This is a genomic window from Mesorhizobium monacense (genome assembly GCF_056781675.1).
In genome coordinates, this window is the sequence record NZ_CM165567.1 from 397,107 (window position 1) to 511,597 (window position 114,491).

General features: G+C 62.5%; 98 protein-coding genes, 2 tRNA genes and 1 pseudogene (2 of these 101 cut by a window edge). 42 read left to right on the forward strand and 59 right to left on the reverse strand.

Translation table 11 applies throughout. The features are described from left to right. Positions 1-63, forward strand: partial view of an ABC transporter ATP-binding protein gene (locus AC1RUK_RS01855; RefSeq protein ID WP_481837008.1) — the 3' portion only. It extends 1,056 nt beyond the left edge of the window; only the last 63 of its 1,119 coding nucleotides appear in the window; its start codon lies beyond the left edge, outside the window; it ends in the stop codon at positions 61-63. A 1,075-nt stretch (positions 64-1,138) separates the two neighbouring features. Continuing rightward, complete coding sequence (locus tag AC1RUK_RS01860; protein WP_481837007.1) at positions 1,139-2,347, forward strand: adenylate/guanylate cyclase domain-containing protein; 1,209 nt, start codon at positions 1,139-1,141, stop codon at positions 2,345-2,347. 293 nt (positions 2,348-2,640) lie between these two features. Here the strand turns inward: AC1RUK_RS01860 and AC1RUK_RS01865 are convergent, their stop codons facing one another. Genes AC1RUK_RS01865 through AC1RUK_RS01875 form a run of 3 tightly spaced genes read right to left on the reverse strand, consistent with a single transcriptional unit; the run spans position 2,641 to position 8,941 of the window. Next, complete coding sequence (locus tag AC1RUK_RS01865; protein ID WP_481837006.1) at positions 2,641-3,894, reverse strand: adenylate/guanylate cyclase domain-containing protein; 1,254 nt, start codon at positions 3,892-3,894, stop codon at positions 2,641-2,643. Further along, complete coding sequence (locus tag AC1RUK_RS01870; protein ID WP_481837005.1) at positions 3,891-4,280, reverse strand: response regulator; 390 nt, start codon at positions 4,278-4,280, stop codon at positions 3,891-3,893. The genes AC1RUK_RS01865 and AC1RUK_RS01870 overlap by 4 nt, the downstream gene beginning before the upstream one ends. Further along, entirely contained in the window at positions 4,277-8,941 is a 4,665-nt protein-coding gene (locus AC1RUK_RS01875; protein WP_481837004.1) for a GAF domain-containing protein, read from the reverse strand. The genes AC1RUK_RS01870 and AC1RUK_RS01875 overlap by 4 nt, the downstream gene beginning before the upstream one ends. An 803-nt stretch (positions 8,942-9,744) precedes the next feature. Between AC1RUK_RS01875 and AC1RUK_RS01880 the strand changes: the two genes are divergently transcribed. Next, positions 9,745-10,617, forward strand: coding sequence for an aldo/keto reductase family oxidoreductase (locus AC1RUK_RS01880; protein ID WP_481837003.1), 873 nt, complete (start codon positions 9,745-9,747; stop codon positions 10,615-10,617). A gap of 192 nt (positions 10,618-10,809) precedes the next feature. Here the strand turns inward: AC1RUK_RS01880 and AC1RUK_RS01885 are convergent, their stop codons facing one another. The 3 genes from AC1RUK_RS01885 to AC1RUK_RS01895 form a co-directional block, all read right to left on the reverse strand. Continuing rightward, a complete protein-coding gene (locus AC1RUK_RS01885; RefSeq protein WP_481837002.1) occupies positions 10,810-11,277 on the reverse strand; it encodes a hypothetical protein in 468 nt (155 codons plus the stop codon). A gap of 203 nt (positions 11,278-11,480) precedes the next feature. Then, positions 11,481-12,425: a threonine ammonia-lyase gene (locus AC1RUK_RS01890; RefSeq protein WP_481837001.1), complete on the reverse strand. Its 945-nt coding sequence runs from the start codon at positions 12,423-12,425 to the stop codon at positions 11,481-11,483. A gap of 467 nt (positions 12,426-12,892) precedes the next feature. Continuing rightward, on the reverse strand, positions 12,893-13,744 hold the full coding sequence (locus tag AC1RUK_RS01895; RefSeq protein ID WP_481837000.1) for a transporter substrate-binding domain-containing protein: 852 nt from the start codon (positions 13,742-13,744) through the stop codon (positions 12,893-12,895). 125 nt (positions 13,745-13,869) lie between these two features. On the opposite strand from AC1RUK_RS01895, the gene AC1RUK_RS01900 reads away from it, so the two are divergent. The 3 genes and pseudogenes from AC1RUK_RS01900 (at position 13,870) to AC1RUK_RS01910 (ending at position 19,236) form a co-directional block, all read left to right on the forward strand. Next, positions 13,870-16,269 (forward strand): adenylate/guanylate cyclase domain-containing protein, encoded by a 2,400-nt coding sequence (locus AC1RUK_RS01900; RefSeq protein ID WP_481836999.1) that lies wholly within the window; start codon positions 13,870-13,872, stop codon positions 16,267-16,269. Between the two features lie 296 nt (positions 16,270-16,565). After that, positions 16,566-17,583, forward strand: a pseudogene (locus AC1RUK_RS01905) (IS110 family RNA-guided transposase). A gap of 420 nt (positions 17,584-18,003) precedes the next feature. Then, positions 18,004-19,236 (forward strand): FAD-dependent oxidoreductase, encoded by a 1,233-nt coding sequence (locus AC1RUK_RS01910; protein WP_481836998.1) that lies wholly within the window; start codon positions 18,004-18,006, stop codon positions 19,234-19,236. A 124-nt stretch (positions 19,237-19,360) separates the two neighbouring features. Here the strand turns inward: AC1RUK_RS01910 and AC1RUK_RS01915 are convergent, their stop codons facing one another. The 3 genes from AC1RUK_RS01915 to AC1RUK_RS01925 all read right to left on the reverse strand — a co-directional run bounded on the left by AC1RUK_RS01915 (position 19,361) and on the right by AC1RUK_RS01925 (position 21,038). Beyond that, the gene (locus AC1RUK_RS01915; protein WP_481836997.1) at positions 19,361-19,936 is read right to left on the reverse strand and encodes a dihydrofolate reductase family protein; all 576 of its coding nucleotides are present in this window, start codon (positions 19,934-19,936) and stop codon (positions 19,361-19,363) included. A gap of 206 nt (positions 19,937-20,142) precedes the next feature. After that, entirely contained in the window at positions 20,143-20,676 is a 534-nt protein-coding gene (locus AC1RUK_RS01920) for an SRPBCC family protein (protein ID WP_481836996.1), read from the reverse strand. Beyond that, positions 20,673-21,038 carry an ArsR/SmtB family transcription factor gene (locus AC1RUK_RS01925; protein ID WP_481836995.1) on the reverse strand — a complete coding sequence of 122 codons (366 nt, stop codon included), beginning with the start codon at positions 21,036-21,038 and terminating at the stop codon, positions 20,673-20,675. Before AC1RUK_RS01925 ends, AC1RUK_RS01920 begins: the two co-directional genes overlap by 4 nt. 987 nt (positions 21,039-22,025) lie before the next feature. Here AC1RUK_RS01925 and AC1RUK_RS01930 point away from each other — a divergent pair. Together AC1RUK_RS01930 and AC1RUK_RS01935 are read left to right on the forward strand one after the other, a co-directional pair. Then, positions 22,026-23,903 (forward strand): polysaccharide biosynthesis protein, encoded by a 1,878-nt coding sequence (locus AC1RUK_RS01930; RefSeq protein WP_481836994.1) that lies wholly within the window; start codon positions 22,026-22,028, stop codon positions 23,901-23,903. Positions 23,904-24,350: 447 nt separating this feature from the next. After that, positions 24,351-25,299, forward strand: a protein-coding gene (locus AC1RUK_RS01935) for an IS630 family transposase (RefSeq protein WP_436173611.1) whose coding sequence is annotated in 2 segments (ribosomal slippage) — positions 24,351-24,686 and positions 24,688-25,299 — 948 coding nt in all. Because the reading frame shifts where the segments join, the coding sequence is not laid out codon by codon here. 129 nt (positions 25,300-25,428) lie between these two features. Here the strand turns inward: AC1RUK_RS01935 and AC1RUK_RS01940 are convergent. Next, positions 25,429-26,688 (reverse strand): MFS transporter, encoded by a 1,260-nt coding sequence (locus tag AC1RUK_RS01940; RefSeq protein ID WP_481839607.1) that lies wholly within the window; start codon positions 26,686-26,688, stop codon positions 25,429-25,431. Between the two features lie 491 nt (positions 26,689-27,179). Beyond that, positions 27,180-28,919, reverse strand: coding sequence for an adenylate/guanylate cyclase domain-containing protein (locus AC1RUK_RS01945; protein WP_481836993.1), 1,740 nt, complete (start codon positions 28,917-28,919; stop codon positions 27,180-27,182). A 256-nt stretch (positions 28,920-29,175) separates the two neighbouring features. Here AC1RUK_RS01945 and AC1RUK_RS01950 point away from each other — a divergent pair, with 256 nt between their 5' ends. Beyond that, the gene (locus AC1RUK_RS01950) at positions 29,176-29,739 is read left to right on the forward strand and encodes a tetratricopeptide repeat protein (protein WP_436170155.1); all 564 of its coding nucleotides are present in this window, start codon (positions 29,176-29,178) and stop codon (positions 29,737-29,739) included. 452 nt (positions 29,740-30,191) lie between these two features. Here the strand turns inward: AC1RUK_RS01950 and AC1RUK_RS01955 are convergent, their stop codons facing one another. Beyond that, the gene (locus tag AC1RUK_RS01955) at positions 30,192-31,205 is read right to left on the reverse strand and encodes an IS110 family RNA-guided transposase (RefSeq protein WP_481836992.1); all 1,014 of its coding nucleotides are present in this window, start codon (positions 31,203-31,205) and stop codon (positions 30,192-30,194) included. Positions 31,206-32,742: 1,537 nt separating this feature from the next. After that, a complete protein-coding gene (locus AC1RUK_RS01960; RefSeq protein WP_481836991.1) occupies positions 32,743-33,093 on the reverse strand; it encodes a hypothetical protein in 351 nt (116 codons plus the stop codon). Between the two features lie 12 nt (positions 33,094-33,105). On the opposite strand from AC1RUK_RS01960, the gene AC1RUK_RS01965 reads away from it, so the two are divergent. Continuing rightward, complete coding sequence (locus AC1RUK_RS01965; RefSeq protein ID WP_481836990.1) at positions 33,106-33,573, forward strand: hypothetical protein; 468 nt, start codon at positions 33,106-33,108, stop codon at positions 33,571-33,573. Positions 33,574-33,814: 241 nt separating this feature from the next. Here AC1RUK_RS01965 and AC1RUK_RS01970 read toward each other — a convergent pair whose 3' ends face one another. From AC1RUK_RS01970 to AC1RUK_RS01980, 3 genes are read right to left on the reverse strand one after another with little or no spacing between them, the layout of a single operon-like run. Next, positions 33,815-34,501, reverse strand: coding sequence for a hypothetical protein (locus AC1RUK_RS01970; protein ID WP_481836989.1), 687 nt, complete (start codon positions 34,499-34,501; stop codon positions 33,815-33,817). Next, a complete protein-coding gene (locus tag AC1RUK_RS01975; RefSeq protein WP_481836988.1) occupies positions 34,502-36,139 on the reverse strand; it encodes a terminase large subunit domain-containing protein in 1,638 nt (545 codons plus the stop codon). Continuing rightward, positions 36,140-36,523 carry a hypothetical protein gene (locus tag AC1RUK_RS01980; RefSeq protein ID WP_481836987.1) on the reverse strand — a complete coding sequence of 128 codons (384 nt, stop codon included), beginning with the start codon at positions 36,521-36,523 and terminating at the stop codon, positions 36,140-36,142. A gap of 169 nt (positions 36,524-36,692) precedes the next feature. On the opposite strand from AC1RUK_RS01980, the gene AC1RUK_RS01985 reads away from it, so the two are divergent. Next, positions 36,693-37,211, forward strand: coding sequence for a hypothetical protein (locus AC1RUK_RS01985; RefSeq protein WP_481836986.1), 519 nt, complete (start codon positions 36,693-36,695; stop codon positions 37,209-37,211). Positions 37,212-37,265: 54 nt separating this feature from the next. Here AC1RUK_RS01985 and AC1RUK_RS01990 read toward each other — a convergent pair whose 3' ends face one another. From AC1RUK_RS01990 to AC1RUK_RS02000, 3 genes are all read right to left on the reverse strand, one after another. After that, the gene (locus tag AC1RUK_RS01990) at positions 37,266-37,817 is read right to left on the reverse strand and encodes a hypothetical protein (protein ID WP_481836985.1); all 552 of its coding nucleotides are present in this window, start codon (positions 37,815-37,817) and stop codon (positions 37,266-37,268) included. A gap of 66 nt (positions 37,818-37,883) precedes the next feature. Beyond that, on the reverse strand, positions 37,884-38,741 hold the full coding sequence (locus AC1RUK_RS01995; RefSeq protein WP_481836984.1) for a hypothetical protein: 858 nt from the start codon (positions 38,739-38,741) through the stop codon (positions 37,884-37,886). A gap of 174 nt (positions 38,742-38,915) precedes the next feature. Then, complete coding sequence (locus AC1RUK_RS02000) at positions 38,916-40,742, reverse strand: hypothetical protein (RefSeq protein ID WP_481836983.1); 1,827 nt, start codon at positions 40,740-40,742, stop codon at positions 38,916-38,918. A gap of 491 nt (positions 40,743-41,233) precedes the next feature. Between AC1RUK_RS02000 and AC1RUK_RS02005 the strand changes: the two genes are divergently transcribed. The 4 genes from AC1RUK_RS02005 to AC1RUK_RS02020 are packed head-to-tail and all read left to right on the forward strand — an operon-like array spanning position 41,234 to position 42,433. After that, a complete protein-coding gene (locus AC1RUK_RS02005; protein ID WP_481836982.1) occupies positions 41,234-41,503 on the forward strand; it encodes a hypothetical protein in 270 nt (89 codons plus the stop codon). Positions 41,504-41,506: 3 nt separating this feature from the next. Further along, positions 41,507-41,926 (forward strand): hypothetical protein, encoded by a 420-nt coding sequence (locus tag AC1RUK_RS02010; protein ID WP_481836981.1) that lies wholly within the window; start codon positions 41,507-41,509, stop codon positions 41,924-41,926. Then, positions 41,923-42,225: a hypothetical protein gene (locus AC1RUK_RS02015; protein ID WP_481836980.1), complete on the forward strand. Its 303-nt coding sequence runs from the start codon at positions 41,923-41,925 to the stop codon at positions 42,223-42,225. The genes AC1RUK_RS02010 and AC1RUK_RS02015 overlap by 4 nt, the downstream gene beginning before the upstream one ends. A gap of 10 nt (positions 42,226-42,235) precedes the next feature. After that, entirely contained in the window at positions 42,236-42,433 is a 198-nt protein-coding gene (locus tag AC1RUK_RS02020; protein ID WP_481836979.1) for a helix-turn-helix transcriptional regulator, read from the forward strand. Between the two features lie 157 nt (positions 42,434-42,590). Here the strand turns inward: AC1RUK_RS02020 and AC1RUK_RS02025 are convergent. Together AC1RUK_RS02025 and cpdR are read right to left on the reverse strand one after the other, a co-directional pair. Then, positions 42,591-42,665 (reverse strand) — tRNA-Val (locus tag AC1RUK_RS02025). A gap of 115 nt (positions 42,666-42,780) precedes the next feature. Beyond that, positions 42,781-43,143, reverse strand: coding sequence for a cell cycle two-component system response regulator CpdR (gene cpdR, locus AC1RUK_RS02030; RefSeq protein WP_006199474.1), 363 nt, complete (start codon positions 43,141-43,143; stop codon positions 42,781-42,783). Positions 43,144-43,307: 164 nt separating this feature from the next. Between cpdR and AC1RUK_RS02035 the strand changes: the two genes are divergently transcribed. The 3 genes from AC1RUK_RS02035 to AC1RUK_RS02045 all read left to right on the forward strand — a co-directional run bounded on the left by AC1RUK_RS02035 (position 43,308) and on the right by AC1RUK_RS02045 (position 45,983). After that, entirely contained in the window at positions 43,308-44,249 is a 942-nt protein-coding gene (locus tag AC1RUK_RS02035) for an N-formylglutamate amidohydrolase (protein ID WP_481836978.1), read from the forward strand. 330 nt (positions 44,250-44,579) lie between these two features. Next, positions 44,580-45,353, forward strand: a complete 774-nt coding sequence (gene hisN, locus AC1RUK_RS02040) for a histidinol-phosphatase (RefSeq protein ID WP_481836977.1) — start codon at positions 44,580-44,582, stop codon at positions 45,351-45,353. Positions 45,354-45,470: 117 nt separating this feature from the next. Next, positions 45,471-45,983, forward strand: coding sequence for a DUF1579 domain-containing protein (locus AC1RUK_RS02045; protein WP_481836976.1), 513 nt, complete (start codon positions 45,471-45,473; stop codon positions 45,981-45,983). 34 nt (positions 45,984-46,017) lie between these two features. Here the strand turns inward: AC1RUK_RS02045 and AC1RUK_RS02050 are convergent, their stop codons facing one another. Next, on the reverse strand, positions 46,018-46,974 hold the full coding sequence (locus AC1RUK_RS02050) for an alpha/beta fold hydrolase (RefSeq protein WP_481836975.1): 957 nt from the start codon (positions 46,972-46,974) through the stop codon (positions 46,018-46,020). A gap of 458 nt (positions 46,975-47,432) precedes the next feature. Here AC1RUK_RS02050 and AC1RUK_RS02055 point away from each other — a divergent pair, with 458 nt between their 5' ends. Continuing rightward, positions 47,433-47,900, forward strand: coding sequence for an Hsp20 family protein (locus AC1RUK_RS02055; RefSeq protein ID WP_436173372.1), 468 nt, complete (start codon positions 47,433-47,435; stop codon positions 47,898-47,900). A 169-nt stretch (positions 47,901-48,069) separates the two neighbouring features. Continuing rightward, complete coding sequence (locus AC1RUK_RS02060; protein WP_481836974.1) at positions 48,070-48,822, forward strand: sulfite exporter TauE/SafE family protein; 753 nt, start codon at positions 48,070-48,072, stop codon at positions 48,820-48,822. Positions 48,823-48,825: 3 nt separating this feature from the next. Here AC1RUK_RS02060 and AC1RUK_RS02065 read toward each other — a convergent pair whose 3' ends face one another. Next, on the reverse strand, positions 48,826-49,878 hold the full coding sequence (locus tag AC1RUK_RS02065; protein WP_481836973.1) for a threonine aldolase family protein: 1,053 nt from the start codon (positions 49,876-49,878) through the stop codon (positions 48,826-48,828). Between the two features lie 480 nt (positions 49,879-50,358). Here AC1RUK_RS02065 and gltB point away from each other — a divergent pair, with 480 nt between their 5' ends. Both gltB and AC1RUK_RS02075 read left to right on the forward strand, forming a co-directional pair. After that, complete coding sequence (gene gltB, locus AC1RUK_RS02070) at positions 50,359-55,095, forward strand: glutamate synthase large subunit (protein WP_481839606.1); 4,737 nt, start codon at positions 50,359-50,361, stop codon at positions 55,093-55,095. Positions 55,096-55,237: 142 nt separating this feature from the next. After that, the gene (locus AC1RUK_RS02075) at positions 55,238-56,692 is read left to right on the forward strand and encodes a glutamate synthase subunit beta (RefSeq protein WP_481836972.1); all 1,455 of its coding nucleotides are present in this window, start codon (positions 55,238-55,240) and stop codon (positions 56,690-56,692) included. A gap of 156 nt (positions 56,693-56,848) precedes the next feature. On the opposite strand, the gene AC1RUK_RS02080 is transcribed toward AC1RUK_RS02075, so the two are convergent. Both AC1RUK_RS02080 and AC1RUK_RS02085 read right to left on the reverse strand, forming a co-directional pair. Further along, the gene (locus AC1RUK_RS02080; RefSeq protein WP_481836971.1) at positions 56,849-58,075 is read right to left on the reverse strand and encodes an SGNH/GDSL hydrolase family protein; all 1,227 of its coding nucleotides are present in this window, start codon (positions 58,073-58,075) and stop codon (positions 56,849-56,851) included. A 26-nt stretch (positions 58,076-58,101) separates the two neighbouring features. Next, entirely contained in the window at positions 58,102-59,325 is a 1,224-nt protein-coding gene (locus AC1RUK_RS02085) for a lytic murein transglycosylase (protein ID WP_481836970.1), read from the reverse strand. Between the two features lie 208 nt (positions 59,326-59,533). Between AC1RUK_RS02085 and galU the strand changes: the two genes are divergently transcribed. Beyond that, complete coding sequence (gene galU, locus AC1RUK_RS02090; protein ID WP_481836969.1) at positions 59,534-60,439, forward strand: UTP--glucose-1-phosphate uridylyltransferase GalU; 906 nt, start codon at positions 59,534-59,536, stop codon at positions 60,437-60,439. A 157-nt stretch (positions 60,440-60,596) separates the two neighbouring features. Here galU and AC1RUK_RS02095 read toward each other — a convergent pair whose 3' ends face one another. Continuing rightward, positions 60,597-62,369 carry an outer membrane beta-barrel protein gene (locus AC1RUK_RS02095; protein WP_481836968.1) on the reverse strand — a complete coding sequence of 591 codons (1,773 nt, stop codon included), beginning with the start codon at positions 62,367-62,369 and terminating at the stop codon, positions 60,597-60,599. Between the two features lie 194 nt (positions 62,370-62,563). On the opposite strand from AC1RUK_RS02095, the gene AC1RUK_RS02100 reads away from it, so the two are divergent. Further along, positions 62,564-63,565 (forward strand): KpsF/GutQ family sugar-phosphate isomerase, encoded by a 1,002-nt coding sequence (locus AC1RUK_RS02100; protein WP_481836967.1) that lies wholly within the window; start codon positions 62,564-62,566, stop codon positions 63,563-63,565. Positions 63,566-63,571: 6 nt separating this feature from the next. Here the strand turns inward: AC1RUK_RS02100 and AC1RUK_RS02105 are convergent, their stop codons facing one another. The 11 genes from AC1RUK_RS02105 to AC1RUK_RS02155 form a co-directional block, all read right to left on the reverse strand. Continuing rightward, a complete protein-coding gene (locus AC1RUK_RS02105; protein WP_481836966.1) occupies positions 63,572-64,036 on the reverse strand; it encodes an NfeD family protein in 465 nt (154 codons plus the stop codon). A gap of 20 nt (positions 64,037-64,056) precedes the next feature. Continuing rightward, a complete protein-coding gene (locus AC1RUK_RS02110; protein ID WP_481836965.1) occupies positions 64,057-65,007 on the reverse strand; it encodes an SPFH domain-containing protein in 951 nt (316 codons plus the stop codon). A gap of 131 nt (positions 65,008-65,138) precedes the next feature. Continuing rightward, complete coding sequence (gene hemH, locus AC1RUK_RS02115) at positions 65,139-66,197, reverse strand: ferrochelatase (RefSeq protein WP_481840173.1); 1,059 nt, start codon at positions 66,195-66,197, stop codon at positions 65,139-65,141. Positions 66,198-66,350: 153 nt separating this feature from the next. Then, positions 66,351-68,243 (reverse strand): 5'-nucleotidase C-terminal domain-containing protein, encoded by a 1,893-nt coding sequence (locus AC1RUK_RS02120; protein ID WP_481836963.1) that lies wholly within the window; start codon positions 68,241-68,243, stop codon positions 66,351-66,353. Positions 68,244-68,491: 248 nt separating this feature from the next. Then, complete coding sequence (gene omp10 / locus AC1RUK_RS02125; protein WP_481836962.1) at positions 68,492-68,869, reverse strand: outer membrane lipoprotein Omp10; 378 nt, start codon at positions 68,867-68,869, stop codon at positions 68,492-68,494. Between the two features lie 186 nt (positions 68,870-69,055). Then, positions 69,056-70,501 carry a homospermidine synthase gene (locus tag AC1RUK_RS02130; protein WP_481836961.1) on the reverse strand — a complete coding sequence of 482 codons (1,446 nt, stop codon included), beginning with the start codon at positions 70,499-70,501 and terminating at the stop codon, positions 69,056-69,058. Positions 70,502-70,655: 154 nt separating this feature from the next. Further along, entirely contained in the window at positions 70,656-71,597 is a 942-nt protein-coding gene (locus AC1RUK_RS02135) for a heme-dependent oxidative N-demethylase family protein (protein ID WP_481836960.1), read from the reverse strand. A gap of 23 nt (positions 71,598-71,620) precedes the next feature. Beyond that, a complete protein-coding gene (locus AC1RUK_RS02140) occupies positions 71,621-72,283 on the reverse strand; it encodes an aminotransferase class IV family protein (protein ID WP_481836959.1) in 663 nt (220 codons plus the stop codon). Then, a complete protein-coding gene (locus tag AC1RUK_RS02145) occupies positions 72,232-73,377 on the reverse strand; it encodes an aminodeoxychorismate synthase component I (RefSeq protein WP_481836958.1) in 1,146 nt (381 codons plus the stop codon). Before AC1RUK_RS02145 ends, AC1RUK_RS02140 begins: the two co-directional genes overlap by 52 nt. Positions 73,378-73,546: 169 nt before the next feature. Continuing rightward, positions 73,547-74,332: a helix-hairpin-helix domain-containing protein gene (locus AC1RUK_RS02150; RefSeq protein WP_481836957.1), complete on the reverse strand. Its 786-nt coding sequence runs from the start codon at positions 74,330-74,332 to the stop codon at positions 73,547-73,549. A gap of 372 nt (positions 74,333-74,704) precedes the next feature. Then, entirely contained in the window at positions 74,705-76,543 is a 1,839-nt protein-coding gene (locus tag AC1RUK_RS02155) for a M3 family oligoendopeptidase (RefSeq protein ID WP_481836956.1), read from the reverse strand. Between the two features lie 143 nt (positions 76,544-76,686). On the opposite strand from AC1RUK_RS02155, the gene AC1RUK_RS02160 reads away from it, so the two are divergent. The 4 genes from AC1RUK_RS02160 (at position 76,687) to AC1RUK_RS02175 (ending at position 81,003) form a co-directional block, all read left to right on the forward strand. Further along, positions 76,687-78,231 carry a sigma-54-dependent transcriptional regulator gene (locus AC1RUK_RS02160; protein WP_481836955.1) on the forward strand — a complete coding sequence of 515 codons (1,545 nt, stop codon included), beginning with the start codon at positions 76,687-76,689 and terminating at the stop codon, positions 78,229-78,231. Between the two features lie 393 nt (positions 78,232-78,624). After that, positions 78,625-80,472 carry a peptidoglycan L,D-endopeptidase MepK gene (mepK, locus tag AC1RUK_RS02165; protein WP_481836954.1) on the forward strand — a complete coding sequence of 616 codons (1,848 nt, stop codon included), beginning with the start codon at positions 78,625-78,627 and terminating at the stop codon, positions 80,470-80,472. A 145-nt stretch (positions 80,473-80,617) separates the two neighbouring features. Next, positions 80,618-80,691: transfer RNA gene (locus AC1RUK_RS02170), tRNA-Gln, on the forward strand. A 135-nt stretch (positions 80,692-80,826) separates the two neighbouring features. Next, the gene (locus tag AC1RUK_RS02175; protein ID WP_481836953.1) at positions 80,827-81,003 is read left to right on the forward strand and encodes a hypothetical protein; all 177 of its coding nucleotides are present in this window, start codon (positions 80,827-80,829) and stop codon (positions 81,001-81,003) included. Between the two features lie 71 nt (positions 81,004-81,074). Here the strand turns inward: AC1RUK_RS02175 and AC1RUK_RS02180 are convergent, their stop codons facing one another. Beyond that, positions 81,075-81,713, reverse strand: coding sequence for a 2-dehydro-3-deoxy-phosphogluconate aldolase (locus AC1RUK_RS02180; RefSeq protein ID WP_481836952.1), 639 nt, complete (start codon positions 81,711-81,713; stop codon positions 81,075-81,077). Between the two features lie 160 nt (positions 81,714-81,873). Here AC1RUK_RS02180 and trhO point away from each other — a divergent pair, with 160 nt between their 5' ends. Both trhO and AC1RUK_RS02190 read left to right on the forward strand, forming a co-directional pair. Next, a complete protein-coding gene (gene trhO, locus AC1RUK_RS02185) occupies positions 81,874-82,803 on the forward strand; it encodes an oxygen-dependent tRNA uridine(34) hydroxylase TrhO (RefSeq protein WP_481836951.1) in 930 nt (309 codons plus the stop codon). A 202-nt stretch (positions 82,804-83,005) separates the two neighbouring features. Next, positions 83,006-83,428: a nuclear transport factor 2 family protein gene (locus tag AC1RUK_RS02190; protein ID WP_481836950.1), complete on the forward strand. Its 423-nt coding sequence runs from the start codon at positions 83,006-83,008 to the stop codon at positions 83,426-83,428. A gap of 17 nt (positions 83,429-83,445) precedes the next feature. Here AC1RUK_RS02190 and AC1RUK_RS02195 read toward each other — a convergent pair whose 3' ends face one another. After that, positions 83,446-83,805, reverse strand: a complete 360-nt coding sequence (locus AC1RUK_RS02195; RefSeq protein ID WP_481836949.1) for a YybH family protein — start codon at positions 83,803-83,805, stop codon at positions 83,446-83,448. A 196-nt stretch (positions 83,806-84,001) separates the two neighbouring features. On the opposite strand from AC1RUK_RS02195, the gene AC1RUK_RS02200 reads away from it, so the two are divergent. Beyond that, positions 84,002-84,733, forward strand: coding sequence for a tellurite resistance TerB family protein (locus AC1RUK_RS02200; RefSeq protein ID WP_481836948.1), 732 nt, complete (start codon positions 84,002-84,004; stop codon positions 84,731-84,733). A gap of 243 nt (positions 84,734-84,976) precedes the next feature. Beyond that, positions 84,977-85,738: an SDR family oxidoreductase gene (locus AC1RUK_RS02205; RefSeq protein WP_436173345.1), complete on the forward strand. Its 762-nt coding sequence runs from the start codon at positions 84,977-84,979 to the stop codon at positions 85,736-85,738. A 102-nt stretch (positions 85,739-85,840) separates the two neighbouring features. Here AC1RUK_RS02205 and AC1RUK_RS02210 read toward each other — a convergent pair whose 3' ends face one another. Continuing rightward, positions 85,841-87,025, reverse strand: coding sequence for a pyridoxal phosphate-dependent aminotransferase (locus AC1RUK_RS02210; protein ID WP_481836947.1), 1,185 nt, complete (start codon positions 87,023-87,025; stop codon positions 85,841-85,843). An 83-nt stretch (positions 87,026-87,108) separates the two neighbouring features. On the opposite strand from AC1RUK_RS02210, the gene AC1RUK_RS02215 reads away from it, so the two are divergent. Genes AC1RUK_RS02215 through denD form a run of 4 tightly spaced genes read left to right on the forward strand, consistent with a single transcriptional unit; the run spans position 87,109 to position 90,066 of the window. After that, positions 87,109-87,798, forward strand: coding sequence for a GNAT family N-acetyltransferase (locus tag AC1RUK_RS02215; protein WP_481836946.1), 690 nt, complete (start codon positions 87,109-87,111; stop codon positions 87,796-87,798). A gap of 10 nt (positions 87,799-87,808) precedes the next feature. Then, positions 87,809-88,819 (forward strand): cation diffusion facilitator family transporter, encoded by a 1,011-nt coding sequence (locus tag AC1RUK_RS02220; RefSeq protein ID WP_481836945.1) that lies wholly within the window; start codon positions 87,809-87,811, stop codon positions 88,817-88,819. Between the two features lie 60 nt (positions 88,820-88,879). Beyond that, complete coding sequence (locus tag AC1RUK_RS02225) at positions 88,880-89,086, forward strand: hypothetical protein (RefSeq protein ID WP_120014869.1); 207 nt, start codon at positions 88,880-88,882, stop codon at positions 89,084-89,086. Positions 89,087-89,088: 2 nt separating this feature from the next. Continuing rightward, positions 89,089-90,066: a D-erythronate dehydrogenase gene (gene denD, locus AC1RUK_RS02230; protein WP_481836944.1), complete on the forward strand. Its 978-nt coding sequence runs from the start codon at positions 89,089-89,091 to the stop codon at positions 90,064-90,066. Here denD and AC1RUK_RS02235 read toward each other — a convergent pair. The 4 genes from AC1RUK_RS02235 to AC1RUK_RS02250 all read right to left on the reverse strand — a co-directional run bounded on the left by AC1RUK_RS02235 (position 90,063) and on the right by AC1RUK_RS02250 (position 94,111). Continuing rightward, positions 90,063-91,247: a nickel/cobalt transporter gene (locus AC1RUK_RS02235; RefSeq protein WP_481839605.1), complete on the reverse strand. Its 1,185-nt coding sequence runs from the start codon at positions 91,245-91,247 to the stop codon at positions 90,063-90,065. The two genes, denD and AC1RUK_RS02235, sit on opposite strands and share 4 nt — an antisense overlap. A gap of 8 nt (positions 91,248-91,255) precedes the next feature. Further along, positions 91,256-91,924: a DUF1007 family protein gene (locus tag AC1RUK_RS02240; protein WP_481836943.1), complete on the reverse strand. Its 669-nt coding sequence runs from the start codon at positions 91,922-91,924 to the stop codon at positions 91,256-91,258. Between the two features lie 84 nt (positions 91,925-92,008). Continuing rightward, positions 92,009-92,908, reverse strand: coding sequence for a LysR family transcriptional regulator (locus AC1RUK_RS02245; protein ID WP_481836942.1), 900 nt, complete (start codon positions 92,906-92,908; stop codon positions 92,009-92,011). A 3-nt stretch (positions 92,909-92,911) separates the two neighbouring features. Beyond that, positions 92,912-94,111, reverse strand: coding sequence for an amidase (locus AC1RUK_RS02250; protein WP_481836941.1), 1,200 nt, complete (start codon positions 94,109-94,111; stop codon positions 92,912-92,914). Between the two features lie 540 nt (positions 94,112-94,651). On the opposite strand from AC1RUK_RS02250, the gene odc2 reads away from it, so the two are divergent. Together odc2 and AC1RUK_RS02260 are read left to right on the forward strand one after the other, a co-directional pair. Further along, a complete protein-coding gene (odc2, locus tag AC1RUK_RS02255; protein WP_481840174.1) occupies positions 94,652-95,785 on the forward strand; it encodes an ornithine/lysine decarboxylase in 1,134 nt (377 codons plus the stop codon). A gap of 97 nt (positions 95,786-95,882) precedes the next feature. Next, positions 95,883-96,452 (forward strand): GNAT family N-acetyltransferase, encoded by a 570-nt coding sequence (locus tag AC1RUK_RS02260; protein ID WP_481836939.1) that lies wholly within the window; start codon positions 95,883-95,885, stop codon positions 96,450-96,452. Positions 96,453-96,522: 70 nt separating this feature from the next. On the opposite strand, the gene AC1RUK_RS02265 is transcribed toward AC1RUK_RS02260, so the two are convergent. The 11 genes from AC1RUK_RS02265 to AC1RUK_RS02315 all read right to left on the reverse strand — a co-directional run bounded on the left by AC1RUK_RS02265 (position 96,523) and on the right by AC1RUK_RS02315 (position 106,038). Further along, on the reverse strand, positions 96,523-96,807 hold the full coding sequence (locus AC1RUK_RS02265) for an SCP2 sterol-binding domain-containing protein (protein WP_481836938.1): 285 nt from the start codon (positions 96,805-96,807) through the stop codon (positions 96,523-96,525). A gap of 171 nt (positions 96,808-96,978) precedes the next feature. Further along, entirely contained in the window at positions 96,979-97,500 is a 522-nt protein-coding gene (locus AC1RUK_RS02270; protein WP_481836937.1) for a hypothetical protein, read from the reverse strand. Between the two features lie 34 nt (positions 97,501-97,534). Further along, positions 97,535-97,957, reverse strand: coding sequence for a hypothetical protein (locus AC1RUK_RS02275; protein WP_436173333.1), 423 nt, complete (start codon positions 97,955-97,957; stop codon positions 97,535-97,537). A gap of 8 nt (positions 97,958-97,965) precedes the next feature. Then, complete coding sequence (locus AC1RUK_RS02280; RefSeq protein ID WP_481836936.1) at positions 97,966-98,535, reverse strand: rod-binding protein; 570 nt, start codon at positions 98,533-98,535, stop codon at positions 97,966-97,968. Between the two features lie 304 nt (positions 98,536-98,839). Then, entirely contained in the window at positions 98,840-100,066 is a 1,227-nt protein-coding gene (locus AC1RUK_RS02285) for a glycosyltransferase family 4 protein (protein WP_481836935.1), read from the reverse strand. Positions 100,067-100,140: 74 nt separating this feature from the next. Continuing rightward, the gene (locus AC1RUK_RS02290; RefSeq protein ID WP_481836934.1) at positions 100,141-102,594 is read right to left on the reverse strand and encodes a 3-keto-alpha-glucoside-1,2-lyase-like domain-containing protein; all 2,454 of its coding nucleotides are present in this window, start codon (positions 102,592-102,594) and stop codon (positions 100,141-100,143) included. Positions 102,595-103,053: 459 nt separating this feature from the next. Continuing rightward, a complete protein-coding gene (locus tag AC1RUK_RS02295; protein WP_481839604.1) occupies positions 103,054-103,644 on the reverse strand; it encodes a DUF924 family protein in 591 nt (196 codons plus the stop codon). 2 nt (positions 103,645-103,646) lie between these two features. Next, positions 103,647-104,558, reverse strand: a complete 912-nt coding sequence (locus tag AC1RUK_RS02300; protein WP_481836933.1) for an SDR family oxidoreductase — start codon at positions 104,556-104,558, stop codon at positions 103,647-103,649. A 92-nt stretch (positions 104,559-104,650) separates the two neighbouring features. After that, positions 104,651-104,920 (reverse strand): hypothetical protein, encoded by a 270-nt coding sequence (locus tag AC1RUK_RS02305; protein ID WP_436173327.1) that lies wholly within the window; start codon positions 104,918-104,920, stop codon positions 104,651-104,653. Positions 104,921-105,169: 249 nt separating this feature from the next. Continuing rightward, the gene (locus AC1RUK_RS02310) at positions 105,170-105,343 is read right to left on the reverse strand and encodes a hypothetical protein (RefSeq protein ID WP_481836932.1); all 174 of its coding nucleotides are present in this window, start codon (positions 105,341-105,343) and stop codon (positions 105,170-105,172) included. A 50-nt stretch (positions 105,344-105,393) separates the two neighbouring features. Then, positions 105,394-106,038, reverse strand: a complete 645-nt coding sequence (locus AC1RUK_RS02315; protein WP_481836931.1) for a class I SAM-dependent DNA methyltransferase — start codon at positions 106,036-106,038, stop codon at positions 105,394-105,396. A 317-nt stretch (positions 106,039-106,355) separates the two neighbouring features. Between AC1RUK_RS02315 and AC1RUK_RS02320 the strand changes: the two genes are divergently transcribed. Together AC1RUK_RS02320 and AC1RUK_RS02325 are read left to right on the forward strand one after the other, a co-directional pair. Then, positions 106,356-107,960, forward strand: a complete 1,605-nt coding sequence (locus AC1RUK_RS02320) for a bifunctional AfsR/SARP family transcriptional regulator/alpha/beta hydrolase (RefSeq protein ID WP_481836930.1) — start codon at positions 106,356-106,358, stop codon at positions 107,958-107,960. Between the two features lie 199 nt (positions 107,961-108,159). Next, the gene (locus AC1RUK_RS02325; RefSeq protein ID WP_481839603.1) at positions 108,160-108,771 is read left to right on the forward strand and encodes a transglutaminase-like cysteine peptidase; all 612 of its coding nucleotides are present in this window, start codon (positions 108,160-108,162) and stop codon (positions 108,769-108,771) included. A 44-nt stretch (positions 108,772-108,815) separates the two neighbouring features. Here the strand turns inward: AC1RUK_RS02325 and AC1RUK_RS02330 are convergent, their stop codons facing one another. From AC1RUK_RS02330 to flhA, 3 genes are read right to left on the reverse strand one after another with little or no spacing between them, the layout of a single operon-like run. After that, the gene (locus AC1RUK_RS02330; RefSeq protein WP_481836929.1) at positions 108,816-109,199 is read right to left on the reverse strand and encodes a hypothetical protein; all 384 of its coding nucleotides are present in this window, start codon (positions 109,197-109,199) and stop codon (positions 108,816-108,818) included. Between the two features lie 4 nt (positions 109,200-109,203). Continuing rightward, on the reverse strand, positions 109,204-109,956 hold the full coding sequence (fliR, locus tag AC1RUK_RS02335) for a flagellar biosynthetic protein FliR (RefSeq protein WP_481836928.1): 753 nt from the start codon (positions 109,954-109,956) through the stop codon (positions 109,204-109,206). Continuing rightward, on the reverse strand, positions 109,953-112,040 hold the full coding sequence (gene flhA, locus AC1RUK_RS02340) for a flagellar biosynthesis protein FlhA (protein WP_481836927.1): 2,088 nt from the start codon (positions 112,038-112,040) through the stop codon (positions 109,953-109,955). The genes fliR and flhA overlap by 4 nt, the downstream gene beginning before the upstream one ends. Before the next feature lie 107 nt (positions 112,041-112,147). Here flhA and AC1RUK_RS02345 point away from each other — a divergent pair, with 107 nt between their 5' ends. Then, positions 112,148-112,447 (forward strand): putative quinol monooxygenase, encoded by a 300-nt coding sequence (locus AC1RUK_RS02345; RefSeq protein WP_481836926.1) that lies wholly within the window; start codon positions 112,148-112,150, stop codon positions 112,445-112,447. A gap of 173 nt (positions 112,448-112,620) precedes the next feature. Beyond that, a complete protein-coding gene (locus tag AC1RUK_RS02350; protein WP_481836925.1) occupies positions 112,621-114,402 on the forward strand; it encodes a chloride channel protein in 1,782 nt (593 codons plus the stop codon). Positions 114,403-114,419: 17 nt separating this feature from the next. On the opposite strand, the gene AC1RUK_RS02355 is transcribed toward AC1RUK_RS02350, so the two are convergent. Continuing rightward, positions 114,420-114,491, reverse strand: partial view of an MFS transporter gene (locus AC1RUK_RS02355; protein ID WP_481836924.1) — the end only. It continues 1,572 nt past the right edge of the window; 72 of the gene's 1,644 nt are visible here — the last part of the coding sequence; its start codon lies off the right edge, out of view; the stop codon is at positions 114,420-114,422.

Below are 114,491 nucleotides of genomic sequence, written 5' to 3' on the forward strand. Positions count from 1 at the left end.
GGCTTCTTGTTCGATGCAAATTCGGGGAAACGTCTAGCGCTGCAACTGGGATCGGCGTACTAGCCGGTAGCCGGTTTGCGCCGCGGTGTTCAATCCACTGTTGTCTCGGTTTTCATCATCTCGTCGCGATCGCCACAGGATTCTGGCAGCAAGCTCAGTTCCGAATAAGTAGTGTTCCATCGCGCTGTAAACGAGTAAGCCCCTCCGAGAAGGAGTTATTGGAGGCTTCTCTACTAGATCAGCGCTCGCAAAGAGCAAGGGCGTTGATCGGAAGCGCGCCAAGCCCTGATCCGCACTGCCGTCAGCCTGGCGGTGGAGATCACCGCGCAGCGATACAGGGACGCGAGGTAGAAGGCGTGCCGCGCTGTGACCTGGTTTGAGATGACCGTCGCAATGTCCGCCTTCGCTGAAATTGCGGACTTACGGAGCTTCTCGGACGAACGTCACAGAAGGGTCAGTTAACGTCGATGCGTTTGGGGGCGCCTGAATGTCCGCTTCTCTAATTCCAAGCCTCGAAGCCGCAAGTCCGCTCCCGGCCCCAAACGCGACGTCCGAGTGGTGGCTTGGCGATGTCCGTAGTGGCGCAAGCCCGACCTAGAGAGCGATGCCTTAGTTGTGGTCCTTGTTGACAGGCGAGCGAGCCGCAAAACTGCCCGCAGCAAGGCCGGCGCTAAGGCATTGATATTGCTGTTGTCAAAACCTGGGGATTTTTTGGAGCTACTCCCCAGCTTTGGAGAATGATCGGCATTCAGAGAGCAATTTGCACGCCCAGGGCGCTGCGGCACTCCCCAGCTTTGGCCACACACCCTGCAAACGCTGGCCTCCAGAGCGCCTGCCAGCGGAGCAGAGAATTGTTTGGACTTTGAGGGTGGTAGAGGGACACGAACCCGAAACCAACCTTCTCTGGCTCGGCGTGATCAACATCCGCTTCTGGTTCCAAGAATTGATGACACGCTCAGGACGTCCGCTTTGCGCCGCATATCGGCCATTCAGATCAGTGCTATCGCTACCCGCAAGCGGACGGATTCCGCATGGACGAAGATTGACCCATTGGCCTGTCGGTGTCGCGGGCTGAGTTAAACGCTATCGGAGCGAAGAAGAAAGTGTCACTATCTCTGAGAGCATTTGGGGTGGGCACATGCGATTGCAAGGTGTTACGCTTTTAGGGACACACAACTACTCAAATAAGATCGCTCGCCGCCTTCGAGCAGCAAACATCGCCGCATGGCTTGTTGCTTTGGGTATGGCAACCTACACCCTAAGGCATTGGGCTGATCCCGATCCAATTTCAGTTTTGACAATTGCTGCGCTTACACTTCTACCAGTGTTGCACCGATTTGGGCCGCTAGTCGGTCCGTTGGCGTTGCTGATTTTCGTATATGTGCACGCCTTCAGAGTTTCGCTTGAGATTGGGACCGATGATGCAATCTGGTTAGCCTATATATCCGCAGCGCCGCTTAGCGTTCTGCTGTTCGGTGTAGAGCGTATATGGCTTATAATATCAGTGATAGCGGTATCAATTATTTTGGCAGTTTGGTCGCATGTAAATCTGCCTGGGAACACGGGTCTAGTGCCTAATGACATTATGGAATTGAATTTTTCTGTGAATTTTGTCTTAAACGTCATGACGGCATCCGCGGTCGTATATTTTGTGGCCAGGCAGGCTGACAGTGCTGAAGCGGCACTCGCCAAGGAATACGACCGGTCTGAATTGCTCCTCCAGAACTTGATGCCATCCTCGATCGCGGCGCGGCTCAAGGAGAAGCCCGATGAGATCATCGCCGATTCATTCGAGTCGGTGACAATCTTGTTTGCCGACATCGTCGGCTTCACACCCCGTGCCAGCCGCTTCACGCCGACCGAAATCGTGACCTTCTTGAACCGCATTTTCAGCCATTTCGACAAACTCGTGCAGGAACACCGGCTGGAAAAGATCAAGACAATCGGTGATGCCTACATGGCCGCAGGTGGGATGCCAGACTTGCGGACAGGCCATGCCGGTGCTGTTGCGGAAATGGCGCTAGACATGCTTGCAGTCACAAGGATGCTGTCTGAAGAACTGGGTGATCCGATCGAAGTCCGCATTGGCATCCACACCGGTCCGGCTGTGGCAGGCGTTATTGGAACGCGGAAGATGTTTTACGACGTTTGGGGTGACACCGTGAATACCGCCTCGCGAATGGAGTCCCACGGCAGTTCCGGCCGCATTCAAGTGACGGAAGAAGCCAGAAAAGTCTTGGCTGATCGCTATTTGTTCGAACTGCGCGGTTCGGTAGACGTAAAGGGCAAAGGCGAAATGGAGTTGCACTATTTGATTGGCAGGAGGGATGAGTCCTCGATTGCCTGATCTCGTTGCTTGAAAAAATGTCGGCGGCCGAAGCGAACGAGCGGTTGGCTCGGCGAGCAGGCTGCACGGTTTGCATGGCGTCGCCTGTTTGGCCAGCTACAGCCTTTATTCCGCCCCGATGACGTCTGCTATCCTTTCTGCAGACGTCATAAGCTGCAATTCCGCTAACGGCCTACAGATTGCCATTCTGCTTTGCGCCTCTTGTCGGCCGTTGAGGGCACCTTTGCCACCTCGTGAAAGCAGACTTTGCCGGCGACGGGACTTGACGCTCGCGGTCGCGACAGGCGCAAAGATCAGTCGAGGCTGATCCGCGTTCCTTTGGCGCCGTTGAGCAGCCGCTTGAGATGGAAGCTGGCGAGCTGGTCGTCCGGACATTTGCCGATCTGCGCGGCGAAAGCCGTAAGCGCGTTTGCATCGCCGGCCTCCAATCTGCCGAAGGCTTCGAGATAGCTCGCCGTCGAAGGATCATCATACTGCTTTGACGACAAAGGCTCGAACGCGCGCAGCGCCTCGGCCCTGCCGCGCAGCATCAGATCGCCGACCGGCCGTCCGCGGAAGCCGTCGACCCTTGCAGCCGCGCTCCCGCTGACGCAGATACGCGTGCCCAGCTGCTTGTTGGCGCTTTCCAGCCGCGCCGCGATATTGATGGTGTCGCCATAGGCCGTGTAGTCGAAGAAGCGGCCTCCGCCGAAATTTCCGACCAGCGCCGGACCTGCATGGACGCCGATGCGGGTCGTACCGACCACGACGCCCTTGTCGCGCCAGCTATCGCGGAACGATTGCGACAGCGCGTCGAGCTCGAGCGCGCAGGCAACCGCGCGCGCCGCATGGTCCTGCTGCTCGCCAGGCGCGCCGAACAGCACATGCAGCGCATCGCCGACGATCTTGGCGACGGTGCCTTCATGCGCGAACACGACGTCGGTCATGCCGGCCAAATAGTCGTTGAGGAGCGCGCCTAGCGTGGCAGGGTCGATCGTTTCCACCAGAGTGGTGAAGCTGGTAATGTCGGTGAACAGCGAGGCGACCTCGCGCCACTGCCCGGCTAGCGCCAACCCGTCGGCGTCGCCGGCCAGCCGCTCGGCCAGATTGGGCGAGAAGTAGCGCGACAGCGATGCGTGCGCGCGCTCCGCGACCGCTTGCCGCCGATGCGCCTCGTGCAGCACCTCGCGATGCTTCATGGTCTTGGCGATCGTGGTCTCCAGGTCGGCAAAGTCGATCGGCTTAGTGATGAAGTCGAAGGCGCCGCGGTTCATCGCAGTGCGGATGTTGGCCATGTCACCGTAAGCGGAGACGATGACCGTCGAAAGCTGCTGCCCCTCGGCCTGCTGCAGCTTCTCCAGCAGCGACAGGCCGTCCATACGGGGCATGTTGATGTCGCACAGCACCATGTCGATGTCGCTGTTGCCGTCGATGACGGACAGGGCGTCCACACCATCGCTGGCAAACAGGAAAATGACCGCGCCGTCGCGGATCTGACGCCGGAACTTCTGGACGATCAAGACCTCAAGGTCGGGCTCGTCGTCGACCACGAGGATGCGCGCCGTCACGCCACCATTCCCAGCCGCGTTTCGATCTGTTGCCTGAGCGTCGCAAAGTCGATCGGCTTGGTCAGCAGCGCTTCGGCGCCGTTCTCAAACGCCTTGCGCTTAGTTTCGGAGTCGCCATAGGCGGTGATCATGATGACCGGAACATCGGGCCGCAGCACCTTGATCTTCGGCAGCAGCTCGAGCCCGCTCATGCCGGGCATGTTGATGTCGGACAGCACCAGGATCAGTGTTCCACCTTCGGCGTGGTCGATCTGCTCCAACGCATCGACCGCCGATTGCGCGAAGTCCATGGTGAAGCGGCTGGCTCGGATGTCGCGGCGGAACTGCTGGCGAAACAGCGGCTCGACGTCGGGCTCGTCGTCGACCACCAGGATGAGCAGGCTCATGTTTCACCTCCCGATTTTGCGAGCGAGGCGGCGGCCCGCGGCAGCACGATCCGGAACTCGGTGAACTCACCGGGCTGGCTGTCGACATCGATGGTGCCGGCATGCTGTTTCACAATGATGTCGTGGCTGAGCGAAAGGCCGAGGCCCGTTCCCTCGCCGGCCGGCTTGGTCGTGAAGAACGGATTGAACATCTTTTCCTTCACCTCCTGTGAAATACCGGTGCCGTTGTCGCGGATCCTGATCTCGACACGGTCGCCGAGGTCCCTGGTGGAGGCTGAGAGCGTCGGCTCATATGCCACGCCATTTGCCGCGACGCCGCGCTTGATCGTTGCATAAAAGCCGTTGGAGATGAGATTGAGAAGCACCCGCGTAATCTCTTGCGGGTAGAGGTCGACATCGCCGGCCTGCGGATCGAAGTCCCGCATCAGCGTTACGTTGAAACCCGGCCTCTCGGCACGCGCGCCGTGATAGGCAAGGTTCAGACTCTCCTCCACCACGGCGTTGATGTCGATCGGACGGTGCTCCCCGGAACCCGCCCGTGAATGCAGCAGCATGTTCCTGACAATGGAATCGGCCCGCTTGCCGTGCTGGACCACCTTGTCGAGATTGCCCTTGAGCAGACCCGTGAGCTCGGTGACCTCCTCGCGTACGGATTGGTCCAACGGCGCTTGCGTGAGCACTCCCTGCAAGTCGTCGATCAGGTCGCTCGAAAGCGCCGAAAAATTGTTCACGAAGTTGAGCGGGTTCTTGATCTCGTGCGCAATGCCGGCCGTCAGCTGGCCGAGCGAGGCGAGCTTCTCCGTTTGCACAAGGCGGTCCTGCGCGGTCCTCAGATCTTCGAGCGAGCGCGACAATTCGCGGGTGCGCGCCTGTACCTCGTCGAACAGGCGGACATTCTCGATGGCGATACCGGATTGGTCGGCGAACGTCTCGAGGAGTTCGATCTGCCGCGGCGTGAAGTCCCGCACTTCGGATCGCGTCAGCGCGAACACGCCGACCGGCGTGCCTTCCCGCAGGATCGGAACGCACAGGATAGTCCGGTAGCCGCCGAGCTTCTGGAGCTGCGTTGCCCTGTATTCCGGGTCGGCGAGCACGTCGGAAACATGGATGGCTCGCGCTTCGAGGGCCACTCGTCCGGTGACGCTGCTGCGACCGGGCATTAAGGGATTGGCTTTGGCGAAAACCGCGGCCTCAGGCAAATTGCCGTAGCTGGCCGACCATCGGTAGAGGTCGCCGTCGCGCTTGAAGATGACGCTCGTGTCCGCATCGCACAGCTTTGCCGCCGATTCCGCCAGCGTGTCGAGAACCGGTTGCAGGTCGAAGGTCGAGCGGCTGATGGCTTTCAATACATCCGCCGTCGCGGTCTGCTGCCGCAGCGACTCGCTTAGCTCGGCTGTGCGCGTCTGCACCTCCTCAAACAGCCGCGCGTTCTCGATGGCGATGACAGCCTGATCGGCGAAAGTCTCGACCAGCTCGATCTGCTTTGGCGAGAACGGCCCGGGCGCCTTGCGCATGACCAGAAGCAACCCCATCAGCTCCGTGCCGCGCAGGAGCGGAACGCCGAGGATGCAGCGAACGCCGCGCTGCCGCGCCACGTCGGTGACGGTGAACTCGGGATCGGCTTCGAAATCCGGTACGTGAACGGTTTTCTGTTCCAGCAGAACGCGCCCCGACACCGATCCGCGCCCCGGCTGGCGCATGATCTTGGTATGGGCAGGGGCCGATTCCGGATCTCGGCTGAAGGTCGTGGTCCACTGAAATCCGTCGTCGACCAGACGATAGAAATCGGCAATGTCCGCGTCGCAGAGGTGCGCGGCGGACTCTGCCAGGGTGTCAAGGACGTTCTGCAGGTCGAAGGCCGACCGGCTGATGACCTTGAGCACGTCTGCTGTCGCTGTCTGCTGCTGAAGCGACTCGCTTAGCTCCGCGGTCCGCGCCTTGACCTCATCAAACAGGCGGACATTTTCGATGGCGATCACGGCCTGGTCGGCGAAGGTCTTCAGAAGTTCGACTTGCTTAGCGGCAAGAAAGCCCGTCTCAGCACGCCCGACTGCTATGCAACCGATGGGCAGGCCGTCACGCAGCATCGGCACGGCGACAGCACTGCGCAGGCCCGAAAAAGCCGCCGCGGCGCGATGCGTGAATTCACTATCCAAGGTGAGGTCCGGGATCTGCGCCACGTCAAGATATAGAATTGCCCGTTCGGCAGCGCTGCCGCGAGTAGGTGCCACTGGAAAGGTGTTGCGCACGATCTCAACGCTTTCTTCGGTGATGCCGTGATGCGCGACGAAATGCAGAAGCTCGCCGTCAAATCTGTAGACAAAGCAGAACTGCGCTTCGCATAGACGGGCGGCGCTTTGCGCGATCATATTAAACACTGGCTGCCCATCGGTGGGCGAGCGGCTGATAACGCTAAGCACATCGCTGGTCGCCGTCTGGTACTCCAGCGCCTCTGTGGCCTCCCGTGTCCGCTGCTGCACCTCCTCGAAAAGGCGGACGTTCTCGATCGCAATTACGGCCTGGTCGGCGAACGTCTGCACGAGTTCGACCTGCTTGTCGCTGAACGCGCCTGGCGTGCGACGGGGCATGGCGAAGACGCCGATCACTTCGCCCTGCCGCAACAGCGGCACGGCAAGCATGGCACGATAGCCGGCGCGGTCGCGGGCTTCGGAAAACGTGAATTCCTTATCCTCAAGCGCGTCGGCGACATTCACGACCGCCTTGGTCAGCGCCGCCCGTCCCGTGAACGTCTCGCGTCCCGGTTTGATCGGATGGGTTCGCACGAACTCCAGGTATCCGGGGGGCGTGCCGTGGCTCGCCTCGGGAGAGAAGGACCCATCGCGCGCCAGAAATATGAGGCCCATTTCGGCATTGCAGAGTCGGCAGGCGGAAGCGATCAACGTGTCGAGAACGGCCCCTAGATTGAAGGCGGAGCGGCTGATGACCTTGAGCACGTCGGCCGTCGCCGTCTGCTGCTGCAGCGCTTCGATTAGCTCGGCGGTACGCGCTTGGACCTCCTCGAACAGCCGCACGTTGGAGATGGCGATGACGGCTTGGTCGGCGAACGTTTTGAGCAGCTCGATCTGCTTGTCAGTGAAGGGCCGCATCTCGATGCGCCGGATCATCAGCGCTCCGACCGCTTCCCCGTCACGCAGCAGTGGGATCGCAAGGATGCTGCGAAAGCCGAGCCGGTGGGCCATTGCCCTGCCCGTTGCAAAGTCTACACCCGCCTCGGTCAGGTCATGAACATGGACCGGTGCCCGGTCGAGCACCGCGCGACCGGTGACCACGTCGCGGGCAACAGGCAGCCCGGCGTCGTCGACCTGGATTGGCCCATGATGCGCTCCGACCGCCAAATGATCGCCCTGCCGCAGATAGATCGTCGCGTCATGGGCATCGCAGAGACGCGCGGCGCTTTCAGCGACGGCGTCAAGAACCGGTTCGATGTCGGTGGGCGACGCCGCGATTACGCGAAGGATGGAGCCCGTCGCGGTCTCGCGCTCCAGTGCCTCGGTCACTTCGCGATTGCGCGCCTGCACCTCGTCGAAAAGGCGCACGTTCTCGATCGCGATGACCGCCTGGTCGGCGAAGGTCTTGAGCAGTTCGACCTGCCGATCGGGAAAATTGCCGGCTTCAAGCCGGTCGACCGTGATCACGCCGATCGGAACGCCATCCTTGAGCATCGGCACCGCGACGGTGCTTCGCGAATGCAAGAAATCGGCAAGCGCGCCCATCTTATGATCCGGATCGGCCTGATAATCCAGATCGGCCTGTATGTCGGGGATTTGCACAACGGTGCCGCTGCTCACCGCCCGCGCTGCAGCGCTGCCACGTCCTGGTGCCATTGGGAAGCTCCGATCGATCGTCTCGATTGCTTCGGGCGGCACCCCGTAATGGGCCATGAAGTGCAGGAGCGTTCCATCGAACCGGTCGACAAAGCAGAATTGCGCCCCGCAGAGCTTGGCAGCGCTCTGGGCGATCGTATCGAAGACTGGCTGCGCATCAGTCGGGGATCTGGAAATCGCGCGCAATATCTCGCCGGTGGCCATCTGCTGTTCCAGCGACTCGGCTAGGTCGCGGTTGCGGGACTCGACCTCTTCGAACAGCCGCACGTTCTCGATAGCGATGACCGCCTGATCCGAAAATGTCTGCACCAGTTCGATTTCGCGCGTACTGAACGGCGAGACCGACGAGCGAGCGAGGACGAAGACGCCGGTCACGGCGCCGTCACGCATCAGCGGAACGCCCAGCAGGGTGCGGAAGCCGCCGAGCCGCTGGCCTTCGATGTTGGTGTATTCCGGATCGTCGAGAACGTCGGCAATCTGCTCCACGGACCCGCTCTGGGCAACGCGGGCGGCGATGCTGCCCCGGCCCGGCGTGACCGGGAGGTTGTTCATGTGGTCCTGGAATTCTTGGCTCCATCCGATCTGTACCGTCGGCTGCAACACGTCGCCCTGGCGCAGATAGATGTAGCCCATCCCGGAATGACAGAGGTCGGACGCGGACTTCACAAGCGTATGCAGCACGGAATCGAGATCGAACGCCGAACTGCTGATCGTCTTCAACACTTCGGCCGTCGCCGTCTGATGCTCGCGCGTTTCGTCCAACTGCTGGGTGAGCAGCGCAATCTTCGATTCACGTTCGGAGTTCGATTTATGCACGCTGCGGTCCGATCCTCGATTGCGGCATCGGCGCCACTCTTTGATCTCTTTCGCCATGAACTTAGACCGGAAAAGCTTGGCGACCGATAGTCCAACTTTTGCCGCCGCCAGGTTCGAGCCTGGTGGCTGTGTACCGAAGAGCCGCTCTTTTTGAGCGTACCTGCCGCTTTCGACATAACTCGGTGGAAATCCCGCTGATTTGGGAATCCCCAACGATTCCAGGTCAACGCAGAACGCTCAGCGGCCATCGCTCTGCGTTTCTAGAAAGTCAGGAAAGGGTCAGGGTACGACGCTGTTCGCCACACCCGAAAGTCCGCTTTTCAGATCTGTGCGCCAGAAGCTGCCGGTCTGCTAACGGCCATTAACGGCCTTTCCGGGCCTCGATAATCGCGCGCGCGTTTAATTAGCCACAATGTTAACATGGATCATCCGCCGGCAATGGGTCGCCGTTTGACGCGGATCCGTTCAGTTTCCCGCGCGGAAGGAATGGCAGCTTTGCGCCCAATATAGGCGGTTGAGTAGATCCGAGCCGCATCCCAAAAGCGGCTATCTGTGCGAACAGCCGAGGTGTCACGGTTGTGCCATTTGCCGACGTCGACCTGCTGTTGCCGATGGTTCCCGCAAATGCAGCTTTCGACGACCAGGCCAGAGCCGTGGACTGCGGCAGAGCGGATGCTCTTTCTGCCTACGACGTTGAGATCGAAAATTCATTGTCCGATCCGTCGCGCAGGTGTGTGGATTGTGGCCCGTTACCATAACAATCAACCAACTCTATTTTAGGGCACTGACAAATGGAGATGATCATGTCCACTATCGAAGCAGCCGGCACTTTCACTTTGGGCGAGCGTCGCGTGAAGCGGCTGGGCTATGGAGCAATGCAATTGGCAGGCCCGCACATATTTGGCCCACCCCGCGATCCGGACGCCGCACGCGCGGTGCTGCGCGAAGCCATTGCCCAGGGTGTGGATCATCTCGACACCAGCGACTATTACGGCCCGCATGTCACCAACCGGCTGATTCACGAAGCCCTTTCGCCCTACTCCGACGATCTGGTCATCGTCACCAAGATTGGCTGCGTTCGCGGTTCCGACGCCTCATGGCTGCCGGCGTACTCGGCGAGCGACTTGGCAAAGGCCGTTGAAGACAACCGACGCAATTTGGGGGTCGATAGGATCGAGGTAGTCAACCTACGCATCATGTTCGGCATGGGGGCAGTGGAGGGCTCGATCGAGGCACCGCTGACTGCCCTGGCGGAAATGCAGAGCCGTGGTCTTGTTCGGCATGTCGGTCTCAGCAATGTCACCGCGGCCCAGGTTGCCGAGGGCCGCAACATCACGCCAATTGTTTGCGTGCAGAACCAATACAACCTAGCGCATCGTGAAGACGATGCCCTGGTGGACGAGTTCGCCCGCGACGGCATAGCCTATGTGCCATTCTTCCCTCTTGGCGGCTTCAGCCCACTGCAATCCACCGCTTTGTCGGAGGTGGCGACGCGACTTGGTGCGACGCCGATGCAAGTTGCCCTGGCTTGGCTGCTACATCGCTCGCCCAACATCTTGCTGATCCCCGGCACATCATCGGTGGCGCATCTCAAGGAAAATCTGGCCGCGGCAGAGATCGAACTGTCGGAGTACGACATGGATGTGCTCAACAGCATAGCTGCTACCGCAAACTGACGTTCGATTTCGACACCCATCCCGCAATCAGTTCGTGTGGGGCCGCTACTTTGAGAGCCAGTTGGCGCGCAGATATGTCGCTTTACACGCTGGAGGACTACACTGCTGTGCGCCATGTGATGGCCGCACATTGATAGGAGACTGACGTGAAACACCTCCTGGCTTCGCTTTGTGTTTGGACGCTGGCTGCCGTCATTTCTTGCAGCTCGTGCGGACGTACTCAATCTGCTTGGGAATAACCAGGTTGAGCTGTTTTTTCGGGCCTGCGGCGATCTCGAGAGTCCGCCCTGGCTGTAGCATTGCCCATAATGCCTCCGTGTCCGGTGTCGATACGGACGGCCACCAGTCGTCATCCATGTCGGCGTGCCTAATCTCAGTCGGTATCGTCTCCATCGAGACCTGTCCCACCTTCAGCAGGACACGCCCATTCGATTCGGCAAACCACGCCGCAACTTCACGCTGATCCATCGAAAATTGGATCCACGGGCCGTCTTCGCATCCAATATACGCAAACTTGCATTCGATCGGGTCGTCGCATTCGGCATACCAAAAGGACAACGTCCCTTCGCCGTATTCCGTCATGAGTTCATCCGATTGCGCCTTGGCGGGAGCGGCGATGGCGGCGCAGGTAAGCGCGGCGGCAAATAACAGCGTCCTCATTCCGCCCTCCCCGTTGAAACCAATGCTTAGCGGCTTCGAGGTGCCGCGGAAACGCCCATTCGTCAGGCGAAAGGGCTTCGTTCATTTGCATGACCGCCTCGACCTCCTGATCCGGCACGAAGCCCGGCTCAGTATGCCTTCACCCGTGTGGGCGAGAGCAGGCCCGGTCGTTTGTCCTATGCAGCCGAACGTGACGCACTTCTTTAGTCAAGGATGGCGTCCGGTCCGGCTCCACAAACGATGGCACAAATGCGCTCTCCGCTGTTGACCTGCACCCGTCCTTCAGCAAGCGCCGCCAGGGCGGCGGCGCCGCTGAGATCGGCTGCCAGGCCCATTTCGAACCACAGGCTTTTGGCGGCTCGCAGCATCTCGGCATCGTCGACCAGTACGATCTCGTCGACGCCGCGACGGACAATGTCGAAGATGCGGTCGTCGGTTCTGGCGCAAGACATGGTGGCCACCGAGGTCGTGATCTTGTCCAATGCCACATTATGTCCGGCTTCTAGCCCGCGCAGCAGTACCGGCGACCCTGCCGCCTCGATGCCGACAATGCGGACATGAGGCGCCAGCGCCCTTATCGCGGTCGACACGCCGCTGATCAGCCCGCCGCCGCCCATAGCAACCAGTACGGTTGTCACGTCAGGCATCTGATCGAGAATTTCAAGGCCGACGGTTCCTTGTCCGGCCACCACCGCAGCATCTGCGAAGGGATGGAAATAGACCGCCCCCGTTTCTCTTACGAATGCCTGTGCCGCCTCATTGGATTCGTGCCACGCCGATCCTATGATGCGAGTGGCAGCGCCCCATGCCTCGAGCTTTTCGATCTTGGCCGGCGAGGCGTTGAACGGCAGAAAGATGGTGGTCGGCACACCAGCCATGAACCCGGCCCGCGCCGTGGCAACGCCGTGGTTTCCTCCCGATGCTGCAACGATGCCGCCCTGGATGGCTGCGCGGTCCAGCGACAGCAACTTGTTGGTGGCGCCACGCGCCTTGAACGAACCGGTGACCTGAAGCAGCTCCAGTTTGAGCATCAGCTCGATGCTGCCGGTCAGCGGCGTCTTCAGGTTGGTCGCGGCAATCATCGGCGTGCGCCTGATATTGCCCTCGATGCGGGCGGCTGCGGTGTGGATGTCCTCAATATCGATCAAGCCAGCTCTCCCTCATAGCGGGTCGCGACTGTAGCGCAGCAATTGTCGACGACCACTCGGCCAGGCTGGCGGCGACCGTAGACGATGCCGTCTGACAGGTAACGCACGGTTTCCGGAATTCTGCCGGGATCGCCGAGATTGTGGATGCGGGCGATACATAGAAAGCGCTTTGTGTCAGATGGCAGAATCTTCCGAATGGTCCAGTTTGCGCCTTTTACAACCTTAGGGTCAAACGGCCGCTTTGCGCCCAATGTCCGCCGTTGAGGTCTCCTTCGTTTTTCTCGAAAGCAGACATTCGGCTTGGGCGGTATTATGCCGGACTTGGCCCCGAAGCCGACATCCGGGAAGGTCAACTTTTGACCCGTCTGCGACCTTGGTTGGATGAACGGGGCGTCCCCGCGAGCAGACGTTGGTTGCTTAACCGGGTGACTCCAACGGCTGCCTGATCGCACATCTTTGGCCGGTCGTCATTTTTCCGTTAGGTCGAAATCGAACCACTTCATCGACAGGGTTCGCAAGGTGCCGTCGGCATGCATTTCGTCGACCGTCTTCTTTAGCAGATCGGCTAACGCGGGATCGCCCGGCATGATCGCGACCGACTGCGGCACGCGGTAGAGAGGCTGGCCGATCACCCTGAAAGGCTTGCCGTCCTTGATCAGCGCCATCACGACGGGCAAGTAGTTGACCACGCCGTCCAGTTCCACCCCGTCGCCCTTGGCCAGCGCCTCGAACGCCTCCTCCTCGTGGTCGTAGGTGACGACGATCGGATTGTCGATCTTGTAGACCACCGGCGGCGCGTCGACGATGCCGAACGACTTGCGCCGAAGGTAGAGTTCGTAGTTCGCCGACTTCAGCGCGCCGATGCGCTTACCGCTGGCGTCCGATGGCTTCTTGATCGTCGTGTTGTCGCGATGCACCGCCAGCACGCCGAGCGCATAGTAATAGGTGACGGGGAAGGCCACGTGCTTGGCGCGTTCGGCCGTCGGTGTCATGCTGTTGACCACGATGTCGTAATTGCCGTTCCACTGACCGGTGGTCTGCTCCTCCCATGTATAGATCGAGCCGTCCTTGCCAGTGACGTACTTGACCTCGACGCCGAGACGCCGGCCGATCTCGCGCAGCACCTCGACATCGAAGCCCATCAGCTCGCCATCCTCGTCTTTGATGACGTAGGGCGGCCAGATATCAGGATAGGGCGACAGAAGCTGACCGCTTTGCTTGATCCTGTCCAGAGTTTCCCCGGCCAAGGAGGGGGCCGAGAAAGCTGCCAGCACCGCGCAGGCGAAGGAAACAAGTGGCCACGCCCTGTTCGAGCCCATGCCATATCCCCCGCTAGGCGGCTTTCAGCAAGATTGACCTTGCGTTATGCTAAATTAGCATTGTCTCGAGGAACATTCCACCATGATCGGTGACGGCCTCAAAAGGCCCATGCCTGGCGTTTGACATGTTGCTTGCGCTTGCAAGGCACGGCGTTGCGCTGAAGATCCTCACCGGGCTGGCGCTTCTGGTGCTGCTTACCGTTTTGGGCGGCGTCGTCGCGATACACTCGTTCCGGGAAGCAAACAACGTCTTCACTACGGTTGCTTCGACGCAGATCGACACCATGTCGGACGCGGCCGAACTCAGGGAACACACGCAGGCCATCGCCTCGCTGGCGCCCGGCCTTTTCGCACGCGAGCTCAACGAGGGGTCGTTGCTCGATTTCACGACCAAGGCGTTCAACCAGCAGAACCAGCTCCAGGCCCTGATCGACAAGTTGTCGAGCCAAGTCAAGGACAGCCAGGGCCTGGCCTCGATCAACGCCGAAGCTTCGGCCCTGTTCGACAATGCCGACAGCCTGTCTACAGCGATCTACGAGAAGGCGGCGCTGCAGGACAGCATCGACAAGGCTATCGGCGAGCTTGTCGCCATCAGGGACAACGCAACGGGTGCGCTGGAGCACAAGGCCTTCGGCGAAGCGGCGGTTGCCATTGCGATACGGTCGTGGATCGCCGCCTTCAACGCCTTGAATTCGACGGCCCTGGAGTCGTTGGCCACCACGCAGCCCAACGCACTCTCGGTGATGGCAGCAGACATGGCGTGGCATCTGCGCGAGGCAGAGATCGCCGTGCAAAGCGCGACCGGCGCTGAGCCCCTGCTCGGCGCATTGCAGAAGCGTCTGGCGGCAATCGCGGGCGGGCCGCAGGGCTTCATTATCCAACGCCAGAAGCTTCTTTTGGCCGAGCGGGAGATCGAAGACCTGTTCCAGAAGAACGAGCAGATCTCGGGCCGCTTGGCCGCAGCGGTAGATCTGGTGGTCGAGAGCATCCGCAACGACGTCGCCGCGCAGAACCAGACGTTGAACGCCACGCTCGCCGGCCGGTCCCGCCTCCTGCTGATCATGGGATGCCTCGGGCTCACCGGCGCGCTGGCCGTCGGTGCATTCACGCAGATGTCCGTGGTCGGCCGGCTCAACAGGCTCCGCAGGGCGATGACCGGAGGCCACGCGTCCGAAGACGCGCTCGATCTCACGAGGGGCAGCGATGAGATAGCCGAGATGGCGCAGTCCGTCGTCAACTACGTCAACGAGATCAACCGGCGCGAGGAGGACATCAAGCGCAGCAGCTTGCGGCTCACTTCCGCGATCGAGACGCTGCCCACCGGCTTTTCGTTGTACGACGCGGAGGACCATCTCGTGGTCTGCAATACTCGCTACAGGGAGCTTCTATACCCCGGGATTGAGGATTTCGTGCAGCCCGGACAGTCGTTCGAAATGGTCGTACGCAAGTCGATCGAACGAGGGCTCATCCTCATTCCGCACGGCGGCATCGACGAATGGGTCGCCGAACGGATCGAGCATCACCGCAATCCGCATGGCCTCACAGTTCAGCAGCGTGCTAACGGTGTCTGGGTAGAGATTGGGGAACGACGCGCCGAGAACGGCGACATTGTCGCCATTTACACGGACATCACCGAGCACAGGAACTTCGAGGCGCAAATCATCGCGGCCCGCGAGAACGCAGAGCGGGCCAAAGATGTCGCCGACGAGAAGAGCCGGACGCTCGAGCGGCTGTCCGAGCGGCTGTCGAAATATCTCTCGCCACAGGTCTTCGCCTCGATCTTCACCGGCAAGAACGACATCACGATATCCTCGTCACGCAAGAAGCTGACGATCTTCTTTGCGGATGTGGCCGACTTCACCGAAACCACGGATAGCATGGAGTCGGAAGAGCTCACCGCCCTGCTTAACCATTACCTGACCGAGATGTCCCGGATTGCGCTGAGCCATGGGGCGACGATCGACAAGTATATCGGTGACGCAATCATGATCTTCTTCGGCGATCCCGAGACGCGCGGCGTCAAGGAGGACGCTGTCGCCTGCGTAAACATGGCGGTTGCCATGCAGCGGCGCATGCGCGAGCTGGAAGCCGATTGGCGCGGGCGCGGCATCCAGCGCCCCTTCCGCATGCGCGTGGGCATCAACACCGGCTTCTGCACGGTCGGCAATTTCGGAAGCGAAGACCGGATGGATTATACCATCATCGGCAGCGAGGTTAATCTTGCGTCGAGACTGCAGTTCCATGCAGAACTTGGCGGCATTCTACTCGCCCACGAGACCTACGCTCTGGTCAAAGACTTATTCCCCACCGAAGAGCAGAACCCGATCGTCGCCAAAGGCTTTGCCGACCCAATTAGGGTCCATAAGGTGCTGGGAGTGCACGATCAGGTTAACGGCACCAATGGCGTCATATCTGCGCACATGGACGGCGCCGAGATGCATATCGACATCGAAAAGCTGTCCGAGGCCGATCGCGTGGCCCTCAGAAATCTCGCGCAGGACCTCGTCCTGAGGCTTCAGCCGTAGAAATCTGCAGTATTTGACGCCTTCCATTCAGGGACCGGCATTATTGCCTTCGCCATAAATCCGCAGCTGCGGTTTGGCCCTAGAGTGTAAGTCTCAAGTGGCTAGAGCCTAACCGGTAAACCTGACCCAACGAACGCCCGCTCATGGCGCGCAAAGCGGTCCGCACTACGCTGGATGAAAAGTCGGCTTTCCAGCCCCATCATCCTGGAAGCGGACGTTCCGCTTGTGATGCGGTGGACGGCTCTCCACCCCCCTTGCGGCTATAGTCGCGGGGTTAGAGCTGGAGGAGAGCTGCCATGGGCATTGCTACGACGATTGGTCTGGATCTCGCGAAGTCGGTCTTTCAAGTACACGGCGTGGATGCGGCTGGCGAGGTTGTCATCCGCAGGAAACTGACCCGTGGGCGGGTCCTGGGGTTCTTCGAGAATCTGCCCCGATGCCTCGTCGGGATCGAGGCATGCAGCTCCTCGCACTATTGGGCTAGAGAACTGATTGCACGAGGCCATGATGTGCGGCTGCTTCCTGCGCAGTATGTGAAGCCCTACTTGAAGCGGCAGAAGAACGATGCGGCCGATGCTGAGGCCATCTGCGAGGCTGTGACCCGGCCGACCATGCGCTTCGTACCGGTAAAGACGCCCGAGCAGCAGAGTGTGATGATGTTGCACCGCGTTCGGTTGATGCTCAACCGCCAGCGCACCCAGCTATCGAACGCGTTGCGGGCGCATCTCTCGGAGTTCGGTATCGTGGCGCCGATCGGGCGGGGCGGCATCGAGCAGCTGCTTGCCGTCATCAACGACGAGAACGACCCGAGGGTGCCAGCTGACGCACGGCTCTGCCTGCAGATGCTCGAGGCGCGGCTCAGGGTCGTGAAGGCGCAGATACTCGAGAATGATCGAAGGGTCCGGGCGAGTGCGAGAGAGACCGAGCTTGGTCGCAGGTTGATGGAGATACCAGGCGTGGGCCCGTTGCTGGCGAGTGCGTTCGTGGCGACCGTCGCCGATGCGCACGCTTTCAAGTCGGGGCGCTGCCTCTCGGCCTGGATCGGGCTCGTGCCGAAGCAAAACTCAAGCGGGGGCAAGGAGAAGCTCGGCAGCATCTCCAAAGCCGGCAATCGTTACTTGCGCCAGATGCTCGTGGTCGGCGCGATGGCGGTCATCCGTTATGCCGAGCGGAACGGGACTAGGCGGCCATGGCTAGCTGATGACCCGGCGAACGACCAAGGTTGCAGCGGTTGCGCTCGCCAACAAGACCGCCCGGATGGTCTGGGCGTTGATGACAAGCGGCGAGCGCTACAGGGAGCCGGTCATCGCATAGAACGAGACAAGGCGAGCGAACGCCGACGAGGTTGGAAGGGCGGACAGGAGCTAATGCACAAAGCCGGTTGATACCGCCGGATCAGGAGAACCCAATTGGGCCGTGCACCTTCGAGTGCGAGCTTTCGATCGGGACCTGAGCCGCGCGAATGGCATTATGGCCAGCGGCATATGAAGAGCCGCACCTACAGGTCGGATACATGGCCGCACCAACCAGCAACTGCAGAGCGCTCAAATAGAACCCTTGCCAACGGAGAGCCGTCCATACATGGCCCAATATCGGACGACGGATAGCTGCTCATCCTGCTGTGCGGACTGGCAAAACGTGAGGAGCAACTTCCATCGGCCCGCTGACGGGGCATTGACGTTCCGTGATTGACTGAATAGGCCCTGTGTCAGGCGAAGCTGCCCCGGCATTCTCATGGATCGTCCTGAATACGACCTAATCATTGTTGGTGGTGGTCTTGCAGGCTCTTCGCTGGCCATTGCCCTTGCCAGTCGCGGCGCCAGGATCCTCATTGTTGAGCAGCAGGATCCATTCAGGGATCGTATCCGTGGCGAAGTTCTCATGCCTTGGGGAAGCGTTGAGGCCAAGCGCCTGGGCATATACGACCTCCTCCTCGAAGGCTGCGCCATCGAGGCAGCCTACTATTCAAGATTCAGGAGTGGCGCATCTCCCGTAGTGAGGGATCTGCTTGCGACGACCCCTGCAGCCACCTGCTGCATGACGTTTCCACATCCGGCGATGCAAGAGGTTCTTCTGGCGCATGCCGAGGCTCTGGGGGCTGAGGTTCGGCGCGGGGAAGCCGCTGCCAGCGTTACATTTGGAAACGTGCCACGGGTTCATGTCGGCAGCGACAAAGGTCTCTCTGCCCGCCTGGTCGTTCTGGCGGACGGTCGAGACTCACGACTGCGCTCGTCTCTCGGCTTTGAGGTGCGACATGACCCGGAGCAGCTTGTCACGGCGGGCATGATTCTTGAAGGCGATGTCGACTGTTCGGAGTTTCTCGCCGGCAGCGCTCCATCATCGGCGAGCACTATCAACCTCTTCTATGATCCCCGGGGCGGGCGAATGGTGATCGCGATGCGCATTGCGCCTGGGCGCAACCGCATCTACCTCATCTACCACAAAGATGTCTTGCCGAAACGCCTGTCGGGCCGACACTCGGTCGACGAAATGGTACTTCAACTCCAGGCGGTGGGCGCTCCAAGCCACTGGTTTGACCGATCCCGGCAGGCCGGCCCCTTTGCGAGCTTCGACGGATCACATCGCTGGGTCGACAAGCCTTATCGCGAAGGTGTGGTTCTGATCGGCGATGCTGCGGCCGCTACCGATCCAGCGTGGGGGAGGGGGCTGTCGAGGACGCTCCGGGATGTCCGGCTGCTGAGAGACCGATTGTTGCAGAGTTCTGATTGGCAATCGGCAGCGGATGATTATGCCATGGACCATGATGATTTTTACGGCCGGATGCGACGTCTGGAAGCAATGGAGACAACTTTGCTGTTCGAGCGCGGTGACGCGGCCGATCGGCGGCGCGAGCATGCGTTTACCCTCTTCGGCCAGGATCCGACACGTGTTCCGGATGTCACCGGTTTGGGACCGGAGGCGCCGTCAGACGATCGGGCTCGGGCGCGCTATTTCGGGGAGGCCTGAGATCGCGAGCACACTGACGCGCGATGCCGGAAGTCTTGACGCCTTCGGAGGCAAGGTTCCTTGCCTCCGAAGACATCGGGCTGCGACGTGTCGTGTAGGCCGGAGAAACGCTGGTTTGGTTCGCTCAGCCGATTTTGTAGATCAAACTGAGCCGGCCGCCCGGCAACTGCTCGACCTTGGTGAGCTCCAGGTCGCGGCGCTGCGCGGTGGTCGAAAACAGCACCTTTCCGTCACCGGCGATCAGCGGATAGAGGACGAGGCGAAGCTCATCCACCAGCCCGGCCTCGGTCAGGCTGTCGACGATGGTCGAGCCGCCCATCAGGTAGATGTCCTTGCCGGGCTGACGCTTGAGCGCTGCGACATCGTCGTTGGAGTGCAGGAACTTGGTCATCGGCCAGTTGGCGGACTTCAGCGTGTTCGACAGCACATAATGTGGTGTCTTGGCGGCGAAGCGCGCCCAGGGCAGTTCCTCCCGCGCGGCGAGCTTGCCGGTCATCGGCAGCGGCTGGTCGGGCGCATCCTGGATCGCGGTCCAGTATTGTTCGTAGCCCGGATACATGCGGCCGCCAAGCACACAGGCATCGACCTGATCCATCAGCCCATAATCCTCCGACCAGGCATGGACCCAGTCGGCGATGCCCGTCGGTCCCTCCGACTTGCCATCGACGGAAATCTTCATGGCGGCGATCAATTTACGCATAGCATTCTCCTTGGCGCTCAAGGCGCGATTGTCCGGCCGCACAGCCGGCGGTTGAAATCTTCAGGAATGGGATTGGGAAGCCGCCGGCAAAAGCAGCGGTTATCAAGCGAGCACGCGCTCGCTTTCAGTCATCGGTCAGGCAGTCTTATCGGTCAGTCTTGTGGTCGTTCCGGTTCGTCTCCTTCCTGTTGATCGCGTCCTTCGGTTCAGGCCGGCAGGCGCCGGTCGTAGTCCTGCCTCAGTCTCGCCCACCCGTCCCAGAACGGTTCGGGCTGCTCGCCGCGCAAGCGGGCGGCGAGAATGTCGAGGTGGATGTGCCAGCCGGGGGCTATGTTGAGCATCATCGAACGGTCGCCCAGGCGGCGATGGATAATGGTGAGCAGCACGTCATTGCCTCGCGGGGTCAGCTCGAAGGTGACGCCGCCGGTGCTGCCCCAGGTGATGACGAGGCGGTGCGGGCGGTCGATCTCGATAATCTCACCCGGCATGCTATGCACGGCTGGGAATCCCGGCGGGCGCTCGCCGGCCGGCTCGGTCAGTTCGTCATTGCGCCAAGTGAACTCGAAGGCAGCACCAGCCGAAGTGCCCATCGGGCCTGCCGCCATCCATTGGCGGCGCAGCTCCGAATCGGTGATGTAGGCCCAGATGCGCTCGGCCGGACCGGGCAGCAGCCGTTCGATGGTCAAGGTGGCAGGTTCAGTGAGCGTGCCATAGCCATTCGCGGCGGGTTGTTCGTTCATTTGTCGTCTCCCTTCTTTTCCACCGATTTGCGGGCATCGTCCTTCCGCAGCAATCGTTCCAATATGTCGAGTCGCCCCGTCCAGAAGCGCGAGTAGGATCCAAGCCACTCATGTGCGCTAGCCAGCGGCCCGGCTTCGAGGTGGCAGATATGCGTGCGCCCCAGCACTTCGCGGCGGATCAGTCCGGCATTCTCCAGCACCTTGATGTGCTTGGAAGCCGCTGCCAGCGACATCGGGAACGGTTCGGCCAGCTGGCTCACCGTGCGCCCGCCGCCGGCGAGTTCGCGTAGCATCTGCCGGCGGGTCGCGTCGCCAAGGGCATGAAAGATCTGGTCCATCTCGCTTGTTAGTAATTCAACCATGTGGTTGAATATGCATAAACGGCTGCTGATTGTCAACCGGTTGGTTGAGTATTATTTTGGGGCTGAAATGATGAACTTCCGGCGCGGTGCGGTCGATGTCCACGGCCACCATCGCCGGTATTCAAGACCGGAGAATTGTTTGGACTTTGAAGGTGGTAGAGGGACACGAACCCGAAACCAACCTTCTCTGGCTCGGCGTGATCAACATCCGCTTCTGGTTCCAAGAATTGATGACACGCTCAGGACGTCCGCTTTGCGCCGCATCTCGGCCATTGAAGTTAGCTCGGCCACTGCCTTAAAGCCGACATTACCGGCGACCGCGCTGGAGGTCGCGGTTGCGCCACTAGCGGGCATAGCGAGAAGCCATCGGTTACGTCTGCTTAGACGTCGAAAGTGTTCTCTAATGGGTCAAGGGGCGGCGGCTCGATTTGAGCGCTGTCGACGCTTTCGGGTGCCTGCGTTCTCTGCGAGGTCAAAGGCACTTGATGGAGTCAGCTGGGTATGGAGCGGCTTGTTTGAAATCGCAGTCGGGCTGACGATGGACCGCCTTGTCCAGTTTGGCGACATTGCCGATCTTTGAAAGGTCAAGTTCCTCGAGGAAGCCTTCGGCGCCCTGCCAGACAGTGTGGCCTCCGACATCGACAAGATGCCATCGCACCCGCTTCGACCATCGCCTTGAACTTGGCGTCCTCCCTCGGGGAAGTGTTGATAATCGCCGCGTGAACGATCCCCATTTTCAGACGTTACTGGCACATGTCAGCGCCAGAGCCCTATACTGCGACTCCGAGCGACCGAACCTCGGCTGTTCGGACATTGGACGTCGGCGGATCGAGTTGATCGCCGCCTTTTGTCGAAGGGTCTAAACTAGTGTCTCCAGAAGAATGCAAACAGCGAGAGCGTGTTTATGCTGGAGACAAAACGACTCGGTCCTGGCGAGTTTCTCGACTGTTAGTATTGCGGGGCTTGGCGCTGGTGCACGATGGCATAATGGGCGCTGCCGCGATGTTTCTTTCCATCGTGTTGAGGTTTGATTTCGATATTGTTGTTCGAAACTTGACGAATTTCCTTGGTGCGGCGACTCTATTTGGCCTTATTGTCATCGGCGTCGGTTTTTCGCTTGGACTGAACCGTGGAATTTGGCGCTATGCGTCGCTACCGGATCTCCTGGCAATCACCTATGCAGCTAGCGCGTCCGTTGCTAGTTTCACAGTGGCCCAATTCCTGCTGGATCGACTGGCCTTGATTCCCCGTTCTTCGATCCTTATCGCCTGGGCCTTCCTGATCGTACTGCTAGGCGGGCCGCGTGCCGCGTATCGGCTCTATCGCAATCGCCACGACACCGGTCGCTTGTTCGATCGCGGCACCTGTAAGTTCGTGCTGCTGGTTGGAGCCACCGACAACGCCGACGCCTTCGTGAGGACCATTAATGAGAGAAACAGTGCCTCATTTGTAGTCCTTGCGATAATCGACGAACGGGATCGCAGGACCGGGCGTTCTATTCGCGGGATTCCAGTGTTGGGTCCGCTGGAAAGACTGCCGCAGATCCTCAATCGATTCGAGGCCCAGGGGCGCCGGCCCGAGGCGCTCATCCTGACGCGTTCGCGCGAGGATTATCAGCGGCACGCCAGCATCGAGGCGTTGGTTGAGATTGCGGCGCAGCAGAAAGTCGAAATCCTGAAGCTCCCGAACCTCCTCGACATGCAAAGCATCGATGCTGAAATCGAACTGCGTCCGATCAAGTTGGAAGATCTCTTGCAACGACCGCCCGTTAGGCTTGATGCGCCCAAGATCGCCTCGATGATCGAGGGCAGGACCGTCATGATCACCGGCGCGGGCGGTTCGATTGGATCCGAGCTGGCGCGTCAGGTTGCGGCCCTGACCCCCCGGACCCTCGTTCTTGTGGACGCCAGCGAGCACCTTCTCTACTCTATCAAGACTGAACTCACTGGCACCAGCCCGAGCCTCGAGCTGTATGCTGCCCTCTGCAACGTGCGCGAAAAGGACGCCGTCAACAGAATCGTCGCGGCCCATAGACCCGACGTGCTGTTCCACGCAGCAGCACTCAAGCACGTGCCGATCGTTGAGGCTCAGCCGCTTGAAGGCCTTTTCACCAACGTGATCGGGACGCGCAATGTTGCTGAGGCCGCGCTTCGTGCCAACGTCTCCACGATGATTATGGTGTCGACCGACAAGGCTGTGAACCCCGCAAACGTTATGGGCGCGACCAAGCGGATGGCGGAGATGTTCTGCCAGGCAATGGATCTCGACTCGGCGGTCAACGGCACACGTTTCGTCACGGTTCGGTTCGGGAACGTCCTGGGCTCTGCCGGATCCGTGGTCCCGCTGTTCGAGAACCAGATCAGGGCCGGCGGCCCTGTGACGGTTACCCATCCGGAGATGGAACGCTTTTTCATGACAATTTCGGAAGCCTGCCTCCTCGTCCTGCAGGCGGCGGCGCATAGCCACGCGCGGCAGGAGGAGCGCGGCCGAATTTACGTTCTCGACATGGGCTCGCCGGTGAAGATCGTCGATCTTGCTCGAAATCTCATCCGCCTCTCGGGGCGCCGCCCGGACACCGATATTCAGATAGTCTACACCGGGCTTCGGCCTGGGGAAAAACTCTACGAGGAACTCTTCGACAACAAGGAAACCTTGAGCGGGACCGGTGCGTCGGGGATCCTGGCCGCATCTCCACGGTCGATCGAGGGAGCGCTGATCGTGCGCATCTTCGACGAGATGAAGCGCAGGATCGACGCCCAAGATTTGCCCGGCGCCCTACGGCTTCTGAAATCGACCGTCGGGGAGTTTACTCCGGGGAGCGAGATTCACCTGCTGATGAGGGGGGAGGACTCGAGCAAGCACTGAACCTCATCGCGTGCACACCGACGGCCGCCTGCGAAGCTGACAATCGCAAGACCCTCATTCGCCATTGTGCGCCGGCATCCGAAACCCTTCACAGAACGCAACTGAACGACCGCAAAGGGATGGAATATTGCTATTCGTCTCGTCGATGGGAACGGACAAGTAGCGCCATGTCCAGTCATTCCAGAGAGCGAGGTCGAATGCCCGCTCATGGCCCGAGATAGGACACGCCGCTGTAGAGAGCGGCTGAGCGAAGCGCACAATTTACAGATGGGGCAAGCGACACAGCGACGCATTCCCGACGGGATTTGTCAGACTTGCCGCCTGATCAAGGCGCAGCCGCGAGCCGAGCAGCGCCCCTAGAGCGTTTCATTTCTTGAGAGAATCGTAGGATTCCCAAAGCAGCTGGTTTGTGATTCAAGATGCTGGCTGGACGGAGGCCAGCGTCTGATGACACGAGCCCTTTCGAACGATCTTCGTGAGCGTGTTGTTGAAGCCGTCGGCACCGGCGAGAGCTGCCGTGTGGTGGCGTCGCGTTTTGGCGTCGCAGTGTCCTCGGTGGTGAAGTGGTCGCAGCGTTACCGTGCCACCGGCTCGGTTGCGCCGGGCAAGATGGGTGGACACCGCAAGCGTATTCTGGAGCCGCATCGGGCCTTCATCGTGGAGCGGATCAACCAGACCTCTGATCTGACGCTGCATCGGCTGAAGGATGAGTTGGCCGCACGCGGGGTGATGGTCTCGCACAACGCGGTCTGGGTGTTCTTGAGGCGCGAGGGCCTGAGCTTCAAAAAAAACGCTGTTCGCTCTTGAGCAGGCCCGAGCCGACATCGCTCGTCGCCGCCAGCGCTGGAGGTCGTGGCAGGGTCGCCTCGATCCGGCGCGTCTGGTCTTCATCGACGAGACGTGGATCAAGACCAACATGGCCCCACTTCGCGGCTGGGGGCCAAGGGGACAGCGCCTGCGCGGCTTTGCCCCACATGGCCATTGGCGAACCCTGACCTTCCTGGGCGCATTGCGCTGCGACGAACTCACCGCGCCATGCGTCTTCGACGGCCCGATCAACGGTGAATGCTTCCGCGCTTATGTCCGTCAGCAACTGCTCCCGACCCTGCGGCCAGGCGACATCGTGATCATGGACAATCTGGGCAGCCATAAATCTGCAGCCATCCGTCACGCCATCAAGGCCGCCGGCGCAAGGCTCTGGTTCCTGCCGCCCTATTCACCCGATCTCAACCCGATCGAGCAGACCTTCGCCAAGATCAAACATTGGATGCGCCACGCCCAGAAGCGAACTATCGAAGACACCTGGCGCCATCTCGGCACCCTCGTCGGAACAATCAAGCCAGACGAATGCGCAAACTACTTCAACAACGCTGGATACGCTTCCGTCAAAACATGAAGGAGTCTAGACGGACATATTCGACTGGGAAAAGCCCAGCTTCTTCGGCTTGTGTTCGCGCATGCAAAATAGAACGCGGTTTGGGGGATCCGGAGTCGATCGGCTGATTTGCCCGCAACGGGCCTTGGTTCACTCTGCGGCCGGGCCGGTTCGTGGATCCAGCCGCAGCGATTCGGGCGTCCCAGCCCGCTCGGCCGGCAGTGTCCTGAACGCCTCCTTGCCAGCCTGCGATACCGGAGCGCGGCTGAGAATGCGGACCAGCGCGCATGCGGCGAGCAGAGTGTGGGCGAGAGCAGTAGCGAGGAACAAGCTTTCGGGTCGCATCGCGGCCATCAGCATGGCCGCCAGCACCGGCCCGACCATCGTGCCGAACCCATACAACAGTAGCAGACCGCTCGATACCTTGACGAACTCGTCTGGACGGGCGTGGTCGTTGGCATGTGCCACTGCGACCGAATAGAGGGTGTAGGAGAGGGCACCGTAGGCTGCGGTGGCAACTATGACCAATGCGGCAGACCGCGGCTGGAGGACGAAGACGAGAAGCGCGAAGGCGGCCGCTCCGACCGCTGCACCGGCCAGCACATGGCGGCGGTCGGTGATATCGGAGAGCCGGCCCACCGGAAACTGGAGAGCGGCACCGGCGAGAACAACCGCGCTTGCCATCACTGCAATGCCCGCGTTGCTGATTCCGATACGGGCACCATAGACGGCTCCGAGCGTTCCCCAGGCTCCATTGGCAACGCCGGTCAGGAAACAGCCGATCAGGGCTAGCGGTGAAGTGGCATAGAGGCCTTTCAGATCAAGGGCGACATCCTCTAGCGGTTTTGGCGTCGCTGCCGATGACACTGCCGTTGGGATTAAGGCGAGGCAGAAGAAGATCCCGGCGACCATGAACAGTGAAGCGTTCCTCACGTCGCCTATGGCGACAATCATCTGGCCGGCCACGATCGAGACATAAGACACGATCATGTAGAGGCCGAAGACGCTGCCGCGGGTCTCATTGGTCGCCTTTTCGTTCAACCAGCTCTCAATGACCATATAGGCGCCGGCCATGGCGAACCCTGTGAAGGCGCGCAGAGCGATCCAAACATACTGCTCGACTATCAAACCCGTCAGCAGCGTGATGACTGCACCAGCCGCTGCAAAGGTGCCGAACGCGCGGACGTGCCCGATCCGACGGACAAGCCGAGGTGCTAAGATGCAGCCGGCGACGAAGCCGCCCGCCCAAGCGGTTCCGAGCAAGCCAAGGGACGCAGTCGAGAACCCCTCCGCCTGCCCGCGCAGCGGCAAGAGCAACCCATGCAACCCTGTTGCTGCAAGCAGGAAGCCCGTGCCGCGAAGAAGCGACAGGATGGGGCGATAGCCGAGAGGTAAGAGGTAACCTAGCATCGTCCGACAGGGCACAACAGCCTTGGCACCCACACTAAACTGGCCGCCGGCCGCATAATGTCAACGCATGAGGCCTACATGAGTCCGCTTTCCACCTTTGAGCGGTCACTGCCGCCTTGCGATAAGAAGGTCCCCTTGGGGTTAGGTCACGACAATACTTGCACCGGACTGAATGTCCGCTCTTGAAGATCGGCAGCCGGAAGCTGCCAGTCCGCTGTCGGCCCCTCAGCGGCCTTTCCGCACCTCAATCATCGCTCGCCGTTTAATTGGCCACAATGTCAGCATGAATCGTCCACCGGATAAGGTCGCCTTTGACCGAGGCCGACATACGTCTTCCACGGTGCGAAAGGCAGCTTCGCGCCGCATGGCAGTCGTTCCTACGGTCCCGTGTATTCACCAAAAGTGGACATCGCTAATGCCACAGCTCCGCGCGAACAAAGGAGTCGCTTCCCCGAGCATGCACTTGCGGGTCCCGGCCTAGCCTGTAAAAGCTACGACCGCGCCTGTTCCGGTAGACCCGCCTTGCGAAGGCCATCGAGCAAAGGTTCGATCGCTCCAGGATCGGCGTGGGGAAGCAGCATGATTAGCTCATGCAAAGACACGTCTGGTTTGATTTCGAGTGCAGCAGCCAGCGCATGCTCCATGAGCGAAGCGTGCTCGAGATGAGCGTGGGCTGACGCCAGCATGAGCCAAACCAAATGGTGCTTTTTCGGCAAGTGATCCAAAGCCTCTACTGCTTCATCGTATCGGCGCAAGTCGAACAAGATTCCACCACGTATTAGCCAGAACCAAAGTGGTGAAAAGACGCTTCTTCCCAGCGCTTCGTCGATAGCCACCAAGGCCTCCGCCTGGCGGCCGGAAAATCGCAGCCAGTGTGCGCGGTCGGCGCGAATTTGGGCGTCAACGGGGTTTAGTGCGATAGCGCGATCGAAATGCATGCCAGCCCGCTCATACTGGCGCGACCAAAGCGCTACAATACCGTTGGCATGGTGAACGGTGGGGTCGCTGCTGTCCAGTTCCAAGGCTCGTTGTCCCGCGATCGAAGCGTCTCGCAACGTCCCCGGGTTGGCGTCGAACCAATATTGCCCGAGATGAGCGATAGCCAACCAGGCGTGAGCCTGGACAAACGAAGGATCGATCGCTACCGCTCTGGAAAAGAGCGGAATGGCCTCCCTTTCATGATTGGCGTCACAGAGTTCTCGGCCTTGCAGAAAAAAATCATAGGCCGTCCAGCTTGATGTTGGACGCTTCCGAACCTGAACCGCTGCTGCCGCAACCATTCTCCCCTCAAGCGTCGATGCTACCGCTGCAACGACCTCGTCCTGCACGACAAAGATATCGAGGGATTCGGTGTCGTATCGCTCGGCCCAGATATGGTTGCCGGACTTGGCGTCAATCAACTGCGCCGTGATGCGAATGCGATCACCCGCCCTGCGCACGCTGCCTTCAACGACATAGTTTGCGCCTATATTCCGCGCCGCTTGGACAGAATTTGCCGCTTTGCTCGCAAGCTGGAACGACACGTGACGCGCCGCGACAGTCAGGTTCTTGAAGCGCGACAGTTCGGTTATGATGTCTTCGGTAATGCCATCCGAAAGATATTGCTGACCGGCGTCGCCGCTCATGTTGTCAAATGGCAGCACGACGATGGACGGTTTTGTGGCGGCGGAACTGTCTGTGACGTAGACACCCATCCGTTCGACTTTCGTGCCAACGCGGTAGGCCCGCACCGGTCTCGCCATATTCTTGAGCTCAACCTCGCCGAGATCCTCGAAAGGGGCGTCGACCTTGTCTCTCGTCTCCTCGTATACCTTCGCCGAAATGCAGATCCCTCCTGGTTCCGCCAAGGCTTCGAGACGGGCCGCAACGTTGACGCCTTCGCCGTAGAGGTCAGAGCCTTCGCCAATCACGTCGCCGAGATTGATACCGATGCGGAGAACAATGTGACGCTCCTGCGCCACGGTGTTGTTGGCTTGCGACATTCTTGTCTGGAGTTCCAGCGCAGCTTCGACCGCATGCACTGCGCTGGAGAACTCCATCAGTACTCCATCGCCCATAAGCTTGACGATACGCCCGCCATGCCCGCGGATGAGAGGCTGTAGTATGTCGCTGCGGCGGTGCTTCAACGCCGCCAGGGTGCCGACCTCGTCAACTTCCATCAATCGGCTGTAACCGACAACATCGGCTACCGCTATCGCGGCAAGGCGGCGCCGGACGCGTTCATCAGCCATATTACGTTCGCCTCGGAAGCCGGTCTCGGTGTAGATTACGTACGTCTTATCGCCGAGTCCACAATGACGGATGCTCGGAACGGTAAGCTCGCGAGTCCCCGTAGCCCACACAAATTTCCCTCCTAAAGAGGCCGCATTGTAAGATCGTGTTATGTTTTGAATGACTAGGTCCGAGCCGCCCGTTCCGAACAGGGAGCTTTGCGCGGCAACGCTGGCCGCGCGAGTCCAACTCGGCATCTCTTTGGCCGCAGACGAGATGGAGCCTGCAATCGCCATGGCGGAGCAGGCAATTCACTTGGCGCCGGAAGACCCCTGGTCCCATTTTGCAGCTGGCTACGCACACATGGTTGCTCGCCATTCTACCGAGGCGTTAGAGGCGCTCAACGAGGCCATTGCGATCAATCCAAGCTTTGCCCTCGCTCATTTGATTCTCGGCTCGACTTACGGTTACGCGGGGTCGGGCGAAGAGGGACTTCATCACCTGGCACTCGCTGAACAAATGAGCCCGCGGGACTCTAGCCAGTCCGCGATCTTCGCAACCGCGGCTACTTGCCACTTCGTCCTTGGTCGTTACGCGGAGGCGATCGCACTGGGCCGACGAGCAGTGCAATTGCGGCCTCACTTCGGCACTGCGTGGCGAACACTCTCGGCATCATCAGGCATGGGGGGCGAAATCGAAACCGGCCGGCAAGCTTTGGCTCACGCGAAAAATCTCCATCCAACTCTCACGCTGGACTGGATATCGCGCTTCCACCCAATCGTGCGCAAGACCGACCTCGATCGCTATCTCGCTGGGCTCCGAGCGGTAGGCTTGGACTAACAACACCGCGTTAGCTCGCCCAGCTCGTCAAGGTACTCCGCAGTCAAGCGTTGAACGTCCTCTATCGTTCTTCACTGACCACAAGCGGACCGACTGCTTCCGGCCCAACTGCGGTCATTCGAGAACTGGCGGCGGATGACCGCTTTTGGCGCTATTTGCCCGTTCGGGCAAATAACCCCGAAGGGCAACTTTCCACCGATAGTGTTCTCTAATGGGTCAAGAGGCGGCAGCTCGATTTGAGCGCTGTCGACGCTTTCGGGTGCCTGCGTTCTCTACGTGCTCATTGGCACTTGATGGGGTTAGCTGGGTATGGAGCGGCTTGGTTGAAATCGCAGTCGGCCCGACGATGGACCGCATGCTACAGAATCGGCGCCGTCATCCACTCCCTCCCTTGGGCGTCGCTCCCGCTCGGGAGCTCGTTTCGGCCTCCTGTCTCGTTCGCCGGTTATCCGTTAGGCGGCTTTGAACACGGTGCCGTGCCGAAGCATCGCATGCATGATGATGGCCAGCCGCCGGGCAAGAGCAATCCGCGCCTTGCGCATCGTGGACCTCGCCGCGATCGCCAGCGCCCAATCCTTCAGCTTCAGCGCTCCTCGATAGCGCGTCAGCATGACGTTTGCCGCTTCGTAGAGCAGGGTTCGCATCCGTCGATCGCCACACTTGGAGATGCTGCCGGTGTAGTCGACTTCGCCCGACTGATAGCGCCGCGGCACCAGGCCGAGATAGGCGCCGATGTCGCGAGACCGCCTGAACCGCCCGGGGTCATCGACAGCGGCTGTGAAGGCGAGTGCGGTCAGCTGGCCAACGCCGGGAATGGTCATCAGCCGGCGGCATACATCGGAGGCCCTGGCCATCTTCTTCATGTCGGCGTCGATTGCCGCCACAGCCGAAAGCACAGCGGTTCGGGCTGTGATGAGGCCCCGCATGGCGGCGGATAGGCCATTGATCCCTTCGCTGGCCCGGAGCGCTTGATCGATGAAGGCCGGACTGAGTGCCCGCGGCAGCCGGACGCCGAACACCACGGCGAGGCCGCGGATCTGGTTCTCCAGCATGACGCGCTGACCGACCAGCTTCTTGCGCGCGATGATCAGCGCGCGAATGGCGTGCGCGGGCAGCGACTTCACATGCGTCGGCTTGAAGAAGCCGGTTCGGGCGAGATGTGCCAGGCCACGGGCATCATTGCGGTCGGACTTGTGCGTCGCCAGCGACTTCAGTGCCTGGTACGCCTGCCGGCTCTCGATGCAGACGACAGGAAGGCCGCGTTCGCGCAGGCCATGGTAAAGCATCGGGGCCATCCGGCCGGTCTCGAACACGATGCGCCGACAAGCAGGCGCCTTTGCCAGCGAGGCGATGATCGCGTCGGGAGCAGATATCGTCTTCGCTTCATGAACGATCGCTCCCTCACGATCGAGAACGCAAATGTGCGTCTCTTCCATCGAAATGTCCAAACCTGCAAAATACTCCATGGTCAGTCTCCTCTTCCAATGACGGAGCCGATCCTATCGTCTCCGAGAAGAGCTGCCGCCCATTACCCCATGTTGAAAAAGTCGGCGACCAAGTCCATTGGGACACTCGGGTAGAATATCGTTTCGCGAGGGGTCTAATTGCGAATCGTGATTCCAGAAAAGGCCCCGCCAAGAAATGGAATTCTGTCAGAAGGGCCCGCTTCGCAGCCCGGCGGACTTTTTCAACACTATCCACCCTTTGCAGACGTAGGATGCGTTGTGAAAAATGTCCGATCCCTTGGACGGGGGGGCCCGCAGTCTGCCTACCACCGCTCTTGTCACCCGCATCAGGACGAGGAAAATATGCCTCGTGGGGCGAACCTCTCAAATCGGAGTTCGCCAAATGCCCGAAAAAACCCTCGCCGACACGCTTGCCGCCAACGAAACGCTCTACGTCAATTGCGGCCATCCGATGTGCTGCAAATCGGTCAAGCTCGATGTTCAGGCGCTAATCGACAGGCTCGGCCCGGATCACGGCTCGATGCATTGGGATTTGGTTGGGCTGTTTGGCTGCGCGACTTGCAAGGCCGAGGGTCGCGACCGCCGCCCGGTGTTCTTCACATGCATCCCTGACTATGGGCGAGCCGACAGAACGCGGCTCGAAAGGTCAGACCGCCACGCAACGCAACAAGACGGTCGCAGGGATTGCGGTAGGTGCAGCAGCGCTGGGCACACGCCTAGCTACGGACCCTTCCGAAGTGGAGGTACAGAAGTATGGCGCACAGAATGAGCCCGGTTCCGTAGAAAAAGATCAAGCCCCCGGAAATGACCCAAACAAGCAAACGCTGCCTCTCGGCCATCTCATTGTACCATTGCTGCATGAACGCCCCCTAAAAATATAGCGAACGCGTACCATTTGAACTGGCTTTCGCCAAGGGCTCCCACCGCGCCCATAACCGAAGTAGGGCCATCTGGCCTTACCTATCTTCGCTACGCGGGGCTGGGGAAGTCCTATCCGAGAATCGGTCATACGAATCGTACTCGAAGTAGGATCGCCCGTGCATCGTAGCCCTCGGTACTCATCCATGTCGTGGCCGCGCACGACTATCTGGGCATACTGGAAAGCTGCGCGTCCCCGACGATGTACGCCGTACTTCGAATACCGTGAACAGGTTCTCCCGCGACTACGGGAAGCTGGCGTGAATCCGACATCATGTTCGGCTTCCTGTCGGAGGTTCGCGTTCCCGATGTCTGATTGCCGTTCATGGTCGCGAGCATGGCTCGGAATGGCCCGTCACAGGCGCGGACGGCAACAGGATGAGAAACAACGCCGTGCAGATGTTCACCGAAATACGATTTGAAGACCCGGATCGGCGTTGGCCTCCTGATCTCGAAGGATGGCGAGGACTTCCAGCTCGACTGGTGCTTCGGCGACGAACCCTCTGGGCGACCAACGCCAAGATAGAGGAACTGCTCGCGACGACCTCGCGTTCGGACCTGCTCGCGAGAGGATGGTGGACAGCTTCCTCTTCCGTGGCGACGGCGTCGTGGCTGCCGTCTAGGGTCCACCGACGGCATTCCGGGCGCCAGATACCGTGGTCGGGAGTTTCGCGAACCGCCGGCCGCGCACAAGAAGCGCATCATCGAGCAACTCATGATTATCAACGCCTAGCCGAGAGGCCGACGTATCCCGAAAACCTGCAAGGATCTCGGCCGGCTGGAAAAGGCGATTGGTGCTGATGATCTGGTCAAGGGCAGCAAAGGCCATCGCCGAGCTGAAAGCGTTCGTCGAAAACCTGCCATGACGACCCGGCGGCCAGAGCGTTTTAACTAATCGGCTAACGATGCGCATAACTCCTTGACAATCGAGTTGATGCGCATAAATATCCAGCACGAGATTTATGCGCATCAAGGGAAGCTTATGGCTACGCTGAACATCTCACTGCCTGATGAACTGAAGGCGCGCATGGAGGACGTCGACATCAACTGGTCGTCCACCCTCCGCCACGCCATCGAACTGGAAATCAACTCTCGTCTCAGGAAAGGGACCGACATGGAAGACGTGATCGAACGCCTGCGGGCATCGAAGGCGAAACTCGAGGAAAAGGATCGTCCTCTCTACACGGAGAAAGGCCGGCGCTGGGCAATGGAACACGCCGAGATCGATCAGCTGCAGCGTTTCGAGGATCTCGATCCTAGCGACTGTGACGACGCCGATGTGCTGCTTGCCGCCATGTACGAAGCCGAGAACGACGAAAAGCCCAATGGCTACGACCTGCGCAACTATGCAGGGGAGTTCGACAATGGCAGCAAGCCCACGCTCGATCGCCTGACTTGGTATCTCAACGGCATCGACGAAGTGTGGCGCGAGGTTGCCGACAAGATCTGATCGGGCCGCGTCGGCAATAGACCAACGGCACGTTGGTCTATTGCTGGGGCGCCCGCTCCTGCGAATGGGGCCAGAGGAAATGCATGATCGAGCTGATCAACGTTTCGCCGGCTTTGTCTGGCGCCGGCGTTAGCGGCAGCCGCTGACCTTTGGCCACAAGCCGCGCCAGTTCGGCCGGAAGCGCGTCGCCGCTCGTGGCGCGACAGGGACACATAATCGACGTCGGGTGGAAACTTCCCCTTTATGTCCATCCGAGGGCGGATGGCATTTGGGCATGCTCCCTACGGGCGCGCGCCTCATGCGGGGCGGGCAGCCGCGTCGCCGCCCAGAGCTGGCCGACGCACATCAGCAAATCATCGTGCGACCTTTGCACGACGGCGACGGATTTTCCCGAGGCGGTGATTTTCAGCGAGGCGCGCGCCATCTGCTGCTTCAAGATCTGCAGCATCTCGGCCTGGCTCTTGTCTTCGGTCGGCAAAGCTAGCAATCCATTCGTGAACGCGGGCGACAGGTCGAGCAGCAGTTGACGCCGGCTAAGTGTCATCGTCGGCAGCGCCGTCGACTTGCCGCCAACATCGCCGATGAGATGCGCCGTGATGCCGGCACCATGCTGGTCGCCACCGGAAATCTTGACGCCGATGATCGAATTCCTTGGCAGTTCCTGCGCCAGCAGAAACGCGATCGCGCTGTTGTTGCTCAAATCGATCACATAGCGGGTCGGGCCGCGGCCGATCTCCTTGACGATCTCGGTCATCACCTCTTGCACCCAGCGGACATGACCTTGTGGCGTGATCACCGGCGGCTTCAGCGCAAGCTTGAGGATGCGCGCCTTGGTCATCCGGTCGCGTCGGGACACATGGGCGACGGCGATCGCCGCCGGATCGGCCGTCCCGCCGACATCGAGCGAACAGAGCAAGTATCCTTCCATTTAGGCCACCTTCCGGTCGAACGGCCTGGAGTTGAAAAGGGCTTCGAGGTCAAGGTGGCCGAAAGCCGCCTCCGCATCAAGCTCGGCCGGCTCGGAGGGGTCGACGACGAAGTTGCCGAACGCCTTGTCCATGGTTTCGGCATCGAACAGCGAATCACCAACGCTGCCCCATTCGCAGAGGAACTCGGTCCGGTATTTGCTTTCGCCGATGTTATGCCGCATTTCGGCCAACTGCTCTTTGCTGAAGCGCCCGGACTGCTCGGCAGTGATGGTCATTTTGTCCCACCGACTTTGCGGAGAGGACATGACGCTGTGAAAAAACGAACCGATAATTCCGGCCGAACTGATGGCGATCAATTGCGCTTTCGGCCGGGCGGCGATCGACGGCAGGACCGCCATGATGACGTCATCTTTCAAAAAGCTCGCCTCTTCGAGCACGAGCATATCGCTGGCGTAACCGCGCGCGCTTGCGCCTGAATCTTCATTGCTGCCAGGCAACGCAACAACTCTGCTTCCCTCGCCCGGCGTCAGCCTGTCGCCACCCAAAACGAGTTGGAATTGATTCGACGCCGCGATCTTCAAGTTGGCATTCATGACAACGGCCATAATTTTGCTGAGCAATTCGGTCGATTGTCTCAAAGTTGGCGCCAAAATCAGCGCCGTGGTGCCAGGGTTGCACATTGCAAAAGCGCTCGCCTTCATCGCGATGATCAACGATTTGCCACATTGCCGGCTAGCCAAGCAGCCGAGCCGGCTCGCGTAGCTGTCGAGCACGGTCGATTGCCAGATCTCCGGATTCAGGCCATTGGCAATGGCGAAAAAACTCGGGCACAGGATGTAGATCGCGAGCGCCTCGACATCGAGGCGGACCTTGCCGTTCCTCGTCAGTTTTTCGCGGATTGCCCGGATGTCCTCGACGTTGGGTTTAGGCACGTCGTTTCGGTTCCCGTCGGGATCAAGTTGCTCAGGTTCGGGAATGGCCGGCCCGGGCTCGGGCGGCACGTCCTGGCGCGCCGAGAACGGTCGGCCGTCATCCGATGCCCCGGCGGCCGATCGGGCGTCCTGTGCCTCGCCAAGGCCGGCAAACGCCCCGGCAGGCTTCCCGCCGGGAGGCCTATCCGGCCGGCGTGGCGGGTCCTGTTTGACCGGCTGCGGCCTGACGCCGGCTGCGCGGACGATGATGTCATCGAGCGTCTTGGTCAGATCGGCAAAGGTGCTAACGACCGGCGGCGCTGCCAGGGGGGTCGGAATACTTTTTCCGACCCTCGCCGTCGCGGCATCTGCCGGTTTCGCCGGAGCCGGTGGATCTGCCTGGTGCTCTATGACCGCTGGAGCACGCGGCAGGCGATGCCATTGCTTCGCCTTCTTCAGCCGCTCAAGGGTAACGCCGACAAGATCAACACCCTGCTTGTGGGCGCGGATCATCAGCTGCATTTCTTCCTGGCTCGTGCGCTCGGCACGTCTGCGCACCGACAGACTCGGATGCTTCAGGATCTCATCGAAAAAAATTTCCCTCTCGTGCCAGGCGATCGAATCGAATCGGTTCTCGCGCTGACTTTCACTGAGTGCGTAAAATGGCCTCTGCGGTACCGGAATGCCGTGGCGAAGGAACCATACCTTTGTGTGACGGCGCGGCATTCAGTCGAACTCATATTCGATGATTTTCTTGCGCGGCGCGCGGTCGGCCGGGTTGAGCCGGCGGCGGGCCTCGCCGATGTCCTTGGTCTTTTTCGAAAGCTTCATGCCGCCATACAGCTCCTGTTCCTTCATCGCCTCCTTCTGAGTGCGCTTCAAACTTTCGTCGGTGTTCTGCGCATTTTCTGGTGCGGTAGCCGCGTATCCGCAAGCTGGTAGTGTGGTCGCTGACGACATCCTCGTCGGACGGAAAGACGTCGAACCCAGGCGAAGACGATCGGCCCCGGAAATCCCGACAATAACGGCGTGCCGGCAGGACGGGGAGGCAATGGCGGCGAAGCGGGATCGGAGCGGGGAGCCGGCGACAGTGGTGCTGGCGGGGGTCATACGCCAGGTTACTGCTCAGACCAGCGTCCTGCAAAGCGGGTTTTTCCTTAACCCGCTTCGCCCGCGATAAATCGTGCGGAATATCCTCTTGATACATTGCGGGTAATTCGCTATATATCACGCGACCTGCTTGCACGCACGCAAGTGGCTGAAAAGGAGATTCCCGAAAATGCCGATCCACATCGCCAACCCATCGACCGAGGCCCGCATCCGCAGGCTGGCCGCCTCGACCGGACGCAGCCTCGTCGAGGCGATCGACATGGCTATCGGCGAGGCGCTCGCCAGTCGCGGCGTCGGCGACGACGATGACAAGTCAAATGTTGCCGGTCCCGGCACCGTCGAGGAACTTGAGGCGGGCGTGCGCGGCGACCTCGTCCCGTACAAGCGGCTGCGCGAGGAGGAATACCGCAGGCAGGGACACCCGGAAAAGCGCAGCAGCACCGGCTACATCCCACGCATGATCAAGGACCACAAGATCGTCAAGGCCTGCGAGATGAACGTCAGCAAGGGCACCCCGGGCCTGGATTTCCTGATCGGGCAGGACCGCCTCGACCTCGCCATCGAGAACTGGGTGGTCAACCCGCGCTTCTCGCATTTGTTCGACCCGGAAGTCGTGCGCAAGGCCGGGCAGGCGCTGCGCGAGGGGAAGATGATAATCGAGGCGCGCAAGGCCAACGGTCCGGGTTAAGCCGCACGGTGCAGACTGGGGTAAAAGGAACCCCAGTCTGCACCGGGGCAGTCCTCACCCGGCAGGGGTTTCGGGCAAGGACCGCCCGTATGTCGACCCTTGGGACGGCATGGAATCGGGAGCGGGAGCGGGAGCGAGGAATTTTTCGAGCGAGCGGGTGAGGATCAATTGACGCTCGGCCTCGATGCCGGCCTCGAGGCTGCGCAGGACGCGGGCATCGGCAATCAGATGGCGCCATTTCTGTTTGGGGCTCGCGACTTCGCAGGCATCGACGGCCGCGGTGAGCAGGGTGAAGACGGCCGCAAAATCATTGGCGAGGGCGATGAACGCGGGATCGTGCTGCAGGCCGGCGACGCCGGAGGGGAGGGCACCGCAGACCCATGGGCCGGAGCCGCAAGCCGTGCCCCTGCCGCGGTTTGCGGCCTGGACCATCATGGCCATCTGGTCGCTGAGCAGCGAGCAGTGGTCCGAGTCCGACAATTCAAGGATATGACGACGCGCGGCATCGGTGAGGGGCCGGTCCGGCTTCCCGGATCCGGGAAGAACAACACGCCAGTTTCCTCCGTTGACGAACTTCGGAAACGGAGGAAGCGGCGGGGTCGGCATTGGTCACTCCACATGGTCCAGGTTGGCTGGCATTTCGGCATGCTGGTTGGCTCCGGCGGGGCCGGGTCAGTCGTCAAGCGCGTCGGTGGCGTTGAACCGGTCGAGCCAGACGTGCGTACCTGCGGGGCTGGCGGCGCCGATGATCGCCCGGTCGGCGGCGTGCATGGCCTCGATATCGGTCGAAAAACGCGCATAGCCGACAAGGCTGGCATTCCACAACTCCCAGCGACCGAAATGATCGACGACGGTGAAGGTGGTGCGGCCGGAATCGGAGGCGTTGCCGACGACACGCAGCACGGTGTCCAGTTCGGGCGCGACGCGCTGGTATTCGAGCGTCGGATATTCGGGGATCGTGCCATTGTCTGGCGAAGAGAGATGCTCGACCAGCTGCCAGCCGTCATGGCACGGCATGGCAAAGAAGTTGAACGCCCACTCGAGCAGCCTGGCTGGCGTCGTCGGCGGAAAAGGATAACGCAGCGGATCGACCAGCGCCGCGGCAGCGACATCAAAAGCGTCGGGGCCGGTAGAAGGGTCGGCAAGCATGGAGGATCGGTCGGCGGAGGGCGGCTCGGCGACGGGGCCAGTGGCGGGCTCGGCAAGGGGCCGGATCAGGATCTTGCGGATGGCAGCATTCCAGGAAAGCCGCCAGCCGGCAACCAGCACGCCAGGCGCCAGCTGCACACATGGCAGGGTTTGGAGGGCCTCTGGCGGTGCTAGCCCGGAGCCTATTGCCGCCTCGAGCAGCGGGTACGAGATCAGCGCATCCTCGGCATGCATCCTGTCGATGAGTTCGGCAACCCGCTCGCCCGGGGTCGGCTCGAGCGGAGCGGAAGCGGCGATCTCGTCGGGACGATCGTCGCCGAAGATCTCGGCGAGCACGTCGCGAAGGGCGCATCTGGGACTGGATCGTGTATCGGACTGCATGAGGTCCTCGGCGTCGGGAGGTTCGCAAACTAGGCGCGGCAGCGGAGAGCAGCAAATCAAATTCGGCCGGCCGCAGTCGAGATGGCCGGAGGCCATCGAGCGAGCCAGCAGAGAAAAGCGTAGGCGCGCCGCGGTGTGACCACGGCGCGCCTACTTGAAAAGGCAAAAAGCTGTCTAGGCTGCGATGGCAGTTTTTCCGAGCTTCTGGCCGAGCGCGCGCTTGATTGCGAAATCGATGTGATAACGTGGCAGCACAGCGGCGGTCAGCGACTCCATTGACCAGAGCTTGGCCAGTTCGTCCATGCTCCATTTGCCACCCTGCTTAAGGCCCCAGGCGCTCATGATGGTCTCGATCAGCTGCTGCTCGAACCACTCTCGGACAACTTCGCGGATTGCCGACTCTGCTCCGGGCACCTGATCGTACCTCGATTTCCACCGGTTGATCATGTCCGTGAACGCGCGGAAGTCGGCATTGATCAGCAGTTGGCCGGTTTCCGACACATATTTTGCCGCCCTGTCTTCCATGTCGCCCGGGCTGCGTGTGTCATCCTCTATCGACACCCAGGTTGGGATCGGCTCGTAATTGCCCATTACCTCGTCCGCGTCGTCACCATGCTCCTGCGCAAAAAGCGAGTAGATGTCGCCCTGCCGGCCTCCGAACGTGCCGGGCCTGGAGTTGCCGCCCGAGCTTTCGTCCGCCTCGCGTGGCTGGCCACCGCTGTTGCTAACGGGATCGCCCATGCGGTGAACGCCACCTTCGCGCGGACGGTAACGCCCAAAACGGAAAAGCTCCATGATCGTCTTTAGCCGCTCGCGGATCGCAGTGCGATGATCAGTATTCCGCACCGCGCTGCCAACGGCATCCTGGTAGTCAGCAAGTTCCTCCGGCATCCTGGCGCGAAATTCCGCCGCATAAGCGGCCCAGTTGAGCGCCTCGTTCTCATATAGCAGATGAGTTCGCGCGGTGTTCGACGTGATCCTGCCGGAAATATTCGTGTCCGGCTCGACATATATGACCACCCGCTGCGAACCGAATACGATCCCGAAACTCTGCAGGCGCGCAATGCCTGCATTGCCGAAGACCAGCTCATACAGCTCATTCTGGTACAGCGCAGAGACGTGGCCACCCGGCGGAACGTGCCCGCTGTTCACGTCGACATCGGCACGCAAGATCCACCAGTGCGCCTTCGCTTCGTTGTCAATGAGGTCGACGGTGCCCATTGCTACGCTGGACTCTTTCAGCCACGACTCGGTCCCCGTCACGTTGCGCAGAAAATTATGCCTCGTGTCGCTGCGCGGCAGGTCCCATCCCTCGCGGGCCTTTACGTCCACCCCTTCCGGGAAGCGGTAGAAACGCTGGTTCAGGTAGCGCAAGATCCACTTGCGCGGCATCGGCGCCTTGGGCGGAGCGTCGACCGTGGGCTCGCTTTCGTCCTTGCCGAGCAGCACGACCATCGTGCCGTGGTCCTTGATCGGCTCGGGCTTGATGTCATCGCCGATACGGCACCAGTACTCGCCATTGTCGAAGCGAAGCAAACCGTACTGCTCCTCGGCCGCAAAACGCTTGAGGTGGATCATGTAGCCCTGGCCGTCTTTCCAGCTCAGGTAAACCAGCCCATGCGGGTTGGCAGGGGCGGCAGAAATCTTTGCCCCGACGCCATAGTTGCCGGACCGGTGCTGTCGATGGATGGAGGAGGAGAGCTTGTTGATGTAGTGCACCATCTCTTCGCCGGTCATGCCGCAGCCGGTGTCGACGACACACAGCTTGGAAACACTTCCGGCGGTGAGGGTATGCCGGTTCCAGTCGACGTCCCAACGAACCTCGCCCTTGCCATCGGGGTTGTTGGCGATCGCCTCAAGGGCATTGCGGGTCAGTTCCCGCAAAAACTGCAGCGGCGAGCAGTCCTCGTGCAATCGATCGACGAGGAATGCCATGTGGTTGACGGTCATAGGGAGAATATCCGCGCTGGACAGCGCGGACTGCGCAAAAAGGTCAGTCATGTTTACCTCACTTGCGCCGGAGTGGGTTGTTACGACCCCGGCGAGGTTGAGTCCGCTTTCGCGTAGGACAATCGTGCGACGCGTCAGCGGGTGCTGGAATGATTCCAACGCGTGGATGGTGCAGCCCGGCAGAGGATGGAGTCAAGCCGACGGACCGGTCTTCCACAACCTGGATGCCGTTAGGGCAGCCGACGGGCTCGTTGCTGCGTGACTTTCCGGGCGGTTTGGGGGTTTCGGCGGTAGCCGGGCGGCGCTGGAGTGCAAATGTTGTTAGTGTAGATGTGTTGAAGTGCAAAAATCTTCGGGGCGCTTCCGGGATTTATAAGCGACTGAAAACAGCGGGGGTACCGGGTGGCGTTGGCCAGGTACCCGCCGGGGGCGGGTCAGGTCGCGCTATTTAGACCTACTTTTTGCTCCCATTAAATCCTCGACAGCCTTTTGTGGGACCGCCGTGGAGCACGGTGGAAAGTTCACAGGAGCGCGTGCAGCTAATGGCTTATCAGGCAATCGAAACGAAGTTTGTAGGACCGACGAACTATCGCGGCGCGCGAATCCGCGTGCGCTGCCAGGCACGAACGATGTTCGTCCACTGGGAGCATTCGCTCGGAGTGGAGGACAATCACGACAGCGTGGCAAAGGCGCTGGCGGAAAAGCTCGACTGGCGCGGCCGGTGGTTTTCCGGCGGGCTCGCCGACGGCAGCGGCAATGTCTACGTGCGCGCGATGAACGACAATGCGGCGGCATTCGAGATCGGGAGCTGAGCCATGCACAGACCCTCTCATGACGAATTGGCCGCGCTGCGTTCCTACGCGGCCGAGCATGGCCGCAAATGGAAGGAAGCGCTGTCGCTCGACTGGTACAACGCGCGGCTCGGCTTTTGCGCGGACATGCCCAATCGCGGCTCGATCCTGCACGGGCTGCGCAACCATCCAGGTTTCGGGCCGAGCGGCCTGGCCGCGTTCCGGCTCAGCCTGGGACGCGTGCAGATCCCGGCCTACGCGGATCGCTGGATGATGGGAGATCGCTTCGGCGACGTCACCAGGATCATTACCCGCAAGGTCGGGGACTGGAAGGATCTTCCGCGCGGATACAAGCAGGGCGACAACATCGAGATTGCCTACGTCAAGCTCGACAAGAGCGGCAAAACGTTCTGCTTCTTCCTGACCGATTGCGAGGTGGCATGATCAATTCGCTTCACTTCGCAGGCAGCGATTTCATACTCTCTGCCAATGAATCCTGCGATTCCCTACGCGATGCGCTGCTTGATTGCGGCGCATCGGGAGACGCCTCGGAAGCTGTCGCCTACGTGCGGCAGCATTTCGGGGTGAGCGGCGATCGCAAGCAATGCGCGGCGATGCTGCGCGCCTATGGCGCATGGGACGAAACGGGGCTGGCCGATCACGATGCCAATCTCGATCGCCTGGTGTGGCTGACCGGCTGTGCGCTGCGTGAAAGCGGCGAAGCGTATTTCGCCGCTCATTGAGAGGGCGACCATGAAAGATCTTCCGGAAAAGCTGCTGCTCTCGGCCGAGGAGGTGGCGCACATGCTGTCGGTCTCCGTGAAGACGCTGGATGCCTGGCGGGCGACGAACAAGGGGCCGCCATGGATTCGGCTGAGCGGAACCGGCCGGGGAGTCCGCTACCCGCTCGACAAGCTGAAAGCCTGGATCGCAGAGCAGGAAACGAAGTGAAGAGCGCCGCCTGGCGGCGCAATCATCCAGCAGGCAAATGCAGGTGTCGGCGATCGCCGCCACATGCTGATTCGTAGCGAAAAGCGCGTTGCGCAATACGGATCACAATACGACGTCCGGCGCGCAGCAGGTAACTCAACGATTTCAAGTCTTTAGATGGTGGGCGTGACAGGGATTGAACCTGTGACCCCTGCAATGTCAATGCAGTGCTCTCCCGCTGAGCTACACGCCCATCCGAAGCCGCGCATACACCATTTTTGATCCAGCGCGTCAATAGGTCGAAAAGGGAAAGAAAGGCTCGTTTTGTCGCGCCGCCGAGGACGCGCGAGGATCGAGCCGGTAGCGCTTCAGGCGGCCTGCAGCATCTTTTCGACCTCGTTGACGAGGTCGCGCAGGTGGAACGGCTTCGACAGGACCTTGGCGTCCTTCGGGGCCTTGGAATCCGGATTGAGCGCAACGGCGGCGAAACCGGTGATGAACATGACCTTGAGGTCGGGATCGATCTCGGTGGCGCGGCGGGCAAGCTCGATGCCGTCCATCTCGGGCATGACGATATCGGTCAGGAGCAGCGAGAAAGGCTCCTCGCGCAACCGCTCATAGGCGCTGGCGCCATTGTCGAAATCGCTCACCTGATAACCGGCGCGCTCCAGTGCCTTGACGAGGAACCGGCGCATATCGTCATCGTCTTCCGCCAGCAGAATGCGTGCCATCATATCCCGTCCGAATCACCCGCCCCGACATTGGCGCCGGGCAAGCCCGTTAACCATCCTGTATATGAGGAGGTGACGGTAAACATCAAGTGAACGATGGCAGCATTATCCTGACTTTGGCTGAGCTGCGAGGGTGCTGAAATGCTGGACATGCGGCCGGCGAGATGGCACTTTCAAATCATGATGCAGTGCTGTTTCCGGGTTCGCTCAAATTGAAGACGGCAGCCGAGGATTTTTCGGTCGTTCCACCCTTCGAAATCCGATCGGGCGCCGAGCAGCGCGTTCCCTTCCTCTTCAACTCGCCGCACAGTGGCCGCTACTATCCCGACCGCTTCCTGGCCATGGCGCGGCTCGACCGCAACGCCATCCGCCGGTCCGAGGATTGCTATGTCGAGGAACTGTTCGGCGGCGCCGTGGCCCTTGGCGCGCCGATGCTGGCGGCGAATTTCCCGCGCGCCTATCTCGACGTCAACCGCGAACCCTGGGAACTCGACCCGCGCATGTTCGCCGAACCGGTGCCGTCCTTCTGCAACATCCGCTCGGCGCGGGTCGCGGGCGGACTTGGCACCGTGCCGAAGCTGGTGGGCGAGGGGCTCGACATCTATTCCGGCCGTTTGCCGCTGGCCGAGGCCGTGGCGCGGATCGAGACCGTCTACAAGCCCTATCACGAGACGCTGAAGCGGCTTTTGACCAGAACCCATGCGCGGTTCGGCTATGCCGTGCTGATCGACTGCCATTCGATGCCCGCCAGCATCAGGGTCGGCGACAATGGGGTGCGGCCGGACTTCATCATAGGCGACCGGTTCGGCATCTCCGCCACGGCCGCTTTGACCGAGACGGCGATCGGCCTGCTCACCGGCATGGGCTATACCGTCGCCCACAACAAGCCCTATGCCGGCGGCTTCATCACCGAGCATTACGGGCGGCCGGCGCGCCATCTCCACGCGCTGCAGATCGAGGTCAATCGCGGGCTTTACATGAATGAGCGGACGTTCCAGAAATCCGCCGGCTTCGATGCGCTTGCCGACGATCTGGCGCGCTTCTCGGCCGACCTGATGGCGATGCCCGATCACCATTTCATCGACCTGCCGCTCGCCGCAGAATAGGTTTGGCGCCCAGGCGGCACAGGTCAACGCCGCGCCGGTGTCGCGGCGAAAAAAAGACCGCATCGTTTGCACGACACGGTCGAAGTCTAGGGAGGAAACGCCCAAGGAGGGCATGGACAGGAAGACCTGTCCGGGAATAAATCTATTGTGCGCTGCACAAATGTCAACCGACTTCGGGCTTTTTTAATTCACTATGAAGTGGAAATTGCGTTTCGATGACGCTTGCGTGACATTCAGGCAACAGTGCTCGTGGCGCCGGAGGGCTCCCAAGCCCTTGCTCCGGCGCGAAATCACCGGCAATGACGACATGCTGCAACGCGGGAGAATCAGTTGGATATCAGCATCGACTTCATGCGGCGCATCGCCGATGCCGCCGCCGCCGAGACCTTGCCACGCTTCCGCAGCCAAGGAACCGTCGCCAACAAGGAGGCGGGCGGCTTCGACCCGGTCACCGAGGCCGACCGCGAGGCCGAGCGGGTCATCCGGGCGCTGATATCGGCGGAATATCCCGATCACGGCATTTTGGGCGAGGAGCATGGCAGCGAGAACATTTTCAGCAAGCACGTCTGGGTGATCGACCCGATCGATGGCACCCGCGCCTTTATTTCCGGCCTGCCGGTATGGGGAACGCTGGTCGGGTTCACGGTCGACGGTGATGCCGTCGCCGGCCTGATGTCGCAGCCCTTCACCGGCGAGTTGTATTACGCCAACGCCTCCGGCGCCCACTATGAGGGGCCGGGCGGACCGAGAAAGCTTTCGGCGCGCAAGACGACCGAACTCAGCAAAGCGACGCTGTTCACCACCACGCCGGCGCTGTTCAAGGGTGAGGCGCGCACGCGCTACGACCAGTTCGAGAAACAGGTCCAGCTCGCCCGCTACGGCACAGATTGCTACGCCTTCGCCATGGTCGCGGCGGGAAGCGTCGACATCGTCGCCGATCCCGGGCTGAAGCCCTACGACATCGTGGCGCTGATCCCGATCATCGAAAAGGCCGGCGGCGTCGTTACCACCTTCGACGGCGGACCGGCGGAAAAGGGCGGCGACATACTGGCGGCGGCGACGCCGGAACTGCATGCGGCCGCCATGGCGGCATTGCGCGCCTAGGGTCCGCCGATATTCAGGGGCGCGGCAACAAATAGGCAACCGCCACCCGATCCTCCTGACAGGCGGGTGTCAGGATCCTTCCGCTATAGAAGGATTTCACCTGAGGGAGGATCGCACATGGCGACGCAATCAACAGCCAGCCATCCAGACAAGAATCTGGCGGACGGCCGCAGCCATTTCGATTTCTTCCACGGACGCTGGGCGGTCAGCCATCGAAGGCTGCGCACGCGGCTGGTAGGCGACACCAACTGGGACATATTTGGCGGAACATGCGACGTGCGCCCGATCCTCGGCGGTCTCGGCAATGTCGACGACAATGTGATTGAATTGCCCGGCGGGAGCTATCGCGCCGCCACGGTGCGGACTTTCGATCCGGCGACGAAACAGTGGTCGATCTGGTGGATCGACGGCCGCAATCCGCTGACCATCGACGTGCCGATGCGCGGGTCGTTCGAGGATGGTGTCGGCACGTTCCTGTGCGAAGATGTTTTCGAAGGCCGCCCGATCCGGGTGCGCTTCCTCTGGTCGGGGATCACCGAAAAGTCTGCGCGCTGGGAGCAGGCCTTTTCGCCGGATGGCGGCAAGACCTGGGAAACCAACTGGATCATGGAATTCGCCCGCCAGGCCTGATCTCCGAGGGTCAGCGCCTGCAGATTGCTGTCGCTCAGGCGTCGTCGCCGGTGCCCGGGATGAAGGCATCGAAAGCGGCGAGGAACTGCTCGCGATACATGTCAGCCTCCTGCAGGATTTCATGATGCGCGCCGTCGATCATCAGCAGCGAGCCGAGGCGCAGACGCCTTGCATAGGCCTCCACAGCCTTGGTCGACACCACCTGGTCGGCGCCGGCGGCGATCACCAGCATAGGGACCTGGATCGCGGCGACAAAGTCCGGATCGCTGACGGCTTCGGACGCCTCCGCGGCGGCTTTCAGCCAGCGGATCGTCGGCCCGCCAAGCGCCAGTTGCGGATAGGCTTCGTAGATGCCGGTGTTGCGCCGGTAGCGTTCCGGATCCGATGTCACCTTGTTGACGGCGAAGGGGGTGGTCTGCTCCGGCCGCGGTCCCCATGCGGCATAAAGCCGGCCGAGGCCCAGAAGGCAAAACACCGAGCAGACACGGCGAACCGTCGATATCGAGACCGGAAGGTCCGGCAAGGTCAGGAAGGGCGCGATCAGCACCATGCGCCGCACCCGGTTGACCATGGAAGGCGAGGCAAGCAGGGCGACCACCGCTCCGGCTGAATGGGCCAGGATGTAGTAAGGTCCGCGGCAATCGGGCAGCACGATCTCTTCGAAGAACTGCTCCAGGTCGCTGGTGTAGTCGCGAAAACTGCGGACATAGCCGCGCTGGCGGTCGCGGATCAGCCGGTCGGAGCCACCCTGGCCGCGCCAGTCGAGGGTGGCAACGCCAAAGCCTCTGTCGGTAAGGTTGCGGATGGTCTCAAAATATTTCTCGGTGCACTCGTTGCGGCCGGTCAGCACCACTACCGTGCCCTTGATCGGGCGGGTTACGGCGCCAAAGAGGCCATAGCGGATCCGCTTGCGGTCGCGGGTGGTGAAATAACCGCCTGCCGCGTTTACCGGTGACGGATTGCCAGGAAATTCGTGGAAGAGGTCCGTCATTCGGCGTTTCGTTTTTCGTGTCGCTAGCGAGGCGCAGGCCCGGTGATAGACGCCAACGCGGCAAAAGCAAAGGGCTTCCGGTTGGAAGGGGAAGGCAGGAACTTCCGGCACCGAATGAGGCCGGAAGCAGCCTGCGGCGTGCTTCCGGCCTCTGTCGATCCGGGAGGAAGGGACGTTACACCCGGTTCGGCCTCGTCGCGGCACCTCATCCCGATGCCGCCTGTTCTTGATCCTGGCTGCAGACTAGCGCTGCCTGGCTGAACAGGCGCCGAAGCGGCGGTTCATCTGCCGTTCATCGAAGCGCGAATTCGCCATCCGGCAAAATCTTGAAATGCGCTTTTGCGCTCCCCAAATGTCTGATGCGGTCGCCAATGTCGGGGCCGCTGGCCCATCCGGAACGCCGTCACGGGTTTCGCACCGGCCAAACGCAAACCTTGTTGCTCACAGGAGAACACCTCATGCGTCACGTTGATTTTTCCCCGCTTTATCGCTCGACCGTCGGCTTCGACCGTCTTTTCACCATGCTGGATTCGCTTGCCCAGCCCGAGAGCGCGCAGACCTACCCGCCCTACAACATCGAGCGCACCGGCGAGGACGCCTATCGCATCTCGATGGCGGTTGCCGGTTTCTCGGAAGACGAGATCTCGATCGAGGCCCACCGCAATGTGCTGACCGTGAAAGGTGAGCGCAAGGAAGAGGGCAATGGCGAAGGTTCCGAGCTGCTCTATCGCGGTATCGCTTCGAGGGCCTTCGAGCGCCGCTTCCAGCTTGCCGACCATGTCGATGTCGTCGGCGCCACGCTGAAGAACGGTCTGCTCTTCGTCGACCTCAAGCGCAACATCCCCGAGGAGCTGAAGCCGCGCAAGATCGCGATCACCGCGTCCTCGGCCAAGGCCAAGCAGATCGAGGCCAAGACCGCCGCGTAATCGCGGATCTCTCGAACGAACAAGTCCGTCTCCTCCCGAGACGAAAGCGGCGCCGAAAGGCGCCGCTTTTGTTTGTCTTGATGTCTGTGCCATCCCCAACCTGGGATACTGGCCCTTTCGCGGCAAGCCTCGCTGAACGAGGTTTTCGTCCTGCGAATGGATCGAGGGCATGTCTGATTTTTCCCTGGCGCTGACGGGCACAATCGCCATCACCTTCCTGCTGGCCGGCATCGTCAAGGGTGTCACCGGCATGGGCCTGCCGACGCTGGCAATGGGGCTTCTCGGCACTGTCATGCCGCCGGTCACGGCCGCGTCGCTGCTGATCGTCCCGTCCTTCGTCACCAATGTCTGGCAGCTGTTCGCGGGTCCGAGCTTTGCATCGATCCTGCGCCGGCTGTGGCTGATGATGGCCGGCATCCTCGTCGGCACGGTCGCCGGCGCAAGGGTGCTGGCCAGCGACAACGTCAAATGGACGACCGCGGGCCTGGGGGCCGCGCTGGTGCTCTACGCCGCCTACACGCTGCTGGCACGACAGCTCAGCATTCCCATCAAGGCGGAGCGCTGGTCGTCGCCGATCATCGGCTTCCTCACCGGCGTGGTCACCGGCGGCACAGGCGTGTTCGTCGTGCCGGCGGTGCCCTACATCCAGGCGCTGGGGCTGAGCCGCGACGACCTGATCCAGGCGCTCGGTCTTTCCTTCACGGTGTCGACCATTGCGCTGGCGGTTGGCCTCGCCTCCCATGGCGCATTCCAGATCGAGCATATCGCGATGTCGGCGCTGGCCGTCGCACCGGCCTTGCTCGGCATGTGGCTCGGCCAGCTGCTCAGACAGAAGATCAGTCCGGCGACCTTCCGGCGCTGGTTCCTGATCTTCCTGATCCTGCTTGGACTGGAGCTGCTGGCGCGGCCCTTTCTGGCCTAGCCGTTACCGGGCCAGCAAATGGCCAAGGTGGTCGACCTCTTCCGTGGTCGTGGCGAAGCTGGCGACGAAACGGTAGATCGCTTCATTGTCGCCGAGGTGGCCGTCGAAGCCTTGGGGTACGCCCCATTCGTAGAATTTGGCGCTCGCCGCCTGCAGCCTTTCGGCACTGGCGCGGTCGAGGATGGCGAAAACCTCGTTGGCCTGCGGCAGCCAGGCAAGTCGGCCGGCCGGCGCGTCTTCGATCGTCTCGGCCAGCCGCGCGGCCATCGCGTTGGCGTGGCGCGCCATCCTCAGCCAGAGATCGTCGGTGAAATAGGCTTCGAACTGAGCCGAGATGAAGCGTGCCTTCGAGAAGGTCTGTCCGGCTCGCTGGCGCAGCAGGCGCAGATCATGCCCGATGTCGGGGTTCAGGACCACGACCGCGTCGGCCATCCAGCAGCCGTTCTTGGTGCCGCCGAAGGAGATGATGTCGACGCCGCTCTTCCAGGTCATCTCCGCCGGCGAAATGTCGGTCGCAGCAACGGCGTTGGCGAAGCGCGCGCCGTCCATGTGCAGAGGCAGCTTGTGGCGGCGAGCGACCTCAGACACGGCTTTGACATCGTCGACGGTGTAGATCGTGCCGACCTCGGTCGCCTGGGTGATCGTCACCGCCATCGGCTGGCCGGCGGGGGCGAGGTCTTGCGAATAGCGCGTGATGGCCCGGTCGAGAACTTGCGGATTGATGCGCCCCAATGGCCCGGGGACGGGCGACATGCGCGCTCCGCCGGTATAGAAGCCCGCGGCACCGAATTCATCGACGTTCATATGCGCTTCGGAATGGCAGAAGGCGACGCCGCCAATACGATTGCATGCCGCCATGGAGAGCGCGTTGGCCGCCGTGCCGGTGGCGACGAAGAACACTGCGACCTCCCGCTCGAAGACCTCGCTGAAGCGCCGGTAGGCGGCGCGGTCCAGTTCGCCATCGCCATAGGCGGTCGCGATGCCCGCGGCGTGCCGGGAAAGATTGGCCGAGATGTCGGGATGGACGCCCGCCCAGTTGTCGGATGCAAAGAACATTGAGAGGTCCGTATCTGGTTTGAAAAACGGGCGGGACCATGGCTGCTTTGGTGTTTGACGCGCAAGGGCCAAGCGCTGGAAAACCAGTAAAGCCAGCCGAGCCAGGCGGCAGGGGTGGCGAATGAAGGTTACGTTTCTACCCTCCTATGCGCAATTTTCTGTCGTGAAAGGCTCGAGATTTTTGTGAATCGGTCTTGTGCACGCCTGCGATTTCTGTCATAAAAATTTAGGACAGTAGTGCTGTCTTATTTTGTCGCACAAATCAGGCTGGATTGGCGTATCATTTGGGCCTCTCCGGCTGTTGCCGCGAGCGACAGGTAGACGATCCGGCTCTGGCCTGTACGAATACCATATGCGAAGCATGCGGAAAGCCGCTTGCCTCGGCAAGGATTTCGCAAGACGTGCCGCAAGGATGAAGGGGAGGCCATACGCTTCCCGAGGCAAACCAGCGCCCGGAGGGCGCGAATGGAGGACAGGATGATGACGGCAATGACGCCCTCTGCGACGAACGGTCCGGCCGCGCAGACGAAAGCGGCAGCCGTCAAAACTGCGTCCCGATCCAATACTGGCCGAACCAGCACCGGCTTTGCCGCGCAGGGCCTGTACGATCCCCGCAACGAGCACGATGCCTGCGGCGTCGGCTTCATCGTCAACATGAAGGGTGTGAAGTCGCACGGGATCGTCAAGGACGGCCTTGCCGTGCTCGAAAACCTGACGCATCGCGGCGCCGTCGGCGCCGATCCGCTGGTGGGCGACGGCGCCGGCGTTCTGGTGCAGATTCCAGATCGTTTCTTCCGCGAGGAGATGGCCGCCCAGGGCATCGACCTGCCGCCGGCGGGTCAGTACGGCGTCGGACACTGGTTCATGCCGCAGGACGCAGCACTGCGCGCCCATATCGAGGACATCATTGCCGAATCGGCGCAGTCCGAGGGGCTTCCGCTGCTCGGGTTCCGTGACGTGCCGGTCGACAATTCGTCCCTGTCGAAGGCTCCGAACATCGTGGCCTCCGAGCCGTTCCATCGGCAGGTCTTCATCGGCCGCACGGCCGACATTACCGACGACGAGGAGTACGAGGCCAGGCTCTATCTGCTGCGCAAGGTCATATCGGGCCGCATCTACGCCGAGAACGACAACAAGGACATCGGTTCCTATTGCGTGTCGCTGTCGGCGCGCACCATCGTCTACAAGGGCATGTTCCTGGCCTATCAGGTCGGGGCCTACTACAAGGACCTCACCGATCCGCGTTTTGAGACGGCGCTGATCCTCGTCCACCAGCGCTTCTCGACCAACACCTTCCCGTCGTGGAAGCTGGCGCATCCCTACCGTATGGTCGCGCACAATGGCGAGATCAACACCGTGCGCGGCAACAACAACTGGATGGCGGCGCGCCAGGCGTCGGTCGATTCCGAGCTGTTCGGCAACAACATCTCGAAGCTTTGGCCGATCTCCTACGAAGGCCAGTCCGACACCGCATGCTTCGACAATGCGCTCGAATTCCTGTTCCAGGGCGGCTACACGCTCAGCCACGCCATGATGATGCTGATCCCGGAAGCCTGGGCCGGCAACAAGCTGATGGATGCCGATCGCAAGGCCTTCTACGAATACCATGCCGCGCTGATGGAGCCGTGGGACGGGCCGGCGGCGGTCGTCTTCACCGATGGCCGCCAGATCGGCGCCACGCTCGACCGCAACGGCTTGCGTCCGGCGCGCTACATCGTCACCGATGACGACCGCGTCATCATGGCTTCCGAGGCCGGCGTGCTGCCGGTGCCGGAGGAGCGGATCGTCAAGAAGTGGCGGCTGCAGCCCGGCCGCATGCTTTTGATCGACCTGGAAAAGGGCCGCATCATCTCCGACGAGGAGATCAAGTCGGAGATCGCGACCAAGCACCCCTACAAGAGCTGGCTCGCCAACACCCAGCTCATCCTGGAAGATTTGAAGCCGGTCGAGCCGCGCGCGCTGCGCAAGGATGTCAGCCTGCTCGATCGCCAGCAGGCGTTCGGCTACAGCCAGGAAGACACCAAGCTGCTGATGTCGCCGATGGCCACCACCGGCCAGGAAGCGGTCGGCTCGATGGGCACCGACACGCCGATCTCGGCGATGTCGGACAAATCGAAGCTGCTCTACACCTATTTCAAGCAGAACTTCGCCCAGGTCACCAACCCGCCGATCGATCCGATCCGCGAGGAGCTGGTGATGAGCCTGGTGTCCTTCATCGGACCGCGGCCGAACATCTTCGACCTCGTCGGCAACTCGCGCCGCAAGCGGCTGGAAGTGCGCCAGCCGATCCTGACCAATGGCGATCTCGAAAAGATCCGCTCCATCGGCCACACCGAGGACCGTTTCGACACCAAGACGATCGACATCACCTATGCCTCGAACGAGGGCGCGGCCGGTATGCAGGGCGCCATCGACCGGCTCTGCGAGCGCTCGGAAGCGGCAGTCGCCGGCGGCTACAACATCATCATCCTATCCGACCGTCAGGTCGGACCGGACCGCATCGCCATCCCGGCGCTTCTCGCCACGGCCGCGGTTCACCACCACCTGATCCGCAAGGGGCTACGCACTTCGGTCGGCCTCGTCGTGGAATCCGGCGAGCCGCGCGAGGTGCATCATTTCTGCTGCCTCGCCGGCTATGGCGCCGAAGCGATCAATCCCTATCTCGCCTTCGACACGCTGCTCGACATGCACAAGCGCGGCGAACTGCCGGCCGAGGTCGACGCCTATGAAGTCGTCTCCCGCTACATCAAGTCGATCGGCAAGGGCATCCTCAAGGTGATGTCCAAGATGGGCATCTCGACCTATCAGTCCTATTGCGGCGCGCAGATCTTCGACGCCATCGGCCTGAAAACCGATTTCGTGCAGAAGTACTTCACCGGTACCGCGACGCTGATCGAAGGCGTCGGGCTGGACGAGGTCGCGGCCGAGACGCTCAGCCGCCACAGCGACGGTTTCGGCAACGACCCGGTGCTGCGCAACAGCCTCGAGGTCGGTGGCGAATACATGTTCCGCATGCGTGGTGAGGCGCATATGTGGTCGCCCGATGCGGTTGCCACCTTGCAGCATGCCGTGCGCCAGGGTTCGTGGGATACGTTCAAGGACTACTCCGCCCAGATCGACAGCGAGACGGCGCGGGCGCAGACCATTCGCGGTCTGTTCAAGATCAAGCTTGCCGAAGAGACCGGCCGCAAGAAGGTCGCGCTCGAAGACGTCATGCCGGCGGCCGACATCGTCAAGCGCTTCTCGACTGGCGCGATGTCGTTCGGCTCGATCTCTCGTGAGGCGCACACCACGCTGGCGCGTGCCATGAACGCCATCGGCGGCAAGTCGAACACCGGCGAGGGTGGCGAGGAGTCCGACCGTTATCTGCCGCTGCCCGGTGGTGGCAAGAACCCAGAGCGCTCGGCGATCAAGCAGGTCGCTTCCGGCCGCTTCGGTGTTACGGCGGAGTACCTGGTCAACTCCGACATGATGCAGATCAAGGTCGCGCAGGGCGCCAAGCCCGGCGAGGGCGGCCAGCTGCCCGGCCACAAGGTCGACGCTACCATCGCCAAGGTCCGGCACTCGACGCCAGGCGTCGGCCTGATCTCGCCGCCGCCGCATCACGACATCTATTCGATCGAGGATCTGGCGCAGCTGATCTACGATCTGAAGAACGTCAACCCGGCGGCCGATGTCTCGGTCAAGCTGGTGTCGGAGGTCGGTGTCGGCACGGTCGCCGCCGGCGTTGCCAAGGCTCGCGCCGACCACATCACCATCTCGGGCTATGACGGCGGCACCGGCGCGTCGCCGCTGACCTCGCTCAAGCATGCCGGCAGCCCGTGGGAAATGGGCCTGGCTGAAACGCACCAGACGCTGGTGCTGAACGGCTTGCGCTCGCGCGTCGCGCTGCAGGTCGACGGCGGGTTGCGCACCGGCCGCGACGTCATCATCGGCGCGCTGCTCGGCGCCGACGAGTTCGGCTTCTCCACCGCGCCATTGATCGCGGCCGGCTGTATCATGATGCGCAAGTGCCACCTCAACACCTGTCCGGTCGGCGTGGCGACGCAGGACCCGGTGTTGCGCAAGCGCTTCAAGGGCACGCCCGAGCACGTCATCAACTTCTTCTTCTATGTCGCAGAAGAGGTTCGCGGGCTGCTCGCCGAAATGGGCTTCACTCATCTCGACCAGATCATCGGCGATGCCGATCTGCTGGAAAAGCGCGACGTGATCCAGCACTGGAAGGCACGCGGGCTCGATTTCGGCAAGATGTTCTTCAAGCCGGACGCGCCGCATGAGGCCGTGCACTGGACCGAGCGGCAGAAGCATCCGATCGACGACGTGCTCGACCGCAAGCTGATCGAACTGGCGAAGCCGGCGCTGGAAGCCAAGCAGCCGGTGACCATCGAGCTGCCGATCCGCAACGTCGACCGTTCGGCGGGCGCGATGCTCTCCGGAGAGGTTGCCAAGCGCTTCAAGCACAAGGGCCTGCGCGAAGACACGATCTCGGTCAAGCTCACCGGCACCGCCGGCCAGTCCTTCGGCGCCTTCCTGGCGCGCGGCATCTCGTTCGAGCTGGTCGGCGCCGCCAACGACTATGTCGGCAAAGGCTTGTCGGGCGGCCGCATCGTCATCCGTCCGCCGGAAGAGGCCAAGATCGTCGCGGCTGACTCCATCATCGTCGGCAACACCGTGCTCTACGGCGCAACCGAGGGCGAGGCCTATTTCGCCGGCGTCGCCGGCGAGCGGTTTGCCGTGCGCAATTCCGGTGTCGCCGCTGTCGTCGAGGGCGTCGGCGATCACGGCTGCGAGTACATGACCGGCGGCATCGTCGTCGTCATCGGCACGACCGGCCGCAACTTCGCCGCCGGCATGTCGGGCGGCGTCGCCTATGTGCTGGACGAGGTAGGCGACTTCGCCGAACGCTGCAACATGGCGATGGTCGAGTTGGAGCCGGTCCCGGAGGAAGACGATCTGATGGAGAAGCTGCTCCATCATGGCGGCGACCTCGACCACAAGGGCCGCGTCGACGTCTCCGGCGACATGACCAGCCACGACGAGGAGCGGCTCTATCAGCTGATCTCGAACCACGTCCACTTCACGGGTTCGGTACGCGGCCGCGAGATTCTCGACAACTGGACGGCTTTCCGGCCCAAATTCCGGAAAATCATGCCGGTCGAGTATCGCCGCGCACTGATCGAGATGGAGCGCATGCGCATGAGCGTGGCGGCGGAATAGGCTTTGGGCGTTGCCGGGGAGCAGGGCTTCCCGGCCGACACCTCATCAACAATCCTGACCTCGGACTGAAGGTTGCCATGGCTGCCTTATGAGGTTAACGGGTGCGCCAACGAGCGTGCCTTCGGACAGCAGGGACTGGACTATGGGCAAGGTAACAGGCTTTCTCGAGATCGACCGGCAGGTGCACAAGTACCAGCCGGCCTCCGACCGCATCCGGCATTTCCGCGAATTCACGCTGCCGATGTCGGACAAGGAGGTTGAGAAACAGGCCGCGCGCTGCATGGATTGCGGCATTCCGTTCTGCCACGGGCCGACCGGCTGCCCGATCCACAACCAGATCCCGGACTGGAACGACCTCGTCTATAATGGCGACTGGGACAATGCGATCCGCAACCTGCATTCGACCAACAATTTCCCGGAGTTCACCGGCCGCATCTGTCCGGCACCGTGCGAGGAAGCCTGCACGCTGAACCTCGAGGACATTCCGGTCGCCATCAAGACCGTCGAGCAGGCCATCGCCGACAAGGCGTACGAGACCGGCCATATCCGGCCCTATCCGCCGGAGAAGAAGACCGGCAAGCGCGTCGCCGTCATCGGCTCGGGGCCTGCCGGCATGGCGGCCGCACAGCAGCTCGGCCGTGCCGGTCACGACGTCCATGTCTATGAGCGCGAGAGCCGTCCGGGCGGGCTGATGCGCTACGGCATTCCCGACTTCAAGATCGAGAAGCACTATATCGACCGCCGCATCGAGCAGATGCAGGGCGAAGGCGTGACTTTCTATTGCGGCGTCAATGTCGGCGTCGACAAGCCTGTGGCCGACCTGCTCGCCGAGTACGACGCGGTGCTCTATTGCGGCGGTTCGGAAACGCCGCGCGCCGCCAGCATCCCCGGTGACGATCTCGGCGGCGTCTACGACGCGATGCCCTATCTGGTGCAGCAGAACAAGCGCGTCGGCGGCGAGCCGATCCAATCTGTTGCGTGGCCTTCGCATCCGATCATCGCCAGCGGCCAGCATGTCGTCGTCGTCGGCGGCGGCGATACCGCCTCCGACTGCGTCGGCACGGCCTTTCGCCAGGGTGCGGTTCGCGTCACCCAGCTCGACATCCGGCCGCAGCCGCCGGAGAAGGAAGACAAGCTCGCGGTCTGGCCCTATTGGGCGACGAAGATGCGCACTTCGTCGTCCCAGGCCGAGGGTGCGGAGCGCGAATTCCAGGTGGCGACGCTCGAATTCATCGGCGAAGAGGGCCAGTTGACCGGGGTCAGATGCTGTGAGGTCGACGACAAGCGCAAGCCGATCGCCGGCACCGAATTCGTCATCCGCGCCGATCTTGCCTTCATCGCAATCGGCTTTGCCGGGCCGGCCGCGGCAGGCGTGGTGGCGGAACTGGACGGGCAGATGAAGATCACCACCGACAGCCGGCGCTCCAGGAATGTCGAGGCCAATGACCACGACTACAGGACCAGCGTTGACAGGCTCTATGCGGCGGGCGATGTGCGCCGCGGCCAGTCGCTGGTGGTCTGGGCGATCCGCGAGGGCCGCCAGGCAGCGCGTTCGATTGACGAGGCCCTCATGGGATCGAGCGTTCTGCCCCGCTGAGACCGTTTGGAAACTTTACTCCTGCGGCCATCGAAGGCGTTTTCTGCGCTTCCGGTGCTCGCGTACCCAAACGTACGCTCCGCTCCGGTCCTCGAAAACACCTTCATATGACTCGCAGGAGCAAGTTTCGAAACGGTCTCCGAGCTTTGCCGTATATCAAGGTTTGATTGCCGTCGTCTTGTCGGTCACAGCGGCAGCCGTGGCGGGCTGGGTCTTCGGCGGCGAGGAAAAATCGTCGGCGCGGCCGGGCGAGGCATCGGGCGCCTTGCCTTCGATGATAAGTTTTTCGCCGGGCAAATTCGGGTTGCCCTTTGCCGGCGGCGCGGCGCCGAGAAGCTCGGAGCCGCCATCGAGCGCTGGATCGCCAAGCAGCATCGGCGGGGTGCGGTCGACCACGATCGGAGCGGCGGCCGGCGCCGGTGCTTCGACCGGTGCGCCAGCTGGGGCGGAGGCTGTCACCGCGCCTCCCGGCGCGGTGATGCCAAGGATCTTCATCAGCGGCTTTTCAGTATAGAAGGCAAGCTTGCGCTTGCCGGCCTTCGACACGTTGATGCCGTCGTCGGAGCGCAGGCGCACCGGCTGGCCATTGATGTCGGGACCGCTGGTGACGAAGGCGCCGTTCTCGTCGACGAAACCGTCCCAGACATCGACGAATTCGCCGCCATGCTTTTGCGCCGCCGAGTGGTAGATGTCGTTGAAGGCCAGCATGTCGGAGGTCATTTTCGAGACCCGGAACGCGGGCATGCCGACCCAGAGGAACGGCACCTTGGCGGCGGCGATGGCGCTGCCGAGCGCATCGGTCCGGCGTTCATATTCCTTGGTCCAGTTTTCCGATCGCGGCTGCTCGCGCACGTCGCCGACCTTCATCTGCTGGCGGTCGTTGGAGCCGAGCATGACGATCACGGCCGCCGGTTTTTCGGTGTCGATCAGCGATTTGATCTGTTCCGGCCAGTTGTAGAAATCGTCGCGCACGAAACCGGATGAGCCGTTGCTGCGCGCAACGATCCTGACGCCGGGGTTTTCCGCAAAGGCGGTGTCCAGACCTTCGGCGAGACCCGCCGCCATGAAATCGCCGACCACCAGGACGACGCGGGCGTCCGGCGTCTTTTCCACGATCGGCGTCGCCGGTTCGGCTGGGAGGCGGGGCCGCGATTTTTTGGCCTTGGGCTTCGGCCTTGCCTTCTGGATGTCGAGCGGTGGTTCGACCCGCTCGCTGCGGCGCGGAAACAAGAGGTCGCGCAGCGACCAGCCGCGATTTTGCTGTTCCTGCGCCAGGGCCGGCGTGTGAAAGGTGCTGGCTGCAGCGACAGCCAGGACGGCGATCGCCAGAATCAGGATCGGCATGCGGCGAAGGATCACCCGGATACGCGCAACCGAAACCAAGTATTTCCTCCGTTTCTAAGGCAGCTCTACTTTTGCCGGAGCCATTTGAGCACTTCCATGCTTGGATAGCCGTCCTGGGTCAAGCCGGTCTTTGCCTGGAAGGCCAGGATCGCGGCTTTCGATCCGTCTCCGATCTTGCCGTCGAACTTGCCGTCATAGTAGCCATGCTCGGAAAGCCGTTGCTGAAGCTCCTGCCTTTCCTCGAAGGTGAGCTTGGTGAAAGGCCGTTTCCAGTCCTGCACCAGACCGCCATAGCCGGCGATTTCGTCGGCAAGAAGGCCGACGGCGAGCGCGTATTTGTCGGCGTTGTTGTAGGCTTTGATGACCGAGAAATTCTTGATCATCAGGAAGGCCGGTCCGCCACGGCCGTCCGGCACCTTCAGCGTCGCCTTGTCGGAGCCGTTCTTGAACGACTTGCCGTTGGCCCTGGCAACGCCGAGCGCCTGCCATTGCGCCAGCGTCTTGGAGCCGCCGGGAAGTTTGCCGGCCGGCAAGGTGACCTCATAGCCCCAGGTCTTGCCCGCCTGCCAGCCGTTCTTCCTGAGCAGGTTTGCGGCTGTCGCCAAAGCGTCTGGAATCGAATTCCAGATGTCGCGCTTGCCGTTGCCGTCCATGTCGACCGCATAAGCCTGATAGCTGGTCGGGATGAACTGGGTGTGGCCCATCGCACCGGCCCAGGAGCCGCTCAGATGGCTTTCGTCGATATCGCCCCTCTGCAGGATCTTCAGTGCCGCGATCAGCTGGGTGCGGGCGAACTTCGAGCGCCTCGGGTCGGCATAGCCGAGCGTCGCCAGCGAGCGGATGACATTGCGCATGATGTCGTCGCGCTTGAGGATCTCGCCATAATTCGATTCCATCGACCAGATGGCGAGCAAGATGTTGCGGTCGACGCCGAATCTGGCCTCGATCCTGTCCAGCCAAGGCTTCCATTTCCTGGCCATCTGCTGGCCGACGGCGACCGACTGGTCATGGACGCGGTTGTCGAAATAGTCCCAGGCGGGAGCGGTGAATTCGGGCTGGGTACGGGCCTTCTCCAGCACCACGGGGTCGATATCGTTGATGTTCTTGAAGGCCTGGTCGTAAAGCGCCCCGGAAACGCCGCTCTGCACCGCCGTAGCGCGGAAGCTGGCAACCCATTGCCGAAACCCGGCATCGGCGAAGGCGGGCCCAGCGGGCATCAGCAGGGCAAGCGAGAGGCTGGCTGCCGTCACGGCGCTTGCCAGGCGCTTTGCGGTGCTGCGAACGGACATCTTTTCCTCCTTCGTCATATCAGGAAGATCATTCATCGCCGAACCCGGTTAGCATTTAGTTTACCATAGGTGGGGTCGGGAACGAAAAGACGCCTCGATGCTTTACGCACTGCAATGTTAGTCCTGCTATTGTTCAGGTCTCGATTCCGGCGCGAAAATGTCTCAGAACGGGATTGCGGAGCAGGCCCTCAAACGGATAATTGACAGCATGAAGAGAGTTCGCAAGGCAGTCTTCCCGGTCGCCGGCCTCGGCACGCGGTTCCTCCCGGCCACCAAGGCCATCCCGAAGGAAATGCTGACCGTCGTCGACCGGCCGGTCATCCAATATGTGGTCGATGAGGCGCGCGACGCGGGGATCGAGCACTTCATCTTCGTCACCGGCCGCAACAAGGCGGTCATCGAGGACCATTTCGACGTCCAGTTCGAGCTCTACGACACGCTTGCGCAGCGCGGCAAGGACGACCAGCTTGCCCGCCTGCAGCGGCTGCAGCCGGCGCCGGGCCAGACCAGCTTCACCCGCCAGCAGGTGCCGCTCGGCCTTGGCCATGCCGTCTGGTGCGCGCGCGAGCTTGTAGGCGACGAGCCTTTCGCGCTGCTTTTGCCCGACATGATCATGCAATCGGAAAAGAGCTGCATGAAGGACATGGTCGAACTCTACGCCGAGACTGGCAACAACATCATCGCGGTGCAGGAGTGCGATCCGGCCGAGGCGCATAAATACGGCATCGTCGGCCGCGGCGAGGATACGCATCACGGCTTCCGCATCACCGGCATGGTCGAGAAGCCGAAGACGGGCACCGCGCCGTCCAACCTGTTCATCAACGGCCGCTATATCCTGCAGCCGGAAATCTTCGGCATCCTCGAAGGACAGGAACGCGGCGCGGGCAACGAGATCCAGCTCACCGACGGGATGCTGAAGCTGGAAAAGCAGCAACCCTTCTACGGCTACCACTATCAGGGCCGCACCTTCGATTGCGGTTCGCCGGAAGGCTTCGTCGAAGCCAATGTCGCCTTTGCCTTGTGGCGCAACGACATGAACGAGAACATGCGTGGTGTCATCCGCACCTTGCTCGATGAGATGAAGCCGTCCGAGCGGCGCGGCGCCGCCCTCTAAGGGCATGCCGATATCCAGGCGATGCCGGCCTGCGAATGGCGGTTTCCTGCGCTTCCGGTGCTCACGTACTTCAAGTACGCTCCGCTCCGGTTCTCGGAACCCACCACTCCCGGCTCGGCCTGACCTGAACCTCAACACCCTGGATATGTATCGGCCTTCAGCGCTGCACCTTCACGCCGAGGAAGATGCTGTTGGCCGTGTAATCGCGCCCCGGCAAATTGCTCGTCTGTTTTTCGGTTCTGGCGCGGGTGGTGAGACCGACATACCGGTTTAGCCACCATGTCAGTCCGGCCTCGGCGCTCAGAATCAGATCATGCCCATCGGAGCCAGCATAATCGCGCCAGCCTGCGGCAAGAACCGCGTTTCCGGTCAGATTGGCGCGGATTTGCCGCTCGCCCAATAGACTGGCAGCATAAAGGAGGTCGCCGCTCTCGCCGGCGGTCGTCGTGCCCTCGACGGTCGTCAGTGCGAGGAGGCCGATCGTGGTGCCGCGCTCGGGCGACCATTTGAGGCCGGCGTTCAAGGTCGGGCCTGAAATTGGTTGCAGACGGCTGTCGTCGAACGTCTCCGTCAGCCAGCCGGCCGAGAACTCGCCGACAAGTTTCTCTCTCAGGTCGAGTGCGACACCGGCTCGGGCACCAATCCCTTTCGAGGAGCGCTCATAGCCGTTTGTATCGAATTGCTGATCATAGGCTCGGCGACCGACCTGGACTTCGGTGAAGGGCGTGATGGCCGGGGAGATTTCATAGCCAGTGCGCAAGGTCGCCGTATAGAGCGTCGAGTCGCGGTCTTTCTGCGACAGCGAGCCGCCCATCGAGAGCTCGGCGTCGCCATAGATGTCGTGTTCGACCGCACCGGTGAGGCCCAAGCGTAGCTTGCCGACATCCTTCACGAGGGCGAGGCCGCCGTTGACGGTCTGGCGGACCGGCTGTTCGACGGTGCCGACAATGACGACTGGTGAGGAGGCCGATTCCGGCACGGCCTCGTAGCCGAGTGTGGCGATCGCACGCAGTTCGTTGTCAAGATCGACGTTGAGCGTGCCTTCAACGCGGCCTAGCGCGTCGTGAACCTCGTCGCCGGATATGGTGTTGCGAAATATGCCATAGCCGTCGATCGTTGCCGAATTCTCTTGCCAGTCGGAGATGGCGTTGAAGCGTAGCGCCGTTTCCGACAGCAATGCGGGTTTGCCGCCGCTGCTCAAATCGGCGTTCGACGAGGCCGTCAGTCCTTGCTCCAGCGTCGGCCTGATCACGAAGGAGCCGATCTTGATGCCGGTCGCAGCGAACGGGTCGTCCTCGATCTTCCTGTCCAGACCTTCGATGGCCCCGGTGCGCTCGGCGCCGGGGTCCAGCTCCTGACGGTCGGCGCTGTCGATGGTGACGGCACGGGGGTTGGCGCCGTCCTGGTCCTCGTCGGTGGTGCCGGTATCGTCGGTGGCAGCCGTCGTCGCCGTGTCGGCCTGTTGGTTGGCCTTCTTCTTTATCTTGCCCTTTTTGGTCTTGTCCCCGGCGGCGTCGGCGCGCTGTTTCGCGTTCGAGGGCCGGCGCGGCTTGACCGGAGCCGCCTCGTCGCCAAGCGTGTCGTCGGTGGCAGCGGGCTGATCGAAAATGCTGCCGGTCGCGCCTGTCGCGTCGGTGTCGTCAGGCACCGCGCCGGGGCTGGCCGGCTGGTAGGTGTCCGCCGGCGCGTCGTCCGTTGCGGCTGCGTTCGCTTGTGCCTGCTGGTCTTGGGAACTGGCCATGCCCAGCTGTCTGGCCTTGCGCTGCTGGTCGGCCAGGATCGCTGATTCCGAAACCTCGCCGCGCAGCTCGGTTTCCTGGGCGTGGAGCGGTATTGGCCGCAGCAAAGCAAGGACACTGGCCGCCAGCAGCAGAGTGCTGACGGTTGTGTCCCTGAGACCTCGTTTCGTTCCAGGCTGGGCCCGCGACATCGTCACCACTGCTTGCGCGCCACATGCGCGCCATACTTACCGAACCGTAAATGGGGATGGTTAACCAAGGGTTGAGGCGGCTGCTGTCAGGCCGGTCCGTTGGCGTGATTTCCAGGTCCGCGCAAGTTCGAGATGGGACGTCGGCAGCCATTTCTGTTGGACAGGCGGGCGGCAAAGCGCTAATCGCATCAGCCATGCATGCGGGGTCCCCAGAAAAGAAGCAGCCGGACAGGCAGGCTGCGATCGATTCGGCGCTGAGAACGGTGGCAACCGAGCACGCCGGTGTCGCAGCACTTGCCGCGGCGCTCGAAGACGGGCTGGCCGAGCCATTCGCACGGGCCGTCGACATTGTCTCGCAGATCGACGGCCGCGTCATCGTCACCGGCGTCGGCAAGAGCGGCCATATCGGCTCGAAGATCGCCGCGACGCTTGCCTCGACCGGCACGCCTGCCTTCTTCGTGCATCCGGCCGAGGCCAATCATGGCGATCTCGGCATGATTGCCAGGGATGATGCCATCATCGCCATGTCATGGTCGGGCGAGAGCAAGGAACTGATGGGGATCGTCGCCTATTCCAGGCGCTTTTCGATCCCGCTGATCGCGGTAACATCCGGCGCGACGTCGGCGCTGGCGCGCGCGGCTGACGTCGTACTGCTTTTGCCGCCGGCACCTGAAGCATGCCCGCATGGGCTTGCGCCGACGACATCGACCCTGCTTCAACTGGTGATGGGCGATGCGCTGGCCATCGCGCTGCTCGAGGCGCGCGGCTTCACGCCGGATCATTTCCGCACCTTCCATCCCGGTGGCCAGCTCGGCGCCAACCTGACGCAGATCCGTGAGATCATGCATGTCGGCGACAGGCTGCCGTTGGTGCCGACGGGGACCGGAATGCAGGACGCGATCCTCGAATTGTCGCGCAAGGGGTTTGGCTGCGTGGCGATAACAGCAGGGGACGGCGCGCTGATAGGCATCATCACCGACGGCGACATCCGCCGCCATATCGCCAACGATCTGTTGTCGATGAGCGTCGATCAGGTGATGACCAGGAAGCCGAAAACGGCGAGCCCGGACACGCTGGTGGCGACGGCGCTGCAGACCATCAACACCTCGGCCATCACCAGCCTGATGGTGGTCGAGGACGGACGCCCGGTCGGCCTCGTCCACCTGCATGACCTGCTGCGCATCGGAGCAGCCTGAAGGAACTCAGACAGCTTCGACTGTCAGTTCCAGATCGGTATCGGCGGCGCCCGTCACGCGCACCTGCGTGCCGGCCGGCATGTCCGGACCGGAAACGCGCCACAGCGTGTCGCCGAGTTTGATGCGGCCGCGGCCGTCCTTGATCGGCTCGGCAAGTGTCGCCATCTTGCCGACCATCTGGGCGCCACGGCGGTTGAGCAGCGGCTGGTCGGTTGGATCATTGCGACCGCCCACCAGCTTCTTGCCGACATAGGCGGAAACCAGCGACAGAGCGAGGAAGGCGAGCACCTGGATCTGCCAGGTCCAGAAGCTTGCATCCCAGATCAGCAGCGACACGGCGCCGATGATGAGCGCGGCGATGCCGATCCACAGCATGAAAATGCCGGGCGCGATAACTTCCATCACCAGCAGGACGAAGCCGAGAACCATCCAGTTCCACGGCCCAAGTTCGGAAATGATGCGGTCGAGCATGCGAATGTGCTCCTACGATCTCAATTCTCGCTAGGACGAACGACCGGAGGGCGTGCCGCCTGCCTTTGCGCGCCGGTCGTGCCTTCGCTGCGAAAGACTTCCTTGGCGATCTCGCCGATGCCGCCAAGCGTGCCGATCAGCGATGAGGCTTCCAGCGGCATCAGCACAACCTTGCTGTTGGTGGCCGATCCGATCCTGGTCAACGCTTCGGTGTATTTCTGGGCGACGAAGTAATTGAGCGCCTGAACATCGCCCTTGGCGATAGCCTCTGAGACGACCTGCGTGGCGCGCGCCTCGGCCTCGGCCGACCGTTCGCGTGCCTCGGCATCGCGGAAGGCGGCTTCCTTGCGGCCTTCGGCCTCGAGGATCTGCGACTGTTTGAGACCTTCGGCGGCGAGGATCTGCGCGCGCTTGTTGCGTTCTGCCGTCATCTGCCGACCCATCGATTCGATCAGGTTGGCCGGCGGGTTGATGTCCTTGATCTCGACGCGGGTGATCTTGATGCCCCACGGGTGTGCCGCCTCGTCGACGACGCGCAGCAGGCGTTCGTTGATCGCGTCGCGGTTCGACAGCAATTCGTCGAGGTCCATCGAACCCATGACGGTACGGATGTTGGTCATCGTCAGGTTGAGGATGGCGTTCTGCAGGCCGGAGACCTGGTAGGCGGCCTGCGCCGCGTTGAGGATCTGGAAAAAGGCGATGCCGTCGACGCCGACGATGGCGTTGTCGCGGGTGATGATCTCCTGGCTCGGAACGTCGAGCACCTGCTCCATCATGTTCATCTTGGCGCCGATACGGTCGATGAAGGGGATAATGAAATTGAGGCCTGGGCTCAGTGTCTTAGTGTAGCGGCCGAAGCGCTCGACCGTATAATTGTAGCCTTGCGGGATTGTCCTGATGCCTTTGACAAGAAGCACCAATACCAGAAAGGCAAGCGCACCAATCGCGATATCGAAACCGCTGAAGCCCATTTCGTTTCTCCCTCAATAGGCACCGACTTCACGGAATCACTTAAGTGTGTTTCCGCGACGTTACAATCAGGTGATCACGAATATTGGTTAGCGAAGGCTTTTGCGCACCGGTTTCGTGCCGCCGAAGCCCGTCAGACCCAGCCGGCCAGTTCGCGCCGCACTATCGCCTCGATCACCGCCATGCCTTCGGTGCTGTCGTTGAGGCAGGCGATGTGGGCGAATTTCTCTCCGCCGGCGTGATGGAAGGTTTCGGCGGCCTCGCGGCCGATCTCGTCCAGCGTCTCGATACAATCGACGGAAAAGCCCGGATTGACGATGGCGATCGACTTCACGCCGTCATGCCCGAGTTTCTCCACCGTCTTGTCGGTATAGGGCTGCAGCCATTCTTGCGCGCCGAACCGCGACTGGAAGGTGGTGATCAGTCTTTCGTCGCTCCAGCCGAGCTTTTCGCGCAGCAGCCGCGTCGTCTCCAGGCAATGGGCCTGATAGGGATCTCCCTTGTCGGAATAGGGTTTTGGAATACCGTGATAGGAGGTGATGACCACCTCCGGTTCGAAGTCGAGGCCTGCAAGGTACCGCTCGATCGAACGGGCGAGCGCCTCGATGTAGACGGGCTCGGCATAGTAGGGCGGCACGCTGCGGATCGCCGGTGCCGCCCGCATCTTCATCAGCGCGCGAAACAGCTGGTCGTTGGCGGTCGCCGTCGTCGTTGCAGAATATTGCGGATAGAGCGGGAAGGACAGGATGCGGTCGCAGCCTTGCTCGACCAGTCTTTGGGCGACGCTCGCGGTCGAGGGATTGCCGTAGCGCATCGCCCAGTCGACGACGATTTCGGGCAGGTCACCGAGCGTCTGGCCAAGCTTCTCGCCCTGGGCGCGGGTGTAGGTGCGCAGCGGCAACTCATTGCGCTCCCGGTTCCAGATCCTGGCGTAGTTGGCGCCGGACTTCTTCGGCCTGGTGGTCAGTACCAGACCATAGAGGATCGGGTACCAGATCGCCTTGTTGAGTTCGATCACCCGCGGATCGGAGAGGAATTCCCTGAGATAACGCCACATCGGCTTGAAGTCGGTGCCGTCGGGCGTGCCGAGATTGATCAGCATGACGCCGATTTTGCCCGCCGGCACATGACCCGCCGGCGGCGGGCCAGGCGCCTTCACGGCTTTCGGATCGGCGGGGCTGGAAAGCGTCATAAAGGTCTCCGGACACTGCGCCAGACCTGCGGTGTCGCGGCGAAACTAACGATGTCGCGCCGGTTTTCAATGCTGCGTCTGGCCGCACCTTACCCCGAAAGCAGAACACCCGCCTGGTTTCCCAGACGGGTGTTGTGCGTTTCTGCGAAAGGACTACTTCGCCGCGGGCGGAATGGTCAGGGTCGCGCCGAGCGGCAGACGGCGCGGCTCGTAGCCCTTGTTGGCTTCGGAAATCGCCTTCCACTTGGTGCCGTCGCCATAGGCTTTCTTGGCCAGGTCCCAATAGGTGTCGCCGGCGACGATGACATGGCCGGCTTCGGCTGGCGCGGCCGGGGCAGCCTCTGCCGGCTTGGCGGGTTCCGCGGCCGGGGCCTGTGTCGCAGGCGCCGCCTCGGCGGGTCTGGCCGGTTCGGCCGCGGGAGCCGCCGCAACGGTCGCGGCGATCTCGGTGATGCGGCCGTCGAGCTTCGGCGTATAGGGCCGGTGCGCGCCAAGATAGTCGGCGACCACCTGCTCCAGGCCCGGACCGTAATCATAGGCATTCTGGGCCTTTTCGGCGAAGACCTTGTAGCCGTCGCCGCCCTGGCGGACATAGTTGTTGGTGGCGACCAGATAGTCCTTGTCCGGATTGAGCGGCGTCCAGGCGCCGCCTTCCATGACTTCGACCGACTTGACGCGTCCGGCATTGGGCGCGACCGACTTGTCGAAGGAATATTTCAGGCCGGCGACCTGCGGGAAGCGCCCGGCCCCGTCCTCGATCTGGCTGAGGCCGCTTTCCAGCCCGGCCACGAGATCCTTGCCCGAAATCTTGAATGTCGCCAGCGTGTTCTGGAACGGCAGCACGGTCAGCACTTCGCCCATGGTCACGGTGCCTTGGTCGATCGAGGCGCGCAGGCCGCCGCCATTCGAGATGACGATCTCGACGCCCTGGCCCTTGACGCGGTCAAGGATGGCATCGGAGACGAGATTGCCCATCTCGCATTCGCGGGCGCGGCAATTCTCGCGGCTGCCGTCGATCGGCTTGGTGGTCTCGGCCACCTCCTTGTTCTTCAACTCCTCGATCGGCGCACCGAGTTCCTTGATGCGGGCAAGCACGGCGGGATCGGGCGTGATCGACTTGTCGAGAAAGATCGGATCGCCGCTGGCTTCCTTGACGACGCCATTGTCGTCGAACACGACCTTGAACTCGCCGAGATATTTCGAATAGGACGCCGCCTGCACCACCGGCACCTTGTAGCCATCCGGATTGTCGACCATCGTCGGATAGGGGCCTGCCGCCTTCGGATCGGTGTTCGACAAAAGCGTATGGCTGTGGCCGCCGACCACCACGTCGATGCCGGGGATCTTGGCGATCACGTCGCGCTCGCGGTTGTAGCCGATATGGGTCACCGCGATGATCTTGTTGACGCCTTCGCCCTTCAGTTTCTCGACCTCTGATGTGATCGACTTGACGTCGTCCTCAATGGTGATGTTGGGGCCGGGGGAAGCGAGTTCCGGCGTGTCGTTGGTGACGGCGCCGATGATGCCGATCTTCTGGCCGCCGACTTCGACCACGATCGAAGGCTTGACGCGGTCGCCGAGTTTGGATTGGGCGTTGGCCTTCACATTGGCGCCCAGCACGGGAAACTTGATCATGTCGAGGAACGGCGCAAGTGCGGTCTCGCCATCGTCGAATTCGTGATTGCCGAGCTCCATGGCGTCGAATTTCATCTCGTTGAGGAACTCGCCTTCGACCTTGCCCTTGTAGGTCGTGTAGAACAGCGAACCCTGGAAATTGTCGCCGGCGCTGAGCAGCAGCACGTTCTGGCCTTCCAGCTTCTTGCGCTCCTGCGCGATTGCGGTAATCAGGCGGCCGGCGCCACCGATGCATTCGCCCTTGGTCTCCTCTTCGGCCGAACAGGTCGACTCGTATTTGTTGTTGCCCTCGATGCGGCTGTGCCAGTCGTTGATATGCAGGATGTTCAGTGTGTAGTCGGCAAAGGATGCGCCGGCCGACAGGCCAAGCGTGGATGCCGAAAGGGCGGCAATGGCGGCAAACTTCTTCATATTCGTCTCCCGGATGGACCTGACCAGAGGCATTTAACGCCCTTGCTTGACTGGGGCATAACAGCCAGCTTTTGCGTCATGTTCACATCGCGTTTTCATCGATGCAAGCGGAAATCAGGACGATGTTTGCCGGCATAAGAAAGACGGCGGCTCGCGCCGCCGTCTTTTGGATGGGATCGATGTCGCACTGGGCTTTTTCAGCCGCATTTCCTACGACGCCAAGTGAATTCACCTGGCTGGAAAATGCTTTAGGCCCGGCGCGTCAGCACGAAATTCTGCCCGGCCGCGCTGGTGCAGTTGAGCTGGCTGGTGGAGACCATCAGGCAGTTGAAGCTGACCGGCGTCTGGCGGATCAGCGAGGTGCCGTGGATCTCGACCGATGTGGCACCGGTCATGGTGTAGCTGCCCTCGGCGAGCTTCTGGCCGGTATCGGTCGCGACGGTGGCGAAGCTGCCGGCCGCGAAGGTCGACAGACCGGTGCCCTTGGCATCGATCCAGGAACCTTCGACGCCTTTCGATCCAGACGCCATCGGCGGCGCCTCGGGGCCGCCCGTCATGCAGCCGGCAAGCATGGTCGCCAGGGCGCCAGCCATGCCCATAGAAAGAACTTTGCGCGCAATCGTCATTTCTAAAAACCCTCTCCTCACCCATCGGCCCGAAAATCGGTTCGATTTTCGGAAAGCACGATGCGAACACCAAAGTGCTAGAGCGTACTTTGTGCGTCCAAGTGGACGCACGTCGCTCTAGGCCGCATCCTTCAATCGCCCGATTTCCGGGCGATTGCAAGGCAGTCGGACATGCTGGTGGAAGCGCTATCGCACCAGGATGTTGCGGAATTGCCACGGGTCGTTCTGGTCGAGATCCTCGGGGAAAAGGCCCGGGCGGTTATCGAGCGGCGTCCAGTCGGTGTAATAGCCCTTGACCGGCCCGAGATAGGGTGACTGCACTTCCAGGCAGCGCTTGTAGTCCATCTCGTCGGCCTCGACGATGCCGGCCTCGGGATTCTCCAGCGCCCAGACCATGCCGGCGAGCACCGCAGACGTGACCTGCATGCCGGTGGCGTTCTGATAGGGCGCCAGCTTGCGCGCCTCGGCCAGCGACAACTGCGAGCCATACCAATAAGCGTTCTTGTCGTGGCCGTAGAGCAACACGCCAAGCTCGTCGACGCCGTCGACCAGTTCGTTCTCGTCAAGCACGTGATGCACGGGCTGCGACTTGCCGGCGGCGCCGAACATCTCGTGCAGCGACAGCACGGCGTCATTGCAGGGATGATAGGCATAGTGGCAGGTCGGGCGGTACTGGACCTTGCCCTTCTTGCCGCGCACGGTGAAGAAATCGGCGATCGAGATCGCCTCGTTGTGCGTTACCAGGAACCCGTATTGCGGGCCGGGCGTCGGGCACCATGAGCGCACGCGCGTATTGGCGCCGGGCTGCTCCAGATAGATCGCGGCCTTGGAGCCGTGCTTGTGCTTCTTGCCGTTCTTCGGCATCCATTTCTCATGCGTGCCCCAGCCGAGCTCGGCCGGCTGCAAGCCTTCCGAGATGAAGCCCTCGACCGACCAGGTGTTCCAGAACACGTTCATCGGCTTCGGCTTCTTGGTGCGCTGGGTGTCGCGCTCGGCGACGTGGATGCCCTTGACCCCGGCCTTCTTCATCAGCCTGGCCCAGCCTTCGCGGTCGTCCTGCGCCGGCTCGGAAAATTCGAGGCCGAGATCGGTGGCGAGGTTCAGCAATGCCTGCTTGACGAACCAGGAGACCATACCGGGATTGGCGCCGCAGGTCGAAATCGCCGTCGCACCGCCTGGCTTCTCGTGCTTTTCCTTGATCATCGCTTCGCGCAGCGCGTAGTTGGTGCGGCTGGCATTGTCGGCCTTGGCATCGAAATAGAAACCGAGCCACGGTTCCACGACCGTGTCGATGTAGAGCACGCCGAGCTTGCGGCAGAGCCGCATCAGGTCCACCGAGCCGGTGTCGACCGACAGGTTGACGCAAAAACCCTGGCCGCCGCCATTGGTCAGAAGCGGCGTCAAAAGCTTCTTGTAGTTCTTCTCGGTCACCGCCTCCTGGACGAAAGCGATGCCGCGTTCGTCGAGCAGCTTGCGGTCGGTGTCGCGCGGGTCGATGACCGTCATGCGCGACTTGTCGAACTTGAAATGGCGTTCGATCAGCGGCAGCGTTCCCCGTCCGATCGAGCCGAAGCCGACCATCACGACCGGGCCGGTGATCTCACCGTAAACGGGCCAGTTTTCATTCGCCATTTTATCGAACACTCCTTCAAAACATAGACAAAGCCGGGGCAAAATACGAGCAAAGCCCGGCATTTGCGCCGGACGGCCAAGCGCTACACCACAGATCATTGTCATAAACCAGTGAAAAGCGCCAACCGCCGGCCAGGCCGGCTTGGCAGCGTGGTTAAGCCGTGTTGGCCATGTCGTCGAGGAAGGCGACCAGCCGGTCGCGGTCGGCCGTTAGTCCCTTGTAGTCGAGCTGGGCCTGGTCAAGCTCCTGAAGCTGCGCGGCAAAGGACACGGCCAACGCCTGCCTGTCAGGGTGGCTGGCCAGCACCTTGAGCGGATCGAGATGGATGCGGATGGTGAACAACACATCGCGCGAGACCGGCAGCTTCCTGAGCGTCTGCCGCTCGACGCGGATGAAGGCGTGGGCGTTGACGTCGCCGTCAGGGAAGCGCGTGGGGCGGTTGGTGGCGCGGTCGATGCGCTCGGTATTGGAGAGCGGATGATAGAGCGCGTCGCCGGCCTGGATCGACCAATTGTAGCGTTCGACCGCCTGGCCCTGCAGGCCGTCGAACATACGGTTGATGAGATCGGCCGGTCGCGTGCCCGGTCCGAAACCCGGCACCGGCGCATGGATCTGTTGCAGCGGCTTGCCGAATTTTTCGCAGAGCGACCATGACGAAGGAAAACAGAGTGAGCCGGCGACCAGGCGCCAGCCGCTTTCGTCGCGCCGCATCAGAATCAAGTCTTCCTGCACCAGCAGCGACGCTGCGAACAGCGGGGCGTCAACAAAGTCCCCAGCCGGGCCTGCGCCGTCAATCTTGCCTTTGGCGCCGATCACCTTGATGCGCGCGCTCGAGCGCCGATAGATGTCAGGATGCTTCGCCAGCAGATGCTCGCCGAGCAGGTCGAGCACTTCGCGCTGCGCGTCGTGCGTGCCGTCTTCCTCGACAAAAACCTTCTCGGGAATCTCCGCATAGAGCCTGCGCTTCTCGGCGAGATGCGGCAGCAGGTGCTCGTCAACCTCTATCCACCTGTGCGGGTCGAGCGGCTTCAGCCCGATGGTGAAGAGTTTCGACGAGCCGTCATAGGGCGTATGGGTGGGCTGGTAAGAGTTCATGCTTCCTTGAATCCAGCCTGCCATCAGCCAAGCCGCGCCGGGATCAATCCGCGCAGCGAATTGCCGACATAGATCGCCCTGGCCGATTTCAGATCGTCAAAACTGTAGATCGCTTCGCTGGCGCGGCCTTCGTCCAGCAGCTCGCCGCGCAATACGCCAGGCAAAAGGCCGCAGTCGAGGCGGGGCGTCACCAGTTGGCCGTCGCCGAAGTCGGCGAAGAGATTGGTGATCGTGCCCTCGCAGAGTTCACCGCGCTCGTTGGCTAAAAGCACCTCGTCGGCCTGGGTGACGAGATATTCGGCACGCGCCCGGATGTAGGTCTGTCGGCGAGTGGTCTTGTGGCGCAACAGCGTATCGCTGGAATCGAGCCGCATCCGCGCCAATTGCAGCCTCCAGACCTTGTCGGCCGCCAGCGGTTCGTAAGGCTGCACCGAGGCCGTCGCCTCGCCATTGCGCGCCAGCACAAGGCGCGTGCGCAGCGCAACCGTTTGCCGGCCAACTGTGTTCATGAGCACTTCGCCCACCCGTTGCGGATCGCAAGCGAAGCCCAGCTCCGCCGCCGAGCCATAGAGCCGCGCGAGATGGCGATCGAAGCGCAGGAAGCCTGAGCTGGGTTCCCAGCGCATGGTCTCGATCAGCTCGAAACCGGTGGCGTTCCCGTCGCGAAGCGTGCTTTCAGCAGACACTCCCGATACTCCTCCTCAGCTGTGGAATCGAAGACGACGCCACCGCCGACATTGTAGACGGCCTCGCCGCTGGAAAAGAGCGAGATGGTGCGGATCGCCACGGAAAAGCGCATCGTGCCGCCGGGCGCGATCCAGCCGATGGCGCCGCAATAGACGTCGCGCGGCACGCCTTCCAATTCGCGCAGTATCTCCATGGCGCGTATTTTTGGCGCGCCGGTGATCGAGCCGCAGGGGAAGAGGGCGGAGAAGATCTGGCGGATGCCGACCTCCGGCAGCAGCCGTGCGCGCACACGGCTCACCATCTGGTGCACCGTCGGATAGGTCTCGATGCGGAACAGTTCGGGCACCTCCAGCGTGCCGACCTCGCTGATCAGCGAGATGTCGTTGCGCAGCAGGTCGACGATCATCCGGTTCTCGGCCTGGTTCTTCTCGTCGTTGCGCAGGAACGCCTTCAGCTTGGTGTCCTCGGCCTTGGTCGCGCCGCGCGGCGCCGTGCCCTTCATCGGATGCGTCTCGATCATGCCGCCGGCGTCGATCTCGAAGAACAGTTCGGGCGAGCGCGACAGCACGATCGGATCGCCGAGCGCAACCAGCGCGCCATATTTTACCGGCTGGCGCTCGGTCAGCGCATCGAAGGCGGCGAGCGGATCGCCCGACCATTGCGCGTTGACCGGAAAGGTCAGGTTGCCCTGATAGCAGTCGCCCTTGCGGATGTGATCGTGCAGCCGCGCGAAGCGCCTTGCGTAATCTTCGGCGGACCAGGCGGCCCTGGCGTCGAAGATCGGACCGTTGGTGGCCGGCGCACGATTCTGGGGCAGGGCCTGCTCGATCGGAGCATCGAAGACGCCGAGGCAGACCAGCGGCGCGCGCCGGCCCTCAGGGAGCAGCGGCACCAGTTTCGGCTCGAGCAGGTAACCCGCTTCGTAGGAAAAATGGCCGGCCAGCCATTTGCCCGCGTCGCTTGCCGCCTGCGCGGCTTCCAGCGCCGGCAGGAAATCCTGCGCCTTATGCGCTTTGATGATTTCGGCCGGATGGTCGAAGACGAGCTGACGCGCGCTCTCATCATTGCGGAAGATGGCGGAGGGCAGGGACATTGCGACTCGGGATGCTGCGGTCTGTGACGCCAGCGATCGCTCTATATGGGGGCTCGCGCGCGTGCAATCGAGAGAGCGGCGTCCAAGGACGCAAAGGTGGCACGGCTACAAAACAATGGTGGCACCGAGGCGCGCCGCCATTGTGTCTACAGCCCGCAGCTGAATATGGTCAGGTGTTGTTGGCGGTTCCCGCGGTCGGGAAGCGGCGGGCGAATTCCTTTTCGTCGCCGGCGGCCAAAAGCTTCGCCTGGTCGATCCACTGCTCACGCGCGATACGCCCGTCGAAATTCAGCACGTCTTCGATCCGCTTGACGTCGGCGGCCGTCCAGGCGGCGATCTCGGCGTAGGTGGTGACCCCCAGGCCCTTGAGCAGCTTTTCGTTGACAGGGCCGATGCCGATCAAGCGGCGCAGATTGTCGGCCTTGCCGGCTGCCGCCTTGGCCGACGCCGGTGCTTCTTTCTTCGTCGCGGCTGGCTTGGACGCAGCAGGCTTTGGTGCAGCAGCCTTGGGGGCGGCGGCTTTCGCTGCCGGCTTTGGCGCGGCTGCCGACTTGGCAGCGGCGGGCTTCTTGGCCGCGGCGGCAGGCTTGGCAGCGGCAGGCTTGGCAGCGGGCTTGGCGGCAGCGGGCTTGGCGGCGGCGGGTTTGGCCGGAGCAGACTTTGCCGTCGCGGGCGTCGACATCAGCGCTGCCGGCGCCTGGGCGGAGGCCTTCGCAGCGCCGGATGCGGCGGGCGCTTCGCCCAGCCGGCGCTCGAGATCGGCGCGGGCACGTCCACATGCATCCAGTTCGCCGCTCAGCCGGTCGGCATCGGCACGCAGCTTGTCACGCTCACTGCGCGTGCGATCCAGATCGCCGCGCAAACTGTCGAGCTCGCCGCGCAGGCGACCCCAGAGGAACCAGCCAACCAACACACCTACAACGAACGCCAGGAGCATGTAGAAAAAAGTGCCCATTGTCTCTCTCCACTCCGATCCGTCTGCCGTGGCCGGAGTGATGACCTTGGCGCAAGGACCATTCAAAGGTGGTTCCGCGGTTGACGGAACTGCCGGCTTCAATCGAGCTGTCGGCGATCGGGTTTTGCGCGCCCATGGCCAACGGCCGCCATCGCATTCGCCAAGGCGCCACGACCGGCCGAGAGTGTTCCTGGCCTGAGCAGTGTGTCCGGCTGAGCTTGAGGCGGGACGCTATCATACGGCCTGCGGAAAGCTAACGGAAAAATCCCACGGAGAGTTATTCAAGAACAGATATTTAGGACAAGAATAGAACGGTCCCAACATGCGCTTCGGCTAATCTATTTTGACCAAGCCGAGCGTCGAGACAGCCTGTCATTTGTCCAGCGCTTCCAGTTCGTCGATCAGGCCGCCGATCACGCTGAGCCCGATTTGCCAGAAGGCGGGATCGGTGGCGTCGAGGCCGAAGGGCGCGAGAAGCTCGGAATGATGCTTGGTGCCGCCGGCGCGCAGCATCTCGAAATACTTCTCCTGAAAGCCGCGCTCGGCATTCTGGTAGACCGCATAGAGCGAGTTCACCAGGCAATCGCCGAAGGCATAGGCATAGACGTAGAAGGGCGAATGGATGAAGTGCGGGATGTAGGTCCAGAACACTTCGTAGCCGTCGCGCAGCTTGATCGCCGGCCCGAGGCTTTCCGCCTGCACCTCCAGCCAGAACTGGCCGAGCCGGTCGGAGGTCAACTCGCCGTTCTTGCGCTCGGCATGCACCTTGCGCTCGAATTCATAGAACGCGATCTGGCGCACCACGGTGTTGATCATGTCCTCGACCTTCTGGGCGAGCATGGCCTTGCGCTCGCGCCTGTCGGTGGTCTGGTCGAGCAGCGAACGGAAGGTCAGCATCTCGCCGAAGACGGATGCCGTCTCGGCCAGCGTCAGCGGCGTCGAGGCCATCAGCGCGCCCTGGCCACCGGCCAGCACCTGGTGGACGCCGTGGCCAAGCTCATGCGCCAGCGTCATCACATCGCGCGGCTTGCCCATGTAGTTGAGCAGCACATAGGGATGCGCCGACGGCACGGTCGGATGGGCGAAGGCGCCGGGCGACTTGCCTGGCCTGACCGGCGCGTCGATCCAGTTGCGGTCGAAGAAGGTTCGGGCGATTTCCGCCATATCGGGCGAAAAGCGCTGATAGGCCGACAGCACCGTGTCCCTGGCGTCGTCCCAGCGGATGACCGCCTGGGGGGTCTCGGGCAAGGGCGCGTTGCGGTCCCAGTGGTTCATCACCTCCATGCCCAGCCAGCGCGCTTTCATCGCGTAGTAGCGGTGCGACAGGCGCGGATAGGCTTCGCGTACGGCCAGGGCCAGCGCGTCGACCACGCTGCGCTCGACGCGGTTGGCGAGATGGCGTGAATCGGCAATGTCCTCGAAGCCTCGCCAGCGGTCGGAGATTTCCTTGTCCTTGGCCAGTGTGTTGGTGATCAACGTGAAGGTACGCAAATTCTTGCGGAAGGTGGCGGCCAGCGCTTCGGAAGCCTGGCGCCGCACCTCGCCGTCGGCGTCCTGCAGGCGGTTCAGCGCGGGCTCCAGCGCCAGTTCCTCGCCGTCGACGTCAAAGCGCAGATCCGTCATCGTCTCGTCGAACAGCCGGTTCCAGGCGCCGCGCCCGGTGATCGACTTTTCATGGAAGAGCTGCTCGACCCGGTCTTCGAGTTGGAAGGGCTTGTCCTTGCGCAGGTCGAGCACCCAGGGCCGGTAATGGGCGAAGCCAGCGTCGGCTGCGAGTGCGCTCTCGATTATCGCGTCGTCGATCAGGTTCAGCTCGAGCGCGAAGAACAGAAGATGCGCGCTGGCGTCGGTCATCTTCTCCTGGATGTCGCCATAGAGCTTGGCGCGCTGCGGATCGGCCGTGTTGCCGGCATAGACCAGCCCGGCATAGGAGACGATGCGGCCGATCAGTTCCTCCAGTCCCTCATAGGCGCGCAGCGCTTCGCCCAGCTTGCCTGCGCTGCCGCGCCCGGCCTCGGCGGCCAGCGTGCCCTTCCAGCGGCTCTCGAAGGCGGTGGCATCGCTTGCCGCCCTGGCGATGTCGCGCGTCAGCTCGGGAGCCTCCATGCCGGAGTAGAGATCGGCGAGGTTCCATTCCGGCAGATCGCCCAACTCGGACGCGCCGTGACCGATTGCTGGCGCCGCGAGCCGCCGATCGAACATCATGCGCATCAACAATACCTTCCGGAATCAAGGGGAAAGGAGAAGCCGGTCAAATCCTAAGGAATTCGTTCACCGGGTTTTTTGAAACCTTATTTAGAACCCTGTGCCAAGATGATCCATGGGGAATTCTCAGGCGGGCATAAAACACAGTCATGACAGGTTCCATTCTCATAGTCGATGACGATCCCGTGCAGCGCAGGCTGCTCGAGGCGGCGGTGACGAAATTCGGCCACGGCGCGATCGTCGCAGACGGCGGCGAAGCAGGCCTCGCGGTTCTCGACGGCCCCGGTGCGCGCGAGGTCTCGGTGGTCATCCTCGACCTGGTCATGCCGGGCCTCGACGGCATCGGCGTGCTCAAGGCGATGCGCGAGCGCGGCATCCATGTGCCGGTCATCGTGCAGACCGCGCAGGGCGGCATCGAGACCGTCGTTTCGGCGATGCGCCACGGCGCCTTCGACTTCGTCGTCAAGCCGGCCTCGCCCGACAGGCTGCAGACATCGATCGGCAACGCGCTCAAGGTCGAGGCGGTCGAGGACGAGATGAAGCGCACGTCGCGAAGACGCGGCGGCCACCTGACCTTCAAGGACATGATCACCCACAGTCCGGCGATGGACCGGGTGATCCGTCTCGGCCAGAAGGCGGCGGCATCCAACATCCCGATCCTGATCGAAGGCGAATCGGGCGTCGGCAAGGAACTGGTGGCGCGCGCCATCCAGGGCAGCGGCGACCGCCGCTCGAAGCCTTTCGTCACTGTCAATTGCGGCGCCATTCCCGACAATCTGGTCGAATCGATCCTGTTCGGCCACGAGAAGGGCTCGTTCACCGGCGCCACCGAAAAACACACTGGCAAGTTCGTCGAGGCGCATTCGGGCACGCTGTTCCTCGATGAGATTGGCGACCTGCCGCTCGACGTGCAGGTCAAGCTCCTGCGCGCCGTCCAGGATGGCGAGGTCGATCCGGTCGGTGGACGCTCGACCGTCAGAGTCGACATCAGGCTGATCTCGGCGACGCACCGCAACCTCTTGCAGCAGGTCAAGGACGGCAAATTCCGCGAGGATCTGTTCTACCGGCTGAACGTCTATCCGATCTTCGTGCCGCCGCTGCGCGACCGCCGCGACGACATTCCCCATCTGGTCAGGCACTTCATGGAGAAGGTCGCGCCGGCCGATCCGCGCCATCGCCTGCACGGCATTTCGGCCAAGGCGCTTGCCATGCTGCAGGCCTATGACTGGCCGGGCAACATCAGGCAGCTGGAAAACGCCGTCTTCAGGGCCTCGGTGCTCGCCGAGGGCGATGTGCTGACGGAAGAGGAATTCCCGCAGATCCGCGCGCAGCTGGAAGGCACGGTCAATCTCGATGCCGAGGTCGCGATGCCCGGTCCCGGCCCGACTTCCGACGATTCGCCACGCGCCAACGGTGCCGCGGCCGCCGATGAAGGATTTGCCGCCGGCGAAGCTGATCCGCCGACCAGGCTGCAGCCGCGTTTCGGGACGCTCAGGGCACTGGACGAACGCGGCAATGTGCGCGCGCTGGCCGATGTCGAACTTGAAATGATCAAGCTGGCGATCGATCACTATAACGGCCAGATGAGCGAGGTCGCGCGCCGTCTCGGCATCGGCCGCTCGACGCTCTACAGGAAGCTCAAGGAATATGGCATCGACCCGGAAAGCGGCCGCTTCGACCGCCTCGCTTCCTGACGGGCAAGGCCTTGTCCCGCAAGGTCCGGACCAGCTTGCACCCTTAGTTGTCGTGACAAGATCGACGGTTTCAACTGGGCAAGGCGCGGGCCGGGCACGGTGGCGGTTCCGTTCACACATTAAGGCTGACGGTAACAGATCGTGTTTCGATCGGAGGCGGAATCATGATCTAAACCAGCAGTTTACCAAGAAACCCCGTGCATTATTTTTGACGGGATATCGCCACGGTGTTACCGCATTTCGGCTTCAATAAGCGATGATTAACCATTAGGATCGATATTCGGATGTGAACAACCACGCATCCGTTTGGGCAAATCCGGGGACAAACGGCAGCCTGCAAGGCCTTTTGATTTGAACAAAGTCGAACGACACAAAGACGGGCGGCACTATCACATGAGCGTCTGGCCGAGATGGCTGGCAGCGGTGATCCTTGCTGTTTCGTTCCTGTCCGCAGCCGCGACCGGGGCAAGCGCCGATACACGTTCGCTGAAGCTTTATCACCTCCACACGCACGAAAAGGCCGAGATCGTCTACAAGCGAAATGGCCGCTACGTTCCGGAGGGTTTGCGAAAGATCAACATCATCCTGCGCGACTGGCGCCGCAACGAGCCGACCAAGATGGACCCGCGCCTGCTCGATCTGGTGTGGGAAGCCTATCGGCAGAGTGGCGCCACCGACTATATCCAGGTGGTCTGTGGCTATCGCTCGCCGTCGACGAACTCGATGCTGCGCAGCCGCAGCCGGGGCGTCGCCGAGAAAAGCCAGCACATGCTCGGCAAGGCCATGGACTTCTACATTCCAGGCGTGCCGCTGAAGAAGCTGCGCGACATCGGCTTGAGGATGCAAGGCGGCGGCGTCGGCTATTATCCGTCGTCCGGTTCGCCCTTCGTGCACATGGATGTCGGCAATGTGCGTCACTGGCCGGGCATCAGCCGCCAGGAACTCGTCAGGGTATTCCCCAACGGCAAGACGCTGCATGTGCCGAGCGATGGCAAGCCGCTGCCCGGCTATCAGCAGGCCTTGGCCTCCTACAAGGCGCGCAAGGGCTCCGGCTCTCCCGCCATTGAACTGGCCAGCGCCGGCGGCGGTTACAAGAAATCCGGTGGCTTCCTTTCTGCTTTCTTTGGCGGCGGCGACGACGAGGCCGACGACAGTGCCGATGTGGCGAGCGCGGCGCCCGCGCCCAAGCCGAAGGCCGCAAAGCCGGCGGCGAGCGCCAAGCCAAGCAATTTGCCTGGCATAGCCATTGTGTCGCCGAAGGATGCGCAGCGCGCCAACATTCCGCAGCTTGCCGACGAGAACGCAGCCGAACCCGAGCAGCAGCAGGATACGCCGGAGACGATCATCGCGGCGCTGCCCGCGCGCGAGATTCCGTTGCCTGATTTTGCGCCGCGCCCGAAGACCGATGTCGGCCCGCAGACGGCAGAGAACGTTCCGTTCGGCATGGCTGACGCCACCGCAACCACCGAGCAGACGGTGGCGACTGCGCATGCGCCGGTCAGTGTTCCATTCGGCATGACCGAGCCGGCCAATGCGGCTGCCGCCGATCCGGCGCAGGTCGCGGTCAATAACATTCCGCTGCCGAGCTGGCGTCCGGACCTGCCGGCCGATCTTGCACAGCAGGACAAGAATGTGCTGCTCGCGCTGGCTGATACGGCCCAGCACAACACGACCGCGACCGACGCGTTCTCGGTCTTGCCGTCCGCGCGTCCGGATGAGGTCAAGCCGGATCAGGTCGGGCAGGATGAGGTCAAAGCGGTTCTCGAACGGGTCAGCGCGACGAGCGATGCAGGTGCTGCGGCGGGCGCAGACTATCAGGTCGCCTCGATCTCCGAGCCGCGTTCGGCGTTCAACGACCCAGCCGGCGTCGATGCGGCATCGCCGCGCGATGCCATTGCTGCCCGTCCCGCCGGTACCGATCCCGCGCTGGCGATCGGCGCAGGTGTGAAGACGACGCGCAAGGAAGCCAGGGCCACCGCCCGCGATCTGAAGCCAGGCCCGAAGGCGGTGGTGGTTGCCGCCGCGCCGCAGGCGGCGCGCTGGGCGCTGAACAGCAATGAGTATGTCGCCACCGTTTCCAGCCCGACGACAGCGCCGCGCTATGCCTACAACATCGTGCATACGCCGCCGAGCGAGGTCTATACGGCCGGCTTCCAGCCGGAGAGCGAGACGGTGGATCCCAACCGGTTCACCGGCAACGCGGTCAAGTTCCTTTCGGTCGCCCGCTTCCAGACCAAGTAGCGGATCGATCAAGCAAACCAAAGCCGCGCTGGGCAACCGCGCGGCTTTTGCTTTTTCGGGATGTGGCCTGTTGCTGCAGACAGCGAGAACGTCACAGCTCCGCGCTGGCTTTCGTTGCATCGGGATGCTAACCAGCAGGCACCATTCCCGCTTCGTCTAATGGTAGGACAGCGCCCTTTGAAGGCGTGAATCGTGGTTCGAGCCCATGAGCGGGAACCAGCCGGCAACGGCATTTATCCAAGCCTGACGCAGCTTCGAGCCGGCAAGATCACAGCGGACTAAACTTTCTTGTGATGGCGGAACAGCACACGCTTTCCGGGTTAGGATGCGTGCGTTACAACCTTGGGGATATTCATGAAGAACATTCTACTAGCGTCAGTTCTGGCCCCGGCTGCTGTCTCCGCGGCTGTGGCTCCCACGCAGGCCGAAACGGTGATCATCAAGACCGGCAAGCATCACTGCAGGACCAAGGTGGTCACACATTGGGTGCATCACCGCAAGGTCGTCGAAAAGGTCAAAGTCTGTCACTGATCCTGTTCAAGGCAGGAGATTGTGGCCCGGTCGGCGCAAGCCGGCCGGGTCTTGCTTTCGGGAGAAGAGCACTATCGGCCGAGCTTGCTCGCCGCACGCGCCAGGGCTTCGATCTCGTCCCACTTGCCGGCCTTGACCAATTCGTCCGGCGCCACCCAGGAGCCGCCGACGCAGATGACGTTGGGCAGGCTTAGATAGTCGGCGGCGTTCTTGCCGGTGATGCCGCCGGTCGGGCAAAACTTCACGTCGGCGAGCGGCGAGGCGAAGGCTTTCAACGAGGCTATGCCGCCGGACTGTTCGGCCGGGAAGAATTTCAGGAAGCGCAGGCCGGCTTCGCGCGCGGCCATGATTTCGCCGGGCGTGATGGCGCCGGGCAGCAGCGGAACTGGGCTGTTCTTTGCTGCCGCTAGAAGCTCGCGCGTGATGCCGGGGCTGACGATGAACTTCGAGCCGGCGCTAGCTGCTTCGTCGAATTGCTTTGCATCCAAGATGGTGCCGGCGCCGACAACGGCGCCCTCGACTTCGCCGGCCACGCGCCGGATCGCTTCCAGCGCGTCGGCGGTCCTGAGCGTGATCTCGATTGCCGGCAGGCCGCCGGCGGCCAGCGCCCGGGCGAGTGGCACGGCATCCTTGACGTCGGCGATCTTCAGCACCGGGATGACCGGCTGGCCATCGAGGAGCGACAGGAGCTTTTCGGTCTTGCTGGGCATTCGCTTGTCTCTCCGGTATCGATGATTTCAACCGATTAGCAGAAGGCGGATTCCGAGTCCACGAAAGCAGGCGTGTCGCGATGTCACGCGCTCAAACGCCCAAAGCTGTCACGTTCACCCTGCCTTGAATTGGCTTTCAGCGGAGTTTAGTGGCTTGGCGATGACAAGGTCCACCCACGATCAACCTGTTCGCGTCGCCGCGCTCTACCGTTTTGCCCAGCTCGACTGCTTCGAGGCGCTGCGCGCCCCGCTCGCCGCCTTCTGCTGCGGGCGCGGCATCAAGGGCACCCTGCTGCTGGCGCATGAGGGCATCAATGGCACGGTCGCCGGCAGCGAGGCTGATATAGCGGCGCTGATCGAACATCTGGAATCGATCGAAGGGCTGGCCGGGCTCGAAGTCAAATACAGCAGCGCCGCCGAGATGCCGTTTCACCGCATGAAGGTGCGGCTGAAGCGCGAGATCGTCACCATGGGCGTTGAGGATATCGACCCCTCGGCCGGTGCCGGTACCTATGTCGCGCCGGCCGACTGGAACGCGCTGATCTCGGACGCCGACACCGTCGTCATCGATACGCGCAATGCCTACGAAGTGTCGATCGGCACCTTCAAGGGCGCGGTCGATCCGGCGACATCGAGTTTTCGCGAGTTCCCGGCCTGGGTCGAAAAACACCGGGAAGAGTTGGAAGGCCGCAAGGTCGCAATGTTCTGCACCGGCGGCATACGCTGCGAGAAGGCGACGGCCTATGTGAAGTCGCTCGGCTTCGAGGAGGTGTTCCACCTCAAGGGCGGCATTCTCAAATATCTCGAAGAGGTGCCGGCGGAGGAAAGCCTCTGGCAAGGCGAATGCTTCGTCTTCGACGAGCGTGTCTCGGTATCGCATGGCCTCGCCGAGGGCGAGGCCGAGCTCTGCCGCGCCTGCCGGCATCCGCTGATCGCGGAGGACCTGCTGTCGCCGCGCTATGCCGCCGGCATCTCATGCCCGCATTGCTTCGATGCGCGCTCCGATGAGGATCGCGCCCGCTATGCCGAGCGCCAGCGCCAGGTCGAACTCGCGCAGGCGCGTGGTGACGGTCCGCATATCGGCGGCTAGCGGTTAGAATCTGAGACTTGGTGCCCGGGCGAGACACCAGCGGAGGCCCATGTGCCGTCGCCGCGCCCATGCCAGCTGGCGGAAATGTCTCTGGAGGTAGATTGCCGACCCATATACGTTGCGTGCCCCGGCTAGAATTGCACCGTGGAGAGCTGACAGTACGTGCGGTTAAGGTCGGTGTTCTGAACACGGGAATAGAGCGATGCGTGACCCTGCCTATGCTGCGTTTTCCGCGCTCGATCCTTTCTTCGACATCGTTAGGCAGGGCCTGGCAGGCTTTGTCGACGGTGATCACTACTTTGACACGATCGCTGCCGACGCGGTGTTCGAGTTTCGCTATCGATTTCGTGGCTGGCCGTCAAAGCTTGTGGGCCGTGAAGCCCTCATGGCTCTGTATGCGGGTTACGGGGAGGGCATGGTGTTGCATGGCGCGGACGCGCTCGTGGTGAACATTTCCCAGACTCCCGGTGTCGTCATCCTCGAGTATGAAGTTCAGGGCAACGCAGTCGGCTCCGGCAAGCTCTACGAAAACCGCTTCATCTCGGTTGTCACGATTGAAGATCGGAAGATTGTGGGTTGGCGCGACTACATGGACTCGCTGGCGGCGATGTCCGCACTTACCTAGAAGGCTCTAAGGGAAGGCTACACGACGGAGTAGCGATCGATAACCCACAGCCATGTGCCGTCGTCCTGCCGGCGAGCGACCTCGGTGGTTATGCTCCCGTCAGGCAGCTTGGTTGACGTCAGCGCCAGGTCGCCATTGATGAGGGCGGGGCGCTGCTCTCCGGCGGCGAATTTCCGGCCCGTCGCGGTGATTTCGGCGAAGAGCGTTTGGATTGCCTCCCGGCCACGCGTCAACTGACCTTCGCCGCTGTCGACAACGGCGTTTGGCTCGAATAGCGCCACCATTCCGTCGATGTCACCAGCCCATTGGCGGGCAATCAAAAGGCGCTCCAGATCCTGTGGATCCCGCGCCGGCGCGCGGTCTGGTTCAACGGTCACGGCGAACTCCTCCCTCGTCGACAAGGCCGCGACACTAGCCGAAGCCGGGGCCGGTTTCGACACGTCGGTTTCAATTTGCGCCGCCGCCGGCATTTCCAACAAAGCGACCACTTGTCATTGTAATGTCAATGTGCGGGCCCTACCTCTTCGACGTTCGAAACCTGCCCGTTCGGCCGGGTAAATTCTGGAGGCACCGATGTTCGATCCCAAGAAGCTCCTCGACGATCTGCTGGGCTCGCAAATCCCCGGCACGAGCGGCACCGTCCGCGACAAGGCGGGCCAGGCCGTGCAGATGGCCAAGGACAATCCGCTTGCCGCCGGCGCACTGGCTGCGGTGCTGCTTGGAACCGGCGTCGGCCGGCAGGTTACCGGTACGGCTGTGAAGCTTGGCGGACTGGCCGCCATTGGCGGCCTCGCCTACAAGGCCTACCAGAACTACAAGGCCGGCAATGCGCCGGCGCAAACGCCGGCCGCCGGCGAGCCGGAATTGCTGCCGCCGCCCGCCGACACCGCTTTCCATCCGTCACAGGCGCCGCAAGGCGAGGACGAATTCACGCTGACGCTGGTGCGGGCGATGATCTCGGCGGCGAAGGCCGATGGCCATGTCGACGACGAAGAGCGCCAGAAGATCGCCGGCAAGCTCAGCCTGTCCGGCATCGGTACGGAAGCGGAGAAGTTCCTGATGGCCGAACTGGAGAGCCCGCTCGACCTCGATACGCTGGTCGCCGGCGCCAAGACCGATGCGCAGAAGCTCGAACTCTATACGGCCTCGCGCCTCACCATCGATCCCGACACGCGCGCCGAACGCGGCTATCTCGACCTGCTCGCCGGACGTCTCGGCCTGCCGGACGCGCTGGTCGATCATGTCGAGGCGACGGTGTCGGCGGCGAAGGTGCCGGCTGGAACCTCGCCCAATCCGCGCTGGTAGGCTTCAGGCGAGCACTCCGGGCAGCCGAGGTGGACGCCATTGCGTTAGTGCCTCGTTAACCGAGCAAGCGCATCATTCTAAGCAGTCGGACCGGCTTCTCCTCCTCCCAAGCCCGGTTCAGATCAGGGGCGGTCGCCAATGACCGCCCTTTTTGTTGAACGGATCACGAACGGTTCGGCTTGCCATGGGAGCCGTCATTTGCGATGGCACATGTTCTTCCAGCCATGATCAGGGAGGACGGCGATGACAGCCATCACAGAGAAAACCGCCATCGTCACCGGAGCCGGTACGGGCATCGGCAAGAGTGTCGCGACCGCGCTGCTCAAGGCGGGCTGGAACACGGTGTTCTGCGGCCGCCGCAAGGCGGTGCTGGAGGAGGCGATCGCTGAAGCCGGGAAAACGGATGCCAAGGCGCTGGCGGTTGCCTGCGACATCAGCAAGGCCGACCAGGTCGACGATCTTTTCGAGACGGTGCTGGAGGCTTTCGGGCGCGTCGACCTGCTCTTCAACAATGCGGGCATGGGCTACAAGTCGACATTGATCGACGAGATCCCGGTCGAGGTGTGGACCGACATCGTCGGGGTCAATCTCACCGGCTCGTTCTTGTGCGCGCGCGCCGCCTTCGGCGCCATGCGCCGGCAGCAGCCGATGGGAGGTCGCATCATCAACAACGGCTCGGTGTCGGCCTATGCGCCGCGGCCTGGCTCGGTGCCTTACACCGCGACCAAGCACGCCATCACCGGACTGACCAAGACGCTGGCGCTCGACGGCCGGCCCTATGACATCGCCTGCGGCCAGATCGACATCGGCAATGCGCTGACCGACATGGCGCAAGCAATGACGGTCGGCGTGCCGCAGGCCAATGGATCGATCGCCGCCGAAGCAGTGATGGATGTCGAGCGCGTCGCCGACGCTGTGGTCCATATGGCGAGCCTGCCGCTCGACGCCAACGTGCTGTTCATGACCGTGATGGCGACGAAGATGCCGTTCGTCGGGCGTGGGTGAGCAGCCGTTCGCGTAAGCGAATTCATCGTGCCATTGGCACGATGAAGGCCAGCGAACGCCGGGACGCTGCGAAGCAGCGGGGACCCGGCCGGGCGACCTTGGTTACTTCGCCAGGAACGCCTCGATCCGCTCTAGCGCGCGCAGGATGTTCTCCTCGGAATTGGCGTAGGAGAGCCTGACATAGCCTTCGCCGAGAATGCCGAAGTCGGGGCCGCCGATCAGCGCCACGCCGGCTTCCTCGAGTAGCGCCAAGGCAAGTTTTTTCGCTTTCCAGCCGGTCTTTGAGACATTCGGGAAGGCGTAGAAAGCACCCTTCGGCGTGATGCACGAGACGCCGGGCAGAGCGTTCAGCCCCTCGACCACGACCTTCCTGCGGTTGTCGAAGGCGCGCATCATCTTGTCGACGTCGTCCTGCGGTCCGTCGATGGCGGCAATGCCGGCAAACTGGCTCGGCGCGTTGACGCAGGACCAGCAATTGACCGCCAGTTTGCGCACCTTGTCGTAGAGATGGGCGCTCTTGTCGCCATTCGGCCAGATCGACCAGCCCATGCGCCAGCCGGTCATCGCCCAGGTCTTCGACCAGCCATTCAGCACGATCAGCCGGTCGCGGATTTCGGGGAAGGTGAGCAGCGAGCAATGCGCCTCGCCGTCATAGGTCATCACGTCGTAGATCTCGTCGGAGAGGATGGCGACATGCGGGTGGGCTTCCAGCCCTTTCGCGAGTTTCTCGATCTCGGCGCGCGGCGTAACGCCGCCGGTCGGGTTGGCCGGCGAGTTGAGGATCAGGAGCCTGGTCTTCGGCGTGATCAGCGCCAGCGTCTCCTCGGCCGAGAAGGCGAAGCCGTTCTCTTCGCGGATCGGCACCGGAATGGGGGCCGCACCGGTGAATTCGATCATCGAGCGGTAGATTGGAAAGCCGGGATCGGGATAGAGGATTTCCGTCCCCGGTTCGCCGAACATCAGGATCGCGGCGAACATGGTCGGCTTGCCGCCTGGCAGGATCATCACGCTCTCGGGTGAGACTTCGACGCCGGTGGTGGTCAGCGTGCGGCGCACCACCGCTTCGCGCGTCGCCAGCAGGCCGTTGGCCGGCGTGTAGCCATGGTGGCCGTCGCGCAGCGCCTTGATCGCCGCCTCGACGATGTGCTGTGGCGTCCTGAAGTCGGGCTGGCCGATGCCGAGATTGACGATGTCGCGGCCCTGATGGGCAAGCGCCGTGGCGCGCGCGAGCACCGCGAAGGCATTTTCCTCGCCGAGACGGTCGAAGGCTGAAATCGTGTGGAGCATTTTTCCCGTCCCTGTGGTTCTTTCTCTCAGCGTGCGTTTTTGTGAGCGTCCGGCCACAAAAGTCAAACGGATTGGAGCCTTGCGTGTCGGATAATCTCAAGAATTGGCAGCCGCGTCCGCGGCCCGAACGCAAGGTGCTTGAAGGCCGCACTGTCAGGCTTGAGCCGCTGAGTGCCGAAAAGCATGGCGACGGCCTCTACGAAGCGTCATCGGTGCCTGACATCGACGGCCGCTTCGCCTGGCTGCCCGACTATCCGCCGGAAACCCGTGCCGCTTTCCAGCCTTGGCTGGACAAGGTCGAAGCCAGCGAGGATCCGCTGTTCTTCACCGTTATCGACAAGGCCAGCGGCAAGGTCGCCGGACGCCAGACGCTGATGCGCATCGATCCGGCCTATGGCGTCATCGAGATCGGCAACATCTATTGGGGCCCAATCATCTCGCGCAAGCCGGCGGCGACCGAAGCGCAGTTCCTGTTCATGAAGTACATATTCGACGAACTCGGCTATCGCCGTTACGAATGGAAATGCAACAACCGCAACGAGCCGTCGAAGCGCGCGGCCGAGCGTTTCGGCTTCAAGTTCGAGGGCATTTTCCGCCAGCATCTTGTCGTCAAGGGTGAAAACCGCGATACCGCGTGGTACTCGATCATCGACAAGGAATGGCCTGATCTGCGCAGAGCCTATGAGGCATGGCTCGACCCGGCCAATTTCGATGGTGACGGCCGGCAGAAGCGGCGGCTCGAGGAATTTCGCGCCGAGTTCAGCGCGCAATAGGAGCAGGCAGATGGCGCATAGCCACGATCATGGTTCGCATGGGCATGGTTCGCATGGGCACGGTTCGCAAGGGCACAGCCACAGCCATGGCGCCGGCGATGTGCACGGCTCGACCGACAAGAAGCGGGTGCTGATCGCCGCCTGCCTGACGGCAGGCTTCATGGTCGCGGAGGCGCTTGGCGGCCTGCTGACGGGGTCGCTGGCGCTGCTGGCGGATGCCGGCCACATGCTCGCCGATTCGATCGCGCTCGGCCTTGCCTGGTATGCCTTCCATCTCGCCGGACGGCCGGCGACTGTCCGGCTCACCTATGGCTTCGGCCGCGTCAAGACTTTAGTCGCCTATACCAACGGCATCGCCATCTTCGCCATCGCATTGTGGATCGTCTACGAGGCCTGGGGACGGCTGATGACGCCGGCGCCGGTGCTCGGCGGACCGATGCTGGTGGTGGCGATCGTCGGCCTTCTGGTGAACGTCGGTTCGTTCTTCGTGCTGCATGGCGGCGATCGCGACAGCCTCAACATGCGCGGCGCCATCCTGCATGTGTTGGGCGACCTGCTCGGCTCGGCAGCGGCCATCGTGGCCGCGCTGGTCATCCTGGCGACCGGCTGGACGCCCATCGATCCGATCCTGTCGGTGCTGGTCTCGCTGCTGATCCTGTCGACGGCGTGGTCGCTGATGCGCGAAGCCGCCCATGTCCTGCTCGAAGGCGTGCCGGCCAGCCTCGACCGCGATCTCATCGCCAAGGACCTGGAGGGAACGGTGAAGGGCGTACGCGAGGTGCATCACATGCATGTCTGGTCGCTCGACGGCTCAGCCAACATGGCGACGCTGCACGCCTGCCTCAATGACGGGGTCGATGCCCATACCGCGGTCAGCGCCATCAAGAAACGGCTTGCGGCCGAGCACGGCATCAGCCATGCCACTGTCGAACCGGAATTCGGGCACTGCGCCGATGACGAGCATGACCACGACCATGACCATGCACACGGTACGGCGCCGCATCACGGTCACTATCACTGACGCAGGAACTCCTATGACATTGGCAATGAGCCTGATTTTCCGTCGCAGCGGGCGCGCGTGATGGATCGCGATACGCGCAATGCGCTGATCGCGGCGGCATGGATCATGCTGCTGTTCGGCCTCGCCGCCTATTGGCTGCCAACGGTGATGCTGGCGGTCGGCAGCGTCTCGACCGTTCTTGCAGTCATTGTCGCGGCTATCTTCCTGCTGGCGTTGTTCGTCGTGTTCTGGCTGCGCGGCCGCAGCCAACGCAAAAAGGGTCTTTGACAATGCGCATTCTGATCACTGGCGCGGCAGGCATGGTCGGCCGCAAGCTCATTGCCCGGCTGGCGAAAGACCGGACGCTGCGCGGGCAAAGGATCACCGCGCTCGACCTGCACGACATCGTGCCGCCGCAGGCGCCCGCCATCGAAGGCGTCGATGCCTCCATCCATACCGGCGACCTCGCAGCACCCGGCGCGACGGCAAGCCTGGTCGCCTCGCTCCCCGACGTGATCTTTCATCTTGCCGGCATCGTGTCGGGCGAGGCGGAGGCCAATTTCGATCTCGGCTACCGCGTCAATCTCGACGGCACGCGTGCGCTGTTCGATGCCGTCCGGCTGGCGGCGTTCGCGCCACGCCTCGTCTTCACCTCGTCGATCGCCGTGTTCGGCGCGCCGTTTCCGGATGTCATCCCGGACGAGTTCCACCCGACGCCGCTGACGTCCTACGGCACGCAGAAGCTGATGGGCGAGGCGCTGCTTGCCGACTATTCCAGGCGCGGCTTCTTCGACGGCATCGGCATCAGGCTGCCGACCATTTGCGTGCGGCCCGGAAAGCCGAACAAGGCTGCCTCAGGCTTCTTCTCCGGCATCATCCGCGAGCCGTTGAGCGGTCAGGAGGCGATTCTGCCGGTGCCGCGCTCGGTCGTGCACACCCATGCCAGCCCGCGCTCGGCGGTGAACTTCCTGATCCATGCGGCGGGGATCGACGGCAGCGCCGTCGGGTCGCGCCGCAACCTGACCATGCCCGGCGTCGCCGTGACGGTCGGCGAGCAGATCGAGGCGCTGGAACGCGTCGCCGGCGCCAGTGCGGTGAAGCTGATCCGCGAGCAGCCCGACGAGACGGTCTGGGCGATCGTCAAGGGCTGGCCGACGCGGTTCGAGGCGCGGCGTTCGAGGGAACTCGGCTTTAGCGCCGAAGAGAGTTTCGACGAGATCATCCACGCCCATATCGAGGATGAGCTGGACGGCAAGGTCGCGGGTTAAACGCTGCCCGTCAGGCTGGCTGACAGAAGCAGCAATCCGAACAGGAAGACGAAGGCCGCGCCGCCGATCTCGACGATCGAGTGGATGCGGTTGCCCATGCGGCCGTCGCTGGCGAAATAGACGGCCCAGTTCTTGGCGGTGACGGCGAGCGTCGCCAGCGCCGAGACCGTGATCGCCGTGCCGAGCGACATCGCCAGGACCGACAGCAAGCCGCCGAGCCAGAGACCGTTGAGCAGAGCGAAGCTCAGCACGATCAGCGCGCCGGAACAGGGGCGGATGCCGACGGCGGCCACCGCCGACCACGCCGTGCGCCAGTCGAAACGATCGCCCGACAGCAGCGCCGGGTCCGGTGCATGCGAATGGCCGCAGGTCTCGCAGACTTCGCCCGCCGCGTGATCGTGATGGGCATGCGCGCTGTGGTCGTGCGCGCCGTGGCCGTGATGATCGTGGGCATGCGCCCCGTGGTCGTGATCATGCGAATGGTCATGGTCCGTATGATCGTGGTCGTCATGGCTGTGGGCGTGACGCACGTGGGAATGCGCCGAATGGCCATGCGCGGCATGGGAATGGCCCGCATGCGAATGGGCGTGAGCAGCCGAGAGACTGTAGGCCGGGCCGGTGCCGAACAGGCGCAGGACGGTCGGGCCGAGCTTGCGCCACAGCAGCCAGGCACCGAACAGGGTAACGAAGACAAAGCTCATGATCTCCATGAACCATGCAGCGTCGGTCATCGAGACGGTGGTGCCGCGCAGCACGAAATAGGCGAGCAGCATCACGGCGATCGCCGTCAGCCCCTGCAGCAGGGCCGAGACGAAGGACAACAGGATGCCGCGCTTCAGCGCCACTTCGTTGGCCACCATGTAGGACGAGATCACCGCCTTGCCGTGACCGGGGCCAGCGGCGTGGAAAATGCCATAGGCGAAGGACAGCGCTATCAGCAGCCACATCTTGCTGCCGTCCTGGCGCATCGCTTTCATCGCCGTCGCCAGCGCTCGGTAGAACTCCTGCTGTCTGAGATTGATCCACATCAGGATGTGGGCGAAAGGACCGCTGGCGGTGGGGGCCATGCCGTCATTGGTGCCGATGCCGAGCGAGCTCTGGGCATGGGCGGAGCCGAGGAAGTGCGTCATCAGCAGAGCGGCGGCCACGAGGCCGAGCGCCAGGCGCGGGGACGGTTTCATCACCGGATCTATCCTTCTGGCGGGCAGTTCAGTTCGAGCTTGGTGGCGAAGATCTTGCTCATGTCGGTGCCTGTCGGATCGTTGAAGAAGGCTTCCGTCAGGGTCTTCTGGTTCTCGGCTATGGCCTCGTCCGGATCCGGACGGACGACCTTCTTGGTGCATGTCGAGGGCAGGCCTTCGACCGTGATGTTGGAATCCTCGATGAAATCGATCGCCGTGTAGAAGGTCGGGTCGTAGACGCCGATGTCGATCTTGCCGGACAGCTTGATCGGCTGCTTCGGCTCGGACTCGAACAGGATGATCAGCTGGTCGTCCTCGAAATTGGCCATCAGATGCGGCGGCGGCGTCATCGGCACGTCCTTGCCGTCGACGGTGACGAGCTGGAAGTAGTTGAATTCGGCGAGCGAGGCATGAACGGTGTCGGCGACTTCCTTCAGCTCCTTGTCGTCAAGCTTCAGGTCGGAGTTCTTGTCGAACTCCATCATCACCGTACTCGAAAACAGGTCATCGAAGCGCCAGAGATGGCGCAGCGCTTTCACACTTTGGTGATCCGGGCTGAGGATGACGTCAAGGCGGGCCTCGGCGAAGACGTGGGGGTGCGCAGCGGCCGCCCCGACCGCGGCAACTATCGCCGCCATGGCCGAAGCCATCACAATTGCCTGCCGTTTCAGCTGCATTCTCGGTCGCGATTCCATCGACTTCGGTAGGCGTCGAGAGTTACCAGAAACGGGGCGAAATTGGGACCGCCGGGCCGCGACCCGTCAGGCGGCGTCGCGCACCCTGAACCATTGCACCAGGAAATCGACGAAGACGCGGACCTTGGCGGGCAGGTATCGCCGATGCGGATAGACGGCGAAGATGCCGGCGCCCGACAGGATACGGTCGTCCAGCACGGTCACCAATCGGCCGCTCTCGAGATCAGGCGCGGCGATGAAATCCGGCAGTATGGTGAACCCCAGCCCCGACACGGCGGCAGCCCGTGCCGCCATCGGGCTGTTGACCTCGACCGGACCGGAGACCGAAACGCTCACCGTGTCGCTGCCATCGCCCTTGAACTGCCAGTTGTTCAGCCCGCGACCGTTGGTGTCGACGATGCAGGGAATTCGGGCAAGGTCTTGCGGACGCGCCGGCATGCCGTGCCTGGCGATGAGTTCCGGAGAGGCACACAGCCGCACCGAAAACGGCGCCAGGCGCCTGGCGATGAGCGAGGAATTTTCCAGCCGCGAGATGCGCACCGCGAGATCGAAGCCCTCCTCGACCAGGTCAACGAAGCGGTCGTCGAGCTGGATGTCGAGCACGATGTCGGGATGCTGCTTGGCGAAGTCGATCAGCGACTGGCCGATCGGCGCGTCGGCGAAGGTGCGCGGCGCCGAAAGCTTGATGCGGCCGCGCACATCGCCGGAGGATTCGCGCACCGCGTCCGCCAGGCTGTCGACCTCGCGCACGATCTCCGAGGCGCGCCGGTAATAGGTATGGCCGGCTTCGGTCATCGAGAACTGCCGCGTGGTGCGGTTCAACAGCAGCGCGCCGAGTTCGTCCTCCAGTTCGCGCACGTATTTCGACAGCAGCGCCTTGGAACGGCCGATCTTGCGCGCGGCCGCCGAAAAGCCTTCAGCTTCGACCACGTCGATGAAGGCGCGCATCCGGGTCAGCGTGTCCATGGCTCAGGCCTTTCGTGCCGCGTCGAGAAGTTTGCGGCCGAGCCGTATCAGGGCGATGTCGGTTCCGGAAGGGCCGAGCAGCGAGAGGCCGAAGGGCGCGCCGTCGACCGATCCGAGCGGCAGCGTGATCTGCGGAAAACCGGACAGTCCTGAAAGGCACAACAGATGCAGCGCCCTTTCGCGATAGGCCTGAAGCTGCTCCGCCGTGCCGTTGACGAGCGGTGCCGGGCCGGGAACCGTCGGCAGGACGAGAAAGCCATGGTTGCCAAGCAATTTGGCGAGCTCGGTGCGGAAGATCAGCCGGCGCGCCGCCTCTGCCTCAGCGGTCCTGGTGTCGACCGCGCGGCCGAAACCGAAGCGCTCGTCGACGCCGGGACCAAGGTGAGGCTCGCCAGCCGCGATCCAGTCGCCATGCACCTGCCAGGCCTCGTAGGCCTGCAGCCGGCGGAAGCACCAATAGAGCTCGTCGGGGAGAGAGGCGAAGCTGTATTCGACCGGCGCCGGCTCGCCGAAAACGGCTGCCGCCCGCGCTTTCATCTCAGCATATTCGGCGGCCTCGGCTGGCCCGTCGACGAAGGCGTCCAGCCAGCCAATCGAAAGCGGGCGGTTGAGCGCGTGCTGATGCGGGTCATGGCCGAGCAGCAGTTTGCCGACCGCCTCATAGGTCTCGATATCGTCGGCGAACCAGCCGAAGGTGTCGAGGCTTGGCGCCAGTTTCATGGCGCCCTGCAGTGAGATGCGGCCATGCGTGGTGCGCAGCCCAATCAGCCCGCAGAAGCTCGCAGGCGCCCGAATCGAGCCGCCGGTGTCCGAGCCGACGGCAATGTCGGCAAGCCCACCCGCCACCGCGGCGGCCGAACCGGACGAGGAACCGCCGGTGACACGGTCGGGCGCGGCCGGGTTAACCGGAAACGGGAAATGCGCATTCTGGCCCATCAGCGAGAAGGCAAGCTCGTCGGTCTGGGTCTTGCCGACAAATCGCGCACCGGCATCGAGAATCACCTGCACGGCCTCGGCCGTCTGCGAGGCGGGGTGGGCCTCGGCGAATTTGCGCGGGTTGCCGCAGCCGGTGCGGTAGCCGGCGATGTCGTAGATGTCCTTGACGGCGAGCCTGAGGCCCGCCAACGGGCCCAATTGCGCATGCGCCACCGGCATTTGCCGAAGGTCGAGGAAAGCGTTGAGCGGGCCGTGCGTGCCTGTCATCGTTCAATATCCGTATACGGTCATGCGTAGATTGTTCGGTGCCGGAAATTTTACAACCGGGGATACGATTTTTATTGATTGTGAATTCCTTCGCTCTTATATCGCGCTTGCCCAAAGTCGCACGTGCCTGTGGGTGTCCGCCGATCCTCGAATGGTGAGGGCAATCGGTAAGGTAACTGGAGCTAACCCCTCCAGTCGGTTTAGCGGCCAACCGCCAGACCGAGGACACCTTGAAGCAACGACGGTGCGGGCCTTTCTGGTGTTCTGCCGGTTGTCCAAAGACCGGGGTTACTGAAGAGGCACACCTTCATTGCCGGCAGTGCGGACGGGTCTCCCATCCAAGCCAAGGCAGACAAAGCGAACCGAGGCCGGGCAAGGCCAAGGTTCACCGCCGCGAGACGGCGCTCCATGGTTCCGGGGTCTCCACCGGCTGGTTCCATGGATTTCCGTCCCGCCTTTGTCCACCGCGTGTTCGCGAGGCCGACAGCCCGCGTCCCGCAGCCTTACTGCGCGCCGCAAGGCGCTGATGGAGAGACCCCGATGGCTACCCAGCGCATCCTTGACTTCCTCGCCACCCGACGTCCGAACGGCCCCTGCCTCGTCGTCGACCTCGATGTCGTGCGCGACAATTTCCGCGCCTTCGAGAAGGCGCTTCCCGATTCGAAAATCTACTATGCGGTGAAAGCAAACCCGGCGCCGGAAATCCTGCGCCTCCTTGCTGCGATGGGCTCGTCCTTCGACACCGCTTCCGTTGCCGAAGTCGAGATGGCGATGGACGCCGGTGCGCCGGCGGACCGCATCTCCTTCGGCAACACCATCAAGAAGGAGCGTGACATCGCACGCGCCTACCAGTTCGGCATCCGGCTGTTCGCGGTCGATTGCGTCGAGGAAGTCGAGAAGATCGCCCGCGTCGCTCCCGGCGCGCGCGTGTTCTGCCGCGTGCTGACCGATGGCGAGGGCGCCGAGTGGCCGCTGTCGCGCAAGTTCGGCTGCGTGCCGGCGATGGCGGTCGACGTGCTGCGCCATGCCAAGGACCTCGGCCTCGACGCCTATGGCGTGTCGTTCCATGTCGGCTCGCAGCAGACCGACCTGACGGCTTGGGACCGCGCGCTGGGCGACGCCAAAAAGGTGTTCGCGACGCTCGCCGACGAAGGCATCGTCTTGAAGATGGTCAATATGGGCGGCGGCTTCCCGACCCGCTACCTGAGGGACGTGCCGGTGGCGCAGGCCTATGGCCAGGCGATCTTCTCGGCGCTGCGCAAGCATTTCGGCAATGCGCTGCCCGAGACCATCATCGAGCCGGGCCGCGGCATGGTCGGCAATGCCGGCGTGATCAAGTCGGAAGTCGTGCTGATCTCGAAGAAGGCCGACAACGACAATGTGCGCTGGGTGTTCCTCGACATCGGCAAGTTCGGGGGGCTGGCCGAGACGATGGACGAGGCGATCCGCTACCCGATCGTCACCGCGCATGACGGCACCGAGACCGCGCCTTGCGTGCTCGCCGGCCCAACCTGCAACTCGGCCGACGTGATGTACGAGAAGACGCCGTATCCGCTGCCCTTGTCGCTGACCATCGGCGACGAGGTGCTGATCGAAGGCACCGGCGCCTACACGACGACCTACGCCTCGGTCGCCTTCAACGGCTTCGAGCCGCTCCGATCCTACGTGATCTGACGGTTCGAAAGAACCGATCAGATCATCCCAGGTGGGCGCCCGTCGCCCGCCCGGGCTCGCCTGTGGAACAGATCTCCGCTCGTGAAGGATCGCGGAAATGGAAATGCCAGTTGAAATCGTGGACCACTCGCCGGTCCTTGCCCTCGTCGCCGAAACCACTGCCGATGTCGCGGCGCGTGAAGCGCTGCTCGATCGCGCCATGGGTCCGAAGCGGCGGAAGAAATCGTCGGAGAAGCTGCGCCGTGGGCGCCGGCCCTCCGAAGGCCTCGCCTTTGTCGCACGCGATGCGACGGGCGCAGTCGCCGGCACCGTGCGGCTGTGGGACGTGACATTGGGCGAGGGCGGTCCGGCGGCCCTGATGCTCGGCCCGCTCGCTGTCGACCCCGCGCTCAAGAATGCCGGCATCGGCTCGGCGCTGATGCGGCACGCGGTGGCCGAGGCGGCGCGCCTTGGCCACGGCGCCATCCTGCTTGTTGGCGACGCACCCTACTATGGGCGCTTCGGTTTCTCGGCGGCAAAGACCGGCGCGCTTGCCATGCCTGGCCCGTACGAGCGGCACCGGCTGCTGGCGCTGGAACTGACGGACGGCGCGCTTGACGGCGTGCAGGGCACGCTGCGGGCGGCAGGGCGCAAGTTGAAGGCGCTGCCGCTGACTTTCGCAGCGTAAGGGCCCAAGGCTGGTTAGAAAGCAAAACGCCGCCCGATGGGCGGCGTTTTTTATCTTGATCGGGAGCGGATCAGCTGAGCAGCTGGCTGAGCGCCATGGCGACTGTCATGTCGCCCTCGACCTTGATCTTGCCGGACATGAACGCCATGGTTGGGTTGAGGTCGCCTGCGATCAGCGAGTCCAGATCGTCGAGCGAGAGCTTCACGGTGCAATCGGTCGGTGCGTCGGTGGTCGAGACGGTCGCGCCGTCGATGACGATGACGCCGTCGCTGCCCGTGTCGAACTTCACCGAATGCTCGAAACCGGCGCTTGCCACGCGCGACTTGATCTGGTCGGCAATCTCCTGAACGCCCATGGCTGTTCTCCTCGTCTGGTTGCGTTGATGCGCATATAGCTTCGAGTTGACGTTTACGTCAACGCGGCCGAGATGCGTCATCTTGGTTTCGGTCAGGATATGTGGGGTCCGTCAGACTTTCGGTTCGCTCGAACCGAAACACCGCTTGCGGCCAATCTGCCTTGCGGCAGGTCAATGTGCCGCGGGAGCCTTGGGCGGTTCGGTCGCTGTCTCACCGTCATTTTTGCGCCGGCGCATGGCGTTGTCGCGGATCTCGTCCTTGGTCAGGAAGTTGACCTGGTCGATCAGCACATCATGCACCAGTTCCACGCCGACGCGCGCATTGACGGTTTCGCGGATGGCGTTGCGGAACGCGTCGAGGTCGATCGTTTCCTTCTTGGTGAAGTCGATCTGCGGATGGGCATAGAGGTAGGAATAGACCTGGTCGGTCATCAGCGCGCCGGCCGGGATCGACAGTTTCTTTATCTCGGCGGGTTCGACCGTGTAGACGAGCTTGGTCAGAAAATAGCCGTCGATCCTGGAGTCGCGGATCAGCGGCACCGAGATCATGTCGGTCTTGACGTAATCGAGACCGCCCAGCATCGGCTTGGGTGTCTCGCCGACGCCTTTTTCGCCGGCTGCCTGGAACGAATAGAACACCGCGCCAAGCGTGGCGGCGCAGATCCAGATCGCGGCGGCGATGAATTTGATCACCGGCTGTTTCCTCGCGCGGTTCTTCCGCTCGCTATCACGCTCTCGCCCAGCCGAATTCGCCGGCCGAATAGGTGCCGTCGGCTTCGGCGCGCTGGATAGCGTTCTTCAAAAGGCTGGCGACCTCGTTGACGGCGTTGAGATGAGCGAGGATCGCCGCCTCGTTGCGCGCCAGCTTCTGGCGCAGCCGCGTCAACCCCTCGCGGTGCTGCTCCAGGAATTCGACCTCGTTGCCGCCCTTGATGGCGCGGGTCATTTCATAGAGGTAGCGGCTCTTGCGGGCGTTCGAGGCCTTGAGGTCGAAACCTGTGCCAGTACGGATGCCCGCCGTCTCTTCGTCGACAGCGTCCTCGATGCGGCCGATGATGGCGGCAAGGTTTCCGGGTCGCGCGAAGGGGATGGGCGCGTCAGGCGCGACCGTGCGGGCAGGCAGGTTGGAGAAGTCCGATTTGTCGGCCATGTATATCCCTAGATTTTGATATCTGCTTTTATGGTTGTCTCATCGCCGGTCATCGACCGCGCGGCCTGGCGCTGCAATTCCTGGACCATGGAGGTCGACAGCCGCGTCTGCTGGTCGATCTCGGCCTTGTCCGGGCCGCCCGAAACGGGGCCGACGGGCACCATGCGCTTGCCGTCCATGTAGTGGTCGGCGAGCAGCGATTTGGCGATGCCGATGCCTCCGCGCGCGGCCATGACATCGGCCAGGTGCTCGGCGAGCTGCGATTTCCACATGTCGCCGGCCAGGCCCTTGCCGTAAACGCCTTCGGTGTCCTTGGGCATCATGTTCTGGATGAAGGTCTGCAGCACCATCGCCTCGAAGCGCTGGAATTTCTTCGCCGGGTTGGCCGCCCCGGCCGAGTCAGCCGTGACGCGCGACAGGATCGAGCCGGCATCAGCCGAAGCGGCGGTATCGACCGAAAAGGTCCCGGGATTACCGCCTGCCCGCTTCGCCAGCGCCGTGCGGGCGGCTTCGATGTCCGCCGGTTCGACTGCGCGGGCAACATCCAGAACGATGTCGCTGGGTGGAGAAATGGCCAAGAAGGTCCGCCTTTTGCCCGTTTTCGTGTCAGGACAATGCGCCAACAAGCTTGCGGCAGGCTTGCGAGGGAGGAGGGGCGGACTGCGGATGTGGATCGTTTGTCTGCTTCGCGCCAGTACTGGCCAATTGTTCAACGCGCGAAGGTCTTCTCCAAGCCCGCCTTAAGCGATTTTTCCTGGTTCTTTGTCAGTTGGAAAGATCGGTACTGGTGCACAAGCCCTATCGAGCGTTGCCGAAACAAAGGCGCCAGTCACTGCAATATGGCCCTGCGGCAATGCCATCAAAACTGGCTCATCCCGGCCGCTAGGCGGCGGCCTGGCACCGCACCGGGAGAACCGGCGACAGCGGGCGCGCAACCGTCGTCGCCACGGCCTCAGCGTAGACCGCACGCATCCGCTCTACGACCCGTGAATACAACCAATTCTGTCGCACCTCGCGCGCGGCAGCCTGCCCCAGTCGATGCCGTAGTGCCGGCGCCTGGATCAGGCGAACAAGTGCATGGGCAAGCGCCGTCGCATCGCGCGGTGGAAACAGTAGGCCAGTCCGCCCGTGATCCAGGATTTCGGCCGGTCCGCCTACGGACGACGCGGCGATGGCCAGGCCAAATAGCATCCCCTCGAGCACGACCATCCCGAAAGGCTCGTACCAGCTCGGCACAACGAGCACGTCGGCTTCCCCATACAACCGAGCGAGTTGCTCTTGAGAAAGCCAACCCGTGAAATGAACGCGCTCCCTAAGCCGATCCAGCCCAGCAGGCAACCAGTACCGCGCCATATCATCGCCACTGCAATGCCTGTGTCCGCCGGCCAGCACGAAGTGCGTGTGCGGTGCGTGCTGCAGGACTGTGGGTATGGCTTCGAGCAGCTCCCTCACGCCTTTACGGTCGACGAAGCGTCCTGAGAAAAGGACACGTAACGGATTGTTGTTGGTGCGGTCGCGCCTTGTACCTGCAAGAGCATCAGGGCGGTCTTCGATGCCGTTACCTATGATCCGGACCCGGTTGCGAGCGGTAGGACAGTAGTCTTCGACCAACTCGCGCTCACTTCTGGTGAGCGCCACAACAAGGTCGGCCGAGGCGATCAATTCCTGCTGCATGTCCCACTGCGTTAGGCACTCGGGCGGGCCTTGACCGATTTCGTACTCCGCTCGATCGAGCGAGTGCACAGTGTAAACGATTGGTACCCCTGTGCGCATTCGTAACGCGCTTGCCAGAGGCCATAACCAGAACGAGTGCAGATGAAGAACATCCGGTCTCCAATACCGCAGCCAACGGACGCCCGCATCAACTTCCTGGTGCGAAATATGGAATAGACGGACGCTCGGATGCTCATCCCACCGAACTTCAATTGTATCCGGCAAGTTCGTCGTGCCTGGCGCCTGCCAGTAAGACGAGCTGATACCTCCCCCGACCAGCATCACGCCAACCTCGATGCCAGCTTGCGCTGACGCGCGCACCAAGCCTCCGACCGCCGTGCCGAGGCCGCCATATATCAGGGGCGGAAACTCGGTCGTCAGGTGCAAGACCCGCATCTCGGCAGAACTCCATGTGACCCGCCGACCGACGATGTTCAGCGGAGCCGTGTTGGTGGGAATTTCCCCGTCGGTTACAGCGCCATTATCTGAATGTTGCGGAACGCGACCGTGCCAGAGTGTGTCTGCAATCCGATAAAGCGGGGGACAGCATTGGTGCTGGGCAAACCACGGTCGGGGTGCAGCGCGTCCGAACCCGCCACGAATGCGAATTGAGTAACCTGAACTCCATTCAGCGTTACAGTGTAGTTTTGACCTTGCGCCACTATCTCGAAGGCATTCCATTCCCCGACTGGCAGCGCCGCGTTGGGATTGTTGGGTCCCTGGAAGCCGTAAATTGCCGCCGTTTTGTGGACAGACAAACCATCGGGCGCCGCCATCTGATCGATCTGAACTTCGAAACCAAAATCTACGCCCACATACGCTGTGTTGTCGTAGTTCCGGCTCTCTGGATTTGGAAAGCGCAGGAAAACACCCGAATTGGCGTCTTCTTGCCAGCGCCGCCATTCGAGCCTCAGCACAAAGTCAGGTGGCGTCGACTGCGTGTGCCACAACAGACCGATGTCGGTGCCAGGCTTCGCAACCAGTGCGCCGTTGGTCACGGAAAACCGGCCCGGATCGTCGTGCCCCGGCTGGTTCCGGATCGTTGACATCTGCCAGTTCTGTAGCGTGGCCCCGTCGAACAGAGAGGTGAAGCCTGCCTGTGCAACGAACGGCGTTGCCAGGTGGTCGGCAAGGCGTCGCGCCAGTGCCGTCCCTGTGAGCATCGGGTTCGGCGAGCCGACCGTCGGGAATAACGCAGGTCCAGCGACGTAGAGATTGGGCACACGATGGAAGCGCGCATCCGCATTGGTAACTGACGTATTTGGGTCGTCACCCAAGGCCAACGTGCCGGCCTCGTGGTGAGTGGTGCCAAGGCCGTCCCGCCGACCTGGGAATGGCAGTACCGTCGAGGCAGCCTGATTGGCAGGAACGGGCTGGAATGCGCCTGCGACAAGTACTTCGTAGGGCTGGCCATTGGCAAATACCAGGCCAATTTCGTCAGCCGCAGTATCCATCGCGTCCCACAGCACTCCGTCTTCTGCCCCAGGGTTGATTGAGACAAACGCGCGGGCAATTCCGAACTCGTCAACTTCGCCGGCGAGCGTTACTTGACTTGCTGGATTGTTCGGTCTCATTTCGCCGATGCCGCGAATTGTTATGACGATCTGGTCATCGTTGGCGTGACGGAAGGCGGCGATGGTGTCTACGTCGGGGATCTTCTTGAAGAGCTCTGCTTCGGAGTCAGTGCTCGGCGTGTTCAAGCCTGCGGCAGTGATCTGAAGGTGGAAATGGCCGAATAGCCCGTCGGCATGAGCATGACGGCCCTTGACGAACAGCGCCGATGCCTGAAGCTCATGCACGGCTGGGTTCAGCCCGTTTATGGCTGCTCGTGGCAGCCGAACTGTGAGGTTCGAACGCAAATGCGGCATGAGGTTAGCGCCGATGCGTTCTGCGCCAGGCAAGCCGGGCAGCGACACAAGAGCGAGTCGGGCATTTTCGATCGTGCCGAGTGCGAGCACGACCACCGCTTCCGCGGGGACTTGCACCGTGCCGTGGTTTGTTTCAACCGCAACGACGCGACGAACTGGTCCGCTGCCATCCGTGACCAGACGGGTGACGTGGCAATCTGGGACAACCATCAAGCGTTTCCGCGTATCGTCGCCACCTGACTCAAATTGCGCGGCGCGGCTAGTCTCCATCAACAGCGGCAGGCTCGAAAACTTGCTGAACGGAAAGAAGCCTGCGCGGGGCGGGCGCGCCTGGACTGCGAGCGGCGCTTCGAGTTTGTTCAGATTGCGCTGGGCGTTGGGAATGCCGTCGAGGTGGAGCGGCAGTTGCGCCAAGGGGATCGCATCGGTCACGTTGTTGTTGTCGATGCCCTGCTTGAGCTGCGCGCGCAGGGCGGTGTGCAGCGCTCCGAAGATGAAGTCGTTCGTCGTCGTGGTTCCGATCTGCTCGGCGGCCTGACGAAAATACCCGTCTGCGCCGCTTGGCAGGGGGCTGTCTAAATCGGCGATGACGGCCGCCGGCCAGGCACCGGGCAGTTCGGACGCCAGCAATTGCGGGGACCAGCCGCCGAAATAGACGGAACGGCCCCCAAGGCAATAGGCCAGCCCCGGGAAACCGCGCGGGACGTCGGTGCGCCAGGGAAGCCCCCAGACTTCCGCACGCGCAACGCCAGGGTCAACGGCGGTCGGACCCGGTACGTTGAGTCCAAGCAGCGGCAGATTCTGGACGTGCTCGGCGAGCACGAGGCGGCCTGCGTCGAGCATCAGCGCACGACGCGCGTGCGCCGTGTCGTTGTAGATCAGGTGCTGGGCGAAAATCGGCCCGAAGGAGCCGCCGCCGATCACGACCACATCGAACGGACGGGGGGTTGCGCCACTGTTGCTGCTTGCGAGTGCTTCGTCGAGACCGTTGCAGACATAGCGCCCAAGCACGTCACGCGTGAAATCGGTGTTCTGCGGAACCGGACTGGTCGGCATTACAGCACTCCCCAAATCGGCGATGAAGGCGGCTGAACGCTGTACGCGACCACCCACGGTTATTGTATCCGGGCAAGTGCCGCTCGAATGTGATCGGGCTCACAGTTTGGTTTGGAATTCGCGGGTCGAAACGATCGTGGTGAGGCCGTGTCCGACTGTCGTTGGGCTGCTTCAGCGCCCAGGAAGGTCCACAATTCCACACGATCCTGACGTTCTTTTGAACGGCGAAAGGTCCGCTTGGGGTCATAAGTAGAATTCCCGCACCTACTCGTGTCCCCGCTTCTGTGCGATCAGGTCGAGGCGCTCGCGGTCGGGGCGTTCGCCCTCGTCGCGGCGGCGCACACCTTGGTAGCGCGCTCGACCCATGTTGGTGGGCGGTGGCAATCACACCAGTTCTCCTGCCTGGTGCTTTCAGACCCGCCCCCAGCGGCAGGCTGCCTATGAGGGCGAGAGCATTTGTCAGCCGGCAAAGCCGTCTTCGTCGAGAAATCGCTGTTCCTCCGGCCGCATGGAGCGGCCGAGGATCGGGTTGCGGTGCGGGAAGCGTCCGAACCGCCTGATGATGTCGCGATGGTGTTCGGCGCGCTCCAGGTTTGGTCCGCCGGTCTCGCCGGCCAGCGCCACCGAGCGGTCCTGGTCGGCGAGGCTTTCGGAATGGGCGAAGGGCAGCCTCAAGAACAGCTGCCACGTCGGGTGCACGTCGTTCTGGAAACCCGCATCGATGGCATCGGCCGCGACGCGGCGGCCCTTCTCGTCGGTCGCATACATGCGCGGCGTGCCGCGAAAGGCATTGCGCGGAAACTGGTCGAGCAGCACCAGCAGCGCCAGGGCGCCGTATGGCGTCGCCGCCCAGCCGTCGCAGTCGCCGCGCGCCGCCGCCTCGTGCAGCGGCAGGAAGCGGTCGCGAAAGACGCGGTCGAATTCCGCGTCCTTGGCGAACCATGCGGTGGGGCCCACCAGCCACCAGAAGTCGATGACTTCGGCGGCTTCGTGCGGCACATTTTCGAGCCCGGACGAACCGGCCCGGTCCTGGATCACGATCGCTGCCATGGTCATGCCGCCCTCGAGGTGCCGGCCATCGCCGACCAGTCCTGAGCCTTTGCCCAGTCGGCGAACGAGGTTGGTTTGATCGGCAGCATGCCGATCGTGTCGGCGATCTCGACGGCGAACAGCATCGAGCGCTGCCGGTGCACCCAGGCGTAATTGGCGGCGACCTGTTCGGCCGCTTCCTTGCCCAGCATCGCGGTGAGGCCAGCAGCAAAGTCTACCAGCGGCACCGGATAATAGTCGACCTTGCGGCCGACAATGTCCGACAGCACATCGGCAATCTGCTGCCCGGTCAGCGCCTCGGGGCCGCCAATGTCGAAACTCGCGCCGGCAAGCTCCGGCCGGTGCATTGCCTCGACCACATAGGCTGCCATGTCCTCCCATGAGATCCAGGATGTCCGAAAGTCCGACGGCAGCGGATAGGCGAACACGCCACGGTGGACGATCGCAGGCGCGCTCCAGGGCGCGGCGGTGTTGCTCGTGTAAAGCGTCGGCTTGAGGACGATCGATGGCAGGCCGGAAGCCTTCAAACGGTCGATGAGTTCGACCTTGGCGTCCATCAGCGCCGTGCCGGAATGCCTGGAAACATGACCGCTGGTGTTGAACACCACAAGCTTGACGTCCGCTGCCTGCGCCGCATCGATCATATTGCGGCCGTAGCGGAGAATTTCCTTGGGGCCGGCGTTGAGCGGCAGCGTCAGCGCCACCGCATCGACGCCGAGGCAGGCGAGGCCGACACGGTCGGCATCGGCAAGGTCGCCGCGCACGATGTTGACGCCGTCGCCGAACGGGTCGGGCGAGCCTTTGCGCAAAAGGACGCGCACGGTGGCGCCCGCCGCGCGGCAGGCTTGCACGATGGCTGATCCCTGGGCGCCGCCGGCGCAGGTGACCAGAATTGAACTGGGGAAATCAGACATTGAGTTTGCTCCTCGGTCGCGAGGTGATTCCAAGCGACGGGCGAGGCCGCCGCTTGGAAGTCGGATGTCGACCGTGCCGGCCGACCTTGTTGTCAGCGACCCCAGATGCCCTGCCCATAACCCGGTGCGGGGATATCGAAGCTCGAATTTCCCTTCTGGGCCGCCGCGCTGTCGGCAGTGCCGATGCTCGCCGTGCCGCTCAGGTCGACCGAGTAGGCGCCTTCGGACGTCATCGAATGGTGACCGGCGTTCGGATAGCTGCCGGCGCCAGGGATGTAGTCCGTGCCATAGTTGTCGCTGCCGGCAAAAGCCATGCCGGAGGCAAACAGGAAGGTGGCAGTGGTAAGAACGATCTTCTTCATTTCAATTCTCCATCCTTGAGAGTTAAACATCAGACCTCAACGCGCCGCCCGCACCGCGTTGACGAGGCCCTCTTTCTTCATGCTCTAGGCGAAACCGACCAATCGCGATCCTTCCTGGATCCGCGTCGGCAGGTTGTTCAGCGCACGCTGTCTTGGTGTTCGTGCGCTGTTCTGAGGGCTGCTTCACAGCAGCCGAAATGGTGGCTGTTGCCGATCAACCGTCGCGTGGTGGACTTGGCTTCTGGCGTCTCATTGCGGCAAGCGTGTCCACGCGCCGGTCATCGGCGGAAACATGATGCAGGCCTCATGCGCGACAGCCTCGTCGCGCAGGCGGTCGGCAAGGTCGTCGATGCCGATATCCGCCGCAGTGGTGATGCCCATCCGCTCCAGAGCGGGAATGAGGCTTCTGACGGTTTGCGCCATGTACTCATAGCCTGGCGGCTCTGCACCGCCTTCGACGCGAGCGCCGGAGATCATCTGCGGAATGGGCAAGCCGGCAGCGAGATAGGTCGAAAACAGTTTGCCCCCATGTCCGTCTCGAAACCTGTTCGCGCGAAGGCCCGGACGATCCAACTCAACGCCTGCGTGAATAGTGGCGTTGCCGGAAGGCTTCGTGCGTATGGCATCGACATCTCCTGGAACGCGACAATGCCACCTGGGCGCAAGAAACCTGCCAGACGGCGCAGCGTCTCAGCCGGTTCCGGCAAATACATCAGGACCAGCCGCCCGATGATCGCGTCGAACTTTCGCTCCGGAACGAAGCTTGCAAGATCCGCCGAGCCGAAGCGCACCCAGCAGCATTGTCCCGCTTCGACGGCGCGCCGTTCGGCGGCCTCGACCGCATCCTGCGACCGGTCGATGCCCAGCACCGACCCGCTCGGGCAAACCGGTTGCCCGGCAAGCCGAGAAACGTCGCCAACGCCACAGCCGAGGTCGAGCACGTGCATGCCTTGCTTCAGTCCGGCCCGGCGCAGCACATCCTCGGTCAGGTCACGCACGAAGTCGCCCTGCAGCTGCAGCCGTTTGAATTCGCCTTCGGAATAGCCGAGCGTATACTGTCTGGTATCAAGGGTTTCGGGCCGGCCGTCTGGCCGGCGTTCGACAAAGCTGGTGTTCACTGCCCCGTCTCCTCAACAATCGGTTTCGTGCTGAGGGCTGTCGATATCGCTCGGGTCCGTACGACCGGGCGGAGCCTCATGCTCCACCTCGCCCAGAACATCCTGGGCCGGTACCGGGTCCGAGTTGCTTTGATATCTGCCGCCCCGCAACGGCACGGGACCAAAAATCCCGCCGACGATCTAACGCGATCAACGTGGTCGCAGGACCAGGGAGCCGCGTTTAAGCGAGCGTGGTAGCGAGCGTGGTAAGAGCGACCGCAAATGTGGTATTTTGCGTTGAAAGCAACCGGGGAGCGGGGGTAGCAGCCGGGGGCGTAATGTCATCGCACATTCAGATCTGCCTTCTGGGTGAATTGCGTATCGTCTCGGATGGACGCCAGCTCGACCTGCCGCCGTCCAAGAAGACGCGCGCGCTGCTGGCCTATCTGGCGCTGACCGGTCGCCCGCACCGGCGCGAGCGATTGTGCGAGATTTTTTGGGAGCTGCCCGACGATCCGCGTGGATCGCTGAGATGGGCGCTGAGCAAGATCCGCGCCCTGGTCGACGTGCCCGGCTCCGCGCAGTTGAGCGCCGATCGTGAACGAGTCTCCTTGGTCCAGGACTCGGCGATGGTGGACTATGTCGAAATCGTCCGCCGACTGCAGGCTTCTTCACCGCCCGCCACACTCGATGAACTGCACGAAATGGGGAAGCTTTTGGCGCTGCCTTTGCTCGACGGGCTCGATCTGCCGCAGCTTGACGCCTACCAGGCCTGGCTCGCGGCCGAGCGCGAGGAGGCCCTGCAACTCCGTCTCGGTCTGCTGGAGCGCATCACGCTTCACCCCGAAACCAGCGACCGCGACGCAATCAAATGGCTGCGCCAGTGGCAAAGCGCGGACCCGACTTCGGAACAGGCCGCCGGCATCCTGGTTCGAACGCTCCGGCGGCTCGGCCGCGGCGACGAAGCCGCCGGGGTGATGAGCAATTACCAGCGCATGGCCAGGGATACCGGGTTGTCGGCGGTCGACGATGTATCGGAAGTGGGTCCCCCGCCCTCCGCGGCGGAGACGGCAACACCGGAGCACAGTTTTCTGAAGCGCCAGTCGATCGGTTTTTGCCAGGCGGCAGATGGAGTGCGTATCGCCTACGCCACCGTGGGCTCGGGACCGCCACTGGTCAAAGCCGCCAACTGGCTCAATCACCTCGAACTCGACTGGCAGAGTCTGATTTGGAGCAAGACTTTCCAGGCGCTGTCCGACGGACGTACGTTTATCCGCTATGATGAACGCGGCAACGGCCTTTCCGACTGGGAGGTGGACGACATCAGCTTCGAGGCGTTTGTCCGCGACCTCGAAACCGTCGCCGACGCGTTACGACTGGAGCGTTTCCCACTGCTCGGCATGTCGCAGGGCTGCGCGGTATCGATCGCCTATGCCGTGCGCCATCCCGAGCGGGTCTCTGCGCTTGTTTTGGTGGGAGGCTACGCTGCAGGCTGGCGCATTGGCTGCTCGGCGGAAGAGCAGGAGCGGCGTCGGGCGGTGATGACCTTGACCAAACTCGGCTGGGGAACCAACAATCCCGCATATCGCCATATCTTCTCGCAGACGTTCATGCCCGATGGCACCTCGGACGAACTTGCCTGGTTCGACGAATTCCAACGCCAGACCACCTCGCCGGACAACGCCGTTCGGTTCCAGGATGCATTCGGCGATATCGACGTGCGCGACCAGTTGGCGCAGCTGCGCGCGCCTACCCTGGTGCTGCACGCCCGACACGATCAGCGCATAGCGCTCGATCAAGGCCGGGAACTTGCCATCGGCATCCCGAATGCCCGCTTCGTCGTGCTGGAGAGCCGAAGCCACATCATTCTGGGCCACGAACCCGCCTGGCCTATATTCATGGACGAGGTCCAACGGTTCCTCGCGGAGACGAGTACGGCATAAGAAGGTCAATTTCAGAGCAGATCGGGCAGCTCCGATTTCCGCGTGCCCCTTGCGGCCTCGTTCTGGACGTACGCCGGCTGTCTGCCGATAACCTCAAATCTTATTTTAGTAAGTATTAATCTGTTAACGAGGCTGCCTCGCTTGGGGCCAAATTGGGCAGTTTAGAAACCGCTCATTAACTCGCCCCGCTCATCCTGAAATCCACGCACTGGAGACGTTGATTGTGAAACGCGATGTCGCCCTGATCGCATTTTTGCTGTCGTTTGCCTGCCCGTTTGCCGCCCAGGCAGGGACGACCATGGAAACCAAGGGTAAGGCGTTCGCGCCGCCCGCCTTCTATTCGTTTTGCAGCCGCCAACCAGGCCTGTGCAGTACCGCCGGCGGAAAGAAGGTCGTTACGCTGCAGGCCAAACTCAGCTCGGAATTGAAGCAGGTGAACCAATCGGTCAATTCACGCATCACGGAGCTCAGCGATCGTGTCGCTGTCGGCAAGGACGACGACTGGCGCGTGCCGACCGTCTCTGGCGATTGCGAAGATATCGCGATCCTGAAGAAGCTTGAACTGATGAGGCGCGGCTGGCCGGCTTCGGCGCTCCTGTTGACCGTGGCAAGCTATGGCGGCGATGGGCACACGGTGCTGACGGTGCGCACCAGTGAGGGCGACCTGGTGCTCGACAATCTCACGAACTCCGTCCGTGACTGGTCCAGCACTCCCTACAGCTACTTCGCCCGGCAGGCGCAGGGGAATGGCAAACGCTGGGAGCGGATCGGCGGCGCCAAGCCTATTCAGACGACCGCAACGGGCGGCTGAAAATTTCCCAGGTCGAAGCTCAGCGTTATGGCAGAATTCCGCTGCTATTCGGGTCCTCGCTTCTGCACGATCAAGTCTAAGCGCTCGCGGTCGGAGCGTTCGCGCTCGTCGCGTCGGCGCACGTCCTTGTAGGCACGCTCGACCATGTTGGTGCGTGCGGTCGCCGTGGCGATCAGCGCGGCCTCCCGCCTGGCGCTCTCCAGGCTCGCCTCCTGGCGAACCAGCGCATTGGCGATGCGGCGATGGTAGAGGTCGGGAAACAGGCCGGCGAGCGACTGGTCGGCGTCGAAACGCTCGACCAGTTCCTTGGCTTCGGCTTCGGCGGCCGCGGCGGACGTCAGGAATGTCGCGTGACGGGTCTCGTGCAACGCCTTCAGCTGCTCCTGCACCTTGACCAGTTTCCTGAGGCGGTCCTTGCGCGTGGTCATCTGCCTACCGGGCGAGCGTCAGGTCGACAAAACCGTCGACGAACAGCGACAGCATGGTGCCGATGGCGAAATAGAAGATGATCAGCCCGCCGGCGATGACGAAGGGCAGTGAGATGAAATAGACCGGGATCTGCGGCGTCAGCTTGTTGACGAAGCCGATCGTCAGATTGACGAGGACGGCATAGGCGACGAAGGGGCTGCCGAGGCGGATGACCAGGAAGAAGGCGTCCGACACGGTGTCGGTGACATCGACGAGCGCTGCCTGCGGGTTGAAGAAGACATTGACCGGCGCGACCGTGTAGGAGGCGACCAGGGCGCGCACGATCTCGTGGTCGAAATCGAAGACGAACAGCAGGAGCAGCGCCGAGAACGAGATGATGGCGGCAAGGGCCGCCTGCGGCTCCGCCTCCTCGATGGCCGGCCCGCCGGTGCCGCCATAGCCGATCAGCGTGGCGATGGCCGAGCCCATGAAGCGCAGCGCTTCCATATAGAGCCTGGTCATGGCGCCGATCAGCCCGCCGACCAGCAGTTCGGAGACGATCATCGGCGCCAGGATCTGCGGACGCGGATCGACGAAGGGATAGATGCGGTCCCAGAGGAAGGCGAGCAGGCCGCCGGTGGCGGCGACCGCCACGAACAGCCGGACCTGGATCGGCACGCGGGCGCTGGACAGGCCGGGCATCAGCATGAAGCAGGCGCCGATGCGGCAGAAGGCGAGGAAGGCGGCGATCACGACGCCTTGCGAGAGCGCGCTCACGATATGGTCCCGAGCACCTTGATCTCGACGCCCTTGGCGATTTCGACGTGGCTCAGCACCGGCAGCGTGGTGAACAGGCGCTCGATGATCATGCGCACATAGGGACGCGCATCCGGCGCGGTGACGAGCACGAAACGTTCGCCGGCCTCGAGATGCTTGCGGATCGCCTTGGTCGCGTCCTGGCCGAATTCCTCGAGCTGGCGCGGGTCGATGTCGAATTCCCGCACCTCGCCCTTGGCGTCGCGCTTGAGGCTCTGGTGGAAGGCGAGGTCCCAGCGGTTGCCGAGCCGCAGCACCTTGAGCACGCCGCCTTCGGAGAGGTCGCCGCAGATCTGCTGCGCCATGCGGATGCGGACATGCTCGACGATCTGCTCGGTGCGGCGCACATGCGGGGCGATCTCGGCGATGGCCTCTATGATCAGGTGCAGATTGCGGATCGAGACGCGTTCGGCCAGCAAGAGCTTCAGCACCGCCTGCAGACCCGGATAGGAAATATGCGTGGTGCAGATCTCGTCGGCGAGCTTGCGGTATTCGGGGTCCTGGCGTTCGAGGAGCGCCTTCATGTCCTTGTAGGACAGAAGCTGCGGCAGGTTGTTGCGGATGACCTCGGACAGGTGCGTGAGCAGCACCGACATGTTGTCGGCAAAGGTGTAGTTCTCGCGCTTCAGATCCTCGGCGAAGGTTTCGAGCACCGAGAAGGCGCGCATGCCGAAGGCCGGCTCGCGGATCTCCTCGCCGGGAAGTTCCGGCACGTCGCGGGTGCCGAGCAGCACCATGATCTCGCCGACACGCATCTGGTATTCGGCGACCACGGTGCCGTGGACCTTGATCTGGTAGCTCTTCGGCGGAATGGCGAAATCGTCGGCGACGCGCACTTCCGGCACGACGAAGCCGTATTGCGTGGCAAACTTCTTGCGCATCTTCCCCATGCGGAAGACCAGCTCCTGATGCGACACCAGCAGCCTTGTCGAAAGCTGCTTGCCGATCAGCAGCTCGATCTCGGCGGTGGCGAGCGATGCCTTGACCGAGTTCTTCTCTTCCTCGGCCTTGTTCGCCTTCTCCTGGCTCTTCACCGCTTCGGCGGCGGCGAGTGCCCGGTTGTGGCGGAGCGGAATGATGTAGCCGAGACCGGCCATGCCGCCGGCAAGGGCAAAGAACGGGAACAGCGGCAGGCCCGGCATCAGGCCGAGAATGACGAGCAGCGACGCCGCGACATAGAGCGCGCGCGGATGGGCGCCGAGCTGGCCGAACACCGCCTGGTTGGTCGAGCCGCGCGTGCCGCCCTTGGAGACCAGAAGGCCGGCGGCGAGCGAGACGATCAGCGCCGGGATCTGAGTGACGAGGCCGTCGCCGACCGACAGCTTGATGAACACATCGGCGGCCTGGCCCATGCCCATGTCGTGGCGGATATAGCCGATGGCAATGCCACCAACGATGTTGATGGCGGTGATGATGAGGCCGGCGATGGCATCGCCGCGGACGAATTTCGAGGCGCCGTCCATCGAACCGAAGAAGGAGGATTCCTCCTCCAACTCGCGGCGGCGCAGCTGCGCCGTCTTTTCGTCGATCATGCCGGCCGAAAGGTCGGCATCGATCGACATCTGCTTGCCGGGAATGGCGTCGAGGGTGAAGCGCGCGCCAACTTCGGCGATACGGGTAGCGCCCTTGGTGATGACGATGAAGTTCACCACGATCAGGATCAGGAAGACGATGAGGCCGATGACGAAGTCGCTGGCCATCACCAGCCTGGAGAAGCCGGCAATGACATAGCCGGCGGCATGCGTGCCTTCATTGCCATGCGACAGGATCATGCGCGTGGTGGCGATGTTGAGCGACAGCCTGAGCATGGTGGCGATCAGGAGCACGGTCGGGAAGGAGGAGAAATCGAGCGGCCGCTGGATCCACAGCGCCACCATCAGAATCAGTACCGACAGCGCGATCGAGAAGGCGAGGCCGATATCGATGAGGAAGGCTGGGATCGGCAGGAACAGTACGGCCAGGATGATGACGATGCCGATCGCGAAAAAGACGTCGCGGCCGTTCTTGGCAACGGTGCCGGCTGCAATGCTTTCGCTGATCGCCATAATCGTCCCCAAATCATAAGCCTGCCGCGCGCGACAGCCTTGTGAGCCTAGCTGGCCAAGCTTGCGCGAGGGTGGGAGAATGCGCCCTGAGAGAAGAAGGGAATCGCATGCTCCTGATCATTGGCACGGTCCGTTTGCCGCCGGACAAGCTCGCTGAGGCAAGACCGGCCATGCAGCGGATGATCTCCGCCAGCCGCGCCGAGCCCGGCTGCATCGAATATTCCTATGCGCAGGATGTCCTCGACGCAGGGCTCATCCACGTCTCCGAAGTCTGGAGCGATCGGGCCGCGCTCGACGCGCATTTCAGGTCGGCGCACATTGCGGACTGGCGTGCAAGCTGGGCGGCGCTCGGTATCGGCGATCGCAATCTGATGCTCTACGAGGCAGGCGATGCCAAGCCGACCTGACCAATCGAAGGCAATTTCGGTGATGCTGGCTCCGCGCTAAGTTCGGGGTGCAGAGGTTGCCGCGCCGGTGCCAAAATGGCGCCACAAGCAGTCGGCATTGCGGTTGCCACGCAGTGTTGCCGGGCGTATCAGGCGGCAGCTTTCCACCTCTTGCTCTACGGCGAGCCGTTCCGGTGCTTTCCAGAAACGAACCTCAAGTCTATGCCCGCCGGCTTCGCGCGGTGCTGATCAGATCGATCCCGCTGCTCGAGGCGCGCGGTATCGTGATCGTCGTCCTGGCGGGTGTCGTGGGCGTGATGGCGGGCGTGCTGGTCACGGCAATGAGCCAGATGGTGCAGGGCATGCATGGGCTGTTGTTCGGGGTCGAGCCGGGCGGCCGGCTGTCGGCGATGTTTTCCTTGTCCGACCCGGTTCAGGCAGCGATACCGGCGATCGGCGGCATCCTGCTCGGCCTGTCGGTGATCTGGCTGCGAAAGCGAAAGTTCCGCACCCCGGTCGATCCGATCGAGGCCAACGCGCTTTACGGTGGACGCATGTCGCTCACCGACACTTTCATCATTGCCGGGCAGACGATCATCTCGAGCGGCTTCGGCGCTTCGGTAGGGCTGGAGGCCGGCTACACGCAGATCGGCTCCGGGCTGGCATCGCGGCTGGCGCGCGCCTTGAGGCTGCGTCGCAATGACGTCCGCATCCTGGTCGGCTGCGGCGCGGCAGGCGCGATCGCCGCCGCCTTCGACGCACCGCTGACGGGAGCCTTCTACGGGTTCGAGCTGGTCATCGGCATCTATTCGGTCGCCAATGTCGCGCCGGTGATGACCGCCGCGATCTGCGCTTCGCTGACCGCCGAGGTCTTTGGCGGCGTGCCCTTTCCGCTGGAGCTTGCCGGCCTGCCGGCACTCACCGCCAGCCAGTACCTGCCGTTCCTGCTGCTCGGGCTTTTGGGTGGCGCCGCCTCCATCGCCATCATGCATCTGGTCAGCCTCATCGAGCGCGGCTTTGCAAGGCTCTCGATCGACGCCTCGCTGCGGCCCTTCATCGGCGGCATTCTCGTCGGACTGCTGGGGCTGGTCACGCCGCAGGTCCTGTCGAGCGGTCATGGCGCGCTGCATCGCGAATTCGCGATGAACTACGGCATCGCCGTCGTCGCCAGCGTCTTCGTGCTGAAGCTGGCGGCGTCGGCGATCTCACTGGGATCGGGCTTTCGCGGCGGCCTGTTCTTCGCCTCGCTGTTCCTCGGCGCGCTGCTCGGCAAGATCTTCGCTGGGGTGATGGCCGTCGCCTCACCGGCAACCGGTATCGATCCGGCCGTCGCCGCCGTCGTCGGCATGACCTCGCTTGCGGTCGGCGTCGTCGGTGGGCCATTGACCATGACGTTCCTGGCGCTGGAATCGACGCGCGACCTGACACTGACCGGCGTCGTGCTGGCGGCCTCGATCATGGCGGCGATCCTGGTGCGCGAAACCTTCGGCTATTCGTTCTCGACCTGGCGCTTCCATTTGCGCGGCGAGACGATCCGCAGCGCGCACGACGTCGGCTGGATGCGCAGCCTCACCGTCGGCTCGATGATGCGCAAGGACGTGCGAACCATCGATGCTGCGACGACGCTTGGCGCCTTCCGCAAGGAAGTGCCGCTTGGCTCGGCGCAGCGCGTCATCGCCGTCGACGAGGGGCGGCACTATGTCGGCGTGCTGATCGTGGCCGAACTGCACAGCGAACTGTCCAACGGCGAGACGCCGGTACGGACGCTTGCCCAGTTCAAGGATGCGGTGCTGGTGCCGACCATGAACGTCCAGTCGGCGGCCGAAACTTTCCAGCGCGCCGGCGCCGAGGAACTGGCCGTGGTCGAGGACTTCGCCGACCGCGTCGTGCTCGGCCTTTTGACCGAAAGCCATCTGATGCGGCGCTATGCCGAAGAACTCGACAAGGCGCGGCGGGATCTGTCGGGCGAGGGGTAGGTCCCGCGCGAACGAGTTTAGTGTTCGATCGGCCCCTTCGCCATCACCAGCGCGGTGCCGGCGGTCGTCGGCCGCTCGATCATGCGCCG

What these genes read in the sequence shown, in the direction of transcription:
- AC1RUK_RS01860 (WP_481837007.1), top strand. Translation starts at nt 1,139, where the DNA reads ATGCGATTGCAAGGTGTTACGCTTTTAGGGACACACAACTACTCAAAT.
- AC1RUK_RS01870 (WP_481837005.1), bottom strand. Translation starts at nt 4,280, where the DNA reads ATGAGCCTGCTCATCCTGGTGGTCGACGACGAGCCCGACGTCGAGCCG.
- AC1RUK_RS01880 (WP_481837003.1), top strand. Translation starts at nt 9,745, where the DNA reads ATGTCCACTATCGAAGCAGCCGGCACTTTCACTTTGGGCGAGCGTCGC.
- AC1RUK_RS01885 (WP_481837002.1), bottom strand. Translation starts at nt 11,277, where the DNA reads ATGAGGACGCTGTTATTTGCCGCCGCGCTTACCTGCGCCGCCATCGCC.
- AC1RUK_RS01895 (WP_481837000.1), bottom strand. Translation starts at nt 13,744, where the DNA reads ATGGGCTCGAACAGGGCGTGGCCACTTGTTTCCTTCGCCTGCGCGGTG.
- AC1RUK_RS01900 (WP_481836999.1), top strand. Translation starts at nt 13,870, where the DNA reads ATGTTGCTTGCGCTTGCAAGGCACGGCGTTGCGCTGAAGATCCTCACC.
- AC1RUK_RS01910 (WP_481836998.1), top strand. Translation starts at nt 18,004, where the DNA reads ATGGATCGTCCTGAATACGACCTAATCATTGTTGGTGGTGGTCTTGCA.
- AC1RUK_RS01915 (WP_481836997.1), bottom strand. Translation starts at nt 19,936, where the DNA reads ATGCGTAAATTGATCGCCGCCATGAAGATTTCCGTCGATGGCAAGTCG.
- AC1RUK_RS01920 (WP_481836996.1), bottom strand. Translation starts at nt 20,676, where the DNA reads ATGAACGAACAACCCGCCGCGAATGGCTATGGCACGCTCACTGAACCT.
- AC1RUK_RS01925 (WP_481836995.1), bottom strand. Translation starts at nt 21,038, where the DNA reads ATGGTTGAATTACTAACAAGCGAGATGGACCAGATCTTTCATGCCCTT.
- AC1RUK_RS01930 (WP_481836994.1), top strand. Translation starts at nt 22,026, where the DNA reads ATGGGCGCTGCCGCGATGTTTCTTTCCATCGTGTTGAGGTTTGATTTC.
- AC1RUK_RS01940 (WP_481839607.1), bottom strand. Translation starts at nt 26,688, where the DNA reads ATGCTAGGTTACCTCTTACCTCTCGGCTATCGCCCCATCCTGTCGCTT.
- AC1RUK_RS01945 (WP_481836993.1), bottom strand. Translation starts at nt 28,919, where the DNA reads ATGGCTGATGAACGCGTCCGGCGCCGCCTTGCCGCGATAGCGGTAGCC.
- AC1RUK_RS01950 (WP_436170155.1), top strand. Translation starts at nt 29,176, where the DNA reads ATGGAGCCTGCAATCGCCATGGCGGAGCAGGCAATTCACTTGGCGCCG.
- AC1RUK_RS01955 (WP_481836992.1), bottom strand. Translation starts at nt 31,205, where the DNA reads ATGGAGTATTTTGCAGGTTTGGACATTTCGATGGAAGAGACGCACATT.
- AC1RUK_RS01960 (WP_481836991.1), bottom strand. Translation starts at nt 33,093, where the DNA reads ATGCGCATAAATCTCGTGCTGGATATTTATGCGCATCAACTCGATTGT.
- AC1RUK_RS01965 (WP_481836990.1), top strand. Translation starts at nt 33,106, where the DNA reads ATGGCTACGCTGAACATCTCACTGCCTGATGAACTGAAGGCGCGCATG.
- AC1RUK_RS01970 (WP_481836989.1), bottom strand. Translation starts at nt 34,501, where the DNA reads ATGGAAGGATACTTGCTCTGTTCGCTCGATGTCGGCGGGACGGCCGAT.
- AC1RUK_RS01975 (WP_481836988.1), bottom strand. Translation starts at nt 36,139, where the DNA reads ATGCCGCGCCGTCACACAAAGGTATGGTTCCTTCGCCACGGCATTCCG.
- AC1RUK_RS01980 (WP_481836987.1), bottom strand. Translation starts at nt 36,523, where the DNA reads ATGACCCCCGCCAGCACCACTGTCGCCGGCTCCCCGCTCCGATCCCGC.
- AC1RUK_RS01985 (WP_481836986.1), top strand. Translation starts at nt 36,693, where the DNA reads ATGCCGATCCACATCGCCAACCCATCGACCGAGGCCCGCATCCGCAGG.
- AC1RUK_RS01990 (WP_481836985.1), bottom strand. Translation starts at nt 37,817, where the DNA reads ATGCCGACCCCGCCGCTTCCTCCGTTTCCGAAGTTCGTCAACGGAGGA.
- AC1RUK_RS01995 (WP_481836984.1), bottom strand. Translation starts at nt 38,741, where the DNA reads ATGCAGTCCGATACACGATCCAGTCCCAGATGCGCCCTTCGCGACGTG.
- AC1RUK_RS02000 (WP_481836983.1), bottom strand. Translation starts at nt 40,742, where the DNA reads ATGACTGACCTTTTTGCGCAGTCCGCGCTGTCCAGCGCGGATATTCTC.
- AC1RUK_RS02005 (WP_481836982.1), top strand. Translation starts at nt 41,234, where the DNA reads ATGGCTTATCAGGCAATCGAAACGAAGTTTGTAGGACCGACGAACTAT.
- AC1RUK_RS02010 (WP_481836981.1), top strand. Translation starts at nt 41,507, where the DNA reads ATGCACAGACCCTCTCATGACGAATTGGCCGCGCTGCGTTCCTACGCG.
- AC1RUK_RS02015 (WP_481836980.1), top strand. Translation starts at nt 41,923, where the DNA reads ATGATCAATTCGCTTCACTTCGCAGGCAGCGATTTCATACTCTCTGCC.
- AC1RUK_RS02020 (WP_481836979.1), top strand. Translation starts at nt 42,236, where the DNA reads ATGAAAGATCTTCCGGAAAAGCTGCTGCTCTCGGCCGAGGAGGTGGCG.
- cpdR (WP_006199474.1), bottom strand. Translation starts at nt 43,143, where the DNA reads ATGGCACGCATTCTGCTGGCGGAAGACGATGACGATATGCGCCGGTTC.
- AC1RUK_RS02035 (WP_481836978.1), top strand. Translation starts at nt 43,308, where the DNA reads ATGGCACTTTCAAATCATGATGCAGTGCTGTTTCCGGGTTCGCTCAAA.
- AC1RUK_RS02045 (WP_481836976.1), top strand. Translation starts at nt 45,471, where the DNA reads ATGGCGACGCAATCAACAGCCAGCCATCCAGACAAGAATCTGGCGGAC.
- AC1RUK_RS02050 (WP_481836975.1), bottom strand. Translation starts at nt 46,974, where the DNA reads ATGACGGACCTCTTCCACGAATTTCCTGGCAATCCGTCACCGGTAAAC.
- AC1RUK_RS02055 (WP_436173372.1), top strand. Translation starts at nt 47,433, where the DNA reads ATGCGTCACGTTGATTTTTCCCCGCTTTATCGCTCGACCGTCGGCTTC.
- AC1RUK_RS02060 (WP_481836974.1), top strand. Translation starts at nt 48,070, where the DNA reads ATGTCTGATTTTTCCCTGGCGCTGACGGGCACAATCGCCATCACCTTC.
- AC1RUK_RS02065 (WP_481836973.1), bottom strand. Translation starts at nt 49,878, where the DNA reads ATGTTCTTTGCATCCGACAACTGGGCGGGCGTCCATCCCGACATCTCG.
- gltB (WP_481839606.1), top strand. Translation starts at nt 50,359, where the DNA reads ATGACGGCAATGACGCCCTCTGCGACGAACGGTCCGGCCGCGCAGACG.
- AC1RUK_RS02075 (WP_481836972.1), top strand. Translation starts at nt 55,238, where the DNA reads ATGGGCAAGGTAACAGGCTTTCTCGAGATCGACCGGCAGGTGCACAAG.
- AC1RUK_RS02085 (WP_481836970.1), bottom strand. Translation starts at nt 59,325, where the DNA reads ATGTCCGTTCGCAGCACCGCAAAGCGCCTGGCAAGCGCCGTGACGGCA.
- galU (WP_481836969.1), top strand. Translation starts at nt 59,534, where the DNA reads ATGAAGAGAGTTCGCAAGGCAGTCTTCCCGGTCGCCGGCCTCGGCACG.
- AC1RUK_RS02095 (WP_481836968.1), bottom strand. Translation starts at nt 62,369, where the DNA reads ATGTCGCGGGCCCAGCCTGGAACGAAACGAGGTCTCAGGGACACAACC.
- AC1RUK_RS02100 (WP_481836967.1), top strand. Translation starts at nt 62,564, where the DNA reads ATGCATGCGGGGTCCCCAGAAAAGAAGCAGCCGGACAGGCAGGCTGCG.
- AC1RUK_RS02105 (WP_481836966.1), bottom strand. Translation starts at nt 64,036, where the DNA reads ATGCTCGACCGCATCATTTCCGAACTTGGGCCGTGGAACTGGATGGTT.
- AC1RUK_RS02110 (WP_481836965.1), bottom strand. Translation starts at nt 65,007, where the DNA reads ATGGGCTTCAGCGGTTTCGATATCGCGATTGGTGCGCTTGCCTTTCTG.
- hemH (WP_481840173.1), bottom strand. Translation starts at nt 66,197, where the DNA reads ATGACGCTTTCCAGCCCCGCCGATCCGAAAGCCGTGAAGGCGCCTGGC.
- AC1RUK_RS02120 (WP_481836963.1), bottom strand. Translation starts at nt 68,243, where the DNA reads ATGAAGAAGTTTGCCGCCATTGCCGCCCTTTCGGCATCCACGCTTGGC.
- omp10 (WP_481836962.1), bottom strand. Translation starts at nt 68,869, where the DNA reads ATGACGATTGCGCGCAAAGTTCTTTCTATGGGCATGGCTGGCGCCCTG.
- AC1RUK_RS02130 (WP_481836961.1), bottom strand. Translation starts at nt 70,501, where the DNA reads ATGGCGAATGAAAACTGGCCCGTTTACGGTGAGATCACCGGCCCGGTC.
- AC1RUK_RS02135 (WP_481836960.1), bottom strand. Translation starts at nt 71,597, where the DNA reads ATGAACTCTTACCAGCCCACCCATACGCCCTATGACGGCTCGTCGAAA.
- AC1RUK_RS02145 (WP_481836958.1), bottom strand. Translation starts at nt 73,377, where the DNA reads ATGTCCCTGCCCTCCGCCATCTTCCGCAATGATGAGAGCGCGCGTCAG.
- AC1RUK_RS02150 (WP_481836957.1), bottom strand. Translation starts at nt 74,332, where the DNA reads ATGGGCACTTTTTTCTACATGCTCCTGGCGTTCGTTGTAGGTGTGTTG.
- AC1RUK_RS02155 (WP_481836956.1), bottom strand. Translation starts at nt 76,543, where the DNA reads ATGCGCATGATGTTCGATCGGCGGCTCGCGGCGCCAGCAATCGGTCAC.
- AC1RUK_RS02160 (WP_481836955.1), top strand. Translation starts at nt 76,687, where the DNA reads ATGACAGGTTCCATTCTCATAGTCGATGACGATCCCGTGCAGCGCAGG.
- mepK (WP_481836954.1), top strand. Translation starts at nt 78,625, where the DNA reads ATGAGCGTCTGGCCGAGATGGCTGGCAGCGGTGATCCTTGCTGTTTCG.
- AC1RUK_RS02175 (WP_481836953.1), top strand. Translation starts at nt 80,827, where the DNA reads ATGAAGAACATTCTACTAGCGTCAGTTCTGGCCCCGGCTGCTGTCTCC.
- AC1RUK_RS02180 (WP_481836952.1), bottom strand. Translation starts at nt 81,713, where the DNA reads ATGCCCAGCAAGACCGAAAAGCTCCTGTCGCTCCTCGATGGCCAGCCG.
- trhO (WP_481836951.1), top strand. Translation starts at nt 81,874, where the DNA reads ATGACAAGGTCCACCCACGATCAACCTGTTCGCGTCGCCGCGCTCTAC.
- AC1RUK_RS02190 (WP_481836950.1), top strand. Translation starts at nt 83,006, where the DNA reads ATGCGTGACCCTGCCTATGCTGCGTTTTCCGCGCTCGATCCTTTCTTC.
- AC1RUK_RS02200 (WP_481836948.1), top strand. Translation starts at nt 84,002, where the DNA reads ATGTTCGATCCCAAGAAGCTCCTCGACGATCTGCTGGGCTCGCAAATC.
- AC1RUK_RS02205 (WP_436173345.1), top strand. Translation starts at nt 84,977, where the DNA reads ATGACAGCCATCACAGAGAAAACCGCCATCGTCACCGGAGCCGGTACG.
- AC1RUK_RS02210 (WP_481836947.1), bottom strand. Translation starts at nt 87,025, where the DNA reads ATGCTCCACACGATTTCAGCCTTCGACCGTCTCGGCGAGGAAAATGCC.
- AC1RUK_RS02220 (WP_481836945.1), top strand. Translation starts at nt 87,809, where the DNA reads ATGGCGCATAGCCACGATCATGGTTCGCATGGGCATGGTTCGCATGGG.
- AC1RUK_RS02225 (WP_120014869.1), top strand. Translation starts at nt 88,880, where the DNA reads ATGGATCGCGATACGCGCAATGCGCTGATCGCGGCGGCATGGATCATG.
- denD (WP_481836944.1), top strand. Translation starts at nt 89,089, where the DNA reads ATGCGCATTCTGATCACTGGCGCGGCAGGCATGGTCGGCCGCAAGCTC.
- AC1RUK_RS02235 (WP_481839605.1), bottom strand. Translation starts at nt 91,247, where the DNA reads ATGAAACCGTCCCCGCGCCTGGCGCTCGGCCTCGTGGCCGCCGCTCTG.
- AC1RUK_RS02240 (WP_481836943.1), bottom strand. Translation starts at nt 91,924, where the DNA reads ATGCAGCTGAAACGGCAGGCAATTGTGATGGCTTCGGCCATGGCGGCG.
- AC1RUK_RS02245 (WP_481836942.1), bottom strand. Translation starts at nt 92,908, where the DNA reads ATGGACACGCTGACCCGGATGCGCGCCTTCATCGACGTGGTCGAAGCT.
- AC1RUK_RS02250 (WP_481836941.1), bottom strand. Translation starts at nt 94,111, where the DNA reads ATGACAGGCACGCACGGCCCGCTCAACGCTTTCCTCGACCTTCGGCAA.
- odc2 (WP_481840174.1), top strand. Translation starts at nt 94,652, where the DNA reads ATGGCTACCCAGCGCATCCTTGACTTCCTCGCCACCCGACGTCCGAAC.
- AC1RUK_RS02260 (WP_481836939.1), top strand. Translation starts at nt 95,883, where the DNA reads ATGGAAATGCCAGTTGAAATCGTGGACCACTCGCCGGTCCTTGCCCTC.
- AC1RUK_RS02265 (WP_481836938.1), bottom strand. Translation starts at nt 96,807, where the DNA reads ATGGGCGTTCAGGAGATTGCCGACCAGATCAAGTCGCGCGTGGCAAGC.
- AC1RUK_RS02275 (WP_436173333.1), bottom strand. Translation starts at nt 97,957, where the DNA reads ATGGCCGACAAATCGGACTTCTCCAACCTGCCTGCCCGCACGGTCGCG.
- AC1RUK_RS02285 (WP_481836935.1), bottom strand. Translation starts at nt 100,066, where the DNA reads ATGCGGGTCTTGCACCTGACGACCGAGTTTCCGCCCCTGATATATGGC.
- AC1RUK_RS02290 (WP_481836934.1), bottom strand. Translation starts at nt 102,594, where the DNA reads ATGCCGACCAGTCCGGTTCCGCAGAACACCGATTTCACGCGTGACGTG.
- AC1RUK_RS02295 (WP_481839604.1), bottom strand. Translation starts at nt 103,644, where the DNA reads ATGGCAGCGATCGTGATCCAGGACCGGGCCGGTTCGTCCGGGCTCGAA.
- AC1RUK_RS02300 (WP_481836933.1), bottom strand. Translation starts at nt 104,558, where the DNA reads ATGTCTGATTTCCCCAGTTCAATTCTGGTCACCTGCGCCGGCGGCGCC.
- AC1RUK_RS02305 (WP_436173327.1), bottom strand. Translation starts at nt 104,920, where the DNA reads ATGAAGAAGATCGTTCTTACCACTGCCACCTTCCTGTTTGCCTCCGGC.
- AC1RUK_RS02310 (WP_481836932.1), bottom strand. Translation starts at nt 105,343, where the DNA reads ATGGCGCAAACCGTCAGAAGCCTCATTCCCGCTCTGGAGCGGATGGGC.
- AC1RUK_RS02320 (WP_481836930.1), top strand. Translation starts at nt 106,356, where the DNA reads ATGTCATCGCACATTCAGATCTGCCTTCTGGGTGAATTGCGTATCGTC.
- AC1RUK_RS02330 (WP_481836929.1), bottom strand. Translation starts at nt 109,199, where the DNA reads ATGACCACGCGCAAGGACCGCCTCAGGAAACTGGTCAAGGTGCAGGAG.
- flhA (WP_481836927.1), bottom strand. Translation starts at nt 112,040, where the DNA reads ATGGCGATCAGCGAAAGCATTGCAGCCGGCACCGTTGCCAAGAACGGC.
- AC1RUK_RS02345 (WP_481836926.1), top strand. Translation starts at nt 112,148, where the DNA reads ATGCTCCTGATCATTGGCACGGTCCGTTTGCCGCCGGACAAGCTCGCT.